The organism is Nonomuraea sp. NPDC049309, assembly GCF_043196965.1.
Lineage (GTDB): Bacteria > Actinomycetota > Actinomycetes > Streptosporangiales > Streptosporangiaceae > Nonomuraea > Nonomuraea fastidiosa.
The window spans coordinates 450,076-565,418 of record NZ_JBICSH010000006.1; the positions used below are offsets into that span (position 1 = coordinate 450,076).

The following is a 115,343-nucleotide window of genomic DNA, read 5'->3' on the forward strand; positions in this document are numbered from 1 at the left end:
GGCCGACTCGTACAGCTCCCTGAGCCTGGTCTCGCCCAGCGCCTCGCCCGGCTCCATGTCGGCCAGGCCGCGCTCGCCCGCGGTGGCCACCACGAGCACCACGCGGTGTCCCTCGGCCGCGAGCTTCGCCATGGTGCCCGCCGTCAGCAGGGCCTCGTCGTCAGGGTGGGCATGGAAGAACACAGCGGTACGTGGAGGCACAGGCCCAGATTAGTCTGAGAGGGGTGCGGATCTTTCACGTGAGTGACTGTTACCTGCCGCGACTCGGGGGGATCGAGGTTCAGGTCGCCGATCTCGTGCGCGTGCAGCGGGAGGCCGGGCACGAGGTGTCGGTGGCCACGGCGACCAGGGGGGAGCCGCTGCCCGGTGTTCACCGGATCGTCGCTCCCATGCCGTTCGACCTGCCGGTCCATCCGTTCGGGGTGGGCCGGCTCACGCGCCGCATCACCTCGGCGCGTCCCGACGTGGTCCACGTGCACGCCGGGGCGGTCTCGCCGTTCGCGTGGATGGGCGTGCGCGCCGCGCACCGCGCGGGCGTGCCGTGCGTGGTGACCGTCCACAGCATGTGGGATCCGCTGACGCGGTCGCTCTACCGGCTGCTGCGGCTGGCGTACGGGTGGGAGCGGTGGCGGCTGGTGGCCACCACCGTCAGCAACGCCGCCGCCGCCCCGATCCGCGCCGTGGCGGGGCCGCTGGTGCCGGTCCGCGTCGTCTCCAACGGCCTCGACCTGTCCGGCTGGGCGCCGCCCCCGGGCGCGCCCGGCCCCCGGACAGGTGTGCACGTGGTCGCGGTCGGCCGCCTGGCCCCGCGCAAGCAGCCCGTACGCCTGCTGAAACTGCTGCTGGCCGCCCGCGCGCAGGTGCCGGCCCACATCCCCATGCGGGCCACGATCGTCGGCGACGGACCGGCCAGGGGCCAGATGGAGCGCTTCCTGGCCCGCCACGGCATGACCGGCTGGGTCTCGCTGCCCGGCCGCTACACCCGCGAGCAGATCGCCAAGGTGCTGGAGTCCGCCGACGTGTTCGTCGCGCCGGCGCCGCGCGAGTCGTTCGGCATCGCCGCGCTCGAGGCGCGCGCGGCCGGGCTGCCCGTGGTGGCGCGGACGCAGAGCGGGGTGGCCGACTTCGTCGAGGACGGCGTCGAGGGCCTGCTCGGCCGCTCGCTCGGCGAGCTGGCCGCGGCGGTCGCCCGGCTGTGCAGGGACGCGGAGCTGCGGGCCGCCATCGCCGCGCACAACCGCGCGACGCCCCCTGCGGCCGGCTCCTGGGATGCCGTGCTCGACGGCTTCGACCGCGCGTACGAGCAGGCCATCGCCGCCCGCCGCGCCCGCCCCGCGTAGCCCTGTACGCCCCCGCCTTCACGACCGCGCCCACAACGGTCCCGTCCGCAAAGACCCCGTCCTTGACGAGGCCGCCCTTCGGATGAGGCCGCCCGGCGCGCCCGCACCGCGTAGCCCTTCCGCGATGCCGCCCGCCGGGCAGGCCTCCTTCGCGATGCCGGTGCCCGGAGGACCGGCGTGGCGCTTGCCCCCTGCCGCGCGCCACACCGGCCCTCCCGGCCCGGATCGGCCACGGCCGCCCCCACCCGTCCCCCACAGGTGGTCACGGCGGCCGCGGGTCCCCCTTAGGAGCAGGCAGACGTGATCTTGGTCTGGAACCCGTTCACCTTGCTCATCAGGTCGGTGGCGCCGGCGAGGTCGCCGTTCTCGATCGAGGCGAAGCCGTCGGCCAGGTCGGTCAGAGCGGCGTTGACCTCGCCTTCGTACTTGCCGGCGAGTTCCCGGGTCTTCTCGGCCGCGGTCTTGGAGGCCGAGGCGACGGCGTCCTTGTCGGCGCCTGCGCCGATCGCGTTGCTCCACTCGGTGGTGATCTTCACGGCCTCGTTGGCCGCGGTGGTGCAGTCGACGGCCTGGCCGAACACGCCACACGCGGTGGTCATCGCGGCAAGAGTGAGCGTCGCGGCCGCAACGGCGATGCGACGAGGGGGAGTCATGTATGTGCCTTCCGTTGGTTCAACTTACGGAAAAGCACGATATGGGGGGTGACTTAATGGTCACTTGCACCCCACTAACACCACGCGTATCAGGCGAGCGTAAAGGCGCGGTGCCCGCCCCGCACGATCTCGTCCGCACGGGGTAGCGGCAGAACCGCACGGCCGCGTGCCGGCAGCGAGGGGTCGTGATGAAGGTGATCGTCATCGGAGCCGGCGTCGCCGGGCTCGCCACCGCGCGCGGCCTGCTGCGCGCGGGCCACGACGTCGAGGTGTACGAGGAGTCGCCCGAGCCCCGCACCGACGGCGGGTCCGTCACGCTCTGGCCCGGCAGCACGGCCATCCTGGAGGAGCTGAAGGCCGGCTGGGCGGGCGCCGGCCGCCGCCTGGAGACGCTGGAGTCGTGGGCCGCCGACGGCCGCCGCCTGCTCACCCTCGACCTGACCGTGCCCGAGCGCCGCTTCGGCCACCCGGTCGTCCACGTCGCCCGCGGCGAGCTGGTGGAGCTGCTGTCCGACGGCGTGCCGGTGACGTACGGCGCGCGCGCCGAGCACGTGGTGCCCGAGTGTGCCGAGGTCCGGCTCTCCTGCGGGCGCACGGTGCGCGGCGATGTGCTGGTGGGCGCCGACGGCCGCCGTTCCGTGGTGCGCGCGGCGCTGTGGGGAGCCGACCGGGCCACGTTGAGCCCGTGGGTCACCTGGCAGGGATTCATCACCGCGCCGACCCCGCTGACCGAGTCGCGCAGGGCGGTGATGGTCGCCGGGCGGCAGGGGCTGTGCGGGCTGATCCCGGCGGGCGGGGGCCGCCTGCTGTGGTGGTTCGATGTCAGGTCGGCGCCGGGGCGGCCGTTCTGGGCCGGGGACCCGGACGTGGTCGGGCGGCTGCGGGAGCGGTTCGGCGGCTGGGCGGAGCCGGTGCCGTCCGTGCTGGCGGCGATCGAGGACATCGGTTTCTTCCCGCACCACCGCCAGCCGATCCCCAGGGTGTGGGGGAGGGGGCCGGTCACGCTGGCCGGCGACGCGGCGCACACCATGCCGCCTACCATGGCGCAGGGGGCCAACCAGGCGCTCGAGGACGCCTGGCTGCTCACCCGGTCGATCGGGGATCTGCGGGCGTACGAGCGGGCCAGGTCGAAGGTGGTGCGCAGGCCCGCCAGGCTGGCCGCGACCGAGGCCACCGACATGCAGCGGCCGATCGCCGGGCTGCTGCCCGACGGCCTCATGACGCGCGTCTACACCGTGCTGCTGCGCCGCTACAGCAGCTACCTCTTGACAGCCCCCTGAGCCCGCCTGACTATGTCGCATATAGAGCAACTCGGTGCGTAATACGCAACAAGGGGTGCCGGTTGACCACCACGTCGAGTTTGATCCCCACGCTTCCAGGAAGCGCCTACACCGACCCCCAGGCGTTCGCCGAGGAGCAGGAGAAGATCTTCGAGAGCCTCTGGTTCTGCGCGGTCAGATCCGCCGACCTGGCCAAGCCGGGCGCGTTCAGGACCGTCCAGGTCGGCCGCGAGAGCGTCATCGTGGTGCGCGGCCGCGACGACCGCCTGCGCGCCTTCCTCAACGTCTGCCGGCACCGCGGCGCGCGCTTATGCGTGGAGGACGCCGGCGAGGTCAAAAGGACGATCAGGTGCGCCTACCACGCCTGGTCCTACGACCTGGACGGCCGCCTCGCCGCCGCGCCCAACCTGGTCAAGATGCCGGACATCGACCGGGTCGCGTACGGCATGATCCCCGTCCACCTGCGCGAATGGCTCGGCTACGCCTGGGTCTGCCTGGCCGCCGAGCCGCCCTCGTTCGAGGACACCGTCACCCACGCCGCCACCGAACGCCTCGGCGACCCCGCCGCCATCGAGCACTACCACGTCGAGGACCTCGCGCTCGGCCGCCGCATCGTCTACGACGTCAAGGCCAACTGGAAGCTCCTCGTCGAGAACTTCATGGAGTGCTACCACTGCGCCACCATCCACCCGGAGCTGACGGCCGTGCTCCCGGAGTTCGCCGGCGGCTACGCGGCGCAGTACTACGTCGGCCACGGTGCCGAGTTCGCCGAGCGGGTCGAGGGGTTCACCGTGGACGGCGGCCCCGGCTTCGGCAGGCTGCCCGACGTGACGCCCGAGCAGGACCGCCGCTACTACGCGATCACCGTCAAGCCGCAGGTGTTCATCAACCTGGTGCCCGACCACGTGATCCTGCACCGCATGTTCCCGCTCGCCGTGGACCGGACGGTGGTCGAGTGCGACTGGCTCTACCACCCCGACGTGATCGAGTCGGGCGCCGACGTGTCGTCGTCGGTCGAGCTGTTCCACCGGGTCAACGAGCAGGACTTCGAGGCGTGCGAGCGCACCCAGCCCGGCATGTCGTCACGGGCCTACCGCGACGGCGGGGTGCTCGTGCCGAGCGAGCACCACATCTCGCTCTTCCACCAGTGGGTGAACCAGCGCCTGCGCGGATGACGCACGCGCTGCCGCGGGCGGCTCAGAAGGGGAGCTTCCGGCCGGAAGGGGTGCGGAGATCGAGGGGCAAGGGACGGTTGGCCGGACGGGGACGCTGAACGATCCGAACTCTCTTCACACCCATGAGGTACCCAACGAAGTGCGGTGATGACACCAACCTTCGGTAGCCTGATGGCTTGATGCCGGCAGACCCGTTCCACCATCCCGCGCTTCTGTACCGAAGTGAGCGGGAATATGTGGCTGCCACCACGGCCTTCGTGACCGAGGGCCTGGCCGCCGGCGACCCCGTCGCGGTGGCCGTGCCCGGTGCGCGCCTCGCGCTGATCAGGGACGCGCTCGGCCCCGCCGCCCGTGACGTGCTCATGCTCGACATGGCCGAGGCGGGCCGCAACCCCGGCCGCATCATCCCCGCCGTGCTGCACGGCTTCGCCGACGACCATCCCGGCCGCCACGTGCGGATCGTCGGCGAGCCGGTCTGGCCGGGGCGCACTCCGGCCGAGTATCCGGCCTGCGCGCAGCACGAGGCGCTGATCAACATGGCGTTCGCGGGGCGGACGGCGACGATCATGTGCCCGTACGACGTGGCGGCGCTCGGCGGCGAGGTCATCGGCGAGGTCGCGCGCACCCACCCCGTGCTGCGCGACGCCTCCGGCGCGCGGCCGAGCGCCGACTACGCGCCCGAACAGGTCGTCGAGGGCCACAACCGGCCGCTCGCCGAGCCCGAGAGCTGCGTCTCGCTCCGCTTCGACCGCAGCAACCTGTCCGACGCGCGGGCCCTGGCCGCCGGCGAGGCCGCGGCACGGGGCATCGCGGGCGACCGGCTCGACGACATCCGGCTCACCGTGGCCGAGCTCGGCGCCAACAGCCTCGACCACGGCGGCGGGTCCGGGCTGCTGCGCGTCTGGCAGGCCGACGGCCGGCTGGTGTGCGAGGTCAGCGACCGCGGCCACATCACCGACCCGCTGGCGGGCCGCCGCCCGGTCGATCCGCGCCAGGCGGGCTCGCGCGGCCTGCTGATCGTCAACCTGCTGAGCGACCTCGTCCGCATCCACACCCGCCCGGGCGCCACCACCGTCCGCGCCTACTTCGACCTCACCACCTGAGCCCCTGACCCGGGTCGGGGAGACCACCGGCACCCTGAGGGGGAAATCCCTACCCAGGGTTGGGAAACCGCAGGTCAGGGCCCGTTCCCGGGGCCGAGTCAGCCGAAGGTATTAGGGGATCCTTCAGGGCGGGTTCGGGCCGATCTCCGATGTTCGCCGAGCCCGCGTTGCACGAGCTTGGAGGCATGAAGGGATTGCTTGTCAGCGGTTTAACGGCCATCGGAGCCGGCAGCGGCGCGATGCTCACCCTGCACGCCGGCTCCGACCTCGACCCGATGCACGCCGTGATCAGCGAGTACGTGTGGCAGTCCGTCGGCTGGCTGCTGCCCGCGTCGCTGACCCTGTTCACCGTGGGCGCCTCGCTGATCGCCGAGGCGCTGCGCCGGTCGGGGGCGAGCCGCTGGGTCGTCGGCCTGCTGCTGGGGTGGGCGGCGAGCATGTTCCTGGTGGGCGCGTTCCCCACCGACCGGCCCGGCGTGCCGCTGTCGCTGTCGGGCGGCATCCACAGGTACGCCGCTTTCGCCGCGTTCGTCATGATGCCGCTCGCCGGGCTGCTGCTGGCCAGGGCGAAGGTCCGCTACGCCAGGGCCATGCGGGTGCTCAGCATGATCGCCGTGGGCGCGCTGCTGCTGGTCGTCGTCCCGTACGTGGTGCGCATGTTCGGCATCCCGCTGTCCAACGACGACATCCCCGCCGGGCTGACCCAGCGGGTCGTGGTCGTCACGGAGCTCGGGGTGCTGGCCCTGGCCGGGCTGGCGATGCTCGACCCGGCCGCCCGCCGGGTGCCCGCCCTGGCCGGGAAGCTCGCGTAAGAAAGATCTACTTTTCGGGCGTGAACGCCGCGCTCCCGGAAAGAGGGAGGCCCTGACCTACCTCCCGAGGAGCTGACGAGATGACGATTCTGATCGCGTACGACGGGTCCGATGACGCCAAGGCCGCCATCGAGTTCGCGGGGCGGATGTTCCCCGGCGAGCACGCCGTGGTGCTGACCGTGTGGGAGCGGCTGGCGATGACCTCGGCCAGGGCGTCGGCCGGTCTCATGGTGACGATCGACCAGGCGGGCGCCGAGGACGAGGCGATCGGGGCGGCGATGAGCGACCTGGCCAGGCAGGGCGCCGAGCTGGCCCGCGAGGCCGGGCTCGAGGCCACCCCCAGATGCGACGTGGACTCCGTGGCGGTCTGGTCGACCATCGTGGACGTGGCGGACGAACTGGACGCCTCCCTCATCGTGACCGGCACCAGAGGGCTGGGCGGGGTGCGCTCGCTGCTGCTCGGCAGCACCTCCGACCGGGTGCTGCACCACGCGCACCGGCCCGTGCTGGTCGTCCCGGGTCCCCGGAAAGACGCGTGAAAGCGGACGCGCCCATGGCGTAAGCTATCCACATGATCACGACGTGCCGCCGCATGATGGCTCCTTAGGGGGCTTCCATAGGCACGTCCACATTGAGGCCCTGCTATCCGGGGCCTCTCGTCGTGTCCGGGGCCCCGCTTTCCGGAGGCATCCGATGTACGTCACGACCACCATCCCCTACGTCAACGCCCGCCCGCACCTCGGGCACGCGCTGGAGCTCGTCCAGGCCGACGTGCTGGCCAGGCACCACAGGCGGCGCGGCGAGCCCGTGCGGTTCCAGACCGGCACCGACGACAACTCGCTGAAGAACGTGCTGGCCGCCGAGGCGGAAGGCGTGCCGGTGCGCGAGCTGGTCGATCGCAACGCCGCCGCGTTCGAGGCGCTGCGCGGGCCGCTCGACGTGTCGTTCGACTCCTTCATCAGGACCAGCGCGCACCCCGCGCACCGTGCGGGCGTCGAGGAGATCTGGCGGGCCACCGAGCACGACCTCTACCGGAGGCACTACGAGGGGCTCTACTGCGTGGGCTGCGAGCAGTTCTACCAGGAGGGCCCCTGCCCGGACGGGCACGCAGAGCCGCTGCAGCAGGTGTCGGAGCAGAACTGGTTCTTCCGGCTTTCCCGCTACCAGGACGCGCTGCTCGACCTCATCACCAGCGGCCGGCTGCGCATCGAGCCCGCAGCCCGGCGCAACGAGGTGCTCGCGTTCGTCTCGGCGGGGCTGGCCGACATCAGCGTCTCCCGCTCGGCCGCCCGCGCCCGCGGCTGGGGCATCCCCGTGCCCGGCGACCCCGGCCAGGTCATCTACGTCTGGTGGGACGCCCTCGCCAACTACGTGACGGCGCTGGACGAGCCCGGCGCGTACGAGCGGTGGTGGGTGCACGAGAAGGACAAGGTGCACATCGTGGGCAAAGGCGTGATCCGCTTCCACGCGGTCTACTGGCCGGCCATGCTGCTGTCGGCGGGGCGGCCGCTGCCCACCGCCATCTTCGTGCACGACTACATCACGGCCGGCGGCCGGAAGATCAGCAAATCGGCGGGCAACGGGGCCGATCCGGTGGCGCTGGTGGAGACGTACGGGACCGACGCCGTGCGCTGGTGGCTGCTGCGCGAGGTGCCGCGCGTCGGCGACGCGGACTTCACCGAGGAACGGCTGCGCGCCAGAGCGGACGAGGACCTCGCCAACGGCCTCGGCAACCTGGTCAGCAGGGTCGCGACCATGGTGCACCGCTTCCTCGACGGCCACGTGCCGCCGCAGGACGAGCCGCTGGTCGAGGTCTCGGTCGACGAGGCGCTCGCCGACTTCGACTTCCGCAGGGCGGCCCTTGAGGTGTGGCGCATCGTCGAGGAGGCCAACCGGTACGTCGAGAGCGCCCGCCCCTGGGCGCAGCCGCGCGCCGCGCAGGAGGTGTCGCTGGGCCGGCTGGTCGGCGCGTGCCGGGAGCTGGCCGTGCAGCTCGAGCCGTTCCTGCCGACGGCGGCGCGGCGGGTGGCGGCGGCGGTCGGCGGCGACCGGCTGGCCAAGCCGCGCCCGCTGTTCCCGCGCAGCGGTCGTTGACGATCTTCGGGGCCGGGCTTACGTTGGCGGCCTACCGACCACCCGGTATGGAGGTGCTGCGTGCCCACCGTCGAGACGCTTCGCGGTCCCGTCGACGTCGATGCACTCGGACAGACCCTGATGCACGAGCACGTGTTCGTGCTCGCCGCAGAACACGTGGACAACTACGGCAAGGGAGCGTGGTGGGACGAGGAGGCCCGGGTGGCGGACGCGGTCGCCAAGCTGCGCGCTCTGGCCGCCAAGGGCGTGCGCACGATCGCCGACCCGACCGTGTGGGGCCTCGGCAGGAACATCCCGCGCGTCAAGCGCGTCGCCGACCAGGTGCCGGAGCTCAACATCATCGCCGCCACCGGCCTCTACTCCTACGACGAGGTGCCGCACCAGTACGAGCACCGCGGCCCCGGCCTGCTCGTCGACCGCCCCGACCCGATGATCGACGACTTCGTCCGCGACCTCACCGAGGGCATCGCGGACACCGGGGTGAAGGCGGCCTTCCTCAAGTGCGTGGTCGAGGCCAAGGGGCTCACGCCCGGCGTCGAGCGCATCTGCCGGGCCGTGGCGCAGGCGCACCTGCGTACGGGGGCGCCGATCACCGTCCACACCAGCGCGCGCGCCCGCAGCGGGCTGCTCGCGCTCGACCTGTTCGCCAAGGAGGGCGTCGACCTGAGCAAGGTGGTCGTCGGGCACGCCGGCGACAGCAACGATCTCGACTACCTCATGCGCCTGGCCGACACCGGAGCCACCCTCGGGATGGACCGCTTCGGCCTCGACATGTACAACCCGACCGCGCAACGCGTGGCCACGATCGCCGCGCTCGCCGCCCGCGGCTACGCCGACCGCATGGTCCTCAGCCACGACACGGCCTGCTTCATGGACTATTTCGGCGGCTCATGGGAGGAGACCCGCGACGCGGTGGCGCCGAACTGGCGCTACGATCACATTCACGACGACGTCTTGGCCGCACTGCGGGACTCGGGTGTGACCGACGGCCAGATTGAGCAGATGCTGGTGTTCAACCCGAAGCGCTACTTCTCATAGAGTGGGTGGATCGGGAGAGCGACGCGGGTAGGTGGAACTGGGTGACTTCGGAGCAGGCCTTGTCGATAAGCCTCGGACTCCAAGGACCCTGCGTCATCGCGCGGTTGACAGGGGACTTCGACTTCGGCTCCGCCGCCGAGGTCCGCGACCGCGTGACCAAGGCCCTCGATCTCACCCAGCCGCCGCTGCTCGTCATCGACATGCAGGCCGTGAGCGTCTGCGACTCCTCCGGCCTGTCGGTGCTGGTCTACCTGCACAAGGCCGTCACCGCCTCCGGCGGGCGGCTGCTGCTGTCGGGGCTCAACGGCCGGTGCAAGCACCTGTTCGCCATCACGGCGCTGGACAAGTTCTTCGACATCCGCAGCACGGCCGAGCTGGCCATCGCCGAGCTCAGCGAGGCGGCGGAGTCGCCGCCGTTCACGGACTGACGCCTGCCCGGCTGGAAGAGCTCCCTGAGGGCTCTCCGCATGCGCAGCCTGGACAGGCGTCTTGGAGGGAGTCTTGGAGGGACTCGCCCGTTGGTCAGGTGGTGACGAGGAGCGCCACGCCGATCAGCACCACGACCGGCACAAGCCACATCACGACCTCGACGGCGAATTCCTTCATCATCGAGCAGGTCTCCATTCAGGTGAGGGCACGCGAAACGTCACTGCGCAGCATATCCGTCCCCGGCCGCTGCCCGGTCCAGGGGCGTCCGCGTGCCCGTTCAGCGGCGGCTCCCGGCTCAGACGGTGACCGCGCCGTCGGAGGCCGAGCGGACCGTGGCGACGTACTTCGCGAGCACGCCGCGCTCGACCTCGCGCTCGGGCCGCTTCCATTCGGCGCGGCGGCGGGCCAGCTCGTCCTCCGGCACCAGCAGGTCGAGCGTGCCGGCCGCGCTGTCGATCACCACCGTGTCGCCGTCGCGCACCAGCGCGATGGGCCCGCCGTGGTACGCCTCCGGCGCCACGTGCCCGATCACCAGGCCGTGCGAGACGCCGCTGAAGCGGCCGTCGGTCACCAGCGCCACCGAATTGCCGAGCCCCCGGCCGACCAGCGGCCCGGTGATCGACAGCATCTCGCGCATGCCGGGGCCGCCCGCCGGGCCCTCGTACCTGACCACGATGACGTCGCCCGGCACGATGCGGCCCTCCTGGATGGCGACGTAGCAGTCGTTCTCCGAGTCGAACACCTTGGCCGGGCCCTCGTGGCGGAAGTCCTCCTTGCCGCCCAGCTTCAGCACGGCCCCGTCCGGGGCGAGCGAGCCGCGCAGGATGGCCAGCGCGCCGCGCTTCTTGAAGGGCTTGTCCGCGCTCGCCACCACCTGCTGGCCCGGCGTCTCCTTCGCGGAGGCCGCCACGTCGGCCAGCGTGCGGCCGTCCACCAGCGTGACGTTCTCGCGCAGCAGCCCGGCCTCCAGCAGCCGGCGCACCACCAGCGACGTGCCGCCCGCCCGCCACAGGTCGAGCGCCGTGTAGTCGCCGCCGCTCGGCTTGAGGCCGGTGATGATCGGCACCTCGCGGCAGACCTCGCCGATGCGGTCGATCTCCAGTGGCAGCCCCGCCTCGCGGGCGATGGCCAGCAGGTGCAGCACGGCGTTCGTGGAGCCGCCCATGGCCGCCACCGAGACGATCGCGTTGTGCAGCGCGTCGGCGGTGAGCACCTTCGACGGGCGGGCGTCGCGGGCGAGGGCGTCCATGGCGATCTCGCCGATCCGGCGGGCCGCCGCGTTCTTCTCCTCCGCCACCGCCGGGATGTCGCCGATCCCGAACGGCGCGAGGCCGAGGAAGTCGGCGACCGCGCCCATGGTGTTGGCGGTGTACTGGGCGGCGCAGGTGCCCGCGCCAGGGCAGGCGTGCTTGGCCAGGTCGTCCAGCTCGGACTGGTCGAGGCGGCCCACCTCGCGCTCGCCGAGCGCCTCCCACATGTCCTGGATCGTCACGTCCTTGCCCCGCCAGCGGCCCGGCATCATGCTGCCGCTGTAGAGGACCACCGACGGCACGTCCAGCCGGGCCAGCGCCATGATCGCGGCCGGGACGGTCTTGTCGCAGCCCACGATGGCCACCAGCGCGTCGAACTGGTGAGCGCGGCCCATCAGCTCGATCGAGTCGGCGATCACTTCGCGGCTGATCAGCGACGTGCGCATGCCGGGGGTGTGCATGGTGAGGTTGTCGGAGACGGCGATCGTGTTGAACTCCATGGGCAGCCCGCCCGCCGCCCGCACGCCCTCGGCCACGTGGGCGGCGAGGTCGCGGTGGTTCAGGTTGCAGGGCATGGTGCCGGTCCAGGTGGAGGCGATGCCGACCACGGGGCGGCGCATCTCCTCCTCCGACAGTCCCATGGCGTACAGGTGAGAGCGGGCAGGTGCGCGATCGGGGTCGTCGGCGATGCTCAAGAGGTCTTCCTCCCATGTACGGGTCGGGGCACCTTTATGATCCAACGTCCCGTTCGGGTGCGCTCGTCCGGCCCCCTCACTGCTCGCGCATGCCCCACGGTGAGCCGTACGCGACGAGCATGTCCAGGAACGGCCGCGCGTCGAACGCCTCGGGCCCCAGCACGCCCGTGCCCGTCCAGACGCCCTCGGCCAGCAGCTCCAGGGCGATCACCGGGTTGACCGCGGTCTGCCAGACGACCGCCTGCGAGCCGTACTCGCGCATCGACCACTGGTTGTCCACCACGTGGTACAGGTACACCTCGCGGGGCCTGCCGTCCTTGACGCCCTTCACCCACGTGCCCGCGCAGGTCTTGCCGTGCATGCGCTCGCCCAGCTCGGCCGGGTCGGGCAGCACGGCGGCGACCACGTCGCGGGGCGAGACCTCGACCGTGCCCCGGCCGGTCCGCACCGCCACCGGCTCCGTGCGGTCCACGCCGATCGCGTGCAGCGTCTTGAGCGCGCCGATGAACTCCTCGCCCAGGCCGTACTTGAACGTCACCCGCCGCGCCGGGATCCACCGCGGCACCAGCACGACCTCCTCGTGCTCGACGTTCACGCACTCCACGGGGCCGATCCCGTCGGGGAAGTCGAAGATCTCGGGCTCGCTGAACGGTTCGGTGGTGTACCAGCCGCGCTCCTTCTCGTAGATCAGCGGCGGGTTCAGGCACTCCTCGATCGTGGTCCAGATCGAGAACGAGGGCGCGAACTCGTAGCCCTCGACGGTCAGGTTGCCGCCGTCCCTGACGCCGATCTCCTCGATCTCGTCGAACAGCTCGTCGGCGGCGTACCGGGCGAACACGTCGGCCAAACCGGGCTCGACCCCCATGCCCACCAGCGCCAGCCGGCCGCGCCCGGCCCACTCCGCCGCCCTGGCGAACTGCTCGTCGCCCAGCTTGACGCCCACCTCCTCGTACGGGCGCTCCGGGTGCGGCTTGGACATCGACATGGCCATGTCGAGGTAATCGGCGCCGGCGGTGAGCGCGGCGTCGAACAGCGGCAGCACGTACCGCGGGTCGGTGGCGTTGAGCAGCACGTCGCAGCGGTGCTCGGTGAGCAGGTCCGCGACGGCGCGGGTGTCGGCGGCGTCCACCCTGACCGGGGTGAACCTCCCGGCGCGGTCGCCGAGCGCGGCGACGGCGGCCTTGGCGCGGGGGAGGTCGTAGTCGGCGACCACCATGTGGTCGAAGAACGGGCGGCGGGCGGCGATCCGGGTGATGGCGGTGCCCACACCGCCGGCGCCCACGAGAAGGATACGCATGGCGATAAGTCCCCTTTTAGCAGTGTTTTGGGGGTTGTGTCGCTATCCAATGCCCGTACGCTGAACAACGTCAATGGTGTTGGCATAAGGAGGACCGCTGATGGCCAAGCGGGTGGTGTCCGAGGCCGCGCGACGGCGGCGGCGCCCCACCAAGCACGGGCAGGTGCTCACGCACGGGCTCATCGTCGAGACCGCGCTGCGCATGCTGCGCGAGCACGGCGCCGCCGGCCTCACCGCGCGCCGCCTCGGGCTGGCGCTCGGCGCCGACGCGAGCACCATCTACCGGTACTTCCGCGGCATGGACGACCTGGTGCTCGCCATCGCCGACGAGCTGTTCGGGCACGCCATGAGCGGCTTCACGCCCACCGGCGACTGGCGGGCCGACCTGCGCGAGCTGGGCCTGCGCATCCACCACTCCTACCTGGCGCACCCCCAGGCGGCGCTGCTGACCGCGAGCCGGGTGACCGGGCGGCCCAACGAGGTGGCGGGCGACGAGATGATCCTCGGCATCCTGCGGAACGGCGGCTTCCCGGACGAGGACGCCGTACGCATCTATCACGCCTTCATCGACCAGAGCCTCGCGTTCTCCATCCTCGACGCCGCCACCCTCGCCCTGCCCCCGGCCGCCCGCGAGGCCGACGAGGAGGTCTGGCAGGAGACGTACGCCCGGCTGCCCGCCGAGACCCACCCCCACATCGCCGCCACCGCGCCGCTGCTGGTGGCGAGGATGAACGACAGCGCGTACCCGATCGCGCTCGACATGCTGCTCGCCAGCGCCGAGGCCCAGCTCGCCCGCGCATCGAGCGCTGAGCCTTAGCCCGCTTCCGGCCGCTCGCCTGCCTCTGGCCGCTTCCCCGCCTCTGGTTGCGTGCTCGCTTCCGGCGGCGTACTCGCTTCCGGCGGCGTACTCGCTTCCGGCGGCGTGCTCGCTTCCGGCGGCGTGCTCGTGCGGCGCGGCGGGGCGGCATCGGGGTAGGGGCTCTGCATGCCGGAAGGACACCTGATCCACCGCCACGCGCGGGAGCAGCACGCCGACCTGGGCGGGCGCGTCGTGCGCGCGGCCGGGCCGCAAGGGCGCTTCGACGCCACGCCGTACGACGGCCGCGCCCTGCACTCGGTCGAGGCGCTGGGCAAGCACCTGCTCTACCACTTCGACGGCGCGCCCGCCGTCCACGTGCACCTCGGCATGCGCGGCATCTTCCTGCGCTACGCCGACCCCGCCACCCCGCCCAAGGCGGGCACCCGGCTGCGGCTGGCCACGGACGACGTCGCGTACGACCTCATCGCACCCTCCCTGTGCGAGCAGCTCGACCCCGGCGGTGTGGACGCGCTGCGCGCCATGCTCGGCCCCGACCCCCTGCGCGAGGACGCCTCGACGGAGGAGGCGGTGCGGCGGCTGACCGCGTTCCGGGGGCCGGTGGGGGCGGCCGTGCTCGACCAGAAGGTGTGGGCGGGCGTCGGCAACGCCTGGCGGGCCGAGCTGCTGTTCCTCACCGGCCTGCACCCGGGCGCCCGCGAGGTGGACGCCGCCACGGCCGGGCGGCTGTGGGAGGCGGCGCGGACGTACATGGCCTTGGGACGGGACGCCGGGCAGGTGGTGAGCGATCCCGGCGCGCCCGACGAGCGCTGGGTCTACAAGCGCGAGCACTGCCGCCGCTGCGGCACCCCCGTCGCGACCTGCCAGATCGCCTCCAGAACCGCCTACGTCTGCCCCGCCGACCAGCCCGCCTAGCACCGCGACCGCCCGCCGTGCCTTGTCGGCCGCGACCGCCCGCCGCGCCCGTGTGGCCGCCGCCCGCTCTCACATCCCTGCCGTGACCTGGCAGAACACCTGAGAGCCACGTGCCCGTCCATCGGGAACCGGCCGGTAGCCTGGACGTGATATGGCAATCACGATCAGTAACTCTCTGCTGGACATCCGGCGCATTTACCTCGAACCGGCCGCAGCCGAGCTGCCGCGCGGGCAAGAGATCCTCGCCCGCTTCCCGGGAGCCGAACTGATCGAGGTCGAAAGCCACCACCGCATCCCCGAGCTGTACGGCGACGAGACCAACGTCAGCCGCTGGGTCCGCATCAAGACCGAATCGCTCGTCCTCGGCATCAAGAAGTCGCTCACCGCCCGGCCCAACGGCCGCTCGTCCGACTTCATCGCGCCGTCCACCGCCAACGGCTGCGCGATGGCCTGCGCCTACTGCTACGTGCCGCGCCGCAAGGGCTACAGCAACCCCATCACCGTCTTCGCCAACATCGACAAGATCCTCGGCTACCTCGAACGCCACGCCGGCCGGCAGGGCGTCAAACCCGAGCCCGACCAGGTCGATCCGCGCGACTGGGTCTACGACATCGGCGAGAACTCCGACTGCTCGGTCGACGCCACGATCTCCGAGAACGTACGCGACCTGGTGGACCTGTTCGGCCGCCTGCCCAACGCCAAGGCCAGCTTCGCCACCAAGTACGTCAACCGCGACCTGCTCGGCTGGGACCCGCGCGGCGGCACCAGGATCCGCTTCAGCCTCATGCCGGTCGCCGACTCCAAGCTGCTCGACATCCGCACCTCGCCGGTCGCCGCCAGGATCGATGCCATCAACGACTTCGTCGCCGCCGGCTACGAGGTGCACGTCAACTTCAGCCCCGTCGTCGTACGCGACGGCTGGCTCGACGACTGGGCCGAACTGCTGACCCAGCTCGACGACGCACTCAGCCCCGAGGCCCGCGCGCAGCTCGCCGCCGAGGTGATCTTCCTGACCCACAACGACCGGCTGCACGAGGTCAACCTCGGCTGGCACCCCAAGGCGGAAGAGGTGCTGTGGCGGCCGGAGCTGCAGCAGGCCAAGCGGTCGCAGACCGGCGGCTGGAACGTCCGCTACCGCACCGGACACAAGGGCCGCTACGTCGCCGCCCTCACCGACCTCATCGGCACCCGCCTCCCGTACTGCCGCATCCGCTACGCCTTCTAACCCGCCTGAGCCGCGGCTTCTAACCCGCCTGAGCCGCGGCCAGGGCGTGCCGGCCCGTGGCGCGTACGGCGGACGATGCGGATCGGACGAGCGCGAGCCGGTCCGTCGACCGGTGAGGGCCCGGCCGTCCGCTCAACCCCTCTTGGCCGCCATCGCGAGGCGCTTGTTCAGCGAGGCCAGGGACTCGTCGGCCATGAGGCCGGGCAGGCGCGGCGCATCGCGGTCGATCTGCCGCAACACGTCCGGATGGCCGCCCTGACGCATCGTCCAGGCCCGCACCACCTCGGGCATCGCCTCGATCGCCGCCTCCGACAGGATGGCCTCCCGGGGCAGCCACCGCGTCAGGAACTGCGACACCCGCGCCGGGCTCCACCACAGCGTCCGCTCGCCCACGAACTCCATCAGCACCTCGAACGCCTCCAGCACCCCGGGCGCCGACACGTCCAGCCCCTCAAGCCCGGCCTCGGCAGAGGGCTCCTGCTGCGACTCCGCATCGTGAGAGGCCTGCGCCAGTACGGCACGAGCCCGGGTGATCGCGAACGGCCGGACCTCCGGCAGCGTGTCGGCGACCCGCGCCCCCATGACGCGGTCGGTCAGCTCGAACGCCTCCAGCACCCGCCTCGCCACGCCCCCGGGAGGCGTCGGCCGCAGGTCCAGCTCGTCGAGGAACTTCGCCTCCTCCACCAGCGCGTCCACCGCCAGGCCGCCGCTCGGCTGGTCGATGCCGACGACGAGGATGTGGGGCTCCTTGCCGTTCTCGTACCGGAAGGACAGCACCGCGAGGGCCTGCTCGCCGTAGGGGTCGGCCTTGCCGTACCAGCCGCCGTCGCAGCGCACCCGCCCCATCCGCCGCACCCACCCGGCCAGGCTGTTCACCACGCCGTCCCCGGCCGCCGCGTACACGTTGCCCGCCGCCCCGGTGCCCCCGGCTCCTCCGTCCACCTCCGCCGACCGCCCGGCCGCACTCCCCGTCGTGGTTTCGTCGCGCCCGGCGCCTACCGCGCCCGGAGCGGTCCGACCTCCGGTCGCGCCCGGAGCGGTCGGACCTCCAGTCGCGCCCTCGGACGCGCCGCCCGCCGGCGACCTGCCTCCGCCCTCGTCACCCACGACAGAGCCAGGGACCCGGGTCTCACCCGGGGAAGAGGCCCGGGCCTCGCCCGGGGAAGGGGTGAGAGTTTCACCGGAGCCACGGGCGTGGGTTTCTCCTGGGGCCGGGGTGGTGGTTGTGTCGGGGGAGGGGGTTCGGGTTTGGGCTGGGGGAGGGGTGGGAGTTTCGGCGGGGGCAGGGGCGTGGGTTTCTCCTGGGGCCGGGGTGGCGGTTGTGTCGGGGGAGGGGGTTCGGGTTTGGGCTGGGGGAGTGGTGGGAGTTTCGGCGGGGGCAGAGGCGTAGGCGTCACCCGGCACGGGGGGCTCGCCGGGGACAGTGGCGGGCTTGTCGCCGGGCGCAGTCGCGGGGCGGTTGACGGCGGCGAGCGCGGCCAGGGCGAGGCGCGCCTCCATCCCGCCGTCCTCGGTCGCCCGCCGCAGGAACTCCTCCACCTGACCCGACCCTTCGAGCTTGGCCGTGAGCCTGGCCGCCCAGAGCTCGGTCCGCAGCGGTGACCGCCACCTGAGCAGGTCACGAGCCTGGGTGATCGCCGTATCGAACGCGGAGGTGCTCACCCTTGCACCGTATCGCTCCGGCCCAGGCCCCCTGCCCCACCGGTTCCCGAACGTGAGGGACGGTGTCGCAGCCTCGCGCGGCTCCGGCCGGGCCGCGGTGTCATGCGGGCGGGTATGGCGGGTCCGGTGTCAGCGGCAGTGGAAGGGGAGGGCGGCTCTGAGGCTGCAGGCGTGGGCAGCGCAGGACACCGGTGGCGGTGGTGCGGGCCGGTAGTGCGACTCCGGCTTGGGTGGTCTTTGTGCGGGTGTCGGTGGTGTGGTTTCGGGTCGGTGGTGGTGGGCTGGTGTTGTGCCGATGGGGTTTCGGTCGGGACGGTTTTGCGCGGGTGTCGGTGGTGCCTGTTTTCCGGCCGGTCGTGGTGGAGGTGTCGAGTTGGTGGGGCTCCGGCTGGGGGTTTTCGCGGTTCCGGCCCGTTGTGATGCGGGCCGGGACCGCGGACCGGTTGTCGGCGGTCGCTGTCGAGGTGGGCGATGGACCCCGGCTGTCAGCCGGGGTCGCCGCCACGGTCGTGGACCGGTCGTCAGCGGAGGTCGCCGCCGAGGCCGGCCTTTCTGAGGGCCTCGGCCATGGCGCCGGTCGGGGCGGGGCGGTCCTGGCGGCGGCCGCCGCGGCCACCGTCGCGGCCCCGCTGGCCGCCTGCGCCACCGTCGCGGCCGCGCTGGCCGCCTCCGCCGCGCCCGTCTCGGCCGCCGTCACCGCGGCCGCCGCGCCCGCCGTCGCGGGCACCGTCACGGGCGCCGTCGCGGCCCGCGCCGCGGCGGGAGCCTTCGGCGCCGGGCTCCGCCGTGATGTCGTCGTCCAGGCGCAGCGTCAGCGAGATGCGCTTGCGCGGGATGTCGACGCCGAGCACCTTGACGCGGACGATGTCGCCGGGCTTGACCACGTCACGCGGGTCGGAGACGAACGTGCGGGACATGGCCGACACGTGGACCAGGCCGTCCTGGTGGACGCCGATGTCGACGAACGCCCCGAACGCCGCCACGTTGGTGACCACGCCCTCCAGGATCATGCCGGGCGTCAGGTCGGACAGCTTCTCGACGCCCTCCTTGAAGGTGGCCGTCTTGAACGCGGGCCGCGGGTCACGGCCGGGCTTTTCCAGCTCGCGCAGGATGTCGGTGACGGTCGGCAGGCCGAAGGTGTCGTCGGTGAAGTCGCGCGGGTCGAGGGAGCGCAGCACCGCCGTGTTGCCGATGAGCGACTTGAGGTCGGTCTTGGCGTGGGTCAGGATGCGGCGCACGACCGGGTAGGACTCGGGGTGCACGGCGGAGACGTCGAGCGGGTCGTCGCCGCCGCGGATGCGCAGGAAGCCCGCGCACTGCTCGAACGCCTTGGGGCCCAGCCTGGGCACGTTCTTGAGCGCGGCGCGCGTGCGGAACGGGCCGTTGGCGTCGCGGTGGCGGACGATGCTCTCGGCCAGCGTGGCGCCGATGCCGGACACGCGGGTGAGCAGCGGGGCCGAGGCGGTGTTGACGTCGACGCCGACCGCGTTGACGCAGTCTTCGACGACGGCGTCGAGCGTGCGCGACAGCTTGGACTCGGCGAGGTCGTGCTGGTATTGGCCGACGCCGATGGACTTGGGGTCGATCTTGACCAGCTCGGCCAGGGGGTCCTGCAGCCGCCGGGCGATGGAGACGGCGCCGCGCAGCGACACGTCGAGGTCGGGCAGCTCCTGTGAGGCGTAGGGGGAGGCGGAGTAGACGGACGCTCCGGCCTCGGAGACGACGACCTTGGTGAGCGACGGCATGTGCTTGACCAGCTCGCCGGCGAGCTTGTCGGTCTCGCGGGAGGCGGTGCCGTTACCGATGGCGATCAGCTCGACCTTGTGGCGCTGGGCCAGCGCGCCGAGCACGGCGAGCGACTCGTCCCACTGCCGCTTGGGCTCGTGGGGGTAGATGGTGGCGGTGTCGACGACCTTGCCGGTGCCGTCGACGACGGCGACCTTGACGCCCGTACGCAGGCCCGGGTCGAGACCCATGGTCGGCCGTGCGCCCGCCGGTGCGGCGAGCAGCAGGTCGCGCAGGTTGGCGGCGAAGACCCGCACCGCCTCGTCCTCGGCCGCCTGCCACAGCCGCATGCGCAGGTCGATGCCGAGGTGGACGAGGATGCGGGTGCGCCAGGCCCAGCGCACGGTCTCGGTCAGCCACTTGTCGGCCGGCCTGCCCTGGTCGGAGATGCCGAACCGGGCGGCGATGCGCATCTCGTAGTCGGGGCTGTCGTCGGGCTCGAGCGTGACGGAGAGGATCTCCTCCTTCTCGCCCCTGAACATGGCGAGGATGCGGTGGGAGGGCAGCTTGGTGAACGGCTCGGCGAAGTCGAAGTAGTCGGCGAACTTGGCCCCGGCCTCCTCCTTGCCCTCGCGCACCTTCGACACCAGCCGGCCGCGCTGCCACAGCTGCTCGCGCAGGCCGCCGATGAGGTCGGCGTCTTCGGCGAAGCGCTCGATGAGGATGGCCCGCGCTCCTTCGAGCGCCGCCGAGGCGTCGGCGACGCCCTCGGTGACGAACTTCCCGGCGGTGGCGAGCGGGTCGAGCATGGGGTCGGCGAGCAGCTGGTCGGCCAGCGGCTCCAGGCCCAGCTCGCGGGCGATCTGCGCCTTGGTGCGCCGCTTGGGCTTGTAGGGCAGGTAGATGTCCTCGAGCCTGGCCTTGGTCTCCGCGGCCATGATCTGGGCGCGCAGCTCGTCGTCGAGCTTGCCCTGGGACTCGATGGACTCCAGGATCGCCGTCCTGCGTTCCTCCAGCTCCCGCAGGTAGCGCAGCCGCTCTTCCAGGGTGCGCAGCTGAGCGTCGTCGAGAGCGCCGGTGGCCTCTTTGCGGTATCGCGCGATGAACGGCACGGTCGCGCCGCCGTCGAGCAGCTCGACGGCCGCCTGCACCTGGCCTTCGCGCACGCCGAGCTCGGCGGCGATCCGCTGGTGAATAGAGAGCACTTGCCTGCCTTTCGATGGTCCCGCCGGTCAATTGTGCAGGACGACGCCGTCCTTCATGACCAGAGTGCGCGCAGGGTGAACGGCGACCGCCTCCCCGGGCCGCCGCACGGCACGACGACGAGGTCGGCGCGGTCGGGTGGCCGCACCACCGGCGGGCCGGCCGGGGTGCCACGCAAGCTCGCCGCGCGGCGGGACGAGGGTCATGCCCAGCACCCTAAAGCCCGCCACCGACGTTTTCCGGCCCTCCGCCCATCCGCCCTGCCGTGTGCTCGCCGTCAGCCCGCCTTCCGCGCTCCGCCCATCGGCGGCCTTGCCTCCGAAGGCCGCCGTATCCGGCTTCTCGCAGCGGCGTCTCCGGCGGCAGGGTGCGATGGCAGCGGTGCGGGGTTCGGCGGTGGGGGCTCGGTGGTGGGGGCTCGGTGGTGGGCGGGTGGTGGCCGGGGTGTCGGGGTGGGGTGGCCGCGCCGGGCCGCAGGTCGCGGAGTGCGCGGCCGGCGCGGCCACGCGGCCGGGTGGGTCAGATCTCGTTCACGTGGTCGATGTTGGCGCGGTCGGCGGGGTCGTCGCTCGGCCGGCCGTCGAACCAGGCGTCCAGGATCTCGTCGAGCACCACGTCGGAGGTCAGCCGCAGGCTCAGCGCGAGCACGTTGGCGTCGTTCCACTTGCGCGCCCCGCCGGCGGTGTAGGCGTCCACGCACAGCGCCGCGCGCACCCCGGGCACCTTGTTGGCCGCGATCGACGCGCCCGTGCCGGTCCAGCAGCACACCACGCCCTGGTCGGCGCGGCCCTCCGCGACGTCGCGGGCGGTGCGCTCGCAGGCCCACGCCCAGTCGTCGCGCTCGCCGTCGTTGAGCGCGCCGTGGGTGACGACGTCGTGGCCGCGCTTGCGCAGCTCCGTCACGACCCGTTCGGCCACGCCGTCCTTACTGTCGGCGGCCACCGAGATCCGCATGCGACCTCCTTTCCTCGCCTCACCACACTCCCCAATGGATACCAATGGCCACCAATGGCCACCAGTGGATGCCGTCCGGGTGAACGTTTTCACCCGCGCGAAACGCGCTGGACTGGCGAAATATGCGCCCATGTGGTTGGTTGAGTCGCCAATGAGGATTGATGCGAATGACATCCAGGCGCTCGCCCGTGGCTGCGCCGTGCTGGGCACCGGCGGCGGGGGAGATGTCCGCACGGGTTCGCTGGCGGCGGTGCGGGCCGTCCGCGAGTACGGCCCGGTGCCGCTGGTGAGGCTGGACGACCTGCCGGGCGACGCCCTCGTGGTGCCACTGTCCGGCATCGGCGCCCCGACCGTCAGCCACGAGATGATCCACGGCGAGGACGAGCCGAAACGCATCGCCGAGGAGGTGGAGCGGATCTTCGGCCGGCCGCCGAGCGCGATCATGTCGTCGGAGATCGGCGGCGCGAACGGCGTCGCGCCGGTCGCCTGGGCCGCCCAGCTCGGCCTGCCGCTGCTCGACGTCGACGGCATGGGGCGGGCCTTCCCCGAGGTCCAGATGGTCTCGATGTACGTGGCCGGGATCCCCGCCGACCTGGTGATCATGTCGGACGTCGCGGGCAACGTCGTCACCATCCGCCCGCTCGACGGCCTGTGGTCGGAGCGCATCGCGCGCGCGGTCTGCGTGGCCGTGGGCTCGCACGCGCTGATGGCCGACTACGTGCTGACGGCGGACACGGCGCGGGGCGCGGTCATCGAGGGCTCGGTGACCAGGGCCCTGGAGGTCGGCAGGGCCACGCAGGGCGCCGCCGACCCGCTGGAGGCGCTGCGCGAGAGCCTGGGCGCGGTCCGGCTGATCACCGGCAAGCTGACCGACGTGGAGCGGCGCACGACGGGCGGGTTCGTACGGGGCACCGCCACGATCGAGGGCACCGGCGACGACCGGGGCCGCCGCCTGAGCGTGGAGCTGCAGAACGAGAACCTGGTCGCGATCGAGGACGGCCGGGTGCGCGCGATGGTGCCGGACCTCATCACGGTCGTGGACACCGAGACCGCCGTCGCGATCCAGACCGAGTCCCTGCGGTACGGCCAGCGCGTGACCGTGCTGGCCTGGCCCTGCGACCCCCTCTGGCGTACGGGCAAGGGCCTGGAGACGGCGGGACCGCGCGCCTTCGGATACGACCTGGACTACGTCCCCGTGGAGGAGCTGGTGGCGCGTGGCTGACCTGCGCATCGGGATCGACGTCGGCGGCACCAACACCGACGCCGTGGTGCTGGACGCGGGCGGCCGGGTGATCGCCAAGGCCAAGCGGCCGACCACACCGGAGGTGACCGGCGGCCTGCGGGCCGCGCTGGACGCGGTGCTCGCCCAGGTCGAGGACCGCTCCCAGGTGACCCGCGTCATGCTGGGCACCACGCACGCCACGAACGCGATCCTGGAGCGGCGCGGCCTGGGCCGGGTGGCGGTGCTGCGCCTGGGCGCGCCGGCCACCACGGCGGTGCCGCCGCTGTCCGACTGGCCTGACGACCTGCGCAAGGCCGTCTCGGCGGGCGAGGCGATCGTGCCCGGCGGCCATTACGTGGACGGCCGCGAGATCGGCCCGCTCGACCTGGACGCGGTGCGCAGCTTCCTCGACCGGGTGCAGGCCGATGCGGTGGCGGTCACGGGCGTCTTCAGCCCCGCCGACGACGCGCACGAGCGGCGGGTGGCGGAGCTGGTCGCCGCCGAGTACGGCCTGCCGGTGTCGGTCAGCCACGAGATCGGCTCGCTCGGCCTGCTGGAACGCGAGAACGCGACCGTGCTGAACGCCGCCCTGTACGGCGTGGCCGCCCACGTCACCGACGCCCTGACCACGGCCCTGGCCGAGCGCGGGCTGAGCGCGCGGCCGTACCTGGCGCAGAACGACGGCACGCTGATGACCCTGGAGCACGCCGCCCGCCTGCCGGTCTCCACGATCGGCTCGGGCCCGGCGAACTCGCTGCGCGGCGCGGCGTACCTGTCGGGGGTGCAGGACGCGATCGTGGTGGACGTCGGCGGCACCTCGACCGACCTGGGCGTGCTGGCGGGCGGGTTCCCGAGGGAGTCGGCGGCGGCCACGGAGATCGGCGGCGTGCTCACCAACTTCCGCATGCCGGACATCCTGGCCATCGCGCTCGGCGGCGGCACCGTGGTGCGCCCCGGCGGCGTCGGCCCCGACTCGGTGGGCTACCGGATCGCCACGGAGGCGCTGGTGTTCGGCGGGACGACCGCGACGATGACGGACGCCGCCGTCGCGGCCGGCCGGGTGCCTGCGGGCGGTGAGGACTGGCCGCGGCGCCTGCCAGGCGGTCGCGAGGGCACGCTGCTGCGCGACGCGGTCGCCAGGGCGGACGAGATGCTCGCCGACGCCGTGGACAGGATGACGCTCGGCCGTACCGACCGCCCCCTGGTCGCGGTGGGCGGCGGTGCGTTCCTGCTGCCCGAGGAGATCCCCGGGGCGAGCCGGGTGATCCGGCCCGAGCACGCCGAGGTGGCCAACGCGGTGGGGGCGGCGATCGCGCTCGCGAGCGGCAGAGTCGATACGATCTTGCCTGCGGGAGAAAGCCGGGCACAGGCCATCGAAAGCGCTGAAGAGGAAGCGCGGGCGCGGGCCGTGGCGGCAGGGGCCGACCCCTCCACGGTGGAGATCGTGGACCTCCTGGAGGTGCCGCTGAGCTATCTCTCCGAGCCCGCCGTGCGGGTGCACGTCAAAGCAGCCGGACCCCTCGCCCGGTGACATAGCGAAAGGATCCCCCCATGCGCTGGCACAAGCGACTGTTCGTCGCCGGGGTGGCCGGTGTCCTGGCCCTGACCGCGTCGGCGTGCGCGGGTGGCCAGGTGCGCGGCGCCGGCGGCACGCCCCAGCCCCGCGCGAGCACCGGAGCTCCGGCCAGCGGGCAGGTCAACGACAAGACGTTCGTGTACGCCCCCACCCACGACGTCGTCACCGACTGGGACCCGGCGACCTCGTACTCCAACGAGATCATCGCGCTGTCCAACATCTACGAGGGCCTGACCAGGTACGACTCGCAGACCAAGCAGGCCAGGCCGCTGCTCGCGACCTCGTGGGAGTCGTCGGACGGCGGCAAGAAGTGGACGTTCACGCTGCGGCAGGGCGTCAAGTTCCACTCGGGCGCCACGATGGACTCCGCGTCCGTCAAGAAGGCGATCGAGCGCACGATCGACAAGAAGGGCGGCGCCGCCTACATCTGGGATCCGGTCAAGAAGATCGAGACGCCCGACCCGGGCACCGTCGTCTTCGACCTCGAGTACCCCGCACCGCTCGACCTCGTCGCCGCCTCCGGCTACGCCGCCTGGATCTACGACGTGGACGCGGTGGACGCCGACGGCGAGAAGACCGCCGGCACCGGCCCGTACACGGTCGACTCCTGGCAGAAGGGCAAGGAGAACGAGCTCACGCTCAAGGCGTTCGATGACTACTGGGGCGGCTGGAGGCCCGAGCAGTACAAGAAGGTGACCTTCCGCGTCACGCCCGAGGTCACCACCGCCTGGCAGCTGCTGCAGCGCGGCGAGGTGAACTTCGTCGACCGGCTCAACCCGCAGCTGTTCGACCAGGCGCGCGACACGCAGGGCGTGCAGGTGTCGGAGACCGAGTCGTTCCAGAACCTGCTGGTGCTGTTCAACACCGCGGAGGGCCCGCTGAAGGACGTCAGGATCCGCCAGGCACTGCAGCTCGCCATCGACTACGACGGCCTCGTGGCGGCGCTTGAGGGCTCCGGGCACCGGGCGAGCGGCCTGGTGCCCCCCGGCCTGCTCGGCCACGCCGAGAACATGCAGCCCAAGCAGGACCTCGCCAGGGCGCAGCAGCTGCTGGCGGAGGCCGGCTACGGCCCCGACAACCCCGAGCTGAAGCTCAGCCTGACCTACGGCAACGGCGACGACGACCAGAAGCTGCTGGTCACGCTGCTCAGCTCGGCGCTGAAGAACCTCAACGTGACGCTCCAGGCCAAGCCGATGAACTGGAGCGCGCAGTGGGACCTCGGCAAGAAGCGCGGCCAGGACATCTTCGTCATGTACTGGTATCCGGACTATCCGGACGCCTACTCGTGGTTCCTCAACGTGTTCAGGAGCAACGACAAGCCGCAGTTCAACCTGTCGTACCTGAAGAACGAGGAGGTCGACGGGCTGATCGACAAGCTGCCCGAGCTGACGGCCACCGACAAGGAGGCCGCGATGGACGCCTACGAGGAGCTGCAGCGGAAGATCCTCCAGGAGGAGGCGGCGGTGGCCGTGCCGTACGTGCAGACGTATCAGCGGGCGCTCACCTCCGACGTGCAGGGATACGTCGACAATCCCGCCTACCCGAACGTGGTCTTCTTCTACGACCTCAAGCGCTAGGCCATGCTCCGCTACCTGACCCGCCGGCTCGGCCAGGCGCTCCTGGTCGTGGTCGGCGTGGTCGTGCTCACGTTCGCCGTCATGCGGATGGTGCCCGGCGATCCCGCGGTCGCCTTCGCCGGGCCGAAGGCGACGCCCGAGCAGCTCGCGCAGGCCCGCGAGCGGTTCGGGCTCGACGATCCGCTGCCCGTGCAGCTGCTGAACTACGCGCGGGACCTGCTGAGCGGCGACTGGGGGACCAGCCTGCGCACCAGGCAGCCGGTGCTGGACGACCTCTACCTCGCCTTCCCCGCCTCGCTGGAGCTGGTGGGGGCGGCGCTGCTGCTGGCCGTCGCCGCCGGCATCCCGCTCGGGGTGCTCGCCGCCCGCTACAAGCGCAGGCTGCCGGACGCCTCGGTGCGCCTGGGCAGCATGCTGGCGGTCTCCGTCCCGGTCTTCTGGCTGGCGCTGGCCCTGCAGACGGTCTTCGGCAGCCACCTCGGCTGGTTCCCCGTCGCCGGCGAGTACGACACCTCGCTCGACACCACGAGCCCGCTCACGCTGTGGACGAACATCACGGCCGTGGACGCCCTCATCACCGGCAACTGGCCGATGCTCACCAGCACGCTCCACCACCTCGTGCTGCCCGCGCTGGTCGTGGCCGCCTACCCGGCGGGCGTCATCGCGCAGATGACCAGGGCGGCGCTCATCGAGGAGTCGGGGCAGGACCACGCCAGGCTGGAGCGGGCGCTCGGGTTCGGTGAGACGTCCATCCTGACCAAGTTCGCCCTGCGGCCCGCGCTCAACCCGGTGCTGTCGCTGATCGCGCTCGTCTTCGCGTACGCGATCGTCAACGGCTTCCTCGTCGAGGCCGTCTTCAACTGGCCGGGCCTCGGCCGCTACGCCGCCGAGTCGATCAGGTCGCTCGACACCCCGGCCATCGCGGGCGTCACCCTCCTCGTCGCCCTGGTCTACGTCCTGGCCAACCTGGTCGTGGACATCCTGCAGGGCTTCGTCGATCCCAGAACGAGGACCCGATGAGCACCACGGAACCGCAGCCCGTCCAGGACGCGCAGCCGCTGCGGCGCACGCTGCCGCGCGTCCCCGACCGCTTCGCCGCGTTCGGCGCGGTGCTCATCGTGCTCATCGTGCTGGCCGCGGTGCTCGCGCCCTGGCTGGCGCCGTACCCGGCGGACGAGCCGCGCCCGATGGAGAGCCTGCTGGAGCCGGGCGCCGCGCACTGGTTCGGCACCGACCAGGTCGGCCGCGACGTGCTCACCAGGATCCTGTACGGCGGCCGCACCTCGCTGTTCATCGCCGTGGCGGTGCTGGCGGTCTCGGCCGCGGTCGGTGTCACGCTGGGCGTGGTCGCCGGCTACGCGGGCGGCTGGGTCAGGGACGTGATCATGCGGATCACGGACGTGTTCCTCGCCTTTCCCGCGCTGCTGCTCTCGCTGGCGCTGGCGGTGGTGCTCCAGCCCAGCGTGAGCACCGTCATCCTGGCCATCGCGGCGACCTGGTGGCCCTGGTACACGCGCCTGTCGGCGTCCGTGGCCGCCTCCATCGCGACCAGGCCGTACGTGGACGCCGCCCGCTGCCTCGGCGTGCCCGCCCCGCTGATCGTGCTGCGCCACGTGCTGCCCAACTCGCTCACCCCGGTTCTGGTGCAGATCTCACTGGACGCGGGCGGGGTGATCCTGACCTCGGCGGCGCTGTCGTACCTGGGGCTCGGTGCGCAGGAGCCGACCGCGGAGTGGGGGCTGATGGTGCAGCAGGGCCAGGCGCTGTTCACCACGAACTGGTGGGTGGTCACCTTCCCCGGCCTGGCGATCCTGGTGACGGCGTTCGCGTTCAACGTGCTGGGCGAGGGGCTGCGCAACGCGCTCGACCCGCGGAGGGCGGTCAGGTGATCGAGGTACGCGATCTGCGGGTGAGCTACGGCGGGCGGCCGGTGGCCGAGGTGCCGGAGCTGGACGTCGCCGCCGGCGAGTGCGTGGCGATCGTGGGGGAGAGCGGGTCGGGCAAGACGACGACGCTGCTCACGCTGCTCGGGCTCACCGAGCACGCCGAGGTCTCGGGCACGGTCAGAGTGTGCGGTGTGGACGTCCTGACGGCCGCTCCGCGCGAGCTGCGGGCGCTGCGGGGCGCCAGGGCGGCGCTGGTCATGCAGTCGCCCCAGGCCGCGCTCAGCCCCGCCACCAGGCTCGGCACGCTGATGCGCCGCGCGCTGCGGCTGCACGGCCGCGACGACTCCGAGCAGGCCATGCGGCAGGCCGTCGAGGAGGTGCTGCTCGATCCGGCGATCCTGCGCCGCTACCCGCACGAGGTCTCCGGCGGCCAGGCGCAGCGCTTCGCCATCGCGCTGGCCATCGCCCTGGGGGCCGAGGTGATCCTGGCCGACGAGCCCACCAGCGCGCTCGACGTGACCGTGCAGGCCGAGGTGGTCGGCGTGCTGCGCAGGCTGCGCGAGGAGCGCGATCTCGCGCTGCTGCTGGTCTCCCACGACCTCGCGCTGGTCTCGACGATCGCCGACCGGGTGCTCGTCATGAAGGACGGCGCGGTGGTCGAGTCGGGGCCGGCCGCCAGGGTGCTGGCCGAGCCGTCCCATCCCTACACCCGCGAGCTGCTGGAGGCCCTCCCATGACAGGACCCGTGCTCAGGGCGGAGCGGGTGACGCTGGGGTACGCCCGCCGCCCGGTCGTCCACGACGTCACCCTGGAGATCGCCGAGGGCGGCGTGGGGCTGATCGGGGAGAGCGGGTCGGGCAAGACGACGCTGGCGCGCGCGTTCCTCGGCCTCCTCACCCCCATGTCCGGAAATATCTGGTACGGCGACCAAACGCTGAAAAAAGTGGATATGAGGAAGTTTCGGAGGGATGTCCAGCCGGTCTTCCAGGGCGAGGCGCTCGACCCCCGCATGCGCATCGGCCGCTCGATCGCCGAGGCGCTGCCGCGCGCCGAGCGTCACCGCGTACCCGAGCTGCTCGACCAGGTCGGCCTCGCCCCCGAGCTGGCCGACCGGCGGCCCCACCAGCTCTCCGGAGGCCAGCGCCAGCGCGTCGTGATCGCCCGCGCCCTGGCCGTCGGCCCCCGCCTGCTCATCCTCGACGAGCCCACCAGCGCGCTCGACGTCACCGTCCAGGCCAAGGTCCTCGACCTGCTGGCGTCCCTGGACACCGAGCGCCTGCTCATCACCCACAACCTGGCCGTGGTGGAGCGGCTCTGCAAGACCTCGCACGTGATGTTCGCCGGCCGCGTCGTCGAGTCGGGGCCCACCGCGGAGCTGCTGGCGAGCCCGGCGCACCCCTACACCAGGGCGCTGCGCGACGCGGTGCCGAAGCTGGGCGGGCGGCCCCCGCAGGCGAGGGGGCGTACGGAGGCGGTGCCGGCGGCGACGGGCTGCCCGTTCAGGCTGCGCTGCCCGATGGCGGTCAAGGAGTGCGAGCGGGCGCCCGAGCTGAGGGATCTGGAAGGCCGCCGGGTGGCCTGTCACAGGGCCGAGGACGTCCTGGCCGCCTGAATGCCCCGGAAAGGGGTTCAGGCGGCCGTCACAGCGCTTTCAGGCCGCTGATCACCTCGAGCAGGACCTTGGCGTCCGGCGCGGGAGGCGGCAGCTCGACCTGCACGAGCTTCTGGGCGTGCAGGTCGCCGACGAGCACCCGGACGACGCCGATGGGCAGGTTCAGCTCCGCGGCGACGTCGACGAGCCGGGTGGGGGTCGTGCACTTCTGCAGAATGATCAGGTGTTCGGGGTCGAGGCCGCGCGGCGGCGTCAGGCCGCCGGCGGTGATGATGATGCCCATGAGGTCGATGGCCTCGCTCGCGGGCACCGTACGGCCCCTGGTCAGGAGGTAGGCGGGGACGATCGGTCCCGCCTCCTCGTCAAGCCAGCGCTCTTCAGTCACTTCGCACCACCCGCATCGGGCGGGCCTGCTCCTGCTGGGGAGCCTCGGCCTCTGGTTCGGCCACGTGCTCTTCCGGGATCAACACGATCGCGGTGGTCCCTCCATATGGTGAACCGCGCAACGTCACGCGGATGTCGTGCCTGGCGGCCAGGCGGGAGACGACGAAGAGGCCGAGCCGGTCGCTGTCGGCCAGGTCGAACTCCGGCGGGCTGGCCAGCCGCTCGTTGTACTCGGCCAGCTCCTCTGGCTCCATCCCGAACCCGCGGTCCTCCACCTCGAAGGCGAAGCCCCTCGCCGTCGCCTCGCCGCGCACCACGACCGAGGTGTGCGCGGGGGAGTAGACGGTGGCGTTCTCGATCAGTTCGGCGATGAGATGGATCATGTCCCCGACGACCGGCCCGGCCAGCCGGTGGCCGGACATCGGCTCGACGACCACGCGCTGGTAGTCCTCCACCTCGGCCGCCGCGCCGCGCGCCACGTCCAGCAGCGGCACGGGACGGCTCCAGCCGCGGCCCGGCGTGGCGCCCGACAGGATGATCAGGCCCTCGGCGTGCCGCCGCATGCGGGTGGTCAGGTGGTCCAGCTTGAACAGGTCGTCGAGCTGATCGGGGTCGGTGGCGCGGTGCTGCATGTCCGCGAGCTGGATGCGCTGGCGGTGCAGCAGCGTCTGGCTGCGCCGCGCGAGGTTGCGGAAGACGTGGCCGACGCCCTCGCTGAGCTGCGCCTGCCCGACCGCGGCCTCGACCGCCGTCTGCTGCACGGTGGAGAACGCCTGCCCCACGTCGTCGATCTCGACCGTGGTGCTGGCCACCGACAGCTCCGGCATCTCGACCTTCTCGCCCCTGCGCAGCTTCTCCACCACGTGCGGCAGCCGCTCCTGGGCCACCTCGAGCGCGGCCAGGCGCAGCGCGGCGAGCTCCCTCGACAGCCGGTTGCCCATCCGCAGCGAGAACACGATCGACACGATCACCAGCACCAGCGCGGTGCCCGCCAGCGCGAGCGCCCGCCACAGCACCTGGTCGGCGATGGGGTCGGCGCGCTTGTTGAGCGTCGTGCCGGCCCGTATCTGCGCGTCCTGGAACGCCCTGGCCAGCGTCTCCGTGGTGCCGAGCCAGTTGCGCGCGGTGCCGCCCGCGATGATCTGGTCCTCCATCATCCGCATCCGCTGGTAGGCGGGCGAGGTGATGAGGGCGACATGGGGGTCGCGCAGCTCCGGGTCCAGCTCGGCCAGGCTCTGGTCCAGCAGGAAGCGCCGGTTGCCGACGATCTGCGTGAACAGCCGCCGCTCGGCCGGCTCGATCGTGCCGAGCCCGATGGCCTGCTCCCTGGTCAGCAGCTCCTCGGCGTAGCCCGTGTCGATGAGCACGCGCGACTGCTCGTAGATCGGGATGTCGTCGATCAGGGCGACCCGCCGGTGCAGACCGAACAGGGTGTCGATCATCGCGTTGTACGACTCCACGGTGTGCAGACGGTCGGACAGGCCCGTGTCGATCTCTCCCCGGATCGCGTCGAGCCTGTCGATAGCCGTGTTCACCGCGTCCACCTGTCTGCGGATCTCTTCCGATCTGTCCTTGGAGTTGCTGGAGAGCTGCTTGAACGACTCCCGGGCGGCGTCCGTACGGGTCCGCTGCGTGGCCAGGGCGGTCTTGCTCGCGGCGTTCTTCAGGAGCTGGGCCGAGACGAGACGTTCACGCTGAATCTCGTTGATCAGTTTGTACGCGGGAAGGCGCAGGTTCGTCCAGACTGTCTTGTACTGACGCAGCTCCAAGCTCTCGGTAGCGGTGACGGCGGTGATGACCCCCCACAACACCACCATGGACGCCAGCGGCACCAACAGGAGGCCGATGATCTTCATGCGGATCGTTCTGCTACGACCCATCGCACCTCACTCCGGTCGGTCCCTTGCTGGCAACCCCGGACGGGACAAGCCCCGAGGATAGCAATACGATCACCGGAATGCCCAATTTTTCGGCAGTTTCCGACACCGTGGCGCCTTCCATAATGATCTTGGAGTAGGTTCCTACGGTACGCCAGGCCACCAGAGGGAGATGCGTTGCGCCGTCGACTCGCAGCGGCCGTCGCACTGATGATGCTCGCGGCGTGTTCGCCGCCTCCTGAGCCGCAGCGGGCCCCGTCGGGGGAGTCCCCGTTCGTCTACGTCGAGAACACCGACATCGTCACCGAGTGGGATCCCAGCCGCTCCTACAGCAACGAGATCATCGCCTTCCAGAACGTCTACGAGACGCTGACCTACTGGAACCCCGTCACCAAGAAGTCGGCGCCCCGCCTGGCGACCTCGTGGCGCTCGTCGGCCGACGGCCGCACCTGGACGTTCCAGCTCCGCTCCGGCGTCACCTTCCACACCGGCAGGACCATGGACGCCCAGGCGGTCAAGGCGTCGATCGAGCGCACGATCAAGGCCAAGACCGGCGCGAGCTACATCTGGGACGCCGTCTCCTCCATCCGCGTCGACGGGCCGCTGACCGTCACGTTCGCGCTGAAGTATCCGGTGCCGCTCGACCTGGTCGCCTCCGCCGGCTATGCCGCCTACATCTACGACACCAAGGCGGCCCCCGACCTCACCAAGTGGTTCCAGCAGGGCAGGGACGCCGGGTCGGGGCCGTACAAGGTGAGCCGGTGGAACAAGGGCAAGGAGGACGAGCTCACGCTCACCGCCTACGACGCCTACTGGGGCGGATGGGAGCGGCCCCACTACAACACGATCAAGTTCCGCGTCGTGCCCGACCCCGAGCGGGCGTACCGGATGCTGCAGCGCGGCGAGGCGAGCTTCGTCGACAGGCTCGACGCCGAGCTGTTCCAGCGGGCCCAGGCTGCGCCCGGCCTGCGCACCTCCGACCGGCCCTCGTTCACCACGGCGCTCCTGCTCTTCAACACCGCCCAGGGCCCGCTGAAGGACATCAGGGTGCGCAAGGCCGTGCAGCGGGCCATCCCCTACGAGGCCCTGGTCAAGGCGCTCGGCACCTCGGTCGCGCCGGCCAGCGGCGTCATCCCGGAAGGGCTGCTCGGCCACGTGCAGAACCGGACGCCGAAGCAGGACCTGGAGACCGCCACCCGGCTGCTGCGGCAGGCCGGCTACGGACCCGGCGGGCGGCCGCTGCGGCTCACCATGACCTACGCCGAGGGCGAGGCCGACTGGCAGGTGCTGGCCAGGCGGCTGCGCAGCGCGCTGCGCCCGCTCAACGTCACGCTCAGGTCGCGCGTCATGCGCTGGAACGAGCAGTGGGACCTGGGCAAGAAGCGCGGCCAGGACATCTTCGCCATGTACTGGTGGCCCGACTACGCCGACGGCTACTCCTACTTCGGGCAGGTCTTCCACAGCGCCGACCCGCCCGTGTTCAACCTGTCGTACCTGAACGACCAGCAGCTCGACGCGATGCTCGACACCGTGCCCGAGCTGACCGTGACCGACCGGCTCGCGGCGCAGCGCGTCTACGAGCGCGCCACGGACAGGGTGCTCGAGCAGCGGGCCGCCGCCGCGGTGCCGTGGGTGGTCAAGTCGCGCCGCGCCCTGGTCGGCGGCGTGCAGGGGTACGACGACAACCCCGCCTACCCCAACGTGGTCTTCGTCTACGACCTCAAGCCGTCCGGCTGAGCCCGCTACGCCTGCTGTGTCCTGTGGGCCTGCTCCACGCGTTCGTGCAGCCGCGCCCTGATCTCCTCCGGCGTGTACGCGCGGCGCCGCCGCTCGGCCCGCGCGATCACCGCCCCGGTGGCCGCGACGCCCATGATCCCGGCCAGACCCAGCCACTTCCACCAGCGCATGCTGCCTAGGCTAGCCCTGTGCTGACACTCGACGAGGCCGTGGGCGTGACGCGGACCGGCGACCTGTGGATCTTCCGCGGGCGCTCCGTCCCCGACCGCGCCATCCAGACCGTGACCAACAGCCCGGTCAACCACGTGGGCATGGCCATCGTCATCGACGACCTGCCGCCCATGATGTGGCACGCCGAGCTGGGCAAGTCACTGCTCGACCTGTGGTCGGGCAGCCACCACCGCGGAGTGCAGCTGCACGACCTGCGCGACGCCGTCACCGTCTGGACCGACCGCTACGGCCAGCGCGTCTGGCTGCGCCAGCTCGACCCCGAGGCCACCCCCGAGATGGAGGACGCCGCCCTGCGCACGGTCGCCAGGCTCGACGGCACCCCGTTCCCCTCCACCGCCAGGCTGGCCGCCCGCTGGGCCAGGGGCCGCCTGCCCGGCCGCGCCCGGCGCCGCCGCCGGCAGCAGGCCCTGGAGAGCGCCTACTGCGCCGAGGTGGTGGCCGTCACCTACGAGGAGATGGGGCTGCTGCCGGCCGGACGGCGGCCCAACTGGTACGACCCCGGCAAGTTCTGGAGCGGCGACGACCTGGAGCTGTCGCTGGGCCGCCGCCTGGGCAACGAGATCACCGTGGGGGTCGAGCGCACGCGTCAGCGGTGATCCGCCCGGCCGTTATGCTCGGTCGGGATGGACATCCGCGTGCTCGGCCCCGTGGAGGTGCGCGACGGCGGGGCTCCGGTGCCGGTCGAGGGGGCGCAGCAGCAGTGCGTGCTCGGCGTGCTGGCCGCGCGGCACGGCGCGCACGTACCGGTCGGACAGCTCATCGAGGCCCTGTGGGAGGGCGAGCCGCCCAAGACCGCCAAGACCATCGTCCAGCTCAAGGTGTCGCGGCTGCGCAAGGCGCTGGGCGAGCGCATCGTCACCACCAACGCCGGCTACGCGCTGGTCGCCCGCGACGACGAGGTGGACCTCGTCCGCTTCCGCAGGCTGGCCGCGCAGGGCCGCACGGCGGGCCGGCCCGACCTCGCCGTCGTCGCCTGGGAGCGCGCGCTCGAGCTGTGGCGCGGGCAGCCGATGCAGGGCGTCGGCACCGACTGGGTCGAGCAGCGGGTGCGCGCGCCGCTCGTACGCGAGCGCTGGGACCTCATCGAAGAGCACGCCGCCGCGCTGATCGAGCTGGGCCGCCACCGCGAGGTGCCCGCCCTGCTGCAGGAGCTGCGCGACGAGGAGCCGCTGCGGGAGACGCCGCACGCGCTGGCCATGACCGCGCTCTGGCACGACGGCAGGCCCGCCGAGGCCCTTGAGCTGTTCCACGAGGTGCAGCGGCTGCTCGCGGGCGAGCTCGGCGTCGATCCTGGGCCCCGCTTGCGCGATCTGTACCAGCGCATCGTCGAGGGCCACCGTCCCGTCGTCCCGCGCCAGCTCCCGCGCGGCGTGGCCGGGTTCGTCGGCCGGCGTGAGGAGGCCGAGCGGCTGCGCGGGCTGCTGCGCGACGGCCGGGTCGCGGTGGTGACCGGGCCCGCGGGCATCGGCAAGTCGGCGCTCGCCGTGCACGTCGGGCACCAGGTCGCCCCCGACTACCCCGACGGCCAGCTCCACGTGGACCTCGGCGGTCACGGCCAGGGCGAGCCGCTGCCGCCCGAGCGGGTGCTGCCCCGCCTGCTCGGCGCGCTCGGCGTGCCCGCGCCCGCCGGCGCGGCAGAGCAGCTCGGCCTCTACCGCTCCACGCTCGCCACCCGTCGCGTGCTGCTCCTGCTCGACAACGCGGCCGGTGCCGAGCAGGTGCGCCCCCTGCTGCCCGGCGGCTCCTCCTGCGGCGTCATCGTCACCAGCCGCGACGCGCTGCGCGGCCTCGCCCTCCAGGGCGCCCAGAGCGTACGGCTCGGCACCTTCAGCCCCGAGGAGTCGCGCGACCTGCTCGCCGACCTCGTGGGCGCCGGCCCGATCGCCGCCGACCCCGAGGCCGCCGCCGAGCTGGCCGACCTGTGCGGCCACCTGCCGCTCGCCCTGGCCATCGCCGGGGCCAACCTGCTCGGCAGGGCCGGGCTGCGCTCCTACATCGAGGAGCTGCACGCCGACCGGCTGAACACCCTCGCCGTCGAAGGCGACCCGCAGGCCACGGTCGCCGCCGCGTTCGCCGGCTCGTACGCGGCGCTGCCGCCCGGCGCCCAGGTGCTGTTCCGGCGCTTCGGGCTGGTGCCCGGCTGCGACTTCACCGCGCGCTCGGCCGCCGCGCTCGCCGGCACCGACCCGGCCGCCGCCGCCCGGCTGCTCGCCGGGCTCGCCACCGCCCACCTCGTCGAGGAGCACGCGCCGGGCCGCTACCGGCTGCACGACCTCGTCGCGCTCTACGCCCGCGAGCACTGCACCGACGGCGCCGACGACCCCGCCGGGCTGCACGCCTATTACCTGCACACCGCACGCGCCGCCGCGCGCCTGGTCGCGCCCACGATGGAGCTGTTCCCGCTGACCGCGGAGGATCTGCCGCCGTGCGCCGCCGCCGAGGAGTTCGCCGACGTCGCCGCCGCCCGCGCCTGGTTCCGCGCCGAGCAGGACAACCTGCTCGCGGTGATCGAGCAGGCGCGCGGGCGCACACTGTGGCGGCTGGTCGAGGTCCTGCGCGCCTTCATGTACGGCGGCCACCCCACCGGCGTGATCATCAAGCTGGCCGCCCGCGCCCTCGCCGCCGCCGAGCGCGCGGGCGACATCGCCGGACGGGCCGGCATGCACCACACCCTGGCCAACGCCCACTACCTGCAGAACGAGCCCCGCCAGGCCGTCCACCACTACGAGGCCGCCGCCCGCCTCTACGACGAGGCCGGCTGGCAGACCGGCAGGCTCGCGGCGCTGACCAACATCGTCGCCGCCGGCGCCAGGCTCGGCGACCTGCACACGAGCATGGAGGCCCACGAGCGCGTCATCCGGATGTGGGAGCGCCTTGAGCCGTCGCTGAAGCTGGCCGCCACCCTGGAGAACTACGCGATCAAGCTGCTGTGGGCCGGCCGGCCGCGCGAGGCGCTGGAGCGCCAGCTCCGCTCGATCGCGCTGCGCCGGTCGCTGGCGGAGCCGCCCGGCTGGCAGGCGCGGGCGTACTCCGTGCTCGGCGACGTCCACCTCGCGCTCGGCGACCTCGACGCCGCCGTGCGCTTCTTCGAGCAGGCCCTGGAGCACGCACCCGGCGCGCAGGTCTCCGGCACGCTGGCCAGCGCCGCCATGGCGCACCACCTCAAAGGCGAGGCCGCGCGCGCCGCCGACCTCGCCCGCCGGGCCGTGACCGCCGCCCGCGAGCGCGGCCTGAACGGCGAGCTGGCCGAGGCCCGCGCCACGCTCGCCCGCGTGGACGGCACGCTCGGCCTGGACGAGCGCGTCGCGCTGCTCACCGAGGTGCTGGCCGAGTACCGCGAGCGCACCCACCCTTACCAGGAGACCCGCGCCCGCCTGTGGCTGGCCGAGGTGCTGCTCGAAGGCGGGCGGGCGGAGGAGGCCGCCGGGCACGCCCGCGACGCGCTCGACGCGGCCGCCCGCCACGGGATGCGGCGGCTCGAGGGCCAGGCGCTGACCGCGCTGGCGCGCCTCGCAACCGAGGACTGAGCCTCAGGGCTGAGGGCTGAGGAGGGCGGCGAACGTGCCGCGCAGCTCGGGGCCCGGGTCCACGCCCAGCTCGTCGGCCAGCGAGCGGCGGGTACGGTCGTACAGCTCCAGCGCCTCGGCCTGCCGCCCCGCCCGGGAGAAGGCCGTCATGAGCAGCGACACCAGCCGCTCCCTGTGCGGCTCCGCGGCCACGGCCGCGCGCAGCGGCGCGATCGCCCGTTCCGGACGGCCCAGCCGCAGCAGCCGGCGGGCCAGCTCCTCGACGGCGGCGAGCCGCGCCTCCTCCAGCTCGATCGCGGCGAGCTCCAGCGCCTGGCCGCCCCCGGGGCCGCCGAACGCCGGGCCCCGCCACAGCCCGAGCGCCTTCTCCAGCAGCTCGGCGCCCTCGGCGTCGTCCGCCCCTTGCGCGGCGGCGACCAGGCGGCGAAAGCGCAGTGCGTCCACCTCGTCCTGGTCGGCCAGCAGGACGTAGCCGGACGGCGTGGTCTCCAGCCGCGCGCCGAAGAGCGCGCGGCGCAGCCGATAGACATGTCCCTGCACGGTGACCCGCGCACTGGCCGGGGGAGTGCCCTCCCACACGGCGTCGATCAGCCGCTCGACCGGCACCGGACGATTGAGGTCCAGCAGCAGCGCGGCCAGGACGAAACGACGCTTACGCGGCCCGAGATCCAGGCGGCGTCCCCCGACACCTGCGTCAATGGACCCGAGCAGGCGAAACTCCATGCGATCCATCCAGGACAGCATGCGCCATGCCGCTAAAACGCCGCTAAACACGGCCAAACGCTGCTCAAGTGGGGTTCGTACGGGTCTGTGACCGGGCGCTCACCTGGGCGGACGGCGCGCACCAACGGAACGCCAACGCCTTCTGTCAGCTTCTTGGCTTCACCTTTCCGTCTGAATGCATCTCCGTCCGAAGAGGGAGAGAGGAACGTTGATCACCAAGAAGGCCGCGACGGCCGTCATGGCGGGCGCCCTGCTCGCGGCGCCGGTCGCCGTCACCGTCATGGCGCAGCCGGGCGCCGCCGCCACCACCGGCACCGTTCAGGCGGCCGCCGCCAAGGACCGGCTGCTGCCCGGCCAGTGGCTGCTGCCCGGCCAGTCGCTGACCTCCGGCCGGTTCCGGCTCGTGCAGCAGGTACAGGGCAACCTCGTCTTCTACGAGGGCACCAAGGCGCTGTGGACCTCGCCCACCGCGGGCAACCCCGGCGCCCGCACCACCATGCAGAAGGAGGGCAACCTCGTCATCTACGGGGCCGGCAACAAGCCGCTGTGGTCCACGCCGACCGCCGGCAACCCCGGCGCGTACCTGCTGCTGCCCAAGGAGAGCGGCAACCTCGTGATCTACTCCAAGGACAACAAGCCGCTGTGGTCGTCGAAGGCGTACATCGGCAAGCTGCCCTCCGGGCACGTGCTGCGCCCCGGCGAGACCGTGCAGTCGTCCAACGGCCGCTACAAGCTCGTCCAGCAGAACGAGGGCAACGCCGTGCTGTACGACGGGCAGCGCCCGCTGTTCACCACGCCCACGGCCGGGCACCCGGGCGCGCGCACGATCATGCAGCGCGAGGGCAACTGGGTCGTCGTCGACGACAACGACAAGGCGCTGTGGACCACCAAGACCGCCGGCAACCCCGGCGCGTGGCTCGCGGTGTCGAACGACGGGCGCATCATCATCTACTCCAAGGACAACAAGCCCCTCTGGACCAGCCGCTGATCGCGTCCGGGTGACGGCGCCGGGCGGTACGCGCCGCCGCCCGGCTCTTTCCGTACCCCCGCGCCGCGGGATCCTTCGACCTGAAGATCACGATCTCCCCCGAGGGGACCCGGATGACCGACCGATCACGCGCGTGCCGTTCGACCTGGAGAGCTACCAGCGCCGCTGCCGCACGGGGCCCTCGCCGCGAAGATCAGCAGGGCGCTCCCGTCCTGAGGCCGCATCGCGTGGCAGGCTGGGAGAATGCGCCTGGCTACCTGGAACGTGAACTCGGTCAAGGCACGGCTGCCCCGCCTGCTCGACTGGCTGGCCGCCGTCGAGCCCGACGTCGTCTGCCTCCAGGAGACCAAGTGCCCGGCCGAGGCGTTCCCCGTGGCGGAGGTCGGCGCGCTCGGCTACGCCGCCGCCGCGCACGGCGACGGCCGCTGGAACGGCGTCGCCCTGCTGTCCAGGATCGGCCTGGACGACGTGACGCCGGGCTTTCCCGGCGAGCCGGGCTTCGCCGAGCCCGGCGGGACCGGTGCCGCCCGCCCCGAGGCCCGCGCGATCGGCGCCACCTGCGGCGGGCTGCGGGTCTGGTCCCTGTACGCGCCCAACGGCCGCGCCGTCGACTCGCCGCACTACGCGTACAAGCTGGCCTGGTTCGCCGCGCTCAGGGACGCGCTCGCCGCCGAGCTGCCCGCGGGGCCGCTGGCCGCCTGCGGCGACTACAACGTCGCCCCGACCGACGCCGACGTCTGGGACCCCGCGGTCTTCGCCGGCTCGACCCACGTGACGCCGCAGGAGCGCCAGGCCCTGGCCGAGCTGCGGGAGCTGGGGCTGCACGACGTGGTGCCGACGCCCATGAAGGGGCCGCACCCGTACACCTACTGGGACTACCGGGCCGGAATGTTCCCCAAGAACATGGGCATGCGGATCGACCTCGTCTACGCCAGCGCCGACGTGGCGGGGCGGGTGCGGTCGGCGTACGTGGACCGGGAGGCGCGCAAAGGGAAAGGGCCGTCCGATCACGCGCCCATCGTGGTGGATCTTGAGGATTGAGCGGCGCCGGGGCGTGGCGAGGTCAGGGGCGGGCCAGGCGGCGCAGCGTCCAGGCCGTGACCACGGCCACCCCCGCGGCCGCCAGGCCCACCGCCCGGGTGAGCTTGACCGCCCGCCGGATGTCCGCGACCTGGGGCTTCGGCCCGTCGCCCAGCGTCGGCCGCTCCTCGGTCCTGCCCTCGTAGACGTTCGTGCCGCCCAGCGTGACCCCCAGCCCGCCGGCGAACGCGGCCTCGCAGCGGCCCGCGTTCGGGCTCGGGTGGCGGTGGCCGTCCCGGCTCAGCACGGCCCGCGCGCCGCCGGGGTCGGGCGCGGTCAGCACGGTGAGCACGCCGGTGAGCCGCGCCGGCACGTAGTTGGCCAGGTCGTCGAGCCGGGCCGCCGCCCAGCCGAACCGCTCGTACCGGGGCGAACGATGCCCGATCATGGCGTCCAGGGTGTTGATCGCCCGGTACGCCAGCAGCCCCGGCACCCCCGCCACCGCGCCCCAGAACAGCGGCGCCACCACGGCGTCGGAGGTGTTCTCCGCCAGCGACTCCACCGTGGCCCGCGCCAGCTCATCGGCCTCCAGGTGCCGCGGGTCGCGCCCGCACAGGTGGGGGAGGCGGGCGCGGGCGCGCTCGATGTCGCCGCTCTCCAGCGCCTCGGCCATGTACTCGCCCTCCCTGGCGAGCGTGGTGCCGCCCAGCACCGCCCAGGTGGCCAGCGCGGTCAACGCCGTACGTACGGCACGATGCGGTGCGATCCGTACGGCCAGCACGCCGAGCGCCGCCGCCCCGCCGGCGCACACCGCGACGTGGACGGCCCCGCGCGCCCGGTCGTCGGCGTAGAGCACGCTCTCCAGCCGCCCGGCGGCCCGCCCGAAGGCGGCGACGGGATGTGCGGGGCTGTGCGGATCGGCCAGCAGCCGGTCGAGCGCCACGCCGAGGGCGAGGCCGAGAGGATCACACCAAACGCGCATGAAGCTCATCTTCGTGCACATCCAGCCATGCCGTGGCACGCCGGATGCGCTCGCCCGCGCCGCTCGCCCACATCTTCGCCCAGTTGCCCCCGGCGGCGGCGCGGGTGCGCATCACGCTGTAGGAGCGGTGGAAGCGCAGCCTGGCCAGCGCGAGCAGCCGCCGCCGGTCGCGGGGGCGCAGTCCGTACGCGTCGCAGAACAGCCTGAGCCTGGCGCCGACGTCGACGGTGCGCAGGAGCGGCGCGCGATCGACGGGGTCGGAGATGGGCGCCCAGTGGCGCAGCGTGGTGACGATGTCGAAAAGGCGGGTGGTGGGGCGGGCGAGGTCGAAGTCGATGAGGGCGTAGGGGGTGGAGGGGGCGTCATGGCGAAATATGACGTTTTCTGGTGTCAGATCGCAGTGGCCGATGATTTCTGGGGCTTTGTCGTCATTTGAGCCCTCGGCCCAGCCGTCCATCGTCAGCGGGAAACCGGCCGTCGCGTCATGAAACCGCCGCAGCAACCGGGCGAGCCCGGCCAGCGCCTCGTCGCTCGCGCTCTCCACCCGCAGCCCGGTCGTACCCGGGAGGAAGGTGAGGATCTCGCGGCCGAACCTGTCGAACCCCAGCACCCGCGGAGCCCCGTCGAACCCGGCCGCCTCAAGGTGCCTGAGCAGGGCGTGCACGGCGGGCGTCGACGTACCGGCCGGTCTGCGCACGGTGTCTCCGACGCGCACCACCCCGTCTGTCACGTCCCCGCCCTGCAGGGGAATCTCGTGCAGGAGCGTCGCGACCATGCCACGACAGCTTAGACCCGGACCGAGGCCACCCGCCCGGACTTTTCCCCAACATCGCCCGCCCGCCGGCGACCTGCCGTGGACACGGGCCGCCCACGAGGCCGGCTTCACCACCTGGCGGCGGAGACGAGCGTGCGCCCATCGGCCTGTCGCCGCACGTTCCGCCCCTCGACCGGCAGACCGAAGAACCGGGAGCTCGACCGCTGTGAAGGCCGTTCGCACCCCTGTTGAGCCCGGTTCGCCCCACGCACGCCCATGCCGTGCCGAACCGCGCCTCACCCGCCCCGGCCCGTTACCCTGCGTCCTCATGCCCATCCTCCTGTCGCTGGCGGCCGTCGTCATGACGCTGCTGGGCGGGATCGTCGCCCACCACGTCGGCAGGCAACGCCACCTCGTGCTCGGCTTCGCCGCCGGCGTCATGCTCGGCGTGGTGGCCTTCGACCTGCTCCCCGAGGCGCTGTCGCTGGACTCGCACGACGTGCACGGGGTGCCCGTGCCGATGCTCACCCTGGCACTCGCGTTCCTCGCCATCCACGTCATCGAACGCTCGGTCGGCATGCACGCCACCCACGAGTCCGACTACGCCACCCACCAGCACGCCCACGCCCCGCCCGTGCCGCACGACGGCGGAACCCGCTCCCGCCCCGGCGTCGGGCTCACCGCGGGCGCCACCCTCGTCGTCCACAGCCTCCTGGACGGGGCCGCCATCGGCGCCGCGTACCAGACCGACGCCTCCCTGGCGGTGGCGGTGGCGATAGGTGTCATCGCTCACGACTTCACGGACGGTTTCAACACGTACACGATCACGTCCCTGTACGGGAACTCCCGCCGCCGCGCCCTCACCCTCCTCGGCCTCGACGCCCTCGCCCCCGTCGCCGGCGCCACCCTCACCGTCCTCCTCGCCATCCCCGACGGCATCCTCAGCGCCTACCTCGGCCTTTTCGCCGGCTTCCTCCTCTACCTCGCCACCTCCGACATCCTCCCGGAGGCGCACACGCCCCGCCGCGCCACCGGCTGGACGCTCACGGCCACCGTGGTCGGGACGGCGTTCATGTGGGGTGTGATAGGCCTGACAGACTGACACGAGGAAAACCTGTGCATGACATGTCGCCGGATCATGCACAATAAGGCGGGAGCGCCCTTAGCTCAGCTGGATAGAGCACCGGACTTCTAATCCGACGGTCGCAGGTTCGAATCCTGCAGGGCGCGCTTTGATCATGTTCCGACTTGCGGTTTCGCGGGATCGGATGCGTTCCAGCACGTCCGTTCCAGTGACGCCGGCGCCCTGATCGCCGCTGCGCAGGGCACCGACGCTGTCGCCCGCCCATCTCATGCGGCCAAGCCGCCGGTCGTGCTGCCCGCGTCCTGGCCGCCCCGGTGCGGGTGGCCGCTCAACGCGGACTCAACAGGGGCTCAACACCGGGCGGCCTACGTTCTCCTCATCCGGAAGCGGACAAGGAAGAGGGGAGAAGGGGATATGAACATCACCGCCAAGTTCGGCGCCGCTGTCGTCGCCGGTGTGATGGGATTGGGGGTCCTGGGCGCCGCGCCCGCGCAGGCCACCACGGCCCAGGCCGGCCCCAGATGCGTCAGCGTCACGCACTGGACGACCAAGATGACCCACAGGGTGCAAGTCCTCAACAACTGCGGCTACTCCGTCACCTTCCAGGTCAAGCGGCGCGGGCCGGACTCCGACTGCCTGACCCTGGCCCCGTACCGGTCCCGCATCGAGTGGTGGCAGCGCTGGGGCCGCCAGTACCAGGGCATCCGCTGGTGGTGCGCCTGACGCTGACGAAAGGGGGCGCCTGCGGTCCGGCGCCCCCGACGACCATCGGGACGTCAGGGCGGGCGTGGCGCACGGACGGCGCGAGCCCGGCTGAAGAGAGCCCGGCTGAAGAGAGCCCGGCCGGAGAGCGTCCCCGCCCTGCCGTGGCGCCCGACCGCGTTGGGGAGGAACCCCGCCCTGCCGTGGCGGCCGACCGGGTTCGGAAGGAATGCGCAGCTCACGATGCGGACGCTGGCGAGTGAGAAGTTGCGCGAAAACGGCTAAAAGCGAGAACATCTCGCATGCTCGACCCCTTGCCCGAGGACGATGGGACGTCGCCGACGGTCTCCGCGCCGCAGTTCGTAGGCCGCGATCGTGAGCTGGCGGCGCTACGCGCCGCCTTGGCCAGGCCGCCGGCGATCGTGCTGGTGGAGGGCGAGGCGGGGATCGGGAAGAGCCGGCTGCTGCGGGAGTGGCTGGCCGGGCTTGGCCCGCGCTCCGCCCTGGTCTCGGTGTGCCCGCCGCTTCGCGAGTCGCTGACGCTGGGGCCGATCGTCGATGCGTTCCGCGGGATCGACCGCCCGGTGTCGCGGTTGCGGCTCACCGAGCTCGCGGGCGCGTTGCGGCCCCTGTTCCCTGAGTGGTCTTCGGACCTGCCGCCCGCCTTGCCGCCCGTGGGCGATGCGAAGGCGGCGCGGCACCGCCTGTTCCGCGCCCTGGACGAGCTGCTGCGGGCGCTGCAGGTCGATGTTCTCGTGCTGGAGGACGCTCACTGGGCCGACGAGGTGACGCTGGAGTTCCTGCTGTTCGTCGCCTCCCGGCAGCAATCGGACGGGCCGAGCCTGGTGATCTCCTATCGGCCGGAGGAGGTGGAGGCCGGATCGCTGCTGCTGCGGCTGACGTCCCGGCTGCCCGCCGGCGTGACCCAGCTGAGGATCGCCCTGGCGCCGCTGCCACCGGGCGACACGGCGGCGCTGGTGTCCTCGATGCTGGACGGCAACCCGATATCGCAGGAGTTCACGACGTTCATGCATGAGCGGACCGGCGGGGTTCCGCTGATGCTGGAGGAGTCGGTCCGCCTCATGTACGACCGCGCCGACCTCGTCTTCCGCGACGGGCAGTGGGTCCGGTTGAAGCTGCGCAAGCTCCAGGTGCCGCCGACGGTGCGCGACTCGACCCGGGAGCGGGTGGGCCGCCTGTCGCCGGCGGCGCAGCAGGTGCTGCGGGCGGCGGCCACGCTGGCCGAGCGGTCATCGGTGGCCACGATCGCGCTGACCGCCGGCCTGTCGCCGGCCGCGTGCCGGGGCGCCATCGCGGAGGCGGCGGAGGTCGGTCTCCTGGACGGAGACGACCACGACCAGTGGCGGTTCCGGCACGTGCTGGCCGCCATGGCCGTCTACGAGGCGATTCCGCTGATCGACCGCCAGAGCTTCCACCTGCGGGCCGGCCGGGCTCTGGAAGGCGTCCATCCGCTGCCTGTCGCCCGCCTCGCCCACCACTTCCGCGAGGCGGGCGAGACGCGGTCCTGGGCGCGGTACGCCGAGCAGGGCGCCGAGCTGGCCATGGCCTCGGGCGACCACACCAAGGCGGTCGACTTGCTGGTCGATCTGCTGTCGTGGCCCGAGCTGCCTCCGGCGGACAAGGCGCGGGTCGCGCGCATCGCCGGAGTGGCCGCGCTGGGCCGCCGCGAACCGCTCGACGAGGTCTACCACCGGGTGATCCGTACGCTGCGCTCGGTGCTGGAGACGCCCGGTCTCTCCGCACGCCAGCAGGCCGAGATCCGCAATCCCCTGGGCCGGCTGCTGATCATCGGGGGTGAGGCGCAGGCCGCGCTCAGCGAGCTCGAGCAGGCGGTGGCCAACCTCGATCACGACCCGGTCGAGGCGGCCAGGGCGATGACCTATCTGGGATGGGCGTACGCGGGACCGTGGCCGGCGTCGACCCATCGGCGCTGGCTGGATCGCGCCGCCGAGCTGGCCGCCGAAGTCGACTCCCCGGCGGAGCGGCTGAACCTGGCCGGCAACCGGGCCGCCGCGCTGCTCATGCTCGGCGAGGAGGAGGCCTGGGACGTCGTCGCCGCCCTGCCCGTCGACGGCGCGAGCACGGCGGAGCGTCTCGACGTGGCCCGCATCCACACGAACGTCGGGACCGGCGCGCTGATCTGGGGCCGGTACGCCGACGCGGAGAGGCACCTCGCCGTGGCCATGCGCCTGGCCGAGGCCGAGCATGCGTTCCGGCTGCAGCACAACGTCCGGCTCGAGCAGGCCAACCTGGCGTGGTTCACCGGCCGGTGGGAGGGCCTGGCGGAGGAGAGCGCGGCGCTGGCCGACGCCGACAGGGACCGGCCGGCGCTCTACCTCGGAAGCATCCGCCTGGCGGCCAGGCTGGCGGCCGCGGAGGGCCGGCGGCGCGCAGCGGGGGAGCAGTTCCGGCTGGTCCTCGAGGAGTCCGCCCGGCTCGGCGCGGCCGACGACACGATGGAGGCCGCCGCCGCGCTGGCCAGGCTGTGGCTGACGGAGGGGAACGGCGGCCGGGCGCTGCAGATCACGGACGAGCCGATGGAGACGGTCCGGAGGAAGGGCATCTGGGTCTGGGCGACGGACCTCGTCCCCGCCCGGGTCGAGGCGCATCTCGCCGCGGGGGACCCGCAGGCCGCGGCGCGCCTGTGCGACCGGTTCGCCAGGGGGCTGCGCGGCCGTACGGCGCCCGCGCCGCGCGCCGCCCTGGCCGTGTGCCGTGCTCTGCTGGCCGCCGCGGACGGAGACCACGCACGCGCGGCGAGGGCGTACGAGCGGGCGGCGCGCGCCTGGGACGCGTTGCCCCGCCCCTACGACGCCATGCTCGCCCGCGAGCGCCAGGCCGAGGCGCTCATCGCGCAGGGCCGGATGGACCAGGGCCTCGAGCTGCTTGCCGCACAGTACGAGAACCTGTTCAGGCTGGGCGCCCGCGGCGATGCGGACCGTGTCGCGCAGCGGCTGCGCGAGCGCGGCGCCGAGGTGCCGCGACTGTGGCGCGGCGGACGGCGAGGGTACGGCGACCGGCTCTCGCCTCGCGAGCTCGACGTGGTCCGCCTGGTCGTCGCCGGCAAGACGAACCGGGAGATCAGCCGCATCCTCAGCAAGTCACCGGCCACGGTGGATCAGCAGCTGCGTGCGGCGATGCGCAAGCTGAAGGTGAACTCCCGGACGGCGCTCGCCGTTAAGGCCGTAGAGTCCGGAGTGTTCGCAGAAGAGGATTCCTCCGGCGGTTCGTCATGAAAAATAACGTATCCGCCGTATAGCGAAGATCGCTCCGTTCGCCCGAGCATGGCTCCCATGATCCATGGCCCTGGGGCAGCGCATGCCTGAGCGACCCACCGCGCGTGACGACTCCCTCATCGAGCGTCAGCGACCGCTGGAGACGTCGCGCGGGGATGCGGGTGCCCCTGACACCCCTGACACCCTCGACGCCCCTCACGCCCTCGACGTCCCGGACGGCCGGGATGCCCCGAATGGCCGGTATGGCCGGGATGGCGGCGATGACGGCGATGACGAGAGTCACGACCCCTACCAACCCCTGTAGGCCGGAGGACCCCGTACGTGAAGATGAAAGCCCTCGTCGCTCCGCTGACCTTAGCGGTCGGCCTGAGCGTCCTTTCGCCATTACCGGCGTCGGCCGCTGAGCTCGACCCCGGCGCACCCGCCAACAAGATCGCGTCGGACCTGAAGAACCGCTTCAGCTCGGAGCCGGTCACCGACTTCTGGATCACGTTCGACGCCAAGGCCGACCTCGAGCCGGCGAAGAAGATCACCGATTGGACCGCGCGCGGCCAGTACGTCTACGACGCGCTGACGGCCGCGGCCAAGGCCTCCACGGCGTCCGTCGCCGGCGAGCTCGACGCGGCGGGCGTGAAGTACACCTCCTACCCGCTCGTCAACGCCGTCCTGGTCAAGGGCGGCACGCAGGAGCTCGCGCTCGACGTCGCCTCGATCAAGCAGGTCGCCGAGATCCACGCCTCGCCGCAGGTCGCGCTGATCGACCCCGTGGACGAGAAGGCGCCGGACGACAAGGCCGCCCGCACCGCACTCGACGAGGAGACCATCACGTGGGGCCTGGAGGCCATCCAGGCCCCCAAGGCATGGGAGATGGGGGCCACCGGTGCCGGCATCACCGTGGCCAACCTCGACTCGGGCGTGCAGTTCGACCACCCCGCCCTGGTGAAGCAGTACCGCGGCGCCAAGCCCGACGGCACCTTCGACCACAACTACAACTGGATGGCCACCCGGGGCTCGTGCACCGGAACGCCGTGCGACGACGACGGGCACGGCACGCACACCATGGGCACCATGGTCGGCCAGGACGGCGGCAACCACGTCGGCGTCGCGCCGGAAGCGCAGTGGATCGCGACGAACGGCTGCTGCGAGAGCGACGGCGTCGAGTCGCTGCTCAAGTCCGGCTGGTGGCTGCTCGCCCCCACCGACGTCAACGGCAACAACCCCGACCCGTCCAAGCGCCCCCACGTCATCAACAACTCGTGGGGCCAGAAGCTCGAGCACAACTTCGAGGACTTCTTCCAGGCCATCGACGAGGCCTGGACCGCCGCGGGCATCTTCAGCGTCTGGTCGGCGGGCAACACCTCGCCGTTCGCGGCCTGTGACACCGTCTCCACGCCCGGCGCCGCCAAGACCGCCTACTCGGTCGGCGCGTACAGCGAGGACGGCACGCTCGCGGCGTTCTCCCGCAAGGGCGAGGGTGAGGACGACCAGATCAAGCCCGAGATCTCCGCTCCGGGCGTCGACGTCACCTCGACCTACCCGAACAACGGGTACGCCTCGCTGTCCGGCACGTCGATGGCGGCTCCCCACGTGGCCGGCGCCGTCGCCGCCCTGTGGAGCTACGACCCGACCCTCATCGGGCAGATCGAGGAGACCCGGCGCCTGCTGGCCGAGTCGGCCGTCGACGTCGACGACACCGAGTGCGGCGGCACCGCCGGCTTCAACAACAAGTACGGCGAAGGCCGGCTCGACCTGGTCCGCCTGCTCAAGCTCGCGCCCCGTCAGGGCGGCACGCTCACCGGCGTGGTCACCGCCGACGGCAAGCCGGTCTCCGGCGCCGACGTGACGATCACCGGCCCGTTCACCCGGTCCGTCGGGACCGACGAGGACGGCCGTTTCAAGGTGAGCCTCCCGGTCGGCGAGTACCAGATCAGCACCAAGGTCTTCGGGTACGTGACCGCGACCGCGAGCGCCACGATCGCCCTCGGCGAGGAGTCCTCGGTCGAGTTCGCCCTCACCGCCGCCGCCCGCCACGACATCAGCGGCAAGGTCGTCGACGACAAGAAGCAGCCCGTCAAGAACGCGGAGGTGTCCGTCAGGAACACGCCGCTGGAGGCCGTGCGCACGGACGCCGACGGCACGTTCACGATCGCCGGCGTGCCGGAGGGCGAGTACGCGCTCGCCGTCACGCCCAACGCCTGCTTCTCCCCGGCGTCCGTCCCGCTGACCGTCGGCGCCGAGAACCAGCCGCTGGAGATCCCGGTCGGGCTCATCGTCGACGAGGGCGGCTACAGCTGCTCCGTCTCCGAAGGTGAGTACCTGCGCGGCACCGACAAGGTCACCTTCACCAGCGGCGTGTGGGCGACGGTGGACCTGCCGTTCCCGATCGCGCTCTACAACGGCAGCCACGACAGCATCTCGATCGGCCTGCGCGGCGTGATCTCCCCGACCACCACCACCGGACCCGGCAGCGGCGGCGCGGGCGTCTTCCCGTTCTGGGTGCAGACCCCCGTCGAGTTCACCTCCGACGGAGGAGTCTTCACGGCGGCCACCAAGGTCGACGGCGAGGACGCGTTCGTCATCGAGTACCGCAACGCCAAGATCTGGGCCTACCCGTTCCGGTCCGAGTACACCGAGCCGGTCAACTTCTCGGCCACGCTCACCCGCTCGGGCAAGGTGATCCTCGGGTACGGCGACGGCATCGGCACCGACGACCCGGTGACCGGCGGCGCCAAGACCACCACCGGCATCCAGGGCTGGGCCGGCGTGGACGGCATCCGGTTCTCCGAGAACGTCCCGGTGCTCCACGACGGGCTGATCGTCACCTACGATCTCCCTGACTGGGGCTACGTCGACGCGACCGTCATCGACAAGAACGACGAGCTGCCGGTGGCCGGGGCGAAGATCTCGATCACCGACAAGAACGGCCTCGTCGAAAGCGTCACGACCGACGGGACCGGTATCGTCCGCCGCCAGCTCCCGCTCGGCGACTACACGATGACCGTCGAGGCGCCGAACTACGTGACGGCGTCGTACGACTTCACCCTCGACAAGCTCTACGCACGAGCGACCATCGACACGCGCCTCAGCACCGGCGCCGCGAACCTGAAGGCGAGCGGTCTCGACGTCGTGATGGGGACCGGCCAGAACGGTACGGGCACGCTGACGCTGACCAACACCGGCTCCGCCCCGCTCACGTACACGCTGGGCGAGGCCGCGCGGCACCCCGAGCTCGACGCCGAGGGCGCCACCACGCGCACCGGCAAGGGCGCGGACAGCAAGATCGACCTCGCCGCGTGGAAGGCCGGCGCGAAGGGCATGAAGCCGTCGAACGTCGACGGCAAGGCGAAGACGTCGAGCACCTCGGAGGCGAAGGCGGCCGCGAAGGTCGGCAAGACCTCCGGCGGCGACGTCATCACCCGCATCGAGATCCCGGGCAAGATCGAGGAGAAGGAGCCCTCCGGCATCGGGTACGACGGCGACGTCTGGGTCCACGACTACGACGCGCGGACCAACACCGTCTACACGGTGACCGGCAAGCCGACCGGCAAGGTCTTCGACGCCAAGTGGAACCCCGACTACCGGGCGTTCGACATGGCGCTCGACACCAAGACCGGCGACATGTGCCAGATCGAGGACAGCCCGGCCAGCTTCATCCACTGCTTCGACCGGCAGACCGGCAAGGAGACCCGGCAGATCAAGGGCGACTGGTCCACCCTCCAGCTCACCGGGCTCGCCTACAACCCCGCCGAGGACGTGTTCTACGTCGGCGGCCGGGCGAACGGCCTGATCGGCACCGTCGCCGGGACGTCGCACGAGAACGCGGGTGAGCTGCTGTCGTTCTGCGCCCCGCCGCTGCGCGAGGTGATGGGTCTGGCCTACAACCAGGCCTCCAACACCATCTGGTACACCGACCGCACCACGGACAGGCCCACCCGCCTGCTGCAGATCCGCCCCGACGACTGCTCGCTGGTCAACGCGTGGTGGTTCCCCGGCCAGAAGGCCGGCCAGGGCGGCGGCCTCGAGACCGACGCGACCGGTGCGCTGTGGGCGACCGACCAGCTCGCCGACGAGGTCCTGCTGGTCGACGTCGAGGACGACCTGATCACCGACCTGCCGTGGCTGTCGCTCTCCACGACCGGCGGCACCCTCGCCCCGGGCGAGACGGCGACGGTCAAGGTCTCGATCACCTCGAAGGACGCCGACCCGGGCACGCTCGGCGCGAACATCATCGTGCGCTCCGACGCGGGACGGCAGTCCAAGACCTACGTCCCGGTGACGCTCACGACCACGAAGTACCAGGTCGGCGTCAACGCCGGCGGCCCCTCGTTCACCGACGCCTCCGGCTTCACCTGGTCCGCCGACCAGGAGTCGCGCGGCAAGAAGTGGGGCTACACCGGGAAGAGCAAGACGGTCACCACGCGGGACCCGATCGCGGGCACCGAGGACGGCGCCCTGTTCCAGTCCCAGCGCACCACGCAGGACACGCGCCTGTTCTACACGTTCCCCGACGCGCCGAAGGGCACCTACACCGTCGAGCTCGGGTTCGCCGAGATCGAGAAGGTGAAGCCGGGCAAGCGGGTGTTCGACGTCCTCATCGACGACGAGCTGTCGCAGTACGCCTACGACCCCGTCAAGGGCGTCGGCCCGAACGCCGCCGACTGGCACAGCGCCGTCGTGCAGCATGACGGCGGCCCGCTGACCGTGGAGCTGCGGGGCAGCAAGGGCCTGCGGGCTCCCAGCATCGCGGCGCTGCGGGTGACGCTCGACCCGCGCGGTGACAAGGACGAGGAGCCGCAGCCGCAGCCCGAGGAGCCGGATCCGGGCCCCGTGCCCGTGTCCCCCGCCGGCCGCTCGTACTCGGTGAAGGTGACCGAAGGGCTCTACCGCCAGGGCGCACGGGACTCCGGGTGGCACGGCGACGACATGTGCGGCGTGCTGTGGTTCGACTCCAGCTTCCTGTTCCCGTTCTACGACACGGCCTGGGACGGCGTGTGCGTGAACTCGAACGGCGCGCTGGTCTTCGACCGGGCCAGCTCCGTCTGGAACAACATGGCGCTGCCGACGCCGTACGCCTACGACGGGATCTTCCCGTTCTGGGATGACCTGGTCATCGACGACGAGGCGGGCATCTACTTCGGCATGACCGAGGTGGACGGCCTGGCCGCCGAGGTCATCGAGTGGCGCAACGTCACCTTCGGCGACGACAAGACCGCCCGGGTGAGCTTCTCGGTCACCCTGATCGCCGACGGCCGCATCCAGATCGGGTACGGCCCCGGCGTCGGCGGCGAGAACCCGCTCACCCGCGGGTCGTCGGCGACGGTCGGCGTGGAGAGCCTGACGCACAACCCCGCTCACCAGTACTCCTTCAACGAGCCCAAGCTGACGGCCGGCCTGGGGCTGGAGTACACGCTCCCGGCCTCGGGCACGATCGAGGGCACGGTCACCGACGCGAACGACGGCAAGCCGATCGCGGGCGCGATCGTCACCCTCACCGGGCCGAGCGGCGAGCGGGTCATCACCGCCGACGCGAAGGGCCGGTGGAAGGCCCAGGCGCTGATCGGTGAGAACACCGTGCAGATCTGGGCGCCGAACTACGTCACGGCGAGCCGTACCGTGACCATCGCGAAGAAGGACCAGGCCGAGGTGTTCGACGCGGCGCTGACCACGGGCATCGCGGACGTCAAGGCGGGCGAGCTCGACTGGCTCCTCGGCCCGAAGCAGAAGGCCGGCGCCGACGTGGTCGTGACCAACACCGGCTCCGCCCCGCTCGAGGTGCGGATCAGCGAGCAGAAGCGCACGGACGACGGCGGGCACGAGGCCGCCGACCTTCCGTGGCTGACCCTCGCCGGCGCGGCCGCGTCCGGCGCGGTCACGCTCGCGGCCGGCGAGTCCACCACGGTCACCGTGACGGTCGACAACGCCGCCGCCGAGCCCGGCGTCCTGGCCGGAGACCTGCTCGTGGCGTCGAACGCCGGCAAGGGCGAGACCCACTACCTGCCGGTCCGCATGGCGACCTCGGCCTACTGGCAGGGCGTCGACGCGGGCGGGCCGGGGCACACCGGTGCCGACGGCTTCGTCTGGGCACCCGACCAGAAGCTCTCCGGCGCACAGCCGTGGGGCTACGTCGGCGGCAAGACGCGCTCCACCAAGGCCGACATCGCCGGCACGGAGGATGACGACCTGTTCCGCACCCAGCGGACCGGCGAGACGTTCTCCTACGTGTTCAAGAACGCGCCCGCCGGCAAGTACCGGATCGGCCTCGACTTCGCGGAGATCGAGAAGGTCAAGGTCGGTGACCGTGCCTTCGACGTCCTGGTCGGCGGCAAGCCCGTGCTCTACGACCACGACGTGCAGAAGAAGGCCGGCGCGCTGACCGCCGACGTGAACACGGTCACCGTCGAGCACGGCGGCGGCGATCTGAAGATCGAGTTCCTCCGTGAGAAGGGGGAACGCGACGCGATCATCAGCGCCCTGAAGATCCAGGAGGACCCGCGCCTCTGAGATGACAGCGGTCAGAGCCTCCACGGTGCGTCGCCCGTGGAGGCTCTGCCACGTCGGGGACCGTGGCCGGTGACGATGGAGCGGCCGCTTCGCAGGGGTGCGTCGCGGCAGGCGTCCCGGTCCATGAACGCGTGCCGCGGCCGATCGCCGCCGCGCACCTCCGGCCGGCGTACGCGCTGAAGAAACCGCTCAGCTCAGCGCGGCGATGGCGGCGCGGCTCCAGAAGCCGCCGTCGGCCGAGAGCGTGCCGGCCGCCCACGTCATCCCGCTGCGGGCCGTCCCCGCGACCTCGAAGAACTGCGTTCTCTTCAACCCCGGAACCTTGGGCAGGCTCGGCAGCTTGACCGGCGACGCGCCCGCAGACGCGAACCGCCAGCTCTCCCGCAGGCGCGGGCTGCCGTTCACGATGAGAGCGCTGCCGGACGGGCCCGCGGCCAGGCGCGGGCAGCAGTAGTCGCGGTCGCCGGAGGCGTCCAGCCGGGTCCAGCTCCGGCCGTCCCAGTGCAGCAGGATCGGCGGCGGGTCGGCGGGTTCGTCGTCCACCTCGCCGTGGTTGAACGTGTGCTGGCCGCTCGCCCACACGTCGTCACGCCCCAGGACGAGCACGCTTTCCAGCGACGCGGTGCCCTCGGGCGGCTTGGGCGGCGGGAACGCGTACGTCGGGGTGGGCACCAGCCGCCAGGACCCGCCGTCCCAGCGCATGGCCGCGGGCTGGGCCTCCTCGGTCTCGGTGACGCCCTCGCCCGAGGTGCGGAAGCCGACGGCCCACAGCCCGGTCTCGCGCGTACCGCCCAGGGCCGAGGCGCTCGCGGGCATCGGCACCTTCTTCCATGAACGTCCGTCCCAGTGCACCGCCTCCTGCTCGCCGGCCCCGAGGACCGCCCAGGCGTCGGAGGGGCCGAGCACCGCGAAGGAGGCGACGCCCGGCGATTCGATACGCCCGGGCACCTGGTGCCATGCGGAGCCGTCCCAGCGGACCGCCGTCAGTGCCCGATGGTGCTTCTCGCCGGGCACCACCTCGGGGAGCAGCAGCCAGACGTCATCAGGGGCGGAGGCGGCGATCCACACCTCCCCGGCAGACGGGACGGCGGACGCGCCCGGCGGCGGCTCGGCCTCGCGCCAGGCGGTGCCGTCGTGGCGCAGGAGCAGCAGCCGGTCCTCCACGGTCCCCGCCGCCCACGCCTCCTGCGGCCCGGCGGCGGTGATGCCGGTGATGCGGGATCCGGGTTGCTCGCTGATGTAGGCGTACCGCCAGCCGCCCGGGACGGCGGCCGGGGTGACGACGGGCCCCGGGGCCGGCGACCGCCGCTGCTCAGGTGTACCGGTCTCGGCCGCTGACGCCTTCGCGGTCGATGGGGTGCTCGTTTGCTGTCCCGCCGCGCAGCCCGCCACCAGCAGGACCGACGCCATCAGCGCCGACGCTCCGATCCTCACGCCGTACACGCTACTGATCCGGACGTCTCGTGGGACGAAGACGAGACGAATCGATGCGAGGTTCGGGTTCGTCGTTCCCGTACGGCCCGGCGTAGTCGGAGGAGGAGTAAGTGCTCCAGGCACCGTGGCTCCGGCATGCGGTCGAAGACCGAGAGGTGAGGCCCGTCGCAGCGCATGAAGCGGAAGAGACGATCAGAATAATCATCGGTAAATGCTGATCGATCATTATCGGCGTCGCGTTTTCGAAGAGTCACGGAACGTCGCTTTCAACTTTCACAACGATGCGAATGGCCAGCAACGGCGTCACGGTGATCGTCTCGGTCGTGATGATGGCGCTCATCGATCCGGTGCTGCTTGGCCTGACGGTCATCGCGGTCGCCGCCGTCCTCATCTCGATCGCTCTGATCGGGCGGCGCACGCGTCCCGCCGGGCTTCGTCTGCAGAACGCCGTGGGTGACCTCGCCGGCTCCGTGTCCCGTGTCCTGGGTTCGATGAAGACGATTCGAGCCGCGCGTTCGGTCCAACGAGAGGCCGATGCCTCGGTGGCGCACGCCGCCAGAGCTCTGGACGCAGGTATGTCCGCGGCCCGGCTCAGGGCCGTGATCCAGACCTTCACCGGAATCTCCGTGCAGGTCCTCCTCATCGCGGTCGTCGGTGCGGGCGCATTACGGGTGGCCTCGGGAGCGTTGTCGACCGGCGAACTGAGCGCCTTCATCATGTATCTGATTTTGATGGCGGCTCCGATGACGATGCTCGGCGGCATCGTCTCGATGCTCGGCGAAGCGTTCGGAGCGCTGTCTCGCATCCTCGAAGTCGAAGCGCTGCCGATCGAGCGCGATGTGGAAAAGCCGGAGCTCACCGCGTACGCGGAAACAGGCGACAGCGCGATCTTCCGGCTTGAGGATGTGTCCTTTCGCTATCCTCCCTCATCAGGGAATGAGCCGGTAGAAGCGGCCCTGCACCACGTATCGATCGCAATCGAAGAGGGCAGGTCGACGGCTATCGTGGGGCCGTCCGGGGCTGGAAAGTCCACGTTGTTCGCACTTCTCGAACGCTTCTATGAGCCTTCGGAAGGTCGGATTCTCTTTCGCGGGCGGGATGTTCAGGGACTTTCCAGAGACGAATTGCGCGCGCAAGTCGCCTACGTTGATCAGGAAGCGGTCGTGCTCTCCGGCTCGGTGCGGGAGAACCTGCTCCTCGCCGCGCCTGAGGCCAGTGACGAGGAGTGCGCGGACGTGCTGGTCAAGGTCGGCCTCGCGGCCGATGCCCGGTCGGCCAGGCGCTATCTCGACCAGGAGGTCGGAGAGCTGGGCTCGCGTCTGAGCGGCGGGGAACGGCAGCGTCTGGCGATCGCCAGGGCGGTCCTCGCGAGATGTCCGATCTTACTCCTCGACGAGATCACATCGAATTTGGACAGCCGTAATGAGGCGATCGTCCAAGACTTGCTTCTGTCTTCGGCCGATGCACGCACCGTCTTGGTCATCGCGCATCGCTTCTCGACGGTGACGGCCGCCGATAAGGTAATCGTGCTGGATGAGGGCGAAGTGGTCGCGGAAGGGACTCACGCTGAGCTTCTCGCGCAATCTGCTCTCTATCGCGAACTCGCCGAGCGTCAGTTCGTCACACATGACGCGGTCACGGCAGGTTGAGCTGAGTATGGGGATTCCGGTGTATTACCAGTGACCATTGCCACAGTGGCTCAGGGGTTCACGCAGATCTTATCCGGAGTGCCCATAATTGGGACGGTCGTGAATGAACGTACGGTGGCGAGTGCCGCTACCTATCAGCAACGCGAGGAGCTACGTCACGCATGATCGAGATTACCGGGTTGACGAAACGCTACGGATCGAAGACGGCCGTCGACGACGTGACGTTCACCGCGAAACCTGGCCGCGTGACCGGTTTCCTCGGCCCGAACGGCGCCGGCAAATCCAGCACCCTGCGCATCCTGTTGGGTCTCGATCACGCCACCGCGGGATCGGCGCGTATCAACGGCAAGCCGTACCAGCGGCTTGCGCAACCGCTCAGGACGGTAGGGGCGATGCTCGACGGCGCGGCGCCGCTGCCGGAACGCCGCGGTGTCGACCACCTGCGGTGGATCGCCCAGTCGAACCGCATTTCCGCGCGGCGGGTGGGCGAGGTGCTGGAACAGGTCGGGCTGGCCGACGCCGGCAAGACCCGGGTACGTAAGTACTCGCTCGGTATGAAGCAGCGCCTCGGGCTGGCGGCGGCGCTGCTCGGCGAGCCGGACATTCTGGTGCTGGACGAGCCGGTCAACGGACTCGACCCTGCCGGGATCAGGACCGTGCGCACGTTCCTGCGCCGCTACGCCCAGGAGGGGCATACGGTGCTGTTGTCGAGCCACTTGATGGGCGAGACCGCCGACACCGTCGACGACGTGGTCATCATCAACCGCGGCCGGATCGTCACCCGGGGCACGTTGGACGAGGTCACCGCCGGTTACCCCTCGCTTGAGGAGGCGTTCTTCGGCCTCACCGGCAGCCGTCCTGGGGAAAGCTGGTGATGGCGATGGTCGCTGTCGTTCGTTCGGAGTTGACGAAGATCGTCACCCAGCCCACGGTGTGGATCGTCACCGGCATTCTCCTGGCCTTGCATGTTCTGGTGCAGGTTCAGGGGACGGGGCTGTTCAGGAGGGCGATGGCCTCGCTCACGCCGGACGGGATGATCGAGATTTTCGTCGGCAGGACAGAGCCGGCCGTTCCCGCGCTGGTCGAGTTGCTGGTGGCGGGGTCGCTGCAGATCTGCCTGTTCGTGTGGGTGCTGGGCGCGGTGATCGCGGGATCGGAGGTTCGTGCGGGGCAGCTAGGGGTGAGCGTGCTCGCCGTGCCGTCTCGTACCCGCCTCGTCGTCGGGAAGGCCATCGCGACCGGCCTGTACGCGCTCGGGGTGGGTGTGGCGTTCGCCGCGATCGCGACCGGGTTCATGTACACGGTCGTCAAGGACTGGAATCCGTCGATCCTGTGGAGTCAGGAAGCGATTCTCGGCCAGGGCCGCATTCTGCTGCTCACCGTCACGATCACCCTCGCCGCGCTCGGGATCACGCTCATCGTCCGCCGTACGCTGATCGGGATCATCACGGTCGCCGTGCTCCTCGGGTTGACGATGACCCAGCTCGTCGCGCTCGTCTCCCCGACGATCGACGCGTTCCTGCCCTACAGCGCGGCGCGGAACCTGCTGCTGCGTGAAGGCGCCGCCCCGCCGCTGACCGCCGGTCCCGTGCACGCGACGATCGTGCTGATCGGGTGGGCGTTCCTCAGCGTGGCCTTGGCCGGATTCGTCGTACGCCGCAGGGACGCCCGATGAGCCGGCAGACCATGAGCCAGACGGTGGGCCACGCCTCGCCGGTCATCCGCCGCCGCGATCTGGTGGCGGCGGAGGTGACGAAGATCCTCACGCACCCGGCCACGCTGATCGCGGCCGGGATCACTCTGCTGCTGAACACGGCATTGGGCGTCGTCCACGCCGCCGACCTGGTGCGCCTCGGCATCGGCGGCCGCCTGGTACCCCTGTCGGAGCTCGGCACCGTGGTGTTCGCACCGATCTACGTCTTCCTCGTGCTTCCCGTCTACGCGGCCGGAAGCGAGTACCAGTCGGGGCAGATCCGCCTGACGCTCGCCGCCGTTCCCGACCGGGTCGCCCTCGCCCTCGCCAAGCTCGCCGCGCTGCTGACCGTGACCGTTCCCGCCGCACTGATCGTGCTCGCCCCGGCGCGCCTGAGCATCACCATCGCGGACGGGACGGACGCCGCCGGCATCGTGCTCGACCTGGGCCGCTGGCTCGTTGCGTACACGCTGATGGCGATCGTGGCGTACGGGCTGGCGGGCCTGCTGCGCAGCACGATCACACCGCTGGCCATTCTCGTGCTCATCCCGGTCCTCATCGCCACCGGCGTGTTCCAGGTGCCGGAGATCATCCGCCTGCTGCCCGACCAGCTCAGCCTCAGCCTGCTCGGTACCCCCGCCTACGCGGTCACCGAACTTCCCCCAGCCGAGGCCGGAGCGGCCCTCACCGTCTGGGCACTTCTGCTCGCGGTCGCGTACAGCCTCGCCCTGGCCCGACGCGACAGCTAGGGCGAACCACGCCACGCTCCGGCGGCTGAGGCGCGAGCCGCGCCGGCGTCGCCGCCGGGACCACCGCGGCCTCCGGCGTCTCCGAGGCGGAGCCGAGCGTGCTCGTCTCCCTGTACGAGTCCGGCGGAACCGCGCGGCGAAACGCCCTGGCCGCCGCCCTCGGCCGGGACAGGACGCGGCTGTCGCACCTGCTGACGCGGTACAGCCCTGCCCATCGGCATTCCGGGCCCGGGCCGACGCCGGCGGCGATCTCCGTGATTCCGGGCGTCCGGCCGCGGTGAAACAGGCCGGCGGAAATACGGTAGGGGGGTATGGTGTTGTGGTGAGCGGCTGACGAGGAGGGGTGAGCATGCCCGGATACACCGGTACGAAGCAGGACTACGCGATGCGCCTGCGCCGCATCGAGGGGCAGGTGCGCGGGCTGCAGCGCATGGTCGAAGACGACAAGTACTGCATCGACATCCTGACGCAGGTGTCGGCGGCCACCAGCGCGCTCAAGTCGTTCTCCCTGGCGCTGCTCGAAGAGCACCTCGCCCACTGCGTCGCCGAGGCCACGCAGAAGGGTGGCCCCGAGGCGGACGCCAAGGTCAAGGAGGCCTCCGACGCCATCGCCCGGCTCGTGCGCTCCTGATCGGGGACGCCGCCGGAGCGACACTATACCCACGGGGGGTATAGTGTCCCTCGTTACGGCGTGAGCGGGCCGTCCGTACCGGATGGGGGAGAGGGAACCGATGCATGGCGACAGGCATGAGATGCACGAGCACGGCTCTCACGCGTCCGCTTCCGGCCCGCATGGCGGTCACGGCCGGCACCGTCGGCCCGAGGAGCACGGTCATCACGGGCCGACGAAGGCGACGTGGGCAGTGGCCGCCTCGGCGACCCTGCACTGTCTCACGGGCTGTGCGATCGGCGAGGTGCTCGGCATGGTCATCGCCACCGCCCTCGACTGGCACGACCTGCTCAGCATCCTGCTGGCCGTCGCGCTGGCGTTCGTCTTCGGGTACGCGCTCACGCTGCGCGGCCTGTTCCGCGCGGGCCTGAAGTGGCGCCGGGCGCTGCAACTCGCCCTGGCCGCCGACACCTTGTCGATCCTCGTCATGGAGATCGTCGACAACGGCGTCATGCTGATCATCCCGGGTGCGATGAACGCGACCCTGGCCTCGGGGCTGTTCTGGGGCGCGATGGCGGTCTCGCTGCTGGTCGCCTTCCTCGTCACCACGCCCATCAACAAGTGGATCATCGGACGGGGCAAGGGGCACGCGGTGATCCACGCCTACCATCACTGACGGCGCGATCGGCGCGCCTCCGCGGCGGCGGGCGCCTCGACCCGCACCGGGAGACGCCGGGCCTCGCGATGGTCTTCGGCGTCGCCGGCACAGCGGCAGGCGGCCCTCGGCGCCGCGAACACGCATCGGGAGCCGCACTGCGGCCGCTACGACCCCGAACGCCCCCGGGCGTCGCGACGCGAGCCGCCGTCCAATGGTGATGGCCGTGTGTGGGGGGCGACGCCATGGCCGGGTTCGGGCGTGTGAACGGTTCCTGGAGACGCTGACCGGCCGCCACGAGGTCCGGATCGCGCTCGGCTGATGCGCTCGATGGCGCGGTCGCGAATTGACGAGTGGGCGGCCGCCCACTAAGAATGGGCGCGCGGTCATTCGGGGGCCGGGAAAGGAGCGCGTGCCCATGAAGACCTCGGACATGACGGACATGGAGACGTCGGACATGGAGGCGTCGGGCGTGCCGGACGTGGAGACTTCGGGCGTGCCGGACGCGGAGGCTTCGGACGCCACGGACGTCCTCATCGTGGGAGCGGGACCAGTGGGCCTGACCCTGGCGTGCGACCTCGCCCGGCGGGGCGTCGCCGTACGGATCATCGATCGTGCCGCCGCGCACCCCGTGGGGACGCGCGCCCGCGGCGTCCGCGCCCGCACGCAGGAGGTGTTCGAGGACCTGGGGGTGCTCGAACACCTGGTGGAACGCGCGGAGCCGGCTCTTCCCACCCGCTTCTACGACGCGCGGGGCCAGGTGGTGCGCGAGGCGGTGATGTACGACGCGCCGCCCGTGCCCGGCGCGCCCTACCCGGGCAGCCTCATGGTGGGACAGCAGTTCACCGAGGAGGTCCTGCGCGAGCGGCTGGCCTCGCTCGGCGTCCGGGTGGAGCAGGGGTGCGAGCTGGTCGATTTCACCCAGGACGGCGACCAGGTCACGGCATGCCTCAGGGCGGACGGCCGGCACCGCGACGTCCGGGCGCGTTACCTCGTCGGATGCGACGGCGGCGGCAGCACCGTGCGCAAGCGGGCCGGGATCGGCTTCCTCGGCGAGACGTGGGAGCGGCAGCGCATGCTGTACGGCAACCTCAGCGTGGACGGGCTGGACGCCTCGGTCGCGCACATGTGGGCCATCGGCCCCGGCGCGATGCTGACGCTGGCCCCCATGCCGAAGAGCGGCACCTGGTTCTTCACCGCGCCGCTGCCCCGGGACGGGGAGCCGGAGCCGTCCTCGATCTCGGTCGAGACCTTCGCCGAGATCTTCCGGCAGCGGGTCGGGCTGCCCGGGGTGCGCTTTCGCGACCCGATCTACCTGTCGGTGTACCGGGTCAACATCCGCATGGTGGACCGCTACCGCGACGGCCGCGTCCTCCTGGCCGGAGACGCCGCGCACGTGCACACCCCGGCCGGCGGCCAGGGTATGAACACGGGCGTCCAGGACGCCTACAACCTCGGCTGGAAGCTCGCCTACGTCCTGCGCGGAGCCCCCGAGGCGCTGCTCGACACGTACGAGGAGGAGCGCCTGCCGGTCGCCCGGCACGTGCTGGCCTCGACCACCGCGCGGGGCAAGCACTGGACGAGCGGCGACGCGGCGCGCGTGTCCGAGCGCATCGTCGGCGCGTTCCAGGGCAAGGACCCGTTCGCCGACGTCAGCCAGCTCGGCATCACCTACCGGGGCGGCGGCCTGGCCCGCGACCTGGACGAGGCGCTCGGCATCCGCGCCGGCGACCGCGCTCCCGACGCGCGCTGCACCGCCCCGGCGAGCGGGGCGCGGGTGCGGCTTTTCGACCTGTTCCGCGGCCCGCACTTCACGCTGCTCGTCTTCGGGGACAGGCCCGCGCCCCGGGCCGGCGAGGACGTGCACGTCCACCGCATCGTCAAGCCGGGATCTCCGCACGAGGGCGGCGAGAGCGTGCTCGTCGACGCGGAGGGGGACGCGCACGCTCTCTACGGGGTGGACGGCGACGGGCTCGTGCTGGTCCGCCCCGACGGGTACGTGGCGCTCACGGGGGCCCGCTGGGACGACCACACCGTGTCCGGCTACCTCGAGGACACGCTCGGCGTGCGGGCGCACGAGCGGCTGCCGTCCTGACGGAGGGCGGGGTCAGCGGTGGTGGCGGGCGAGGATGGGGGTGAGGACCTTCTCGTACGCGTTCGCGTACGTCATCATGCCCAGATCGCTCGGGTGCGAGCCGTCGACCAGCTCCTCCGCCTCCGGCAGCTCGTCGGCCGACAGGTACGACAGCCCCGTGACGCCGGCGTCGCGCAGGTTCCGGTAGGCGGTCTCGAGAGCGGCGGCGTTCTGGGCGTTGCGGTCGCGGCGGGCCGGACGAACCGGCCGTCGCCGCCGCCTGGGCGACGCCACCGGCACCATCGAGATGACCGTGCTGGGCGAGCCCGCCCGGCTGGAGACCGGCCCGCGCCGGCTCAACCTCCCGCAGCAGGGCGCGAAGGGGACGTGCGAGGTCAACGGCGTGGACGCGGCCGGATACAAGGCGCCCATCGACCCCGCCGACGTCACCCTCTCCTACGACACCGGCGCCCTGACCGTCACCCCGGACGCGACCGGCTCGTTCACCGTCACCGCCCGCGCCGGCTCGGGCGAGCAGGTCATCACGATCACCGCGGGCGGCCTCAAGACCGCCCTGGTGGTCGGCATCGGCACCACCCAGGAGGTCGTGGACTCCTTCGGCGACACCGCGAACCGGCGGGTGTGGACCATGCGCGCCACCGGGTCCGTCTCCTCCACCCCGGGCGGCCGCGCCGCCGACGGCCTGCGGCTGGACTACGACTTCACGCAGAGCACCGAGACGCGCGGCATCGGCATCTGGCCGGTCGTTGACCGCTTCCCGGTGGCGGGCAAGCCGACGGCGTTCAAGCTGTGGGTCAAGTCCGAAGGCTACAACCAGCGGACGCGCCTGGAGGTCTTCGACAAGAACGGCACCCTGCACACGATCGAGCCCGCGTTCATCACCGAGCCGGGCTGGCAGCAGATCACGTACAAGGTGCCGTCCGGCATCGCGTGCCCGATCACCCTGCGCCGGGTCTACTTCAACGAGATCAGGCCGCACATGCAGTACACCGGCACCCTGATCCTGGACGAGCTGACCGCCGTGGTCGCGAACTGACCCCGTCCCGCGGCCGCCCTTCCCCGTCCGGCCGGAGTTCTCGTCATCCGGCGGCCCCGGCCGGGACCGGCTGCAGAGCCTCGCCGGAAGCGGTGCGGGTGCGGGCTGCGCGGGGGAACAGCACGGCCGTGGCCAGGATGACGCCGGCGGTGATCCACCAGACGGCGGCCAGGCCGAGGTGCAGCGCTGCCCAGCCCAGCCCGGCCGCCGCCACCGCGCCTCCGGCCTGCAGCAGCAGCGAGTCGACCGACAGCAGCGTGGTGCGCTCGGCCGATGAGGCCCGCCGGTGCAGCATCTCGCCGCGCAGCAGCTCGCTGACGCCGCAGCCGACGTACAGGGTGACGTAACCGAGGCCGGCGAGCACGATGGCGAGGGTGCCGCCGAGCGAGGTGGAGGCGGCGAGGACGGCGAGCGACAGCGCGGTCACGCAGGTGCCGGTGATCGCACCCGCGCGCGAGCCGCGCGCCAGGCGGGCGGTCAGCGGGGCGAGTGCGCTGCCGAGCGCGCTGCCCGCGTACCCGATCGCGCCGACCACCGCGTAGACCATGCCCGCGCTCTCCGGCTGCCCGGTGAGCTCCTGCAGCCGCCCCGGCGTGAAGATCTCGATGGCGGTGAGCACGACGCCCACACCGGCCGCGACGAGCAGCAGCCTGGTGATGGCGCGCTCGCGCAGCCCGCTGCGCAGGCCGGCGGTGACGGCGATGGGGACGCCGCGCAGCACGTTCCCGAACGAGGCGGCCCGCTCGCGCGGCGGCTCGGGCAGGGCCGCGAGCGTGACGGCGAGCTGCACGGCCGCAGCGGCCGCGGCGAGCAGCATGGGCACCGACAGCGGGACGAGCGGACCCAGCGACCAGGACGCGGGCAGCGCCAGCGGGACGATGCCGCCGATCAGCGTGCCGCCGCACAGGGCGACGGATCCCATGGAGGCGCCCCTGGCCAGGCCCGGCTTGAGGTCCGCGCCGGGGCCGGCGGCGGCGTGCATGGTGTCGACGTACCAGGCCTGGGCGGGGCCGCTGGCCAGCGCCCGGGAGACCGCCTTGAGCACGAACGCGACGGCGAACAGCCCGAACCCGGTGGCCAGGCCCATCAGCACCAGGCTCGCCAGCGCGAACAGCGCGGAGGCCGCGATCGTCGCGCGGCGGCCGATGACGTCGGCGAGCCCGCCGGTGGGCAGCTCCAGGGCGACGATCGCGATGGAGTGGATCGCCATGACGAGCCCGACGGTGGCGACGTCCATGCCGCGCTGGAGCATCAGCAGGACCATGGGCGCTCCCATCAGCCCGGCGGGCAGCCAGGCGAGGAGGCTGACGAGCGCGTAACGGCGGGCTGCGGCCTGGGCGGTGAGGGGCGCTGTGGCTGCTGTCATGGCACCACCGTAAATCCGCAAAACCATTTTGCAAAGACTTTTTTGCGATCTTGGTTGGGGCTCTCACGGAAGGCGCCTCTCCAGGGAGCGGATCGAGATGGGGACGATGCGGGCAGCAGGAGGGTCGTGAGCTCGGGCGGCCGGCCCCACCAGCGGTCGATGCGGCGATACGGATGCGGGCTCGCGTCCGGCCGGCCACGTCCCCGTCCGGGTACGGCGCTCCCGCAGGTTCCCCGCGGCGTCTTGCCGCCGGGCCACCCCGACTGCCCGGCCCCGCCGTTCACGGCGCACAGTGCGCCGTGGACCCCCGCCTGCTGCACCAGCGCGAACCGCGCGACGCCCGCCGCCGTGGCCGTCCCGAACGCCTCCAGGTAACGCCGTACCAGCACCCGCAGCGTCATCCGCATCGTCGTCCCGAGTGCCACCCGGTAGCCGCGGACGCGGCGTCCAGGCTCGCGACCCGGTTCCACGGCGCGATATGCGGCGAGGCCGCCCGCTGGGCCTGCACCGCCATCACCCGCCGCACCACCTCACCCACCTGCAGCGACCGCCGGCGCAGCGTGGCCCCGTTCGGCGCCCGCGCGCTGAGCGCCGTGTTCGCGACCGTACGGGCCCCGCGAATTCGGCGTCCATCCCCATATCTGCGCGAGAAGGCGGAACTCGCGATCAGGCCTGCCGACGAGTGGTCCGGGGCCTACTCCTTGTCGAGAAGGATCGGCCTGAGCCGACGGATGAACTCCGTCTCTGGAGGCCCTGGATCCGTTGAGAGGGGTCGTCGATGCGGATCCTTGATCAGCCGGGTTGTGCTCATCACGGCCTCTGTCATGACCAGGTGCCGCACGTCCGCGTCGTCACACCCGCGCGGCCCTTCACGCGCAGCAGCGCGGTCGTGGCGTCGATGACGCGCCGGCGATCCTCTTCCCGATCAGCCATGTGGCAACGATGAACAAAGAAGCGCCATCGACCGTCGGGGTCATCGGCCGAGGGGGAGCAGCAGGGCCGCGAGCTCGCCCGGCATGGACAGGAACGGCGAGTGCGAGGCGTCCAGCGACACCACGGAGGTCGGATTGCCGGGGAACGCCGCGTCGGCCTCGGCGATGAACCTCCGCTGCACGGCGGGCTGGAGGGCCATGTCCCGGGTGCAGACGACGTACGTGCGCGGCACCGAACCCCAGCCCCCAGGCGTCAGCTCCGTCGTCCCCATCATGATCCCGAACGGGCTGTCGGGCGTCAGCAGCGCGGTGGCGGCCTCGGCGACGGCCGGGTCCACATCGCCGTAGAACGCCTCGCGCAGCCCCTGCCGGTAGGCCGGATCGTCCGTGGCGAAGTCGAGCCGCAGCGCGCCCACCCGGGTCGGATCGCCCTTCACCAGCGGCGCCACCCGGTCGCCCGCGGCCTCGGGGATCCGCGTGTACGCCGCCGCGGGCACACCCGACGCCGGCATGTACGCGGTGAGGTAGACCGCGTGCGCCACCAGGCCGGGGCTCTGCTCGGCGACCCGCGCCAGCACGGGACCCGCCGCGCTGTGCGCGACCACCGTGACGGGCTCGCCGCCGCCGATCAGCTCGACCTGGGAGAGCAGCAGGCCGGCCGCGTCGTCGAGCGTCACGTCCGCCACCGGTGAGACCTCGGTGACGACCGCCTCTGCGTCGTACGGCCGCCGGGTGAACCACCGCGGATGCCGCGCGTACAGCCCGTGCCCCGCCATGTCCACCGCGACGACCCGCCGCCCGCCGGCCACCAGGTGGGGGACGACCTCGCTCCAGCACCACGAACCGTGCCAGAAACCATGCACTAACACCAGCGTCGACATGAGTGCTCCCCGGGTGGCGGCCCGTGCCAGGGCTCGAACGGACAGAACGGCCTTCAACTCCGCGGCGGCACCCCGCGGAACGGCCGCGACCCATCCTCCACACCCCGCACTCACATCGCGAAACGCCGATCGGTGAGCCGGTCGGGTCGCCCGGGCGCAGGAGCGGTGAGCCGGTCGGGTCGCCCGGGCGCAGGAGCGGTGAGCCGGTCGGGTCGCCCGCGCGCAGGAGCGGTGAGCCGGTCAGTCGCCCGCGCGCAGGAGCATCGCCTCGATCTCGGCGCCCGCGTCGGCCGTGCACACGTACGTGGGCTTCCCCGTCGGCGGATCGACGAAGTACAAGGCGGCGCGCTTGCCGCACTTGGCGCACCGGGCGTCGGGCCCGCCGCCGAGCTCGGCCAGGCCGACCTTGAGCTCTGGGATCACAAAAGCCATGCGGGAAGCGTAGGTCGGCATGATCAGCGCTTCCGCGGTGGCGGCGTGTCTTGCGGAATCCATGCCCGCAGATGGTGCGGACACGGAGATGAACGGGTCCTGGAGGGCTCTCGTGGAGCCATGGCGCCCGGTTCCCGTCCTTTCGCACGCGCGATGGTGATCGTATAGTGGGCGCGTTCGGCGACGGGTAGGGACGGGTCTCCGTGACGGATCAGGTGTTCGACCCCCTGCGAGACAACGACCCGCGCACGGCGGGCGGCTACCGCCTGCGGGCCCGCGTGGGCGCCGGCGGGATGGGACGGGTGTTCCTGTCCTTCAGCCCCGGCGGGCGGCCGGTCGCGGTCAAGATCGTACGCTCCGAGTACGCCGACGACCCGGCGTTCCGTGCCCGCTTCGCGCAGGAGATCAGCGCAGCGCAGCAGGTCAACGGCATCCACATCGCCCAGCTCCTGGACGCCGACGCGAACGGCGACCCGCCCTGGATGGCCTCGGCCTACATTCCGGGCCCGTCGCTGGCCGAGGCCGTGCGCCTGGCCGGTCCGCTGCCGGTGCCGGTGGTGGCCGGCGTGGCAGTCGCCATCGCCAGAGCCCTGCAGGCGGTGCACGCGGCCGGCATCATCCACCGCGACCTCAAGCCGAACAACGTCATCCTCGGCCCCGACGGCCCCCGCGTCATCGACTTCGGCGTGGCCAAGGCGACCGACGGCACCAACCTCACGCTCAGCGGCAGGTTCGTCGGCACCCCGCAGTACATGAGCCCCGAGCGGGTGCGCGGCCTGTCCTCGACGCCGGCGTCCGACGTCTACGCGCTCGGCGCGGTCATGTACCACGCGGCCACCGGCCTGCCCCCGCACGGCGAGGGCAACGACTACGACGTCGCGTTACGCGTCGGCCAGGGCCCACCGCCCGAGCTGCCCGGCTGCCCGCCGGAGCTGCGCGATGTCATCAGCGCGTGCATGGCGCGCGAGCCGATGGACCGGCCCGCGCTGGAGGAGGTCATCGCGCGGTGCACGATGCCGGGCCTGCCGCTGCCGCCGGCGATCGACCAGGCCGTCCAGACGCGGCAGGCGGCCGTCGCCGCCCTGGCCGCCGAGCCTGAGCCCACGGGCGGCAATGCCGCGGAGTCCGGCGCCATCGGCGGTGGAGCCGTGGCGTCCGGGCTCACCGGCGGCGGGATCGGGCAGTCCGGCGCCATCGGCGGCGGAGCCGTGGGATCCGGCCCCGCCGGCGGCGGAGCCACCGGGCCCGATCCCGACGGCAGAGGTCACACGCAGGACGCCGTCGCGTCGGACGCGCGGACCGTGCCAGGGACCTCGCCGGGCCGCAGGCGCGCCCTGATCGCGGCGGGCGCCGCCGCGCTCGTGCTGGCGGGCGCGGGTCTGGGCGCCTGGGGGACGCTGGCGTTGAGCGAGGAGAGCAGAGCCCCTGCTCAGCCGGCCGGCTCCCGGCCCGCCGCCCTGCCGTCCGCACCGCCCTCCACCGTGCCCCCGACCGTGCCTTCGACCGTGCCTTCGACCGCACCGGCCACCGGCACGGCGCCCTCGTCTCCATCGTCTGAGCCGACCACTCCGGCCACCGAGGGCACGCCTGAGGCGGCGAAGGTGCAGTGGAGCGGCACCGTACGCTTCAACGGCGACGGGATCGACCTCGATCCGGTGCCCCCGCGGGTGAACCCGGGCAGGTCCATCGATGAGGACGTGGACGAGGGGCTTGCCGCGCCGTCCGCGGTGATCGGCTCGGCGAGTGGCATGATGGCGGTCTGGGAAGAGACCGGGGAACCGTCACGGGACCAGTGCAAGGAGCTGGTCTTGACGCAGGGGAACGACAGGGCGGGCAAGCTCAAGAAGGGCGATCGGGTCTGCGTGATCACCGGGGAGGAGCGGGTGGCGCTGCTGGAGATCCGCAGGTTCCCCGAGGACTTCTCCGGGGTGGTGGCCACCGTGAAGGTATGGGAGCTCACCGAGCCCGAGTGAGCAGGCCGGGTCCGAGTGAGTTCACCGAGCCCGGGTGAGCTCACCGGCCCGGGTTGAGTGCGCCGGGTCCGGACGAGATCACCGGGTCCGGTCGGGGTCGCCGAACTCCCTGATGCGCCGGGTCACCGTGTGGTCGGGACCGAGGGTGGCCGAGGCGCGCTCGGTCAGCCGTACCAGGCGCATGCCGGCCTCCGCGTGGCGCCCCGCGTCGTAGGCGGTGCGGACCTTGTCGAGTTCGGCGAGCAGCTCGCGCTCCACGCCGTCTCCGCCCGTCCCGGCGCCGCCCGCCATGCCCGACAGCGCGGCGTGCACCGCCGCCGCGTCGGGCCGGTCGGACTCCCGTTTGGCGATCATCAGGTGGACCAGCTCGGCCAGCTCCGGGGGCGTGTCGGCGCGGCGGTCCTCCAGGGGCGTCGGCATCGCGGTGAGCACCTGCTGGATGTAGGCCTCCTCCCGGTGGCCGGCCACGTGGTACGGCAGCCCGCCGGTGAGAAGCTCGTAGAGCACCACGCCGAGCGAGTAGACGTCGGAGGCCGGCCCGACCTCGTGAGCGCGGCACTGCTCGGGCGACATGTAGAGCGGGGTGCCGATCCACCCGCCGGTGCTGGTGTACCGGGTGACGTCCATGGTCGGCAGCGAGGCGATGCCGAAGTCGCAGACCTTGAGTATCCCGCCCTGGTCCAGCACCAGGTTCGACGGCTTGATGTCGCGGTGCACGACGGGAACGTCCGCGCCGTGCAGGGCGGCGAGCGCGGCCGAGATCTGCCGGCCGTACTCCACGACGGAGGCGACGGGCAGCGGCCGCCTGTCCCGTTCCCGCAGGAGCCTGCCCAGGTCGCTGCCGAGCAGGCGTTCCATGACGAGGAAGACGACGCCCCGGTCCTCGCCCACGTCGTGGATCACCACGATGTAGGGGTGCTTGACCATCGCCATCACGCGGGCCTCGCGCTTGAACCTGGCCACCGCCTCGCGGCTGACGTAGTCGGGCTCCACGAGTTTGACGGCGACCTCGCGGCCCAGCTCCTCGTCGCGGCCGAGCCAGACCGTCCCCATGCCGCCCTTGCCGAGCTCGCGGATCAGGCGGTAGCGGCCGCGCAGCGCGTCATCCCGCTGCGGCATCGCGGTCTCCTCCGGGCAGGCGGGTGACGGACGCGGCATCGGCGGTGCCCGGCTCCGCGGGCTGCGACGGGCTCTCCCTGAAGACGAACTCGCGCCCGCTGAGCAGGAGCTCCACGCCGTCGGCCAGGATGATCTCGTCGCGCTTGCGCACTGTGAACGCGCGCTCCCCGGGCAGCGTAAGAACCTGCCCGTCCTTGCGCCGGACGCGCGTGCCGAAGCGGCTGTGGTCGGTGACGAGCAGCTGGGAGCCGGTCCAGCGGAGGCTCGCGTGGTCGCGGCTCACCCCGGACTCGGGCGTCACGCCCATGTCGGCGGTGAGCGCGTATCCGTCCCGGCCCGGCGACCGGCCCACGTGGATCGTCTGGCCGGGGTCGAGGACGAAGCGGGCCTGGACGTCGCCGCCGACCCGCACCTTGATCTGGACGCGGCGCGGGCGCGGGCCGATGTCGGTCAGCGGGCCTCCGTGCGCGGGGCAGCGGGCCGCGCCGGACCGGTAGCGCGGCAGCGGCTGGTGGTCACGCCGGTCCTCGCCGAACAGCGGGCAGCCGGGGACGTCGCACGCCCACAGCCGCTCCAGGAGCTCGCGGCGCGGCCGGCCGTCCTTGTGCAGCCCTTCCTTCTTGAGCAGGCGCTCCTCTTCCTTGCCCGACAGCTGCCACTCGGGCCGGATGGGGATCTCCCGCGGCCGGACGCCGATGCCGCCGGGCCCGAGGAACGGCTCGAGGAAGCGGTCCTCGTTGCCGGGCAACCAGGGGTGGTCGCGGTGCAGGTCGAGGTAGTTGTCGAAGCACACCACGCGCAGGCCGCCGCTCTCGGCCAGCTCGATGAGGCGGCCGTCCGCCCACTCGATGACCTCGATCAGCCCGGCCCGCCGCCAGCCGTGCAGCCTGCCGCGCTCGTCGGGGGAGAGCAGGTCCCGCCTGCGCAGCAGCGACCAGTCGAGCACGCCGTAGACCTTGGTGGACCTGTCGCGGGTGTAGGCCACGAGGCCCTTGATCAGCCCGAGTAAGCGGCGCAGGTCGGCGGGACGATCACCGCCGAGCTGCGCCGAGCGGACGATGTTCGAAACGTCGATGGCGAAGTCGGCGCGCATGGCGTTGGTGGTGAGGTGATCCTCCCAGCGCATGCCACGAACGTATCAGGCGCGATCTCCGATCCACCGGGATGCGCGGAGGATGAGGCGGGTGGGCAGGGCCGTCACGTGAGGACGGCGTCCGGGCCCGTCCTGGCACGGACCTTCCGGTCGTAGAATTCCGGGTCTCGGCTGGCGACGGGAGCGTTCGTACGGTGGGGCTGGAGATCAAACTGCTCGGGCCGGCGGCGGTCGAGGCCGGCGGGACACCGGTCGCGATCACCGGGCGGCGGCGGGTCGGTGTGCTGGCCCGCCTCGCGCTCGACGCGGGGCGAGCCGTGGCCGCCGAGTCGCTGCTCACCGACGTGTGGGCGGGCAGCTCGGCCGCCACCGCGGGAAAGCAGCTGCACATCGTGGTCTCGAAGCTGCGCGAGACGCTGGCCGCTCACGGCGCGGCGGAGGCCATCGAGACCGTTCCCGGCGGCTACCGTCTCGCGATCGACCGCGATCAGGTGGACGTCCACGCCTTCGCCCACCTCGCCGCGCAGGCCCGCGCCGCCTGGGCGGACGGCGCGGCGGCGACCGCGGACGTGCTGTTCCGCCGCGCGCTGGAGCTGTGGCGCGGCCCGGCACTGGCGGAGCTGGACGCGCACTGGGCGGTGATCGAGGCGGAACGGCTGGAGGTCGAGCGGCTCGCCGTCCTGGAGGACCACGCGGAGCTGCGCCTGGCCACCGGCGATCATCGTGCGCTGGCCGCCGATCTCATCGCGCACGTCAGGGAGCATCCGCTGCGCGAGCGCCCGGCCGCCCAGCTCATGCTCGCCCTCTACCGCGACGGGCGGGTGCCCGAGGCGCTGGAGGTCTACCGGCGCCTGCGCCAGGCCATGGTCGATGAGCTGGGCTGGAGCCCGGCGAGGACGTACGCCGGCTGCACCGGGCCGTGCTCGCCGGCGATCCCGCGCTGGACCCGCCGGGCGAGCGGCGGTCCTGGCATGTCAGGCCGGCCGAGCTGCCCGCCGACGTCCAGGCGTTCACGGCGCGGGCCGCCGAGGTGGCGCGGCTGCGCGCCGATCTGCTGGGCGATGGCCCGGTGACGGTGATCGACGGGCCGGGCGGCATCGGCAAGTCGGCGCTCGCCGTCCACGTCGCCCACCTCGTCGCCGACCGGTTCGCCGACGGGGTCATCTACCTCGACCTGCACGGCTCCACCGACCGGCTCGCCCCGCTCGACCCGGCGGAGGCGCTGCGCCGCCTGCTGCGCTCCCTGGGTCTCGACGGCCCGGCGATCCCCTCCGACGCCGAGGAGGCGGCGGCCCGCTACCGCTCGCTGACCGTCGCGAGCGACCTGCTGGTCATCCTCGACAACGCCCGCCACGTGCGGCAGGTCCGCCCGCTCATCCCGGCCGGGCCGCGCTGCCGTGTGCTCGTCACGAGCCGTCATCCGCTCGCCACCCTCGACGGCGCCCGGCACCTGCACCTCGGCGGGCTCGGCGACGCCGACGCGGCCGCCCTGCTCGCCGGGATCGTCGGCGCGGACCGCGTGGAGGCCGAGCCCGAGGCGGCGGGGGAGATCGTCCGGCTCTGCGGCGGGTTCCCGCTGGCGCTGCGCATCGTGGCCGCGCGCCTGGCCGCCCGCCCCGACCGCCCGCTCTCTCACCTCGCGGTCCGGCTCGCCGACGCCGCCAGGCGGCTCGACCTGCTGGAGTACGACGACCTCGCGGTGCGCGCGAGCCTCGCGGTCAGCCACCAGCAGCTCCACGAGGAGAGCGGGGGCCGGGACGCCGCTCATCTGCTCTGCCTGCTCGGGCACGCGGATCTGCCGGCGTACACGCCGCCCGCCACGGCCGCGCTGGCCGGTTGGCCCGAGCACCGCGCGGAGGACGCGCTCGAAGACCTGGTGGACGCCCGCCTGCTCGAACGCGCGGGATCCGACCAATACCGCCTGCACGACCTCGTCGGCCTGTACGCGCGCGAGCAGGACATCCCCGGCGAGGAGCGCAAGAGCGCGGTCGGCCGCATGATCGAGCACTACCTGGCCACCGCGCAGCGGGCCAACCACCTGCTGAACGACCACGGGGACATCGGCGACGTCACCCCCGAGCGGGCGGGTGAGGCGCTGGCCACGCTGAAGGACGCCAACGCCTGGCTGGACAGGGAGCGCGACAACCTCCTCGCCGCGGTGCGCCAGGCGACGCGGCTGTCCGGCCGCTCGGCGGCCGAGCTCGCCAAGCATCTGCTGTGGCTGTTCGACCGCAGGGGATGGTTCGCCGAGGCCCTGGAGGCGGGGGAGGAGGTGCTGCGGCAGGCCAGGACCGGGGCCACGAAGGGGGCCGGTAAGAGGGCCGGCGGGGAAGAGCACTGGACGGTCCGGCGGAACCTGCTGCAGGAGCTCGCCGCCATCCACCAGCAGCTCGGGCATCTCCAGCAAGCGGTCCGCTGCCTGGAGGAGGCGCTGGTCTGCGGCGAGCGGGCGGGGCTGCCCGACACGGCGGCCGGCATCCTCAACGATCTCGGCATCACCTACACGCAGATGGGGCGCTACGACGACGCGCTCGCCGCGCTGGGGAGCGCCATCGAGATCACCCGGCGAACGGGGCGTACCGTGCACGAGGCGTACGTCCGTAACAACCGGGCGCTGGTCTACTCCCGGCAGGGCAGGACCGCGGAGGCCGTGGACGAGGCGCGGCGCGGCCTTGCGATGCTGGGGGACGAGGGCGGCGCCGGCGGCCTCGGCGCCGCCCACGACGCGCTCGCCGACTGCCTGCGGGCGCACGGCCTGCTGGAGGAGGCGGCCGGGGAGTACCGGGAGGGCATCAGGCTGCAGCGCGAGGCGGGCTACACCATGGGGCTCGCCCTGTCCCACTGGTGGTACGGCCACACCCTGCACGACCTGGGCCGCCATGAGGAGGCCGGGGAGTCCTGGCGGGAGTCGCTGAAGATCCTGCGCGAGGCCCGGCTGCTCACCCCCGGCGAGGAGGCCCGCCATCTAGCGCAGCCGGTGCCGGACACGCCCGAGGTGATCAAAAACCAGCTTTGAGGTGGATGGCGGGCCGCTCCGGCCGGTGCGACCGTGGTGGCGAGGCGACTACTGGAGGAGCGAACGTGGGAAAGCCCGAGCTGACCACCAAGACGGTTCTCGCCGCCATCCGCGACCACGGAGACGCGGCCTACGACTTCCTCGTCGACGACTACCCGCCCGACAAGGTGATCGCCGAGTTCACGAAGGCGGCGAGGTCGGGTTTCACCACGTTCGGGCTCGCGGTGCACATGGCGACGCTCACGGAGAAGGGACGCAAGGAGCTCGGCTGACCGGTCAGGCGGACGTGCCCGCGGGGGTCCACAGGCGGGCGCCGGTGCGCCGGTGGAGGCGGCGCAGGAACGACAGGACGCCGGCCGCTCCCGTGCCCCACGTGTGCCCCGCCTTGTCCAGGTCGTTGCCGGGGAAGACGGGCGCGTCGAACGGTCCGCCCGCGCGCAGCAGCATGAGCTCGGCGATCTCTTCCGCGCCGCGCCAGTAGGCGGGGTCGCCGGTCGCCATCGCCACGTCCACCAGCGACTCGCCGATCCCGGCCAGGCCGCAGCACTGCGACACCACCCAGGCCGCGGGGGCGATGGCCAGGCAGGCCCGCGCGCCGCGCTCGGCGAGGTCGAGGTAGCGCGCGTCGCCGTAGACCCGGGCGGCGTGGGCGAGGGTGGTGACGATGCCGGACATGCCCTGGCACCAGGACGCGCCCATGGGGCGGGCGTCGGGGCCGGCCAGCTCGCCGAGCAGCGCCTCCGCCGTCTCCGCCAGCGCGGCGAGTTCGCGGGCCGCGGCTTCGCCGGCCGGGCCGTCGCTGGTGACCTCGTGGTAGGAGAGCAGGAAGTCGGCGCAGCCGGCCGCGCCGTGCTCGTACGCGGCCTCCACCGCCACGCCGGTGCCCGCCTGGGCGGGGGCGACCGCGTCCTCGGAGGCGGTGACCTCGCCGGCGAGCAGCCGCCTGGCGCACTCGGCGGCCACCGCCAGGTGCCCGCCGCCGGGGTCGAGCCTGGCGAGCGCGAGGTGCCCGGTGCCGATGCCGGCGACGCCGTGCGCCTGGTCGGCCCGCTGGTCGCCGGACAGGTCGAGCGGTGGCGGCGCGGGCAGGTCCGTCACGCCGGCGAGCCGGGCGGCGGCGAGGAACACCTCCGTGCCGGTGCGCCCGAAGTAGAGCCCGGGCGGCAGCGCGCCCACCGGCATGACGCGGGCCGTCCAGCGGGCCAGGTCGGCGGCGACGGACGTGCTCGCGGCGTGGTGCAGCAGCTCCATTCCGAGACCGGCCGAGCCGGCGTAGACGTTGGTGACGGGCGGGGTGCCGCGCCGGGCGTCGTCGGGGCCGTCCATCAGGCTCTCGGCGAAGCGGGAGCACGCGCGTACGGTGTGCTCCAGGACCCGCGACAGCAGCTCGCCGGTGTAGCGCACCGGCGGCGCGGCAGACCGGGAGGACGGCGGGGCGGCCGGTTGGGGAGATGACGGTGCGGCCGGGCGGGGCGAGCCGGTGAGCCTGCCCGCGCGCAGGTCGGCGGCCGCGGCGGTGCGCGTGTCCGCGTCGAGGCTCATCAGCCGGGGCAGCAGGCCCACGACCCCCGTCGTCACGCCGGGGAAGATGCGCTCCAGGCACATGAGCGTGCGCTCGGCGTTGACGGCCGGGTCGGGGTCGATCATGAGGGGGTTCATGCCGGTGGAGGCGAAGAAGAGCGTGGCGCCCAGCGAGAAGTAGTCGTCGGCGGGCACCGCGTCGCGGCCGGTGTGCTGGTCGGGCACGCTGTAGCCGCGGGTCCAGCCGGGCAGTTGCAGGCCGTCGTACCTGCTGGTGCCGAAGTCGATGAGCGTGCAGGAGCCGTCGTCGCCGAGCACGACGTTCTTGGGCGACAGGTCGCGCACCACCACGCCGCGCTCGTGCACGGCGTCGAGCACGGCCAGCAGCCGCCTGGCGAGCGCGCCGAGGTCCCGCGCGCCGCCGCCGTCGGTGAACAGGCCGTTCTCGCCGACGTAGCGGTTGAGGTCGAGGCGGCCCGCGTCGGTCATGGCCAGGAACTCGTCCTCGCCGTGGTGGCGGTGATACTGGTGGCCGCCGCGCTCGGCAAGGTCAGGGACGTGCGCGGCTTCGCCCGCGACATCGCCGGCTACCGCCTGCTGCCCGCCCGGCTCGCCACGGCCGCCGCGCTCGCCGTCATCGCCGCGGAGCCGGTCGCGGCGGTGCTGCTCGCGGTGCCGGGGACCCGCCGCATCGGCGGGACGCTGGCGGCGCTGCTCTTCGCGGCGTTCCTGATCGCGATCGGCTCGGCGCTGGCCCGCCGCCTCGACGTCGCATGCGGCTGCTTCGGCGGTTCGGGGGACCGGGTGAGCGTGCGCACGTTCGTACGCACCGGGCTGCTGCTGGTCCTCGCGCTGATGGCGACGTACGCGCAGGACGTGCCGTACGAGCTCGTCCAGGTGCCGGCGGCGGTCCTGCTCGCGGCCGTCGCGCTGCTCGCGGCGGCGTCGCCGCCCGCGCGGCGCTCCGCACCGCCGGGGCCGCGGCCCGGCGAGCCGTTCATCCTGTCGGGACGGCCCGCCGAGCCTCCCGCGGACCCCGCCATGTACGCGCTGATCTCACCCGCCTGCGGGCTGTGCACCGGAATCCTCCCCGCCCTGTCCGAAGCCGGGCGGCGGATGCCCGTCGTGCTGGTGACCGCCGCCGGACCGGACGAGACCCGCCGCTACCTGGACGGGCACGGAGTGGAGCTGCCGCTGGTGTCCGATCCGGACGTCTTCGACGCGAACGGCATCCCGTGGCCGCCGTACGCGGTGATCACCGGCCCGGACGGCCGCGTGCTCGCGGCGGGCGGTGTCCCGGCTCCCGAAGCCGTCGCCGCCCTGATCGCCGAGGCCGCGCCGGACCGGCGCTGACGGCCGCCGGGGACCGGCCGCGTCTTCAGACCTCGATGCTCCTGACGATGGCGGGCAGCTCGCTCACCAGCGGCTCGCTCGCCATCACGGTGACGACGACGCCCCTGCGCGCCACCCAGCCGACGTACCGGCCGTGACCGAGCGCCCCGTCGCCGGCCTTGGCGAGGACCTTCCTGCCGCCCACGCGCGCGGTCTTTCCCGCGCTCGTGAACGTGCCGACGCCCACGGGCAGCCGCCGCAGCTGGGCCAGGTGGCGCGCCTGCGGCCAGCAGACGACGCGGACCCAGAGGTGGCGGTGCGCGCGGTCGGTGTCGTCGCGGTCGTCGGACCAGTGGTAGCCGTACTCGGTGACGCCGCCGTGCCGCGCCGCCTCCGGCTCCCCATAGGTGAAGCCTGCGGGCAGGTGGCCGACGCGCACCGCCTTGATGGCCGTGGAGCCCTTCGCCGGCCTGTCGATCCGCTCCTTCAGCGTCGCCTTCAGCGCCGCCTTCGGCGGTGCGGGGCAGGCGGGGCCGGAGGCGGCGCGGGCGGGAAGCGCGCTCAGGGTCGCGGTGGCGGAGGCCGCGGTCAGGGCGGCGAGCACTCGGATCATTGTCACACTGGCTTGGACGCCGCCCGCACGCCGCGAGTTCTGGCGGCCTGCGATGGCGCGGACATACCGGCCGGATCACCTCCCCGTAGCCGGTCCTCAACGTGTCCGGTGGCTCATTCCGCCCTGGTGGCCTCCAGGACGGGCACGCCGGCGGCCCGCCGGGCCGGCAGCGCGGAGGTGACCAGCGCCGCCACCGCCGCCCCCGCCGCGAGCACCGGGAACAGCCACCACGGCGGCGCCGGCCGCAGGAACGAGCTGCCGCTGACCGCGTGCAGGAGCCCCACGGCCCCGATCCCGATGACCAGGCCGAGCAGCGTGCCGAGCAGCGCCACGGTGGCCGCCTCCCAGCGGACGATGCCGCGGATCTGCCGCATCGTGGCGCCCACGGCACGCAGCAGCCCGAACTCGCGGGTGCGCTCGAAGACGCTCAACGAGACCGTGGTCGCCATCCCGAACAGGGCCAGCAGCAGCGCCATGCCGGCGAAGCTGTACGTCGCGCGCAGCGGCCTGGTGTGCGCCTGCGAGGCCGCGGTGACGTAGGCGTCCCTGCCGAGCACCTCCACCCCGGGCGTCCCGGCCAGGGCGCTTCGCAGCGCCTGCGCCGAGCCGCCGCGGACGAGCACCGCGTGGGCGGCCGCGGTGGAGTCGATCCGGTCCATCGTCGCAGGGGCCACGAGCGCCTCGTCGGCGAACACGTGGGACGGGTCGTGATAGGTGCCTGCGATCTTGAGCCGGATGCGGCCCTGCCTGCCGCGTACCACGATCTCCTGACCGCGCCGCAGCCCCCGCTCCCTCATCACGGTGGACGAGAGCGCGATCTCGCCGTCGCGCAGCACGGGCGGCCGGCCGCCCAGCCGCAGGACCTCCCGCAGGCCGGCCTGCTCCGCGCCGCTGACCATGAACTGGTACGGCTCGCCGCCACGCCCCGGGGACACCAGCGTGACCTCGCTCCGGGTCAGCAGCGTGCTCGCCGTCACGCCCGGGGCGTTCGCGACCTTGGCCGCGGCGTCGCGGGACAGCGGAGCGGGTGTGCCCTCGGCGGTCCGCGCGGTCGAGGTGATCGCGTGCTCGGCCACCATCACCTCCTGCCCGGCCTCGGCGAACCGGTCGTTCACCGACAGCGTCACCAGCACCAGCGACGTGACCAGCGCGACGCCGAGCATCAGGGACGAGGTCGCCGAGGCGATGCGGCGCGGGCTGCGGGTGATCGTGGCCCGCGCGAGCCGCCCGGTCTCCCCGCTGACCGGTTTCCCGATCCGCACCACCAGGCCCCCGAGCGGCCCGACGAAGAGCGGGGAGAGCACGGCCAGCCCGGTCACGGCCAGCATCGACGCGACGAGGATCATCATCGTGGTGGGCATCATCCGGTCGGTGCCCGGTGTGTCGCCGCCGATCAGGACCGCGAGCCCGCAGGGCAGGAGGGCGAGCGCGAAGAGCCCGCCGGCGAGCAGCAGCCGGGGCAGGCGGCGTTCGACCGGTTCGGCGACGGTGCTGCGCAGCGCCTCGATGGGCGAGACCGCCTGAGCACGGCGGGCCGCCCGCCAGGCGGCGGCCTGGGTGATCAGGATTCCGGCGAGCGCGGGCAGGCCCAGCGCGGCGACGCCGAGCCGGGGGTCGGAGGCGGAGACGTCGAAGCCTTCCCGCGCGAACAGCCAGATGATCAGCTCGGCCGTCGGGAAGCCCGCGGCCACGCCGCCCACCGCGGCGACCGCGCCCAGCACCAGCGCCTCCAGCCGGATCAGCCGGCCGATCTGCCGGGGCGTGGCGCCGATCGCGCCGAGCAGCGCGAGCCTGCGGGTGCGCTGCCTGACGAGGGTGCCGAAGGTGTTGGCCACCACGAACAGGCCGACGAAGATCGCCACGGAGGCGAGCATGGCGACGATGGCGGCGACCGAGGCGCCCTCGCCGGCCGTCGCCTCGCTCTGCGCGGCCCGTACGGACGCGGCGGTGCGCACCGTGGCCGTGTCGCCCAGCTCGCGGGCCAGCTCGTCGCGCAGCCGTTCGGCGGTGACGCCGGGGGCGGCCTTCAGCCAGACGCTCTGCCAGCCGCCCGGCGGGAGCATCGCGGCCCGCCGTACGGTCTCGGGCGGGGCCAGCACCAGGTCACCGGCCGCCACCGCGCCGCGGTCCTGGACGTTGACGATCCCGGTGACGCGCACCTGGCGGGTCTCGCGGGGCAGCGTCAGCGTCATGGTGTCGCCGACGTTCAGCTCGCCGGCGCGCGCCAGGTGCCGGATGAGCGCCACTTCGCCGTCGGCCTCCGGGGCCCTGCCCGCCTCCAGCCGGTACGCGCTCAGCCGCGGCTCGGCCACCCAGGGGCGCAGCAGCGTACGGCCCTCGGCCGCCGCCATGATCGCCTGCCCGTCGGAGCGGGCGGCCGTCACCTCGATCGTGGCGTCGCCGGCGGCTGCGGCCACGCCCGGCTTGGCCGCGAGCGCGTCGAGCCGAACCCGGCCGTCCGGCGGCGCGAACGGGTCGGCGGGATCGACCGTCCCGCCCTGCACCAGCACGTCGGCGCCGGCGTACTCGCTGGCGTCGCTGCCGGCCACCGCCTCCTGCGAGCGCAGCGCGAACTGCATCGAGGCCGAGACGAGCGCGATCGCGCCCACCGCCGCCAGCAGCGTGGCGGTGAGCCGCACCCAGCCCTCGGCGAACGTGCGGCGCGCGATGAGCCACAACGGGTTGCCCATGTCGCTCAGCCCTCGATCTTGCGCATGCGGGTGTGCACGGCGTCGATGGTCGGTCCGGTCAGCTCGTCCACGATCATCCCGTCGGCCAGGAACAGCACCCGGTCGGCGTACGCGGCGGCGGCGGGGTCGTGCGTGACCATGACCACCGTCTGCCGGTAGTCGTCCACGGCGGTGCGCAGGAAGCCCAGCACCTCGGCGCCCGCGTTCGAGTCGAGGTTCCCGGTCGGCTCGTCCGCGAACAGCACCTCCGGCCTGGTCAGCAGCGCCCGCGCGACGGCCACGCGCTGCTGCTGGCCGCCGGACATCTGGGCGGGGCGGTGGCTGAGCCGGCCGCGCAGGCCGAGCGCGTCCACGATCGTGTCGAACCAGCCGGGTTCCACGTCACGGCCGGCCAGCCGGGCGGTGAGCAGGATGTTCTCCCCGGCCGTCAGCATCGGCAGCAGGTTGAACGACTGGAAGACGAAGCCGAGGCGGTCGCGCCGCAGCTCGGTGAGCCGGGCGCGGGACAGGCGGGTGATGTCGACGTCGCCGATCGTGATGCTGCCTGAGGTCACCACGTCCAGGCCGGCCATGCAGTGCATGAACGTCGACTTCCCGGACCCGGACGGGCCCATGATCGCGGTGAACTCGCCGCTGCCGAAGGCCGCTGAGACCCCGCGCAACGCGTTGACCGCGCCGTCACCCGATCCGTAGGTCTTGGTCACGTCCGAGGCGACCATCACCGGGCCGGAGCCGGGCCCGGTCACCGCCGCTCTCCTGCGTGGCGGGGGAGCGGGCGCGGCCCGTCCTGCCGGGTGGCGGCCCGGCGTGTGCGGCTGCGGGTGGGCTCAGGCATGCGGGTCTCCTCTTCGGTGACTATATAGATCTCTGCGAGATAATCTCACTATGAGACTATATCGACTGCGACTAAAGTGGGCCTATGCTTCAGGACTTGCTCGAGCGCCTTCTGGCCGGAGACGGCGGTTTCGCCGCTGACCGTGTGGGGCTCGGGATGCTGCTGGCCGAGGCGCACAACCGGAGCCGGCAGCGGCTCAACGAGGCACTGCGCCCGCTGGGCATCAACGTGCGCGGGCTGGCCGTGCTGCTCGCGCTGCCCCTGTACGGCCCGGTCAGCCAGCGAGACCTCATCGACCGCCTGCGCATCGACAAGTCCGCGATGGTCCGGATCATCGACGAGCTCGAGGAGAGCGGGCTGGTCGCCCGCGAGCGGGCGCCGCAGGACCGGCGGGCCTACTCCATCGTGCTGACGAGCCAGGGCGAACAGACCCTCGCGGCGGCGCGGCAGGCCGCCGGCGAGGTCGGCGGCCACCTCTTCGGCCCGCTCTCGGCCTCCGAGCGCGAACAACTCGTCGAACTGCTGCGCGGCGTGGCCGAACGCGCCACCGCACCCCTGCCGGACACCGCCGCCCCCGCCGACCCCCGCTGAGCCGGCCCAGGTCGCCGCCGGGATCGTCGGTCGCCGGTGCCTGCGCCTGGATCACCTTCCCGTATCAGCTCGCCGGCCGCTCTTGCACCAGGTCCCGGCCACCCCCGATGGTCGAGGGGGAACGGGGAAGGAGAGTCCGGACATGCGGGCGCCGCTGGTCGTGAAGCGGGCCCTGGACGAGCCGCTGCTCGTGCTCGGCGCGTTCGGGGCGATCCTCCTGGCGACGACCACGCTCGTGGCGATGACCATGTACGCCTCCGCCATCGCCGGGCCCGGCGTGCGCCGCGCCGTACAGCAGGCCCCCTACCGCCAGACGAGCGTCACCGTCACCGCCCAGGTGGACGCCACCACCTTCCCCCGGTACGACCGGCTCGTCCGCGACGAGCTGGCCGCCGCGTTCGGCGCGCCCCCGGCCGTCACCACCAGCCTGCGCTCCGACTCGTACGTCATGCCCGGCCAGGAGGACGCGGAGCTGCCGGGCCTGCTCCGCTTCGGCAGCCACGACGGGCTCGACCGGCACGCCCGCCTGGTCACCGGCAGGTGGCCGCGCCCCGGCGGGGAGAGCGTGGAGGCGGTCATCTCCGAGCCGGCCGCCACCGCGACCGGGTTCGCGAGCGGCGCGGAGTTCGTCACGAAGGCGAGGAGCGGCGGCGAACCGGTCGAGGTCCGCATCGTCGGCGTGTTCCGGCTCGACGACCCGGTGAGCGAGCGGTGGGCGGGCGAGGAGCTGCTGAGCCGGGGCGTGGAGCGCGGCGAGTACACCACGTACGGGCCGCTGATGGTGGCGCGCGAGACGTTCGTTGCGGGCTTCGCCACCGGCGTCAGGGCGGTCTGGGCCGCCGAGCCGGACTTCGGCGCGCTCACCGCCGAGCGGCTGCGCCCCCTGGCCGCGGCCGCCGAGGGGATCGGCGCCAGGCTCATGGCGGGCGGCTGCGTGAGCTGCCTGGCCGCCACGGAACTGCCCGCGCTGTTCACCCAGCTCGACAGCGCGTCCCTGGTGACCCGCTCCGTGCTGCTGATCTCCATGCTGCAGCTGCTGCTGCTCGCCGGGTACGCGCTGGTGCTCACCGCGCGACTGCTGGCCGACCACCGCCGCATGGAGGCGGCGCTGCTGCGCTCGCGCGGCGCCGGCACGGGCAGGCTCGTGGCGCTGGCGGGCGGCGAGGCCCTGCTGATCGCGCTGCCGTGCGCCGCGGTCGCGCCGCTGCTCGCGCCGCCGCTGATCGCGCTCATCGGCCTGCTGCCGGGGATGACCGCACCGCCGGTGGCGCCGGACGCGGGCGCCTACCTCGTCTCGTCCGGGATGGCGCTGGCCGCCGCCGTGCTGCTCGCGCTGCCGTCGGTGTCCGGCGGGCGGCGCACGTACGTGCAGGAGCAGTCGGCGCGCGGGCGTGGCCTGCGGCGCGCGCTCATCCACGGCGCGGGCGGCGACATCGCGCTGCTCGCGGCGGCCGCGCTGGCGATCTGGCAGCTCCAGCGGTACGGCGGGCCGGTCACCGCGACGGCGGCGGGCGGCCTCGGCATCGACCCGCTCATCATCTCCGGCCCCGCGCTCGCCCTCCTCGCGGGCGGCCTGCTCGGGCTGCGGCTGGTGCCGCGCGTGTCGCGGCTGGCCGAGCGGCTCACCGCGCGCCGCGCCACCCTCCCCGCCGCGCTCGGCTCCTGGCAGGTCAGCAGGCGTCCGCTCAGGTACGCGGGCCCGGCGCTGCTGCTGACGCTGGCCATCGCGGTCGGCGTCGTCTCCATGGCCACCACCGCCACCTGGCGGGACTCGCACCGCGACCAGGCCGACCATCAGGCGGGTGCCGACCTGCGCGTGCCCGGCCCGTACGAGGGGCCCGAGCTGGGCGTGCTCGGCAGGGGCACGGCGTTCGCCGGGCTGCCCGGCGTCACCGCCGCGTCGCCCGCCTTCCGTGCCCAGACGGACGTGGGCGGCGAGAGCGCGCTGCTGCTCGCCCTGGACGCCGACCGGCTGCCCCAGGTGTTCCACCTGCGCCCCGACCTGTCGCCGCGCACGGTCCCGCAGCTCGCCGCCGCGATCAAGGGCGAGCGGGCCGGCCGCCTCGAGCTGCCCGGCAGGCCGCGCGCCCTCACCGTGCGGGTGGAGTCGCCGGCCGCCGCGACCGGCAGGCTCGTGCTGTCGGACGCGCTCGGCACGTGGCACGACCTGCCGCTCGGCGAGCTGCGGGCGGGCGGCAACACGGTGCGGCTCGACCTCGCGGCGCCGGCCGGCCGCTCCGGCGAGATCACCTATCCGCTGTCCGTACGCGGCCTGGCCGGCGACGAGCAGGCGGAACTGCGGCTCACCGGGCTCAGCGCGGACGGCACGGACGTCCCGTTGCCCCCGGCGGTCACGAACTCCCAGGGCGTGACCGCCTTCGGAGCCGCCCGCCTGGAGCCGGGACCGCTGCCCGTGGTGCTCACCCCCGGCCTCGCCGCCACGCTCAAGCTCCGCGAGGGGCAGGACGGGTCCGTGCGCTTCGCGGGGAACGTCATGCGGATCCGGGTCGCGGGCATCGTGGCGAGCATGCCCACCGGCGAGCCCGGGCGGCAGGCGGTGCTCGCCGACTGGGAGTCGCTGCACGCCTACGAGCTGGCCGCGGCGCTGCCGTCCCGCCCCGCCACCGAATGGTGGCTCGCCGCCGCCGACACCGCACCCGCCAGAGAGGTGCTGCGCCGCAACCCCCAATGGGACGCAGGCGTCGTCGACCGGCACGAGCTGGCCGCACGGCTGCGCGGCGATCCGCTGGTCGGGGCGCTGCACGGCGGCCTGACGCTGGGGTTCGCCGCGGCGCTCGGCTTCGCGGTGCTCGGCTTCCTGGTGAACGCCGTGGCCGCCGCGCGCGAACGCCGGGCCGAGTTCGCCGTGCTGCGTGCGCTCGGCACCGGGCCGGGCCAGATGCTCGGCATGCTCGCCACCGAGCAGGCGTTCGTCGCCGGCCTGTCGCTCGTGTCCGGCACCGCGCTCGCCGTGGCCGTCGGGAACCTCGTCGTCCCGCGGATCGTCCTGTCCGGGCAGGCGGCGGCGGTCGAGCCCGCCGTGCTGTTCCGGCTCCCGTGGCCGCCGGTGGCCGTGATGCTCGCCCTGGTGACGGCGGCGCTGGCGGTGATCGTCGCCGGGCTGGCGCGGCGCATGTGGCGGGGACAGAGCTTGGAGGAGCGGTGAGGATCCCCCTGGGCGTACGCGCGCACGCGGGCACCGTGGCGCTGCTCGCCGTGCTGGCGGCGGTCGCCTGCCTGCTCGTGTCCGGCCTGCCGAGGACCATGCAGGCGTCGTACGACGAGGCGCTGCGCCGGTCGCTGGCCACGGCCGGGGTGGCGCGTACGGACCTGGTCGTCACCGGCTCCCCGGCGCTGCCCGCCGGGGAGATGCACTCGCGCGCCGAGTTCGAGGCCGCGGGACGGCGCTGGCGCGGGCTCGTGCCGGCCGCGCTGCGCCCGCTCGTCGCGCCGGGCGGCCACATCAGCGCCAAGACCTTCCGCATGCCCGCCGACGGCACCAGCGACATCCGCGAGTTCGTCAACCTCGGCTGGCTGTCCGACGCCGACCGGCGCGTGACGTGGGTGCGGGGCCGCCCGCCAGGCGCGCCCTCGTCCATGCGGTACATGGGCTCGACCGTCCCCGTCATCGAGGTGGGCATCTCCGAGGACGCCGAGGCCAGGATGGGGCTGCGGATCGGGCAGACCAGGCTGCTCGGCTCGAGCGTCTCCACGGCCGTCCGCATCGTCGGCGTCTACCGGGCCGCGAACCCGGCCGACCCCGCCTGGAGCCACGACGCGGACGTGCTCCACGTGACCAGGGTCGTGCCTTTGGACGCGCCGGAGGAGCTGCACACCACCACGCTGATGGCCGACGCCGGGCTGGCCGTGCTGAGCGACAGGACGCGCAGCCTCACCTACCGCTGGATCCTGCCGCTCGACCCCTCGAACGCGGACGCCCTCGGCGCGCCCGGCATCCCGGCCGCGGTCGCCGACTTCCACCGGCAGGTGGACGTCCAGGGCGACGGCGGCATCAGCTACCGCGTCGTCAGCGGGCTGCCGCAGCTCATCGAGAGCTTCATGACCGCCTTGTCGGCCGCGCAGACCATCCTGTACCTGGTGCTCGGCGGCCTGTTCGCGGTGGCGCTCGGCGTGATCGCGCTGGCCGTGCGGCTGCTGACCGACCGTCTTGAGCGCACGCTCGCCCTGGCCAGGGCACGCGGGGCCGCGCTGTGGCAGGTGGTGGCCGCGGGGGCCGGGCTGACCGCGCTCACCGTGGTGCCCGCCGCCTTCGCCGGGTACGGCCTGTCGTTCCTGCTGCCGGGGCCCGCGCTGCCGATCGTGCACATCGGCCCCGCGATCGTGGCCGTCGCCACGATCGCCTTCGCCGGGACCCGCGTGGCGCTGGCCCACCGAGCCCCGCTGCGGGAGCGGCGCACCGACCTCGCCGCCGTCCGGCCGTCGGCGCGGCGCGTCACGGCGGAGGCGCTGGTCGTCGTGCTCGCGCTGGCGGGTGCGTACGCGCTGCGCGCCCGCGGGCCGTCCGGCACCGCGCAGCAGGACCCGTACCTGCTGCTGATCCCGGTGGCGCTGACGCTCGCCGCCGCGCTCATCACGTTGCGGTGCCACCCGTACCCGCTGCGGCTCGTCGTCCGCCTGGCCGCCAGAGGGCGCTCGGCGGTGCCGTTCCTTGGGCTGGCCAGGGCGGCGCGGCAGCGGTTCACCGGCGCGCTGCCGGTGCTGATCCTGCTGCCCGCGCTGAGCCTGTCGGTGTTCGCCGCCGTGACCCGTGAGGGGATCACCACCACGCAGCTTCTCGCGTCCTGGCAGAAGGTGGGCGCCCCCATCAAGGTGACCTCGATCGAGGACATCCCGGCCGATGTCATCGAGCGGATACGCCGGGCGCCAGGCGTCGACGAGGTGGCGCTCGCTCTGACCGGCCGCGCGCAGATTCCGGAGACCGGCGAGCAGCCGTACACGGTCGCCGTGCAACTCGACGCCTGGCGCAGGGTGACCGAGGGAGCGCCCATCACCCCGCCCGCGCTGCCCGGCGACACGTCCGCGCTGCTCTCGCCCGCGCTGGGGCAGCGCGGGACCTTCGACCTCACGTGGCTGTCGCAGGTGCCGGTGAGCAGCCGGGGTGTGATCGGCTCCGTGCCCGGCTTCTACTCCAGCGGGCAGTTCATCCTCCTGCCGTGGGAGATGCTGCCCTGGCCGGCCGCCAACACGCTGCTGATCAAGGGCGACATCACGCCCGCCGAGCTGACGCGGCTCCTCCCGTCGGCCACCGTGGAGACGCAGGCGCAGGCGCTGCGCGACATCCAGGCCGACCCGCTCACCGCGACCGTGCGCACGACGATGGTGGTGGTGACGGCGGCGCTGGGAGCGTACGCGCTGGTCGCCATCGTCATGTCGCTCGTCGCAGGCGCCGAGGGGCGGACGCGGACGATCTCGCTGCTGCGCACGCTCGGGCTGTCCGACCGCCAGGCCCGGTGGCTGGTCCTGCTGGAGCTGCTGCCCGTCGTCCTCATCACCGCGCCCGTCGGCGTGGCGCTGGGCATGATCCTGCCGGCCGCGCTCGGGCCCGGCGTGGACGTGTCGGTCTTCGCCGGCGGCCTGCCCGTCACCGATCACGCGCCCGGCCTGCTGACGCCCCTGGCGCTGGCGGCCGGGCTGGCGCTGTGCGTGCTCGCGGCGTCGTACGCGCACGCCACCCTGGCCCGCCGCCGCGACCTCGACGCCGCCCTGCGCGCGGGCGGCGACTGACCCGCCCGCCACCGCCTCGGGATGGGTGTGGGTGACCCGCGCCGACAGCTCGGCCTGGCGGGCGGCCCGCGCCGCATCACCGGCGAACCACGCGCCGAGCGGCGCCACCCGCATCGCCGCGCCGTTGCCCCACGAGCCCTGTCCGTCGAACAGCGCCGCCGCCGGCTCCCGCCAGTCGCCGCCCTCGCCGATCGCGCCGCCTACGCGGCGGGGGCCGCCCCGCCTTCGCGCTGAGGGCCGCCCCGCCGCTCATGCCGCTTCGGCGGTGAGCGTGGCGGCCACCGGTCTGCGGGCCGCCAGCCGCGCGGGCAGGGCGACCAGGGCCGCCGTCACGACGACGGTCGCCAGCGCGACGCCGAGCACCCCCGGCGTGGGCGGCGCCTCGGCGTTCCGGGCGGAGAACAGCGACAGCAGCACGGAGCCCAGCGGGACGCCGGCGAGCGCGCCGGACAGCGCCGGCAGCAGCTGGGCGACGGACAGCCCGGCGGCGACCTGCCCAGGGGTGGCGCCGACGGCCCGGGCGATGGCCAGGTTCAGCCGGGCGTCCATGGCGGTGGTCCAGGTGAGGATCAGCGTGTTCACCACGGCGAGGGCCACGATCAGCACGGTGACGGCGAGCAACAGCGCGCGGTCGTGCTCGCCGCGCAGGTTCGGCAGGGCCTGCGAGCCGCCCAGGCCGTAGCCGCGGTCGTGCTGGGCGTGCAGGGCCAGCAGGGCGACCAGCGTGATCACGGTGACCGCGGTGGCGCACGCCTGCAGCGCGGCGCGGCCCGGCCTGCGGACGGTCAGCCGCAGCCCGAGGAGGAACGGCGTGGGCAGCAGCGCGGACAGCGCGGTCGACCAGGGCCGGTGCGCCGGCCGGCGGACGCCGGCGCCCAGTGCCGTGACCGTCGCCGTACGCATGGCGTGCAGCGTGGGACGCAGGGTGGACAGCACCGCCACCGCGACGGCCAGCAGCGTCGCCGCGACCACGGCGGGGCCGGTCAGTGAGACGTCACCGATGCGGCTGGCGGTGGGGCTGGCGATGGCGGGCATGGCCAGCCGGGCGGCCACCAGCCCGAGCACGTCGCCGGCCAGCGCCAGGACCAGGTATTCGGCGAGCAGTACGATCGCGATCAGACCGGGTGTGGCGCCGACGGCCTTGAGCAGCCCGGCCCTGCGGGTCTGCTCGGCGGCGCGCCCGGCGGCCAGCGCGGCCACGCCGGTGACGGCCAGCAGATCGAGCAGCCAGCCGCCGAGCACCAGGATCGGCTGGGCGTTCCTGAGGATGACCTTGTCCTGCCGGGCCTTGAACTGCCAGGAGTGGAAGTTCACCCGGATCCCGTCGAGCTCGTGGTGGGCGTCGCGGAAGGTGTCGGCGGTGGCGGGGTCGCGCAGCTTGAGGTCGATGGCGGTGGTCACCGGCAGCTCGCCGGCCCGGGCCAGAGCCCGCGCGTCGGACGTGGTCAGCCAGGCCAGGCCGCTGTAGTCGCTGGGGCCGCCGCCGGGGCCGATCTGCGCCGCCCACGGGTAGATGGAGGTGGCCGCCGTGACGGCGATCCCGACGACAGGGTACGTCCGGCCGGCGATCGTGACCTGGTCGCCGGGGCCGGCGCCGAGCGCGGTGGCGAAGCCGCGTTCGAGCACCACGCCGCCGGGGCGTACCCACCGGCCCGAGGTCACCACCGGCCGCTCGACCGGTGCGGGTCGCTCGCCGATGGCGTGCACCACGACCGGGGACGCGATGCCGCCGCGCGCGACGAGATCGGCGTAGACGACGCGGTACGGGCCCCGATGGGCGACGACACGCGGATCCTCCGCCAGGGAGGCGAGAGCCGAGGAGACGGCGGGGCCCGTGTCGCCGGACAGCACCACCACGTCGGGGCCTGCGGTGGCGGCGCGCGTCTGCGCGTACAGGGAGTCGCTGACGGCGGGCAGGGACACCCCGACGGCCAGCGTCGCCGCGGCCACGGCCACCGCGACCAGCAGCAGCACGCCCTGAACGCGCTGCCGGCGCAGATCGGCGCGCACCAGCCGGAAAAGCAGGGCGAGGAAGCCCATGGTGCTCAGCCCTCCAGCCCGATGAACCCGCCCAGCCCGGACAGCCACCCGCCGCCCGTGCCCGGCATCATCGTGTCGCCGACGAACATGCCGTCGCGCATCGTGATCAGCCGGTCGGCGGTGGCCGCCACCCGCTCATCGTGGGTGACGATCACCAGGGTCTGGCCTGAGCGCCGCAGGTCCTCGAAGAGGCGCAGGATGTCGTTGGTCGCCGCGCTGTCGAGGTTCCCGGTCGGCTCGTCGGCGAGGACGACACGCGGCTCGTTGACCAGCGCACGGGCGATGGCGACCCGCTGCCGCTGCCCGCCCGACAGCTCCGACGGCAGATGCCTGGCGCGCCCGGCGAGCCCCACATGCTCCAGCAGCTCGGACGCCCGCCGCCTGGCCTGCCGGGGCGAACGGCCGGCCAGCAGCGCGGGCAGCTCCACGTTCTCCGCCGCCGACAGCTCCTCCACCAGGTGGAACGCCTGGAAGACGAAGCCGACGGAGCGCCGCCGCAGGCGGGCCAGGGCCCGTTCGCTCAGCGTGTCGATGCGCTGCCCCGCCAGCCACACCTCGCCGCCGGTCGGCCGTTCGAGGCCGCCGAGCACGTGCAGCAGTGTGGACTTCCCGCAGCCGCTCGGCCCCATCACGGCCAGCGACTGCCCCTCCGGCACCTCCAGATCGACCTCGTCCACCGCGCGGACCCGGCTCTGCCCCTGGCCGTGCGTCTTCACCAGGGCGCGGGCCTGCAGGGCGATCATGTGTCCTCCTGGTGGGTCCACGCGCGTTCGCAGGCGTCGAGCCAGCGCAGGTCCGCCTGCAGCCGCAGCACGATCCCTTCGAGCAGCAGTCCGGCGCCCGACTCGGGCGGCTCGGCGAGCACCGCCTGCTGTGTCTCGCGCAGGCGGCGCAGCAGCTCGCGGCGCTGCGCCGCGACCAGCTCCACCGGGTCGGCCAGCCGCGCCGCGGCGGCCGCCGTCAGCTTGAGATGGAACTCCGCGAGGTCCGGCTTCGGCCAGCCCACCTCGGCCAGCCAGGCGGCCACCCGCTGCTGCCCCGCCGGGGTGAGCGCGTAGACCTTGCGCTCGGGCCGGTCGGGCAGGCCGTCGGCGCGCTCGCAGACGACCAGCCCCGCCCTCTCCAGCCTGCTCAGCGTGACGTAGATCTGGCCCCGGTTCATCGCCTCACCGAGCGGGCCAAGGCTGCGGCGCAGCCGGGCGTGCAACTGGTAGCCGTGCGACGGCTCCTTGGCGAGCATCGCCAGCACCGCGTCCTGCATGCGCACCCCCTAACGGTTAGCCAAATGGATAGCGGTTATCTATGGAGGTGTCAAAGCGTCCGCGTGGCGATCCGGCGCCGGACCTCCGCCGGAAGCGGCCGGGTCCGGCGCGACGCCCACCCGGCCGCCGCGCCGGTGCACGGCAGGTCGATGGCGCCACGAGGTGGCCGCCCGGCCGGTGTTCGAGCACCCGGTCGCCCACCACGAGCCGCTCGGCCCCTGGGCGGGCACCGCGCGCACGGTGCAGGACATCGAGGGGGACGGCGGGTCCGGCTGCCCGATTCCGGCGATGTGCGTGCCCTCGACGGCGGTGGTCTCGTCGGGCCGTACGTGCCGCTCCGGCAGGGTGCGCAGCGTGTCGGATTCCATCTCCTCGCGATGGGCCGCCTGGGGGAGTGCTGCCGAGATCGTGTGAAAGCGTTTTCCCGTGAAGGGTTGACCCCACGGAAACGCGGCTGTTACAACGTTGCAGAGAGCCCGTTGACAACCCCTCTTTCACCCCGGGCGGCCCGCCGGTCGATTGCGCGGCCACAGCCCCCGGACGAGTTCGGCGACCCCGTCTTCACACGGCGGCCACTTCGGTCGGGCCGCTGGTCTGCAAGGAAAAGGATCACGCATGTCCCTGGCACTCACCCACGTCCACGGCGATCGCATCACGGTGGCCCACGAGGCGAGCGGCACGGAGCTGTTCGCGTACGTCTACCGGCCGGAGGCGGCATGGGAGGCGCCCAAGCCGTACCTGCACCCGATCAGAACGCTGTCCGGCGCGGTGGTGACCGACTACCGCCCCAACGACCACCGCTGGCACAAGGGACTGCAGCTCACCGCCTCGCACCTGTCGGGCCAGAACCTGTGGGGCGGCCACACGTACGTGCACGGCGAGGGCTATCGCCGGCTTCCCGAGCGGGTCGGATCCATGGCTCATCAAGGATTCGACGAGGTGCGTACGAGTGTTGACAGCGCTGTCATCACGGAGCGCCTCACCTGGCATCCGCACAGTGGCGATCTGTGGGCCGACGAGGAGCGCCGCATCGAGGTGCGCGACGTGGATCCCGCGTCGGGAAGCTGGTCGCTGATCTGGACCTCGTCGGTGACCAACCGGCGGGACGAGCCGCTGCGCTTCGGCAGCCCCACCACCCACGGCAGGCCCGCCGCCGGGTACACCGGGCTGTTCTGGCGCGGCCCGCGCGCCTTCCGCGGCGGGCGGGTCTTCACCGCCGAGGCGGACGGCGGCGACCTCATGGGCACCCAGGCGCCCTGGCTGGCGTACGTCGGCGAGCACGACGGCCGCGACGGCCACGCCACGCTCGTCTTCGAGCACGCACCCTCCAACGACCACGCGGGCGAGAAGGGCACGCACCCCGCGCACTGGTTCGTCCGCAGCGACCCGTTCGCCGCCGTCGCCCCCTCGTGGGCGTTCTACGAGGAACTGGTCCTCGACCCCGGCGAGACGCTCAGCCGCTCCTACCGCGTCGTCATCGCCGACGGTGCGTGGGACCGCGACCGGGTCGCCGCCCACCTCACGGAGCATGCCTGGTGAGCGGGCACCTCGTCAGCCGGCGCACCGTCCTGGCCGCAGGTTTCGCCGCCGCGCTCGCCGGCTGTTCGGGTACCCGTACGCAGGCCTCGCCGCGCGGCGGCGTCACCCTCACCTACACCTGGTGGGGCAACGACGACCGCGCCGCACGCACGCAGCGGGCCGTGCGGCTGTTCGAGCGGGCGAACCCCGGCATCGCCGTCCGCACGTCCAACTCCGAGTTCGGCGCGTACATGCAGAAGCTCGCCACCCAGGCGGCCGGCGGCGGCATCCCCGACGTGGCGCAGCTCGACTACCGGCAGATCACCCAGTACTCGGCCGGCGGCGCCCTCCTCCCGCTGGACGAGTTCATCAAGGACGGCACGATCAGGACCTCCGAGATGGACCCCGGCCTGCTGCGCACCGGCACCTACGAGGGCAGGCAGTACGCGCTGCCGCAGGGCCGCGGCATCACCGGCTACGCCTACGACGCGGCCCTGTACGCCAAGGCCGGCGTCCCCATGCCGAAGCCCGGCTGGACCTGGGAGGACTTCGAGGAGGCCAACAAGGCCATCGCCGCACTCGGCCTCAGGGCTCCCGACGGCCGCCGGGTCACGGGCGCCAACGACGGCGGCGGCAACGAGGACATCTTCGAGGTCTGGCTGCGCAGCAGGGGCGGGCAGCTCTACGCCGAGCAGAAGCGCATCGCGTTCACCGAGGACGACCTCGCCGAGTTCTGGACGTTCTGCGACCGGATGCGCAGGGAGGGCGCGATCGCCTCGGCCGAGGACACCGCGCAGTCCGGCAGCGTGGAGACCAGCCCCATGGGCCGGCGGCTGAGCGCCGCCGACTTCACCTGGGACGCGCCGTTCCCCGGCTACACGACGCTGCTCGGCGACTCCATCCACTTCGCGCCGGTGCCCACGACCGCGGGGCGCTCGGGCTCGTACTTCAAGCCCAGCATGCTCCTCGGCATCGGAGCGCACACCGAGCACCCCGAGGAGGCGGCCCGGCTGATCGACTTCCTGCTCAACGACCGCGAGGCGGGCTCCGTCCTGGAGTTCACCCGCTCCACCCCGCCCAACCGGGTGATCGCCGCCGACGTCGCCAAGAACCTGAAGGGGCCCGAGCTGGAGATCTACCGGTACGCCCAGACGATGGAGAAGTACGGCATGGACCCGCCGCCGCCCGCGCCGCCGCGCGGCGACGTCGCGCTCCAGACCGCCTTCAACCGCAACTACCAGCGCGTCATGTTCGAGATGGCCACCCCCAGGCAGGCGGCGCGCGAGTTCATCGACGAGGCGAACCGGGAGCTGAGGTCATGACCGCACTGACGACCGGCGCGCCCGCGCGCTCCGCCCGCACCGCCCCGCCGGGCGAGCCCCGCCGGGTGCGTGAGAAGCAGTGGCCCGCCTACGTGTTCATGTCACCGTGGATGATCGGCGCGGGCCTGCTGACGCTGCTGCCGATGGCGGTGTCGCTGTATCTGTCGTTCACCGACTACGACCTGTTCGACCCGCCGCAGTGGGTGGGCCTGCGCAACTACGCCGAGATGCTCTTCGAGGACCCGCGCTACTGGCGCTCGGTCGGCACGACCATGCTGTACGTCGTCGTCGCCGTGCCGCTGAAGCTGGGACTCGCGCTCGGCGCGGCCGTCCTGCTGAAGAACCTCAACCGGGGCAGGGGCTTTTACCGCTCGGCCTTCTACGCGCCGTCGCTGCTCGGCGCGAGCATGTCGATCGCCCTGGTGTGGCGGGCGCTGTTCAACGACGGCGGCTCGGTCACCGACGTGCTGGAGACGTTCGGCATCCACACCGGCGGCTGGGTGGGCAACCCCCATCTCGCGGTGTTCGCGGTGGTGCTGCTCGCGGTCTGGCAGTTCGGGGCGCCCATGGTGATCTTCCTGGCCGGGCTGCAGCAGATCCCGCCCGACCTGTACGAGGCCGCCGCGCTCGACGGCGCCGGCGCCTGGCGGCGGTTCGTCTCCGTCACCGTGCCGATGCTCTCGCCGGTCGTCTTCTTCAACCTCGTGCTGGAGATCATCCAGTCGTTCCAGGTCTTCACCCCCGCCTTCGCGATCAGCGGCGGCTCCGGCGGGCCCGCCGACTCGACCATGTTCTACACGCTCTACCTGTACGAGCGCGGCTTCACCGCCTCGCACATGGGCTACGCGGCGGCGATGGCCTGGCTGCTGCTGCTCGCCATCGGGGCGATCACCCTGGTCCTGTTCAGGACGTCGCGGTCCTGGGTCTTCTACGCCGACGAGGAGGGACGATGACCACCGCGTCCACCACCGCCGGCGCCTCGTGGGGCGCGACCGTCCGGCGATGGCTGCCGCACGCGATCGCCGCCGTCAGTCTGCTCATCCTGCTCTATCCGCTGGCCTGGCTGCTCGCCACCTCCGTGAAACCCGCCGACGAGGTCGTCACCAGCCTCGACCTGCTGCCCAGCCGCCTGGAGTGGTCGAACTACCTGACCGCGCTCGAAGGCGTGTCCGGCGTGCCGGTCAGCCGGTTGTTCCTCAACACGGTGGTGATCGCGGGCGGCTGCGTCATCGGCAACCTGCTGTCGTGCTCGCTGGCCGCCTACGCCTTCGCCCGGCTGCGCTTCCGGATGCGCAAGGTGATGTTCGGCTTCATGGTGGCGACGCTGATGCTGCCGCACCACGTCGTGCTGATCCCGCAGTACATCATCTTCAACCGGCTCGGGCTGGTGGACACGTACTGGCCGCTGATCCTGCCCAAGTTCCTCGCCACCGAGGCGTTCTTCGTCTTCCTCATCGTGCAGTTCATGCGCAACCTCCCGCGCGAGCTGGAGGAGTCGGCGCGGATCGACGGGTGCGGGGCGTTCCGTACGTACTGGGCGATCACGCTGCCGCTGAGCCGGCCGGCGCTGATCACCACGGCCATCTTCACGTTCATCTGGTCCTGGAACGACTTCCTCACCCAGATGATCTACCTGTTCGCGCCGGAGAAGTTCACGCTCACCATCGCCCTGCGCGCCTTCGTCGACCAGTCGAGCACGTCCGCCTACGGGCCCATGTTCGCGATGTCGGTGATCTCGGTGCTGCCGATCGTGCTGTTCTTCTTCGTGTTCCAGCGCTACCTGGTCCAGGGCATGGCCACCTCCGGGCTGAAGGGGTGAGACGCGATGGCCCGCCTCACCCCCGCAGGACCGGCCGCGCCGCACCGCTCCCCGCGCGAACCGGGCGGCTCGGCCGCGCCTCACCCGTCCCCGGACGCGCCGGGCGGCCCGGACGCGCCGCGCCGGCCGCCGCTCGCGCCGGGTGGCCCGGACGCGCCGCGCCGGCCCCCGCACGCGCCGGAGGGCTCGGCCGCGGCGCACCTCCGGCGTGCACCCGGGGAGCCGTTCGGGCCCGGGTTCGCGCTCTTCGCGGACATGCTGCTGGCCGGGCTGCTGACCACCGTCGCGGCCCTGCCGGTGGTGACGATCCCGGCGGCGCTCGCCGCCGCGTCCGCCTCGCTCAGGCAGGCCGCGACCGGTGGCGCGCACGTCACCTTCACGGGGTACGCGCGGCGGCTGCGCGCCCGGCTGGCTCCCCGCACGCTGGCCGCCGGGCTCGCCCTGCCGCTGCTCGCCGGGGTGCTGCTCGTCGACGTCGCGCTGATCCGTGCCGGGCTGCCCGGCGCCGGCGTCGCGGGGCCCGCCCTGGCCCTGCTCGCGCTGGCGGCGGCGACGGCCGGGCTGCGGGCCACCGCGCTGCCGGAGCCGTACGGGATGTCGGCCCGCGAGGCCCTGCGCCGCCTCGCCGGCGACCCGCGCGGCACGCTTCTGCTGGCCTGCGCGGTGCTGCTCGCCGTGCTGCTCGGCTGGTCGATCCCGCTGCTGGTGCCGCTGCTGCCGGGACCGCTGGCCTTCGCCGCGACCGTCGTGGACCTGCGCCGCCCCGGCGTCAGCGGGTGAGGTGGCGGCCGCCGCCGATGGAGATGATCTCGCCGTTGACGTGGCCGTTGGCGGCCGAGGCGAGGTAGGCGACGGCGCTCGCCACGTCCTGGGGGGTGCAGATGCGGCGGGTGGGGGTCTTCGCCGCCTCGGCGTCCACCACCTCCTGTCCGAAGCCCGGCGTGGTCAGCACCCGGTCGGTCAGCGTGAAGCCCGGCCTGACGACGTTGGTGAGCACCCCGTACGGGGCCTCCCTGACCGCCAGCACCTCGGCGGCGGTCTCCAGCGCGGCCTTGGCGGCGGGGTAGGCCGCGCTGCCCGGTATCGGCTGGGCGACGACGTCCGACGACATCACCACGATCCGCCCCCAGCCGGCCGCCCGCATGCCGGGCAGCGCGGCCTCGATCACCGACAGCGTCCCCGTGACGTTGGCGGTGAGGGCGCCGGTCAGGCTCTCCCATGTCTCGGGTCCCCTGGCCGGCCAGGACACCGCGTTGGCGACCAGCACCGCGATCTCGCCGAGGTCGCTCCGCACCTGCTCGACCGCCGCCCGGATCGACCCTTCGTCGCGCTGGTCGAGGCGGACCGCCATGGCCTTGCCTCCCTCGCGGATGATCGAGTCCACCAGCTCGCGGGCCCGCTGCTCGTTCCGCTGCCAGGTCGCGGCGACGAGGGCGCCCTCCTGCGCCAGTAACGCGGCGATCGCGCGGCCGATGTCGCCTGACGCGCCCGTGACCAGCGCTACCCGTCCCGTCAGTCCGAGGTCCATCGCGATCCCTCATTCTATAGTCGGCTATCTGATAGCCGACTATATATCAGTAGGGTGAGGTCTTGTGGAAGTACGTGAGGCGATGCGCGTCAACCGGGCGCTGAACAAGATGAGCCAGCTCTACCGGGCGTCCAAGGCGCGCAAGCTCGCCGCGCTCGGCCTGCATCCCGGCCAGGACGTGCTGCTGTGGGTGCTGGCGCAGGAGCCGGACGGCATGACGGTCTCCCAGCTCGCCGCCCGGCTCGGCGTCGAACAGCCCACCGCCACCCGCAGCCTCGCCCGCCTGGAGACCGGCGGCTGGTTCCGCCGCGAACCCGTCCCGGCCGACCGCCGCCAGGTCCGCATCGTCGTCACCGAGTCGGGACACCGCCTGGTGCCCGCCATCGAACGCGTCTGGACCGAGCTGGCCGAGGAGACGCTGGGCGAGGTGGACGAGGAGCGGCGGGCGATCGTGCTGGAGGCGATCGAACAGGCCAACGACCGGCTCCGCGCGAAGGTCGGCGAAGAGGCGCTCGCCGAAGGCTGACCGCCGCCCGCCCCACGCTCGGCCTCAGGGAAGGGCGGCGAGTTTGGCGCGTACCGCATCCGCCTGCGGCCGGTCCGGCTCGGCGAGCAGGCCGAGCGCGCGCCGCCACACCGCGCGGGCCGCATCGGGCGCCCCCGCCGCCACGTGGACCTCTCCCAGGTTCACCAGTGCACGGGCGAGGAACGGCCGGCAGTCCAGCTTCTCGAACAGGGCGATCGCCCGCAGGAAGTACTCCGCCGCGTCCGCGAGCCGCCCGGCCCGGTGATGGGCATGGGCGATGCTGTCCCAGGTCTGCGCCTGGTTGCTGGGGTCGTCGAGCCGCTCGTACAGGGCGGCGGCCCGGCCGCAGTGGCGCAGCGCCTGCTCGTAGTCGCCCAACTCGGCGCAGACGAAGCCGGTCGTGTTGTACGCCATCGCCTGGCCTGACAGGTCGCCCGCGGCCACGTACAGGTCGAGCGCCCGCCCGCCGTGGTGCAGCGCCTCGCGGTGGCGGCCCTGGCGGTAGAGCAGCGCGCACAGGTTGAGGTGGGTGTGCGCCTGGCCGACGGTGTCGCCGAGCCGGTCGTACAGGTCGAGCGCCCGCCGGATGTGCGGCCGGGCCTCGTCGTGCCGGCCCAGGTTGGAGCAGGCCATGGCGATGCCGCGATGGGCGATGGCCTGGGCGCGTACGTCGCCGAGCCGCTCGGCGGCGGCCAGCCCCGCGCGCTGGGTGGCGCGCCACTCGTCCCAGTGGCCCTGCCGGTAAAGGAAGTCGGTCACGACCCAGACGAGCTGCGTGGCGTGCGCGTCGAACCCCTCGGCGGCGGCCCGGGAGATCAGGCCGAGCAGCACGCGGTGTTCCGCGGCGTACCAGGCGAACGCCTCCTCGTAACCGGCGAGCGGGGTGACCGTCACCCCCGCCTGGCAGGGGGCGAGCGTGATGGGCTCGCGGTGCGGGTTGATCAGCCGGGCGGCGGCGTGGCCGGTGTGCAGGTGGTGGTCGAGCAGACGGCGCAGCGCGGCCCGCCGCTCGCCCGCGTGCGGCCTGACCAGCTCGGCCGCGTAGCCGCGCAGCAGGTCGTGCATGGTGTAGCGGCCCGGCAGGTGCTCGGTGAGCAGGTGCGCGTCGCGCAGCTCGCCGGCGAGCGGACGTGACCGCTCGGGCGTGAGGCCCGCCAGGCTCGCCATCGCGGGGATCGTGAAGTCGGGGCCGGGATGCAGCGCGAGCAGCCGGAACAGCCGGGCGGTCTCGGCGCCCAGCGCGCGGTACGACCAGGAGAAGACCGCGCGGGCGTCGGCCGCGGGGTCGCCCGCGTCGAGCGTGTCCAGCCGCCTGCGCCGGTCGGCGAGCCGGGCGGCGACCGAGGCCAGGGTGGCCGCGTGGGCGGCGGCGTGCGCGGCCGCGATGCCCAGTGCGAGCGGCAGCCCGGCGCAGCGCGCGACGATGGCGTCGGCCGCCGCGCGCTCGGCGGCGACGCGGGCCGCGCCGAGCCGGGCCGCCAGCAGCTCCCTCGCCTCGTCCGGACCCAGCAGACCGAGGGGCAGCGCGGCGGCCGCCTCCGTCGCGACGAGGCCGGTCAGCGCGTTCCTGCTGGTCACCAGCACCGCGCAGGACGGCGCGGCGGGCAGCAGCGGCTTGACCTGATCGGCCTCCCTGGCGTTGTCCAGCACGATGAGGACCCGCTTGTCCGCGAGGATCGTCCGGTACAGCGCGGCGCGGGCGGGCAGGTCGCCGGGGATCCGGCGCGGCGGCACGCCCAGCGCTTCCAGGAACTCGGCCAGGGCGTCCCGGGGGTCCACCGCGCCGCCCGCCGGGCCGAAGCCTCTGAGGTTCACATAGAGCTGGCCGTCGGGGAACCACGCGCGCGCCCGGTGCCCCCAGTGCAGGGCCAGGCACGTCTTGCCGACGCCCGCCATGCCGGAGACGACGCAGACGCGGGAGCCGCCGTCGCCCGCCCGCGGGCCCAGCAGCGTGTCCAGCTCCGCCAGCTCCTCCGCCCTGGCCACGAACCCCGGCACGGCCCGGGGAAGCTGCCGCGGCGCCGGCCATGTGGACGCGCTATCGCCTTCACCGGAGCCGGCGACCGTCCCGGCCGACAGGTCCGGTCCCTTGCCCGTCCCGGCCGCCGCATCCGGGCCGCTGACCGTTCCGGCCGCCGCGTCCTTGCGGGTCCTCCTCCCGCTTCCTGCGGCTTTCGCGGCGGCGGCGAAGAGGGCCTGTTCGAGCGGGCCGAGCCGGAGGGCCTCCGCGAGCAGCCTGAGCGACCTGCTGCGGGGCCGGTAGCCGGGCTCGCCCTCAAGCCTGCGGATGGTCCGTACGCTGACGCCCGTCTTCCCGGCCAGCTCCTCCTGGGTCAGCAGCGCCCGATCGCGCCAGGTCCGGATCAGCGCGCCCAGGCTCAGGCCATCCGGCGCGGAGACGTCGCCCGCGCCGTCACGCATGTCAGCAGGCATGGGGACCCCTCGATCAACCGCCCTTGCCGCATCGCCCGCGTTTCAGGGGCGCCGACGGGGTGGAGTCTACGGAGGGCCCCAGGCCCGGCAAGAGTGCCGTGCCCGTTCGAGTCCGTTTGAGCCCGCTGTCTGTCCGGAATCGCAGGGCCACCCCTCCGGCCCGCGATTCCGGCCGGAGGAAAGCGCCGGCGAAAGCACCCGGTGCCGCAGCGGTCCTGACGGCCGGACCTGCTCGCGGGGCGGGCTGAAAGGCTAGGAGCATGAAGTTCACCGACGGGCTCTGGCAGCTCCGCCCCGGCGTCACCGCGCTGTACGCGGCCGAGGCCTACGACATCGACACGCACGACGACGCGATCACCGTGACCGCGCCCACCACCGTCATCACCCGGCGCGGCGACACGCTCAACCGGCCGGTGCTGACCCTGCGGCTGTCGTCACCGCTGGAGAACGTCATCCGCGTCCGCATCGACCACCACGTCGGCGGCGGCGAGCAGCGCGGCTTCGACCTGCCCGGCGACGGCGACGGCCCGGCCAAGACCGACGGCACGACGCTCACCAGCGGCGCGCTCAGCGCCACCGTCACGCCCGGCGCCCCCTGGAACCTCGCGTTCCACGCGGGCGAGCGGCGGCTCACCGAGAGCGGGCACAAGTCGATCGGCTACTTCCGGCTCGACGCCGACGCCCAGACCGACCCCGGGCCGGTCGGCAAGCGCAGGAGCGGGCCGTCGGCCCACCTCGCCCAGCAGCTCTCGCTCGGCGTCGGCGAGGTGGTCTACGGGCTCGGCGAGCGCTTCGGCCCGCTGGTCAAGAACGGCCAGACGGTCGACATCTGGAACGCCGACGGCGGCACCTCATCGGAGCAGGCGTACAAGAACGTGCCGTTCCACCTCACCAACCGGGGCTACGGCGTGTTCGTCAACCACCCGGGGCACGTCTCGTACGAGGTGGGCTCCGAGGTGGTGCAGCGCGTGCAGTTCTCCGTCGAGGGGGAGAGCCTCGAGTACTTCGTCATCTACGGGCCCACGCCCAAGGAGATCCTCGAACGCTACACCGCGCTGACCGGCCGCCCCGCCCGGCTGCCCGCCTGGTCGTACGGGCTGTGGCTGTCCACCTCGTTCACCACCGCTTACGACGAGCAGACCGTCACCTCGTTCATCGACGGCATGGCGGAGCGCGACCTGCCGCTGTCGGTGTTCCACTTCGACTGCTTCTGGATGCGCGAGTTCAACTGGTGCGACTTCACCTGGGACCCGCGCGTCTTCCCCGACCCGGAAGGCATGCTGGCCCGGCTGCACGACAAGGGCCTGCGGGTCTGCGTGTGGATCAACCCGTACATCGGGCAGCGCTCGCCGCTGTTCGCCGAGGCGGCCGAGCGCGGTTACCTGCTGCGGCGGCCGGACGGCGGCGTCTGGCAGTGGGACATGTGGCAGGCCGGCATGGGCCTGGTGGACTTCACCGACCCCGCCGCGACGCGCTGGTTCCAGTCGAAGCTGCGCGGCCTGCTCGACCAGGGTGTGGACGCGTTCAAGACCGACTTCGGCGAGCGCATCCCGCTCGACGTCGTCTACCACGACGGATCCTCGCCCGAGCGCATGCACAACCTGTACGCCCAGCTTTACAACCAGGCCGTCTTCGAGGTGCTGGAGGAGCGGCGCGGGCGCGGCGAGGCGGTGCTGTTCGCCCGGTCGGCGACCGCTGGCGGCCAGCGGCTGCCCGTCCACTGGGGCGGCGACTCGGGCTCCTCGTACGAGTCGATGGCCGAGAGCCTGCGCGGCGGCCTGTCGCTGGCGTTCTCCGGGTTCGCGTTCTGGAGCCACGACATCGGGGGATTCGAGGGCACCCCCGATCCCGGCGTGTTCAAGCGGTGGGTCGCCTTCGGGCTGATGTCCTCGCACTCGCGGCTGCACGGCTCGTCGTCGTACCGGGTGCCGTGGGCGTTCGACGAAGAGGCGGTCGAGGTCACCCGGATGTTCACCAGGCTCAAGCTGCGCCTGATGCCGTACCTGTACCAGGCGGGCATCGAGGCGCACGAGCGGGGCACGCCCGTGATGCGGCCGATGGCGATGGAGTTCCCCGGCGATCGCAACGTCGCCCACCTCGACACCCAGTACATGCTCGGCACCGACCTGCTCGTCGCCCCCGTCTTCAGCGCCGACGGCACGGTGGAGCTCTACCTGCCCGAGGGCACGTGGACGAACTACCTGACCGGCGAGCGCGTCGAGGGCGGGCGCTGGCGCACCGAGCGGCACGGCTTCACGTCGATGCCGATCTACGTGCGCGAGGGCGCGGTGCTGCCGCTGGGCGCGCGCGACGACCGGCCGGACTACGACTACCTCGACGGCCTGACGCTGCGCGTCTACCCCGGGCCCGACGGCGAGACCGCGCTCACCGTCACCGATCCGGCGACCGGCACCCCGGCCGGGTTCACGGTCGTGCGCGCGGGCGGCGAGGTCACGGTCACCTCCACGCTCGCCTCGGGCTGGCGGCACGAGGTCGCCTGAACGCGCCGAACGCCGTCACCGGGGGTTGAGGTGGGCCGACAGGAACGCCACGACCCTGGTGACGAAGGCCGCCCGGTTGGCCGTCCGCCGGATCTCGTGACCCTCGTCGCCGAAGATCAGGTGCTCGCACGGCAGGCCGAGCGCCGCGGCCGCGGCGATCACCTGCTCGGCCTCGTACAGCGGCACGTTGGTGTCCTGCGCCCCGTGCACCACCAGCAGGGGAGCGGCCAGCCTGCCGAGCGAGCGCAGCGGCGACAGCGCGCGCAGCAGCCGCCGGTCCGCCTCCGGATGGCCGTATTCGGGGACGGCCGCGGCGGCGATCCACGGCTCGGTGCGGGCGTAGAAGGTCTCGAAGTCGGCGATGCCGCTCACGGTCACGCCCGCACGGAACAGGCGCGGGTGCGTGACGAGCGCGGCGAGGGTCAGGTAGCCGCCGTACGACCAGCCCATGCAGGCCAGCCTGGACGGGTCGCCCGCGCCGATGCGGGCCAGCCCGGCCGCGCAGTCGGCCACGTCGTCGATCGCGTGGAAGCGCAGCTCGCGGTCGTCGGCCTGGCGGAAGGCCCGCCCGTAGCCGCCCGAGCCGCGCACGTTCGGAGCGAGCACCCCGATCCCGGCGGCCAGCAGCCCCTGGTAGAGCGGGTTGAACGCGGGCCGCTCCTGGTCCTCGGGCCCGCCGTGCAGGAAGATCGCGAACGGCGCGGGGCCCTGCGCGTGCGGCGGCCGGTAGAGCCAGGCCGCGATCTCCATCCCGTCGCGGGCGGTGAAGCGCACCGGCTCGGCCCCGATCGCCGCGGGCAGCCGGCCCGCGCCCGCGACGTGCCGGTAGCCGCCGTGATCGAGGTCGCACAGCAGCACGTGGGACGGCTCCTGCGGGCTCTCGGCGGCCAGCGCGGCCAGGTCGCCCTCCCAGCCGATCCTCGCCGAGGTGACGACGTCGGCGGGCGGCGGCGGCAGGTGCTCGAGCCGGCCGTGTTCCAGGTCCAGGACGTCCAGCTCGGAGCGTCCGTGCGCGTTCCACACGAGCAGCGCGCGGCGGCCGTCCGCGCTGAGCGCGAAGGCGTCCAGCTCGGCGTCCGGCCGCTCGGCCAGCACCTCGGCCTCGGCCCCCTGGTGGACGGCGAGCAGTGCGGCGCGGTCGCGTCCCGCGTCCGACACCAGGTAGGCGGTCCCGCCGTCGGGGGAGAGCGCGCCGTCGTCGGTGCTGCCCGGCAGGCCGGGCAGCAGCGGACGCTCGTTGCTCGGCTCGTGCGCGCCGAGCGCCTCCGACACCAGGTCCACCACGTACATGCGGCGGTGGCCGCGCGGCCCGCGCCGCAGCAGCATCCTCGCGTGGTCGCGGCTGACGGCGACCGGCCGCAGCAGCGGTCCCGCGGCGATCACCTGGCGGGCGCCGGCGACGGCGTCCACGAGCACGGCCCTGGACACGCCGTCCGCAGCCGTCTCGGTGACGAGCAGCGTCTCGCCGCGCCCGGTCCAGCGCACCGGCACGGCCGAGCCGCCGGAGGGCGCGGCCAGCATGCGCAGGTCGCCGCCGTGCGGCTGGACGGCCCACACCTGGGTGTGCTCGCCGCCGCCCGGCGCGACCTGCACGGCGAGGTGCGTCCCCGCCGGTGACCAGCGCACGTCCACCACCGGCTGCGGCCCGGTGGGGACCGCCCACGGCTCGCCGGCGCCGCGCAGGGGCCTGATCCACACGCGGGGCGCGCCGTCCTGGTCGCTGACGTACGCCACCGCGCCGTCGCCGGGGGCGAGCGCGGGCGCGTGGCAGGTCCACGCGGTCAGCGCGTCGTCACCCGGCCGCGCCATCACAGCCCGTGGGTCTGCAGCCACAGCTCCAGCAGGCCGAGCTGCCACAACGTGTTCACGCCCGTCGGCGTCCTGTCCCGCTCGGGATCGGCGAGCAGCCGGTCCACCCGGTCGCGGCGGAACAGGCCGCGCTCGCGGGCGGCCCTGCAGGTCAGCGCGTCGCGGAGGAGATCGAGCAGCGCGCCGTGCACGTGCCGGATCGCGGGCACGGGGAAGTACCCCTTCGGCCGGTCGACGACCGCTTCAGGCAGCAGCCGCCGCGCGGCGTCCTTGAGCACGCCCTTGCCGCCGTGCGCCAGCTTCAGCTCGGCGGGGCAGGCCGCGGCCAGCTCGACCAGCTCGTGGTCCAGGAACGGGGTGCGCGCCTCCAGCCCGTGGGCCATCGTCATGTTGTCCACCCGCTTGACCGGGTCGTCCACCAGCATGGCGGTGGTCTCCAGGCGGAGCACGGCGTCGAGCGCGGTGTCCGCGCCCGGCCTGGCCAGGTGGTCGCGGACGAATGCGCCGCTCGCGTCGTGATCGAGCAGGCGGTCCGGCTCCAGCAGCGCGGCCAGCCCCTCGTGCGGGCGGTCGAAGAACGCGCGCTCGTACACGGCGGCGGCCTCGGCCCTGGGCACGCCGGCCAGCGGCGGGAACCAGCGGTAACCCGCGAACACCTCGTCGGCGCCCTGACCCGACTGCACGACCTTGACGTGCTCGGCGACCTCCTGCGCGAGCAGGTAGAACGCCACGCAGTCGTGGCTGACCATCGGCTCGCTCATCGCGCGCACCGCGCCCGCCAGACCGTCGAGCAGGCGCGTGCCAGGGATGCGGATGCGGTGGTGATCGGTACGGAAGCGGCCCGCGACCAGGTCGGAGTAGGCGAACTCGTCGCCCTGCTCGCCGCCCGCCGCCTCGAACCCGATGCTGAACGTGACCGGCGGCTCCGGCTCCTCCTCGGCCAGCAGCGCCACGATGAGGCTGGAGTCCAGCCCGCCCGACAGCAGCACGCCCACCGGCATGTCCGCGACCATCCTCCTGCGCACGGCCGCGCGCAGCGCGTCCAGGATCGCCTCCCGCCACTCGGCCGCGGTCGGCCCGGCCGCCTCGGGGAGCGCGGCGCGGGTGTGCGGCGGGTCCCAGTAGCGGTGATCGGCGCTCGCGCCGTCCGGCTCGATCACCCGTACGGTGGCCGCCGGCAGTTTGCGCACGCCCGCCAGGATCGTGCGCTCGCCGGGCACCAGCGAGTGGAACGTCATGTAGTGGTGCAGCGCCACCGGGTCGATGCCGGTGTCCACGCCCCCGGCGGCCAGCAGGGCGGGCAGCGACGAGGCGAAGCGCAGCCGCCCGCCGCCCCCGGCGACGTACATCGGCTTGATGCCGAGCCGGTCGCGGCCCAGCACGAGACGGCCGGTCGCGCGTTCGTGCACGGCGAAGGCGAACATGCCCTTGAAGCGCTCCACGCAGCGCGGGCCCCACCGGTGGAACGCCTTCACCAGCACCTCCGTGTCCGAGGCGGAGGTGAACCGGTAGCCCGCGCCGCGCAGCTCCCGCCGCAGCTCGGCGTGGTTGTACAGGCAGCCGTTGAACACCACCGCAAGGCCCAGCTCGGCGTCCACCATCGGCTGCGCCGCCTTGTCCGACAGGTCGATGATCTTCAGCCGGCGGTGTCCGAGCGCGACCGGGCCGCGTGACCACAGGCCCGAGCCGTCGGGGCCGCGCGCGTGCATCGCCTCCGCCATCCTCCCGACCGCCCCGATGTCGGCCTGCCCGCCGTCGAAGCGGATCTCGCCGCTCAGCCCGCACATGGGAGGCCGTTCACGATGCCGACCGGTAGGCGGGCGGATCGCCCTGCCGGTCCCACCCGCACGCCCGGGTCTCCGCCAGCAGCAGGTCCACCACGTCGGCGAGCCGCCCCCGCCGGGCGAACGCGCGCCGCTGCCGCTCCGCCGAGCTGCCCCTGGCCAGCGCCCGCTCGACCAGGGACGACACCAGGCCCGCGTCGCCCGCCCGTTCGAGCTGCGGGCGCAGGCCCTCCACCAGCCGCCTGATCACCACCGGCGCGGGGCGCGGCACGCCGTTCACCGGGTCGATCAGCTCGCCCTCCAGGCCCGAGCGCGCCGCCTGCCAGGAGGCCGCGCGCACCGCCGTGAGCTGCACCGTACGCTCCACGCCCTGCCGGATCTCCTCGAGCTCCCTCGCCACCATCGCGCGGAACAACCCGGCGATCAGCACGATGTCCTCCACACGCGGGCAGGAGTCGCAGATGCGCAGCTCCACCGTGGGCACGTGCTGCGACGGCCGGATGTCGGAGTAGATCATCCCCGGGTCGGTGATCACGCCGGTCTTGATCAGCTCGTTGACCATGTCGTCGTACTCGGCGGCCGAGTCGTACTTGTCGATCGGGCCGGCCGTGGGCCAGCGCTGCCAGACCCGGCTGCGGTAGCTCGCGTACCCGGTGTCCTCGCCGTCCCAATAGGGCGAGCTGGCCGACAGCGCGAGCAGCGGCGGGACCCACGGCGTCAGCCGGTGCGCTACCGCGACCGCGAGATCGGGGTCGCGCACCTCGGCGTGCACGTGTGTGCCGCAGATGAGCTGGTCCCGGGTGAGCTGCTGGTAGTCGCTCAGCATCTGCTCGTAACGCGGCTCCTGCGACACCTTCTGCTCGCGCCGTTCGACCAGCGGGGCGCTGCCCGCCGCGACGATGCCCAGCTCCACCGCGTCCGCCTCCCCGACCAGCCGCCTGCGCAGCCCGCCCAGGTCGCGCGCCAGGTCGTCCAGGCTCATGAACGGCGCGCTGTTGGACTCCACGGTCGAACGCTGCAGCTCCTGCGTGAAGCTCTCCGGCGGCAGCGACTCCAGGAGCAGCTCGGCCCGCGCGGTCAGGCGGCGGGTGCGGAGATCGACGACGTGGAACTCCTCCTCCACTCCCACCCGGATCGCGCCCTCGTCACTGTCCACGTCCATCACCTCTTGCTCAGAAACCTGCGGACCTCTCCACTCCCCGCAGAACGGGCAAATGCACATGAATGTGTGAGGTGAGGAGATAATGCGCAGTCGGGCGGTGGATCTCCTGCCCGCGATCATGGATCACCTGGTGTACGGGGGAGGATTCCGCATGGCGAAAGCTGTGCTCGTGGCGTCACTTCTCGCGATGGTGCTGTCGGGGTGCGGCGCGCCGCTCGGCATGGTGAGCCTTGATGACAAGCCGGCGGTCACCGGTTCTCCGGCGACGAGCGCCGCCGCGCCTCCTGGAACCCCGCAGCCGCCCGGCACGCCCGCGGCGTCGGGCACGCCCGCGGCGTCGGGCACGCCCGCGGCGGAGCCGACGAGCTGCCCCCATGGGGAGCTGATCCCGGCGGTGGAGATCCCCGCCGTGCGCACCGACCCCGTGGTCATCCCCGAGGTCGTGATCGACGGCGTCACGGTGCCCTCCGTCACCATCCCCGGCGTCGACATCCCCGCGCAGCGCGTCCCCGCCCAGTGCACCGAGATCGCGCCCGCTCCCGGCGGGTGCCTCGGCAAGGCGTCGATCCCGCCGGTGGAGATCCCCGCCGTGGAGATCCCGCCGGTCGATATCCCCGGGGTGAAGGTGGGCGACATCGAGCTCGACCCGGTGCACGTGGACGGTGATCGGGAGGAGGCCAGGCGCCAGGAAGGCCGGTCGGCGCCTGAGGAGTGCCAGGTCGTGCCCAAGGACGGCGGCTTCGTGCCCAGCGTCTTCCGGTCGTCGGTGTACCGGCCCTCCCTCTACCGGCCGTCGCTCTACCGGCGCTCCGTCTGGCGCCGGGAGGCCTGCAACGACAAGAACGAGTGCATCCCGGAGATCGACATCCCCGCCGTCGAGGTGCCCGCGGTCGACGTGCCGGCCGTGGAGATCCCCTCGGCCGAGCTCAAGGCGTACGAGGCGGGCGCGAGCGACGCGCTCGAAGGGGAGGACTCGATCGCGTTCAGCATCAAGGCGGACGTGCTGTTCGACTTCGACAGCGCCACGATCAAGCCCGCCGCGAAGGCCGAGCTGAAGCGCGTGGCCCGCGAGATCGCGAAGAAGGCGGCCGATGACGCCGTGATCAACGTGGACGGCCACACCGACGCCAAGGGCTCGGACGACCACAACCAGGCGCTGTCGGAGCGGAGGGCGCGGGCGGTGGTGGACTGGCTGGCCACCGAGGGTGGCCTGGACAGGTCGCGGCTGAAGGCGCGGGGCTACGGCGAGAGCAAGCCGGTCGCGCCGAACACCAAGCGCGACGGCTCGGACGATCCCGAGGGCCGCGCGAAGAACCGCCGCGTCGTGGTCTCGACCGCGACCTGAACCCGGCGGGACACTCCCGACGGCGGCCGGCCGGGACGGGACGCGGAGGCCTGGCGGCGGGCGTCAGGCGCGGTGCGGGTCCGGCGGCGGGGCGGGGGCGCGTCAGCGAGGGGCCGAGCGGAGGGCGCCGAGCTCCTCGTTCATCGTGTCGAGGAACGCGGCGACGGTGCGCAGCTCGGCGGGGCTGAAGCGGCTCAGCGCCCGCTCGGTGCCCTCCGCCAGGGGACGGAAGAACGCGGCGGCCAGCTCCTGGGCCGCCTCGCGGTAGTGGAGGTGGACGACGCGCCGGTCGTGCGCGTCGCGCACCCGGCGGATGTGGCCGGCCCGCTCCAGCCGGTCGAGGCAGGCGGTGACCGCGCCGGAGGTGAGGTTGAGCTCCTCGCGCAGCCGGCCCGGCGTGATGGGACCCGGCGCGTCGAAGATCATGATGAGCGCCTGCACGTCGGTCGTGTGCAGGCCCTGCGCCTGCGCGAACTCGTGGGCGATGCGGTTGAACTCGGCGGTCATCCGGCGCAGCCGGGTCGCGAAGGACTGCAGGTCGAGGTCTCCCTCGCCGTCCCCCTCGCCGCCGCTCATGGCGTCCATGCTACATTAGCTCAATCATTGAGACTCTTACTGATTGAGCTACGAGGCGTGACGAAAGGGTGACCGCCATGGCGCGGCGATCGATCCGCTGGCTCGTCCCGGCACTTCTCGTGCTGGCCTGGCTGGCCGTGGGGGGCGGGCTCGGACCGTTCGCTGGCAAGCTCACCGAGGTGGCCACGAACGACCAGGCCGCCTTCCTGCCCCAGAGCGCCGAGTCCACACGCGTTCTGGACGTCCAGGAGAAGTTCCGGCAGGGAGCCGCGCAACCGGTCATCGTCATCTGGACCTCCGGCGGCGGCGAGATCACCCCCGAGCAGACGGCGGCGGCCACCGGCGCGCTCGCCGGGCTGCGCGGCGCCCCCGGCGTCGTCGGCAGCCCCACCCCAGCCTTCCCCTCCGACGACAAGCGGGCGCTGCGCGGCATCGTGCAGCTCAGCCCCGACATCGGCAGCGGCGAGCTCGGCGACGTACTGGAGCGCATCCGCGCGGCCGTCCCCGTCGAAGGCCTGACCACGCACCTCGGCGGGCCCGCCGCCACCAGGGCCGACCTCGGCGACGCCTTCGCCGGCATCGACGGCCTGCTGCTCGCCGTCGCGCTGGTCACCGTCCTGGTCATCCTGCTCGCCGTCTACCGCAGCGTGCTGCTGCCGCTGGTCATCATCTCCGGCGCGGTCTTCGCGCTCGGGCTGGCCTGCGCCGTGGTCTACTTCCTCGCCGACCGCGACATCGTCCGCGTGGACGGCCAGGTGCAGGGCATCCTGTCCATCCTCGTCATCGGCGCGGCCACCGACTACGCGCTGCTGCTCACCGCCCGCTTCCGCGAGGAGCTGGCCGCGGGACGCGACCGCTACGCCGCCGGCCGCGTCGCGCTGCGCCGCTCGATCGAGCCCATCCTGGCCAGCGCCGCCACCGTGGCGCTCGGGCTGCTCGCCCTCCTGCTCAGCAACCTGACCAACAACCGCGCGCTCGGCCCCGTCGGCGCGATCGGCATCGCCTGCGCGGCGCTCAGCGCGCTCACCTTCCTGCCCGCGACGCTCGTGCTGCTGGGCCGCGCCGCCCTGTGGCCGGCCAAGCCGCGCCAGGGCGAGGCCGGCGCGCGCGGCATCTGGGACCGCGTGGCCGGGCTCATCGACCGCAGGCCCCGCCTGGTCTGGGTCGCGTCCGTCCTGCCGCTCGCCGCGCTCGCGCTCTTCGCGCCCCAGCTCAACGCCAGGGGCGTGCCGCTCGCCGAGACGTTCGTCAACGACGCGCCCTCCGTGGCCGCGCAGGCGGCGCTGAGCGAGCACTTCCCCGGCGGCTCCGGCCAGCCCGCCGTCATCGTCGCGCCCGCCGAGCGCGCCGCCGCCGTGACGGACAAGGCCAAGGCCGTCGAGGGCGTCTTCGACGCCGCGCCGGTCAGCGCCACCGGCCGGCCGGGCGGCGAGGCGAAGGTGGTGGACGGCACGGTGCTCATCGAGGCCACGCTGCGCGACGAGCCCGACAGCGAGCCGGCGAAGGAGACCGTCAAGCGGCTGCGCGACGCGCTGCACGCCGAGGACGGCGTGCTGGTCGGCGGCTACAGCGCCCAGCAGGTGGACACCACCGACACCGCACGGAAGGACACGCTGCTCATCGTCCCGGTCGTGCTGGTGATCATCCTGCTGATCCTCATCGTGCTGCTGCGCTCCCTGGCCATGCCGCTGCTGCTGGTCGCCACCGTGGCGCTGAACTTCCTGGCCACGCTCGGCGTCTCGATGCTCGTCTTCGAGCACCTGCTGGGCTTCACCGGCAGCGACGCGTCCGTGCCGCTGTACGGGTTCGTCTTCCTGGTCGCCCTGGGCGTGGACTACAACATCTTCCTCATGTCCAGGGTCCGCGAGGAGACCCAGGCGCACGGGCCCCGCCAGGGCGTGCTGCGCGGCCTGGTCAGCACCGGCGGGGTGATCACCTCGGCCGGGGTCGTCCTCGCCGCCACCTTCGCCGCGCTGGTCGTGATCCCGCTGACGTTCCTCGTGCAAACCGCGTTCATCGTCGCCTTCGGCGTGCTGCTCGACACGCTCGTGGTGCGGTCGCTGCTGGTGCCCGCGCTCGTCCGCGACCTCGGCGGGCGCGCCTGGTGGCCGAGCGGGCTGGGCCGGGCGCGCGAGCCGCTGCCGGACGCCGAGCCGTCACCGGCCCGGGGCCACTGACCGGCTGCGGCGGTACTGCCGCCGGCACACGGTGATCAGCGACGCGGTGAGCCATGAGGTCATGGCGCTTCCCTTGACCTTGCCGGCCCGGGCCGCGGACCAAGGTTCTCCTACGTCTCATCACGCCCTCCTCTACGCCCGAGCCGTCTGCGGGGCTGCCTCGCGCGGAGAAGTCAAGGGAGCGCGGGTGCCGCCGGCGGCGTATCGGTCCAGCCGGCCTCGACCAGCGTCGTGGTCGTCCTGTCGGCCGGCCGCGCGCCGTCCTTCCTGATGTTCTCGTGCGACAGCAGCACCATCCGCGCGGTGTCGACGATGAACCGTTCCGTGCCCGAGCTCCCGCCCTCGGCCCAGGTCCAGACGACGGCGGCGCCGGTGCGGCCGAGCGCGTCCTCGGCCTGGCCCGCGGCGCGCATGCCGGGCAGCGTGCGCAGCAGCCGGTACGCCCCGGCGCGGACCTCCTTGGGGACGGGCAGGTCGAACATGAGGCGGCGCACGTCGTTCCGGACCCAGGAGTCGAGGTCCTTCTCAGGGATCTTCCGGACCCGCGCGGCCTGGTTGAGCCAGGCCTTCAGGCGCCGGGGGTCGGCGGGCAGGCGCTGCACCTCGTCGTACGTCAGCAGCTGCCCCGCCAGAACGAACCGCTTCTTGTTCCGCTCCGGGACGACGTGCCCGGGGGCGGGCCCGGCGGACAGCTTGACGGTCCTGCCGTCGATCGACCTGTTCCATGTGGTGGGGGAGCCGTCCCGCCGCCACGCCTTCTCGTCGGCGGGGCCGGCCGGCCGCGCCCCCAGGTTCCGGCTGCCGGACCAGAACCGGCCGTCACGCGTGGCCCACCGCTCGGCGGCCAGCCGTTCGGAGAGCCGGTACGGGTGCGCCTTCGTACCGAACCTGAGCGAATGCGTCCACTCCATGATGATGCGGGTGCGCCAGTAGGTCCCCTCGGGCGGCGCGGCGGCGGCAGGCGCGGCCAGGAGGGCGAGCCCCGCACCGGCGGCGGTCACCACGCGGGCGATCGTTCTCATACGTCTCATCACGCCCTCCTATACGCCCGGGCCCGCCCGGGAGTTGCCTGCGAGAGGATCGGGGGCCACCGGGCAACGCGGCTCGCGGCCCAGGCGTACTAGAGGGCGTGACAGTGGAAAGACGATCGTGAGCGGCGCGGAGCACGACTTCGGCGCGTTCGTGGCCGCACGCGCCACGAGCCTGCTGCGCGTCGCGTACCTCGCCTGCGGCGATGCGACGGAGGCCGAGGACGTGCTGCAGACCGCGCTGGAGCGTACGTACCGGAACTGGGACCGGGTCCGCCACGACAGCCCCGAGCCCTACGTGCGCCGCGCCATCATCAACCTCTCCATCAGCCGCGCCCGCCGCCGGGCGATCCTCAGCATCGTGCCCGTGCACAGCCCGCCGGAGCGGGCGGCCCGCGCCACGGACGCCGACCTGCGGCACGTGCTCATGGAGGCGCTGCGCGCGCTGCCGCCCAGGCAGCGCGCGGTGATCGTGCTGCGCTACTGGGAGGACCTGAGCGAGCAGCAGACGGCCGAGGTGCTGGGCTGCTCTGTCGGGACGGTGAAGAGCCAGGCGTCGAAGGCGATGGCGAAGCTGCGTGCGGCGTTCGGCGACGAGGAACTGGAAGGAGTGATCAGAAATGCCCACGCTTGAGGACGCGCTCCGCCAGGCCATGGCCGAGGAGACCGCCGGCCTGCACGCCGCGCCCGATCTGCTGGAGCGGGTGGTCGCCGGCGCCGGGAAGCGGCGGAGACGGCTCAGGCTCGCAGCGGCGGCCCTGGCGGTGGCGGCCGCGGCCGTGCCCGCCGGGTACGTGGCCGCGGGGTCCGTGGCCACGTACCCCGACCGGGTCACGGTCACTCCCGCGCCGGAGCCGCCGCCCATCGACGACGTCCCGCGAGAGCCGTCCAAAGTGCCGGACCTCGGGGACCTGGGCGACGGGCGGGAGTTCGGACACGTCAAGGTGGGCTACCTGCCCGAGGGCCTGCGGTGGAAGAACTGGTCGGTCGACCTCGGCGACAGCTACTCCACCTCCTACGACTACGCAGGCGACGAGCACGGCGGTTACTGCGTCCAGCTCTACGTGTACGAGGACGACGCCGTCGTGCAGATCACCGACGAGATCCAGACGATGCGCGCCGAGAAGGAGGGCGAGGACGTCACCGTCGGCGGCCGCACCGGCTACTACGTCGTCCAGGAGGTCGGCGTGGACGGCACCGACGGCACGCCGACGCTGATCGTGCAGCTCGCCGAGCGGCAGTGGGCGGAGATCTTCATCAGCCCCGGGTACGTGGCGGACCTCGGGAGCATGGCGAAGGTCAAGGCCGAGATGTGGAAGATCGCCGAAGGGCTCAGCTCGACGCTCTGACCGCCCGGTCCGCGGACCTGGTACGGAGGCGGCGGCCGAAGGCGTGGGCGGGCCGCTCGACGTACCGGTAGGTCAGGGCGGCCGATCCCACCACCGTGCAGCCCACCACCAGCCCGTAGCCGATGCGGGCGGGCAGCGGCACCGGCCCGGGGTCGGGGACCAGCCGCCGCAGCACCTGAACCCAGAGGGGGTGCACCAGGTAGACGGAGTAGCTGATGAGGCCGAGCCGGACGAAGGGGCGCGGCATCGCGTACGAGCGGAGCAGACGGCAGGCCAGGAACGTCAGCCAGGCCGCCGCCACGGCCGCCGACCAGCTCCACCGGAACGCCATCGCCTCGTCGTCCGGCATGCCCCAGCCGGGGCCGTACCAGACGGCGGCGGCGATGGACGCGGCGGGCACCAGCCCGATCACCCAGCGTGCCACGCCGCGCCTGAGCTGGCCGTGGTCGAGCCGGTAGAGCGCGGTCCCGGCGAACATGGTGGCCAGGATGGCGATGCTCTGCCAGGCCCCGATGCGGCTGTTGACGCACAGCAGCACGACCGCCAGCACGGTCATGGCGCCGGCCCCGGCGAGGCGCAGGCGGGGACCGCCGGCGAGGACGGCGGCAAGCGCCAGCACGCCCACGGCGGTGACGGCGAACACGGTCGCCTCGAGACCCAGCGCGGCCGACAGCGCGCCCGCGGGCAGCAGCCCGCCGGCCAGCACGCCCGCCACGGCCACGGCGAGCACGCGAAGGGTGCGCGGGCGGCCCCGCCCGAGCAGGAAGAGCGCGGTCACCAGCAGGTAGAACACCATCTCGTACGACAGCGTCCAGAACACGTTGACGACGCTGGGCACCTGGAGGAAGTCCTGCAGCATGGTCAGGTGGGCGAGTGCTCCCGCGACGGGGTGCCCGGCCACCTGCTCGGGCAGCTCCCAGTAGACGGGCACCAGCGCGAAGAGGGTCCCCGCGCACGCCACCAGGATCCACAGCGGGTAGAGGCGGAACAACCGCCCCGCCCAGAAGCCGGTGACACTGCCCCGCCGTTCCAGCGAGGCGGGCACCACGTACCCGCTGATGAGGAAGAACACCATCACGCCGTACTGCCCGAAGTCGAACCACGGGCTGACGGTCGTACGGACCTCGGGGAACAGCGCGTCCAGCAGGTGCTCGAAGAGCACGGCGAGCACGGCCAGGCCGCGGAGCGCGTCGAGCCAGGTCTGCCGGGCTTCGGGCGCTTGCGTATGCCTCTGCAGGCCGCTGCCTTTCTCGGCGGCCAGGTTGGTAACCATCCCATAACGCTAAAGGGTCAACCTGAGTAAGCGCTGAAAGTCAACGGAATGCGGGTGCGGCCTCGCGCCGCGCACCCCCGCTGACCAGGTGTCATGCCAGGGCGGTTGGGCATGAGGGTGGCGAAGCGTCCCGGGGGAGGTGGAGGTGAGCGAGCAGGAGCGCGAGAACGTGGCGTACGGCGACGATCTGGGCACGCTCGGCCCCGAGAGCGTCCAGCCGACGGGGGCGGGGCCGCGGCGGATCCAGGAGCCGCACGGCCGGATGGAGCGGCTGCTCGACGCCATTCTGGCGATCAGCTCGGAGCTGGAGCTGACCCAGGCGCTGCACACCATCGTGGAGGTCTCGGCCGGCCTGGTGGACGCCCGCTACGGCGCGCTCGGCGTGCTCGACGAGAACGGCGAGTTCACCGACCTCGTCACGTACGGGGTGGACGACGGCGTCGCCGACGCCATCGGCCGCATGCCCACCGCGCACGGTCTGCTGGCCGAGCTGGTCTCCCGCCGCCACCCCATGCGGGTGGACG

At 72.9% G+C, this 115,343-nt stretch carries 92 protein-coding genes, 1 tRNA gene and 1 pseudogene (2 of these 94 only partly in view); 58 read left to right on the forward strand and 36 right to left on the reverse strand.

Going from position 1 to position 115,343, the window contains the following annotated elements; genetic code table 11:
- Positions 1-201, reverse strand: the 5' end (the start) of a protein-coding gene (locus ACGFIM_RS33725; protein ID WP_393208895.1) for a PIG-L deacetylase family protein. The gene continues 618 nt to the left of window position 1, outside the view; 201 of the gene's 819 nt are visible here — the first part of the coding sequence; it begins with the start codon at positions 199-201; its stop codon lies off the left edge, out of view.
- Between the two features lie 38 nt (positions 202-239).
- On the opposite strand from ACGFIM_RS33725, the gene ACGFIM_RS33730 reads away from it, so the two are divergent.
- Positions 240-1,340: a glycosyltransferase gene (locus tag ACGFIM_RS33730; RefSeq protein WP_393208897.1), complete on the forward strand. Its 1,101-nt coding sequence runs from the start codon at positions 240-242 to the stop codon at positions 1,338-1,340.
- 284 nt (positions 1,341-1,624) lie between these two features.
- Here the strand turns inward: ACGFIM_RS33730 and ACGFIM_RS33735 are convergent, their stop codons facing one another.
- Complete coding sequence (locus tag ACGFIM_RS33735) at positions 1,625-1,939, reverse strand: hypothetical protein (RefSeq protein WP_393208900.1); 315 nt, start codon at positions 1,937-1,939, stop codon at positions 1,625-1,627.
- Between the two features lie 242 nt (positions 1,940-2,181).
- Between ACGFIM_RS33735 and ACGFIM_RS33740 the strand changes: the two genes are divergently transcribed.
- From ACGFIM_RS33740 to ACGFIM_RS33775, 8 genes are all read left to right on the forward strand, one after another.
- The gene (locus ACGFIM_RS33740) at positions 2,182-3,273 is read left to right on the forward strand and encodes an FAD-dependent oxidoreductase (RefSeq protein WP_393208903.1); all 1,092 of its coding nucleotides are present in this window, start codon (positions 2,182-2,184) and stop codon (positions 3,271-3,273) included.
- Between the two features lie 62 nt (positions 3,274-3,335).
- Positions 3,336-4,448, forward strand: coding sequence for an SRPBCC family protein (locus tag ACGFIM_RS33745; protein ID WP_393208906.1), 1,113 nt, complete (start codon positions 3,336-3,338; stop codon positions 4,446-4,448).
- 179 nt (positions 4,449-4,627) lie between these two features.
- The gene (locus ACGFIM_RS33750) at positions 4,628-5,551 is read left to right on the forward strand and encodes an anti-sigma factor RsbA family regulatory protein (RefSeq protein WP_393209262.1); all 924 of its coding nucleotides are present in this window, start codon (positions 4,628-4,630) and stop codon (positions 5,549-5,551) included.
- Positions 5,552-5,736: 185 nt separating this feature from the next.
- A complete protein-coding gene (locus ACGFIM_RS33755; protein WP_393208909.1) occupies positions 5,737-6,363 on the forward strand; it encodes a DUF998 domain-containing protein in 627 nt (208 codons plus the stop codon).
- 80 nt (positions 6,364-6,443) lie between these two features.
- Positions 6,444-6,902 carry a universal stress protein gene (locus ACGFIM_RS33760; protein ID WP_393208912.1) on the forward strand — a complete coding sequence of 153 codons (459 nt, stop codon included), beginning with the start codon at positions 6,444-6,446 and terminating at the stop codon, positions 6,900-6,902.
- Between the two features lie 154 nt (positions 6,903-7,056).
- Complete coding sequence (metG, locus tag ACGFIM_RS33765; RefSeq protein ID WP_393208915.1) at positions 7,057-8,457, forward strand: methionine--tRNA ligase; 1,401 nt, start codon at positions 7,057-7,059, stop codon at positions 8,455-8,457.
- Positions 8,458-8,517: 60 nt separating this feature from the next.
- Positions 8,518-9,495, forward strand: coding sequence for a phosphotriesterase (locus ACGFIM_RS33770; RefSeq protein WP_393208917.1), 978 nt, complete (start codon positions 8,518-8,520; stop codon positions 9,493-9,495).
- A gap of 41 nt (positions 9,496-9,536) precedes the next feature.
- The gene (locus ACGFIM_RS33775; protein WP_393208920.1) at positions 9,537-9,923 is read left to right on the forward strand and encodes an STAS domain-containing protein; all 387 of its coding nucleotides are present in this window, start codon (positions 9,537-9,539) and stop codon (positions 9,921-9,923) included.
- Positions 9,924-10,219: 296 nt separating this feature from the next.
- On the opposite strand, the gene ilvD is transcribed toward ACGFIM_RS33775, so the two are convergent.
- Positions 10,220-11,869, reverse strand: coding sequence for a dihydroxy-acid dehydratase (ilvD, locus tag ACGFIM_RS33780; RefSeq protein ID WP_393208923.1), 1,650 nt, complete (start codon positions 11,867-11,869; stop codon positions 10,220-10,222).
- Between the two features lie 76 nt (positions 11,870-11,945).
- Positions 11,946-13,166 (reverse strand): saccharopine dehydrogenase family protein, encoded by a 1,221-nt coding sequence (locus ACGFIM_RS33785; protein ID WP_393208926.1) that lies wholly within the window; start codon positions 13,164-13,166, stop codon positions 11,946-11,948.
- Between the two features lie 100 nt (positions 13,167-13,266).
- On the opposite strand from ACGFIM_RS33785, the gene ACGFIM_RS33790 reads away from it, so the two are divergent.
- The 3 genes from ACGFIM_RS33790 to ACGFIM_RS33800 all read left to right on the forward strand — a co-directional run bounded on the left by ACGFIM_RS33790 (position 13,267) and on the right by ACGFIM_RS33800 (position 16,123).
- On the forward strand, positions 13,267-13,983 hold the full coding sequence (locus tag ACGFIM_RS33790; RefSeq protein ID WP_393208929.1) for a TetR/AcrR family transcriptional regulator: 717 nt from the start codon (positions 13,267-13,269) through the stop codon (positions 13,981-13,983).
- Between the two features lie 168 nt (positions 13,984-14,151).
- Complete coding sequence (locus tag ACGFIM_RS33795; RefSeq protein ID WP_393208932.1) at positions 14,152-14,898, forward strand: DNA-formamidopyrimidine glycosylase family protein; 747 nt, start codon at positions 14,152-14,154, stop codon at positions 14,896-14,898.
- Positions 14,899-15,049: 151 nt separating this feature from the next.
- Positions 15,050-16,123 carry a spore photoproduct lyase family protein gene (locus tag ACGFIM_RS33800; RefSeq protein ID WP_393208935.1) on the forward strand — a complete coding sequence of 358 codons (1,074 nt, stop codon included), beginning with the start codon at positions 15,050-15,052 and terminating at the stop codon, positions 16,121-16,123.
- 132 nt (positions 16,124-16,255) lie between these two features.
- Here ACGFIM_RS33800 and ACGFIM_RS33805 read toward each other — a convergent pair whose 3' ends face one another.
- From ACGFIM_RS33805 to ACGFIM_RS33815, 3 genes are all read right to left on the reverse strand, one after another.
- Positions 16,256-17,065 carry a hypothetical protein gene (locus ACGFIM_RS33805; RefSeq protein WP_393208938.1) on the reverse strand — a complete coding sequence of 270 codons (810 nt, stop codon included), beginning with the start codon at positions 17,063-17,065 and terminating at the stop codon, positions 16,256-16,258.
- 1,241 nt (positions 17,066-18,306) lie between these two features.
- Complete coding sequence (locus tag ACGFIM_RS33810) at positions 18,307-20,715, reverse strand: Tex family protein (protein WP_393208941.1); 2,409 nt, start codon at positions 20,713-20,715, stop codon at positions 18,307-18,309.
- Positions 20,716-21,232: 517 nt separating this feature from the next.
- Complete coding sequence (locus ACGFIM_RS33815) at positions 21,233-21,667, reverse strand: RpiB/LacA/LacB family sugar-phosphate isomerase (protein WP_393208944.1); 435 nt, start codon at positions 21,665-21,667, stop codon at positions 21,233-21,235.
- Between the two features lie 151 nt (positions 21,668-21,818).
- Here ACGFIM_RS33815 and ACGFIM_RS33820 point away from each other — a divergent pair, with 151 nt between their 5' ends.
- The 7 genes from ACGFIM_RS33820 to ACGFIM_RS33850 are packed head-to-tail and all read left to right on the forward strand — an operon-like array spanning position 21,819 to position 29,540.
- Positions 21,819-22,889, forward strand: a complete 1,071-nt coding sequence (locus tag ACGFIM_RS33820; protein ID WP_393208947.1) for a DUF917 domain-containing protein — start codon at positions 21,819-21,821, stop codon at positions 22,887-22,889.
- Complete coding sequence (locus tag ACGFIM_RS33825; RefSeq protein WP_393208950.1) at positions 22,882-24,420, forward strand: hydantoinase/oxoprolinase N-terminal domain-containing protein; 1,539 nt, start codon at positions 22,882-22,884, stop codon at positions 24,418-24,420. The genes ACGFIM_RS33820 and ACGFIM_RS33825 overlap by 8 nt, the downstream gene beginning before the upstream one ends.
- Before the next feature lie 20 nt (positions 24,421-24,440).
- A complete protein-coding gene (locus ACGFIM_RS33830) occupies positions 24,441-26,042 on the forward strand; it encodes an ABC transporter substrate-binding protein (protein WP_393208953.1) in 1,602 nt (533 codons plus the stop codon).
- 3 nt (positions 26,043-26,045) lie between these two features.
- Positions 26,046-27,062 (forward strand): ABC transporter permease, encoded by a 1,017-nt coding sequence (locus ACGFIM_RS33835; RefSeq protein WP_393208956.1) that lies wholly within the window; start codon positions 26,046-26,048, stop codon positions 27,060-27,062.
- Positions 27,059-27,931 (forward strand): ABC transporter permease, encoded by an 873-nt coding sequence (locus ACGFIM_RS33840; protein WP_393208959.1) that lies wholly within the window; start codon positions 27,059-27,061, stop codon positions 27,929-27,931. Before ACGFIM_RS33835 ends, ACGFIM_RS33840 begins: the two co-directional genes overlap by 4 nt.
- The gene (locus tag ACGFIM_RS33845; RefSeq protein WP_393208962.1) at positions 27,928-28,665 is read left to right on the forward strand and encodes an ATP-binding cassette domain-containing protein; all 738 of its coding nucleotides are present in this window, start codon (positions 27,928-27,930) and stop codon (positions 28,663-28,665) included. The genes ACGFIM_RS33840 and ACGFIM_RS33845 overlap by 4 nt, the downstream gene beginning before the upstream one ends.
- A complete protein-coding gene (locus ACGFIM_RS33850; protein WP_393208965.1) occupies positions 28,662-29,540 on the forward strand; it encodes an ABC transporter ATP-binding protein in 879 nt (292 codons plus the stop codon). The genes ACGFIM_RS33845 and ACGFIM_RS33850 overlap by 4 nt, the downstream gene beginning before the upstream one ends.
- 28 nt (positions 29,541-29,568) lie before the next feature.
- On the opposite strand, the gene ACGFIM_RS33855 is transcribed toward ACGFIM_RS33850, so the two are convergent.
- The gene (locus ACGFIM_RS33855) at positions 29,569-29,925 is read right to left on the reverse strand and encodes a DUF742 domain-containing protein (protein ID WP_364058282.1); all 357 of its coding nucleotides are present in this window, start codon (positions 29,923-29,925) and stop codon (positions 29,569-29,571) included.
- Positions 29,918-31,804, reverse strand: a complete 1,887-nt coding sequence (locus ACGFIM_RS33860; protein ID WP_393208969.1) for a nitrate- and nitrite sensing domain-containing protein — start codon at positions 31,802-31,804, stop codon at positions 29,918-29,920. Before ACGFIM_RS33860 ends, ACGFIM_RS33855 begins: the two co-directional genes overlap by 8 nt.
- 174 nt (positions 31,805-31,978) lie before the next feature.
- On the opposite strand from ACGFIM_RS33860, the gene ACGFIM_RS33865 reads away from it, so the two are divergent.
- Positions 31,979-33,538, forward strand: a complete 1,560-nt coding sequence (locus tag ACGFIM_RS33865) for an ABC transporter substrate-binding protein (protein ID WP_393208972.1) — start codon at positions 31,979-31,981, stop codon at positions 33,536-33,538.
- Between the two features lie 5 nt (positions 33,539-33,543).
- Here ACGFIM_RS33865 and ACGFIM_RS33870 read toward each other — a convergent pair whose 3' ends face one another.
- On the reverse strand, positions 33,544-33,708 hold the full coding sequence (locus ACGFIM_RS33870; RefSeq protein ID WP_393208975.1) for a hypothetical protein: 165 nt from the start codon (positions 33,706-33,708) through the stop codon (positions 33,544-33,546).
- A gap of 21 nt (positions 33,709-33,729) precedes the next feature.
- Here ACGFIM_RS33870 and ACGFIM_RS33875 point away from each other — a divergent pair, with 21 nt between their 5' ends.
- Together ACGFIM_RS33875 and ACGFIM_RS33880 are read left to right on the forward strand one after the other, a co-directional pair.
- Entirely contained in the window at positions 33,730-34,365 is a 636-nt protein-coding gene (locus ACGFIM_RS33875; protein ID WP_393209265.1) for a hypothetical protein, read from the forward strand.
- Between the two features lie 27 nt (positions 34,366-34,392).
- Positions 34,393-37,296, forward strand: a complete 2,904-nt coding sequence (locus tag ACGFIM_RS33880) for a BTAD domain-containing putative transcriptional regulator (RefSeq protein ID WP_393208978.1) — start codon at positions 34,393-34,395, stop codon at positions 37,294-37,296.
- 3 nt (positions 37,297-37,299) lie between these two features.
- On the opposite strand, the gene ACGFIM_RS33885 is transcribed toward ACGFIM_RS33880, so the two are convergent.
- On the reverse strand, positions 37,300-38,028 hold the full coding sequence (locus ACGFIM_RS33885; RefSeq protein ID WP_393208981.1) for a BTAD domain-containing putative transcriptional regulator: 729 nt from the start codon (positions 38,026-38,028) through the stop codon (positions 37,300-37,302).
- A gap of 199 nt (positions 38,029-38,227) precedes the next feature.
- Here ACGFIM_RS33885 and ACGFIM_RS33890 point away from each other — a divergent pair, with 199 nt between their 5' ends.
- Both ACGFIM_RS33890 and ACGFIM_RS33895 read left to right on the forward strand, forming a co-directional pair.
- A complete protein-coding gene (locus ACGFIM_RS33890; protein ID WP_393208984.1) occupies positions 38,228-39,007 on the forward strand; it encodes a hypothetical protein in 780 nt (259 codons plus the stop codon).
- Positions 39,008-39,250: 243 nt separating this feature from the next.
- Positions 39,251-40,048 (forward strand): exodeoxyribonuclease III, encoded by a 798-nt coding sequence (locus ACGFIM_RS33895; RefSeq protein ID WP_393208987.1) that lies wholly within the window; start codon positions 39,251-39,253, stop codon positions 40,046-40,048.
- Positions 40,049-40,070: 22 nt separating this feature from the next.
- Here ACGFIM_RS33895 and ACGFIM_RS33900 read toward each other — a convergent pair whose 3' ends face one another.
- Positions 40,071-41,009 (reverse strand): cobalamin biosynthesis protein, encoded by a 939-nt coding sequence (locus tag ACGFIM_RS33900; protein WP_393208990.1) that lies wholly within the window; start codon positions 41,007-41,009, stop codon positions 40,071-40,073.
- On the reverse strand, positions 40,993-41,784 hold the full coding sequence (locus ACGFIM_RS33905) for a phosphotransferase (RefSeq protein ID WP_393208993.1): 792 nt from the start codon (positions 41,782-41,784) through the stop codon (positions 40,993-40,995). The genes ACGFIM_RS33900 and ACGFIM_RS33905 overlap by 17 nt, the downstream gene beginning before the upstream one ends.
- A 307-nt stretch (positions 41,785-42,091) precedes the next feature.
- Here ACGFIM_RS33905 and ACGFIM_RS33910 point away from each other — a divergent pair, with 307 nt between their 5' ends.
- The 5 genes from ACGFIM_RS33910 to ACGFIM_RS33930 all read left to right on the forward strand — a co-directional run bounded on the left by ACGFIM_RS33910 (position 42,092) and on the right by ACGFIM_RS33930 (position 53,307).
- Positions 42,092-42,865 (forward strand): ZIP family metal transporter, encoded by a 774-nt coding sequence (locus ACGFIM_RS33910; protein WP_393208996.1) that lies wholly within the window; start codon positions 42,092-42,094, stop codon positions 42,863-42,865.
- Between the two features lie 54 nt (positions 42,866-42,919).
- Positions 42,920-42,993: transfer RNA gene (locus tag ACGFIM_RS33915), tRNA-Arg, on the forward strand.
- Positions 42,994-43,261: 268 nt separating this feature from the next.
- Positions 43,262-43,570, forward strand: coding sequence for a hypothetical protein (locus ACGFIM_RS33920; protein WP_393208999.1), 309 nt, complete (start codon positions 43,262-43,264; stop codon positions 43,568-43,570).
- Between the two features lie 281 nt (positions 43,571-43,851).
- The gene (locus ACGFIM_RS33925; RefSeq protein ID WP_393209002.1) at positions 43,852-46,806 is read left to right on the forward strand and encodes an AAA family ATPase; all 2,955 of its coding nucleotides are present in this window, start codon (positions 43,852-43,854) and stop codon (positions 46,804-46,806) included.
- A 327-nt stretch (positions 46,807-47,133) separates the two neighbouring features.
- Entirely contained in the window at positions 47,134-53,307 is a 6,174-nt protein-coding gene (locus tag ACGFIM_RS33930) for a S8 family serine peptidase (protein WP_393209268.1), read from the forward strand.
- Between the two features lie 189 nt (positions 53,308-53,496).
- Here ACGFIM_RS33930 and ACGFIM_RS33935 read toward each other — a convergent pair whose 3' ends face one another.
- Positions 53,497-54,741 carry a hypothetical protein gene (locus ACGFIM_RS33935; protein WP_393209004.1) on the reverse strand — a complete coding sequence of 415 codons (1,245 nt, stop codon included), beginning with the start codon at positions 54,739-54,741 and terminating at the stop codon, positions 53,497-53,499.
- Between the two features lie 227 nt (positions 54,742-54,968).
- On the opposite strand from ACGFIM_RS33935, the gene ACGFIM_RS33940 reads away from it, so the two are divergent.
- The 7 genes from ACGFIM_RS33940 to ACGFIM_RS33970 all read left to right on the forward strand — a co-directional run bounded on the left by ACGFIM_RS33940 (position 54,969) and on the right by ACGFIM_RS33970 (position 62,192).
- Positions 54,969-56,390, forward strand: a complete 1,422-nt coding sequence (locus ACGFIM_RS33940) for an ABC transporter ATP-binding protein (RefSeq protein WP_393209271.1) — start codon at positions 54,969-54,971, stop codon at positions 56,388-56,390.
- 161 nt (positions 56,391-56,551) lie between these two features.
- On the forward strand, positions 56,552-57,265 hold the full coding sequence (locus ACGFIM_RS33945; protein ID WP_393209007.1) for an ABC transporter ATP-binding protein: 714 nt from the start codon (positions 56,552-56,554) through the stop codon (positions 57,263-57,265).
- A gap of 5 nt (positions 57,266-57,270) precedes the next feature.
- Positions 57,271-58,065, forward strand: coding sequence for an ABC transporter permease (locus ACGFIM_RS33950; RefSeq protein ID WP_393209010.1), 795 nt, complete (start codon positions 57,271-57,273; stop codon positions 58,063-58,065).
- Positions 58,062-58,832, forward strand: coding sequence for an ABC transporter (locus ACGFIM_RS33955; RefSeq protein ID WP_393209012.1), 771 nt, complete (start codon positions 58,062-58,064; stop codon positions 58,830-58,832). Before ACGFIM_RS33950 ends, ACGFIM_RS33955 begins: the two co-directional genes overlap by 4 nt.
- Before the next feature lie 349 nt (positions 58,833-59,181).
- Positions 59,182-59,463: a metal-sensitive transcriptional regulator gene (locus ACGFIM_RS33960; RefSeq protein WP_364058227.1), complete on the forward strand. Its 282-nt coding sequence runs from the start codon at positions 59,182-59,184 to the stop codon at positions 59,461-59,463.
- A 121-nt stretch (positions 59,464-59,584) separates the two neighbouring features.
- Positions 59,585-60,118, forward strand: a complete 534-nt coding sequence (locus ACGFIM_RS33965; protein WP_393209274.1) for a DUF4396 domain-containing protein — start codon at positions 59,585-59,587, stop codon at positions 60,116-60,118.
- A 397-nt stretch (positions 60,119-60,515) separates the two neighbouring features.
- Positions 60,516-62,192: an FAD-dependent monooxygenase gene (locus tag ACGFIM_RS33970; protein ID WP_393209016.1), complete on the forward strand. Its 1,677-nt coding sequence runs from the start codon at positions 60,516-60,518 to the stop codon at positions 62,190-62,192.
- 12 nt (positions 62,193-62,204) lie between these two features.
- On the opposite strand, the gene ACGFIM_RS33975 is transcribed toward ACGFIM_RS33970, so the two are convergent.
- The gene (locus tag ACGFIM_RS33975; RefSeq protein ID WP_393209018.1) at positions 62,205-62,474 is read right to left on the reverse strand and encodes an SGNH/GDSL hydrolase family protein; all 270 of its coding nucleotides are present in this window, start codon (positions 62,472-62,474) and stop codon (positions 62,205-62,207) included.
- Between the two features lie 4 nt (positions 62,475-62,478).
- Between ACGFIM_RS33975 and ACGFIM_RS33980 the strand changes: the two genes are divergently transcribed.
- Entirely contained in the window at positions 62,479-63,228 is a 750-nt protein-coding gene (locus tag ACGFIM_RS33980) for a hypothetical protein (protein ID WP_393209021.1), read from the forward strand.
- A gap of 43 nt (positions 63,229-63,271) precedes the next feature.
- Here the strand turns inward: ACGFIM_RS33980 and ACGFIM_RS33985 are convergent, their stop codons facing one another.
- The 3 genes from ACGFIM_RS33985 to ACGFIM_RS33995 all read right to left on the reverse strand — a co-directional run bounded on the left by ACGFIM_RS33985 (position 63,272) and on the right by ACGFIM_RS33995 (position 66,839).
- Positions 63,272-64,594 (reverse strand): MFS transporter, encoded by a 1,323-nt coding sequence (locus tag ACGFIM_RS33985; RefSeq protein WP_393209024.1) that lies wholly within the window; start codon positions 64,592-64,594, stop codon positions 63,272-63,274.
- A gap of 973 nt (positions 64,595-65,567) precedes the next feature.
- The gene (locus tag ACGFIM_RS33990; protein ID WP_393209027.1) at positions 65,568-66,407 is read right to left on the reverse strand and encodes an alpha/beta fold hydrolase; all 840 of its coding nucleotides are present in this window, start codon (positions 66,405-66,407) and stop codon (positions 65,568-65,570) included.
- Between the two features lie 240 nt (positions 66,408-66,647).
- Positions 66,648-66,839, reverse strand: a complete 192-nt coding sequence (locus ACGFIM_RS33995; protein ID WP_393209030.1) for a hypothetical protein — start codon at positions 66,837-66,839, stop codon at positions 66,648-66,650.
- 203 nt (positions 66,840-67,042) lie between these two features.
- Between ACGFIM_RS33995 and ACGFIM_RS34000 the strand changes: the two genes are divergently transcribed.
- Positions 67,043-68,812, forward strand: coding sequence for a serine/threonine-protein kinase (locus ACGFIM_RS34000; protein ID WP_393209033.1), 1,770 nt, complete (start codon positions 67,043-67,045; stop codon positions 68,810-68,812).
- Positions 68,813-68,890: 78 nt separating this feature from the next.
- Here ACGFIM_RS34000 and ACGFIM_RS34005 read toward each other — a convergent pair whose 3' ends face one another.
- Together ACGFIM_RS34005 and ACGFIM_RS34010 are read right to left on the reverse strand one after the other, a co-directional pair.
- Positions 68,891-69,931 carry a serine/threonine-protein kinase gene (locus tag ACGFIM_RS34005; protein WP_393209036.1) on the reverse strand — a complete coding sequence of 347 codons (1,041 nt, stop codon included), beginning with the start codon at positions 69,929-69,931 and terminating at the stop codon, positions 68,891-68,893.
- Complete coding sequence (locus tag ACGFIM_RS34010; RefSeq protein ID WP_393209039.1) at positions 69,915-71,057, reverse strand: FHA domain-containing protein; 1,143 nt, start codon at positions 71,055-71,057, stop codon at positions 69,915-69,917. Before ACGFIM_RS34010 ends, ACGFIM_RS34005 begins: the two co-directional genes overlap by 17 nt.
- 161 nt (positions 71,058-71,218) lie before the next feature.
- Here ACGFIM_RS34010 and ACGFIM_RS34015 point away from each other — a divergent pair, with 161 nt between their 5' ends.
- The 3 genes from ACGFIM_RS34015 to ACGFIM_RS34025 all read left to right on the forward strand — a co-directional run bounded on the left by ACGFIM_RS34015 (position 71,219) and on the right by ACGFIM_RS34025 (position 74,312).
- Entirely contained in the window at positions 71,219-72,097 is an 879-nt protein-coding gene (locus ACGFIM_RS34015; protein WP_393209042.1) for a BTAD domain-containing putative transcriptional regulator, read from the forward strand.
- Positions 72,098-72,099: 2 nt separating this feature from the next.
- Complete coding sequence (locus ACGFIM_RS34020; RefSeq protein ID WP_393209277.1) at positions 72,100-74,040, forward strand: tetratricopeptide repeat protein; 1,941 nt, start codon at positions 72,100-72,102, stop codon at positions 74,038-74,040.
- Between the two features lie 65 nt (positions 74,041-74,105).
- Positions 74,106-74,312 carry a hypothetical protein gene (locus ACGFIM_RS34025; protein ID WP_393209045.1) on the forward strand — a complete coding sequence of 69 codons (207 nt, stop codon included), beginning with the start codon at positions 74,106-74,108 and terminating at the stop codon, positions 74,310-74,312.
- Positions 74,313-74,316: 4 nt separating this feature from the next.
- Here the strand turns inward: ACGFIM_RS34025 and ACGFIM_RS34030 are convergent, their stop codons facing one another.
- Positions 74,317-76,050, reverse strand: coding sequence for a lanthionine synthetase LanC family protein (locus ACGFIM_RS34030; protein WP_393209048.1), 1,734 nt, complete (start codon positions 76,048-76,050; stop codon positions 74,317-74,319).
- Between the two features lie 24 nt (positions 76,051-76,074).
- Here ACGFIM_RS34030 and ACGFIM_RS34035 point away from each other — a divergent pair, with 24 nt between their 5' ends.
- On the forward strand, positions 76,075-76,914 hold the full coding sequence (locus ACGFIM_RS34035; protein ID WP_393209051.1) for a peroxiredoxin family protein: 840 nt from the start codon (positions 76,075-76,077) through the stop codon (positions 76,912-76,914).
- A gap of 25 nt (positions 76,915-76,939) precedes the next feature.
- Here ACGFIM_RS34035 and ACGFIM_RS34040 read toward each other — a convergent pair whose 3' ends face one another.
- From ACGFIM_RS34040 to ACGFIM_RS34050, 3 genes are all read right to left on the reverse strand, one after another.
- Positions 76,940-77,506 carry a hypothetical protein gene (locus tag ACGFIM_RS34040; protein WP_393209054.1) on the reverse strand — a complete coding sequence of 189 codons (567 nt, stop codon included), beginning with the start codon at positions 77,504-77,506 and terminating at the stop codon, positions 76,940-76,942.
- A gap of 113 nt (positions 77,507-77,619) precedes the next feature.
- A complete protein-coding gene (locus ACGFIM_RS34045; RefSeq protein WP_393209057.1) occupies positions 77,620-80,196 on the reverse strand; it encodes an FtsX-like permease family protein in 2,577 nt (858 codons plus the stop codon).
- 5 nt (positions 80,197-80,201) lie between these two features.
- Positions 80,202-80,915: an ABC transporter ATP-binding protein gene (locus tag ACGFIM_RS34050; protein ID WP_393209280.1), complete on the reverse strand. Its 714-nt coding sequence runs from the start codon at positions 80,913-80,915 to the stop codon at positions 80,202-80,204.
- 212 nt (positions 80,916-81,127) lie between these two features.
- Between ACGFIM_RS34050 and ACGFIM_RS34055 the strand changes: the two genes are divergently transcribed.
- The 3 genes from ACGFIM_RS34055 (at position 81,128) to ACGFIM_RS34065 (ending at position 87,367) form a co-directional block, all read left to right on the forward strand.
- On the forward strand, positions 81,128-81,622 hold the full coding sequence (locus ACGFIM_RS34055; protein WP_393209060.1) for a MarR family winged helix-turn-helix transcriptional regulator: 495 nt from the start codon (positions 81,128-81,130) through the stop codon (positions 81,620-81,622).
- Positions 81,623-81,764: 142 nt separating this feature from the next.
- On the forward strand, positions 81,765-84,788 hold the full coding sequence (locus tag ACGFIM_RS34060) for an FtsX-like permease family protein (RefSeq protein WP_393209063.1): 3,024 nt from the start codon (positions 81,765-81,767) through the stop codon (positions 84,786-84,788).
- Positions 84,785-87,367, forward strand: coding sequence for an FtsX-like permease family protein (locus ACGFIM_RS34065; RefSeq protein WP_393209066.1), 2,583 nt, complete (start codon positions 84,785-84,787; stop codon positions 87,365-87,367). The genes ACGFIM_RS34060 and ACGFIM_RS34065 overlap by 4 nt, the downstream gene beginning before the upstream one ends.
- A 42-nt stretch (positions 87,368-87,409) precedes the next feature.
- Here ACGFIM_RS34065 and ACGFIM_RS34070 read toward each other — a convergent pair.
- The 4 genes and pseudogenes from ACGFIM_RS34070 to ACGFIM_RS34085 all read right to left on the reverse strand — a co-directional run.
- A pseudogene (locus ACGFIM_RS34070) lies at positions 87,410-87,559 on the reverse strand (ADP-ribosylglycohydrolase family protein); the annotation flags it as partial.
- 57 nt (positions 87,560-87,616) lie between these two features.
- Positions 87,617-89,407: an FtsX-like permease family protein gene (locus ACGFIM_RS34075; protein WP_393209069.1), complete on the reverse strand. Its 1,791-nt coding sequence runs from the start codon at positions 89,405-89,407 to the stop codon at positions 87,617-87,619.
- Positions 89,408-89,412: 5 nt separating this feature from the next.
- On the reverse strand, positions 89,413-90,150 hold the full coding sequence (locus ACGFIM_RS34080) for an ABC transporter ATP-binding protein (RefSeq protein WP_393209072.1): 738 nt from the start codon (positions 90,148-90,150) through the stop codon (positions 89,413-89,415).
- Positions 90,147-90,668 (reverse strand): PadR family transcriptional regulator, encoded by a 522-nt coding sequence (locus ACGFIM_RS34085; protein ID WP_393209075.1) that lies wholly within the window; start codon positions 90,666-90,668, stop codon positions 90,147-90,149. The genes ACGFIM_RS34080 and ACGFIM_RS34085 overlap by 4 nt, the downstream gene beginning before the upstream one ends.
- A 178-nt stretch (positions 90,669-90,846) precedes the next feature.
- On the opposite strand from ACGFIM_RS34085, the gene ACGFIM_RS34090 reads away from it, so the two are divergent.
- From ACGFIM_RS34090 to ACGFIM_RS34115, 6 genes are all read left to right on the forward strand, one after another.
- On the forward strand, positions 90,847-91,083 hold the full coding sequence (locus ACGFIM_RS34090; RefSeq protein ID WP_393209078.1) for a hypothetical protein: 237 nt from the start codon (positions 90,847-90,849) through the stop codon (positions 91,081-91,083).
- 201 nt (positions 91,084-91,284) lie between these two features.
- Complete coding sequence (locus tag ACGFIM_RS34095) at positions 91,285-92,208, forward strand: PmoA family protein (RefSeq protein ID WP_393209081.1); 924 nt, start codon at positions 91,285-91,287, stop codon at positions 92,206-92,208.
- Entirely contained in the window at positions 92,205-93,509 is a 1,305-nt protein-coding gene (locus ACGFIM_RS34100; RefSeq protein ID WP_393209084.1) for an ABC transporter substrate-binding protein, read from the forward strand. Before ACGFIM_RS34095 ends, ACGFIM_RS34100 begins: the two co-directional genes overlap by 4 nt.
- The gene (locus tag ACGFIM_RS34105; RefSeq protein ID WP_393209087.1) at positions 93,506-94,462 is read left to right on the forward strand and encodes a carbohydrate ABC transporter permease; all 957 of its coding nucleotides are present in this window, start codon (positions 93,506-93,508) and stop codon (positions 94,460-94,462) included. The genes ACGFIM_RS34100 and ACGFIM_RS34105 overlap by 4 nt, the downstream gene beginning before the upstream one ends.
- Positions 94,459-95,328 (forward strand): carbohydrate ABC transporter permease, encoded by an 870-nt coding sequence (locus ACGFIM_RS34110; RefSeq protein WP_393209090.1) that lies wholly within the window; start codon positions 94,459-94,461, stop codon positions 95,326-95,328. The genes ACGFIM_RS34105 and ACGFIM_RS34110 overlap by 4 nt, the downstream gene beginning before the upstream one ends.
- 6 nt (positions 95,329-95,334) lie before the next feature.
- Positions 95,335-96,108 (forward strand): hypothetical protein, encoded by a 774-nt coding sequence (locus ACGFIM_RS34115; RefSeq protein WP_393209093.1) that lies wholly within the window; start codon positions 95,335-95,337, stop codon positions 96,106-96,108.
- On the opposite strand, the gene ACGFIM_RS34120 is transcribed toward ACGFIM_RS34115, so the two are convergent.
- The gene (locus ACGFIM_RS34120; protein ID WP_393209096.1) at positions 96,098-96,856 is read right to left on the reverse strand and encodes an SDR family NAD(P)-dependent oxidoreductase; all 759 of its coding nucleotides are present in this window, start codon (positions 96,854-96,856) and stop codon (positions 96,098-96,100) included. The genes ACGFIM_RS34115 and ACGFIM_RS34120 overlap by 11 nt on opposite strands.
- Before the next feature lie 64 nt (positions 96,857-96,920).
- Here ACGFIM_RS34120 and ACGFIM_RS34125 point away from each other — a divergent pair, with 64 nt between their 5' ends.
- On the forward strand, positions 96,921-97,382 hold the full coding sequence (locus tag ACGFIM_RS34125; protein ID WP_393209099.1) for a MarR family winged helix-turn-helix transcriptional regulator: 462 nt from the start codon (positions 96,921-96,923) through the stop codon (positions 97,380-97,382).
- A gap of 24 nt (positions 97,383-97,406) precedes the next feature.
- Here ACGFIM_RS34125 and ACGFIM_RS34130 read toward each other — a convergent pair whose 3' ends face one another.
- Entirely contained in the window at positions 97,407-99,815 is a 2,409-nt protein-coding gene (locus ACGFIM_RS34130) for an ATP-binding protein (protein ID WP_393209101.1), read from the reverse strand.
- A gap of 260 nt (positions 99,816-100,075) precedes the next feature.
- Between ACGFIM_RS34130 and yicI the strand changes: the two genes are divergently transcribed.
- Complete coding sequence (gene yicI / locus ACGFIM_RS34135) at positions 100,076-102,316, forward strand: alpha-xylosidase (protein WP_393209104.1); 2,241 nt, start codon at positions 100,076-100,078, stop codon at positions 102,314-102,316.
- 15 nt (positions 102,317-102,331) lie between these two features.
- On the opposite strand, the gene ACGFIM_RS34140 is transcribed toward yicI, so the two are convergent.
- From ACGFIM_RS34140 to ACGFIM_RS34150, 3 genes are read right to left on the reverse strand one after another with little or no spacing between them, the layout of a single operon-like run.
- Complete coding sequence (locus ACGFIM_RS34140) at positions 102,332-104,149, reverse strand: S9 family peptidase (protein WP_393209107.1); 1,818 nt, start codon at positions 104,147-104,149, stop codon at positions 102,332-102,334.
- Positions 104,125-105,912 carry an N-acetylglutaminylglutamine amidotransferase gene (locus ACGFIM_RS34145; protein ID WP_393209110.1) on the reverse strand — a complete coding sequence of 596 codons (1,788 nt, stop codon included), beginning with the start codon at positions 105,910-105,912 and terminating at the stop codon, positions 104,125-104,127. Before ACGFIM_RS34145 ends, ACGFIM_RS34140 begins: the two co-directional genes overlap by 25 nt.
- A gap of 10 nt (positions 105,913-105,922) precedes the next feature.
- Positions 105,923-107,065, reverse strand: a complete 1,143-nt coding sequence (locus ACGFIM_RS34150; protein WP_393209113.1) for a glutamate--cysteine ligase — start codon at positions 107,063-107,065, stop codon at positions 105,923-105,925.
- Positions 107,066-107,222: 157 nt separating this feature from the next.
- Here ACGFIM_RS34150 and ACGFIM_RS34155 point away from each other — a divergent pair, with 157 nt between their 5' ends.
- A complete protein-coding gene (locus tag ACGFIM_RS34155) occupies positions 107,223-108,416 on the forward strand; it encodes an OmpA family protein (protein WP_393209116.1) in 1,194 nt (397 codons plus the stop codon).
- A 102-nt stretch (positions 108,417-108,518) separates the two neighbouring features.
- On the opposite strand, the gene ACGFIM_RS34160 is transcribed toward ACGFIM_RS34155, so the two are convergent.
- Positions 108,519-108,992, reverse strand: a complete 474-nt coding sequence (locus ACGFIM_RS34160; protein ID WP_393209119.1) for a MarR family winged helix-turn-helix transcriptional regulator — start codon at positions 108,990-108,992, stop codon at positions 108,519-108,521.
- Positions 108,993-109,069: 77 nt separating this feature from the next.
- Here ACGFIM_RS34160 and ACGFIM_RS34165 point away from each other — a divergent pair, with 77 nt between their 5' ends.
- A complete protein-coding gene (locus ACGFIM_RS34165; protein ID WP_393209122.1) occupies positions 109,070-111,169 on the forward strand; it encodes an MMPL family transporter in 2,100 nt (699 codons plus the stop codon).
- 173 nt (positions 111,170-111,342) lie between these two features.
- On the opposite strand, the gene ACGFIM_RS34170 is transcribed toward ACGFIM_RS34165, so the two are convergent.
- A complete protein-coding gene (locus ACGFIM_RS34170) occupies positions 111,343-112,200 on the reverse strand; it encodes a hypothetical protein (protein WP_393209125.1) in 858 nt (285 codons plus the stop codon).
- A 118-nt stretch (positions 112,201-112,318) separates the two neighbouring features.
- On the opposite strand from ACGFIM_RS34170, the gene ACGFIM_RS34175 reads away from it, so the two are divergent.
- Positions 112,319-112,831: a SigE family RNA polymerase sigma factor gene (locus tag ACGFIM_RS34175; protein ID WP_393209128.1), complete on the forward strand. Its 513-nt coding sequence runs from the start codon at positions 112,319-112,321 to the stop codon at positions 112,829-112,831.
- Positions 112,818-113,546, forward strand: coding sequence for a hypothetical protein (locus ACGFIM_RS34180; RefSeq protein WP_393209131.1), 729 nt, complete (start codon positions 112,818-112,820; stop codon positions 113,544-113,546). Before ACGFIM_RS34175 ends, ACGFIM_RS34180 begins: the two co-directional genes overlap by 14 nt.
- On the opposite strand, the gene ACGFIM_RS34185 is transcribed toward ACGFIM_RS34180, so the two are convergent.
- Complete coding sequence (locus tag ACGFIM_RS34185; protein ID WP_393209134.1) at positions 113,530-114,819, reverse strand: acyltransferase family protein; 1,290 nt, start codon at positions 114,817-114,819, stop codon at positions 113,530-113,532. The genes ACGFIM_RS34180 and ACGFIM_RS34185 overlap by 17 nt on opposite strands.
- A 145-nt stretch (positions 114,820-114,964) precedes the next feature.
- Between ACGFIM_RS34185 and ACGFIM_RS34190 the strand changes: the two genes are divergently transcribed.
- Positions 114,965-115,343, forward strand: partial view of a PP2C family protein-serine/threonine phosphatase gene (locus ACGFIM_RS34190; RefSeq protein WP_393209137.1) — the start only. The gene runs 956 nt beyond the window's last position; 379 of the gene's 1,335 nt are visible here — the first part of the coding sequence; the start codon lies at positions 114,965-114,967; its stop codon lies beyond the right edge, outside the window.

Bases quoted from the DNA above. Each gene is read 5' to 3' on its own strand.
- ACGFIM_RS33850 (WP_393208965.1), top strand. From the start codon at position 28,662: ATGACAGGACCCGTGCTCAGGGCGGAGCGGGTGACGCTGGGGTACGCC.
- ACGFIM_RS33830 (WP_393208953.1), top strand. From the start codon at position 24,441: ATGCGCTGGCACAAGCGACTGTTCGTCGCCGGGGTGGCCGGTGTCCTG.
- ACGFIM_RS34145 (WP_393209110.1), bottom strand. From the start codon at position 105,912: ATGTGCGGGCTGAGCGGCGAGATCCGCTTCGACGGCGGGCAGGCCGAC.
- ACGFIM_RS33900 (WP_393208990.1), bottom strand. From the start codon at position 41,009: ATGCGCGTTTGGTGTGATCCTCTCGGCCTCGCCCTCGGCGTGGCGCTC.
- ACGFIM_RS33835 (WP_393208956.1), top strand. From the start codon at position 26,046: ATGCTCCGCTACCTGACCCGCCGGCTCGGCCAGGCGCTCCTGGTCGTG.
- ACGFIM_RS33980 (WP_393209021.1), top strand. From the start codon at position 62,479: ATGACCGTGCTGGGCGAGCCCGCCCGGCTGGAGACCGGCCCGCGCCGG.
- ACGFIM_RS34085 (WP_393209075.1), bottom strand. From the start codon at position 90,668: ATGCAGGACGCGGTGCTGGCGATGCTCGCCAAGGAGCCGTCGCACGGC.
- ACGFIM_RS33790 (WP_393208929.1), top strand. From the start codon at position 13,267: ATGGCCAAGCGGGTGGTGTCCGAGGCCGCGCGACGGCGGCGGCGCCCC.
- ACGFIM_RS33955 (WP_393209012.1), top strand. From the start codon at position 58,062: ATGAGCCGGCAGACCATGAGCCAGACGGTGGGCCACGCCTCGCCGGTC.
- ACGFIM_RS33815 (WP_393208944.1), bottom strand. From the start codon at position 21,667: ATGCGGATCTCGGTGGCCGCCGACAGTAAGGACGGCGTGGCCGAACGG.
- ACGFIM_RS33755 (WP_393208909.1), top strand. From the start codon at position 5,737: ATGAAGGGATTGCTTGTCAGCGGTTTAACGGCCATCGGAGCCGGCAGC.
- ACGFIM_RS34060 (WP_393209063.1), top strand. From the start codon at position 81,765: ATGCGGGCGCCGCTGGTCGTGAAGCGGGCCCTGGACGAGCCGCTGCTC.
- ACGFIM_RS33800 (WP_393208935.1), top strand. From the start codon at position 15,050: ATGGCAATCACGATCAGTAACTCTCTGCTGGACATCCGGCGCATTTAC.
- ACGFIM_RS33735 (WP_393208900.1), bottom strand. From the start codon at position 1,939: ATGACCACCGCGTGTGGCGTGTTCGGCCAGGCCGTCGACTGCACCACC.
- ACGFIM_RS33895 (WP_393208987.1), top strand. From the start codon at position 39,251: ATGCGCCTGGCTACCTGGAACGTGAACTCGGTCAAGGCACGGCTGCCC.
- ACGFIM_RS33975 (WP_393209018.1), bottom strand. From the start codon at position 62,474: ATGGTGCCGGTGGCGTCGCCCAGGCGGCGGCGACGGCCGGTTCGTCCG.
- ACGFIM_RS34155 (WP_393209116.1), top strand. From the start codon at position 107,223: ATGGCGAAAGCTGTGCTCGTGGCGTCACTTCTCGCGATGGTGCTGTCG.
- ACGFIM_RS33960 (WP_364058227.1), top strand. From the start codon at position 59,182: ATGCCCGGATACACCGGTACGAAGCAGGACTACGCGATGCGCCTGCGC.
- metG (WP_393208915.1), top strand. From the start codon at position 7,057: ATGTACGTCACGACCACCATCCCCTACGTCAACGCCCGCCCGCACCTC.
- ACGFIM_RS33950 (WP_393209010.1), top strand. From the start codon at position 57,271: ATGGTCGCTGTCGTTCGTTCGGAGTTGACGAAGATCGTCACCCAGCCC.
- yicI (WP_393209104.1), top strand. From the start codon at position 100,076: ATGAAGTTCACCGACGGGCTCTGGCAGCTCCGCCCCGGCGTCACCGCG.
- ACGFIM_RS33885 (WP_393208981.1), bottom strand. From the start codon at position 38,028: ATGGATCGCATGGAGTTTCGCCTGCTCGGGTCCATTGACGCAGGTGTC.
- ACGFIM_RS34120 (WP_393209096.1), bottom strand. From the start codon at position 96,856: ATGGACCTCGGACTGACGGGACGGGTAGCGCTGGTCACGGGCGCGTCA.
- ACGFIM_RS33785 (WP_393208926.1), bottom strand. From the start codon at position 13,166: ATGCGTATCCTTCTCGTGGGCGCCGGCGGTGTGGGCACCGCCATCACC.
- ACGFIM_RS33985 (WP_393209024.1), bottom strand. From the start codon at position 64,594: ATGACAGCAGCCACAGCGCCCCTCACCGCCCAGGCCGCAGCCCGCCGT.
- ACGFIM_RS34160 (WP_393209119.1), bottom strand. From the start codon at position 108,992: ATGAGCGGCGGCGAGGGGGACGGCGAGGGAGACCTCGACCTGCAGTCC.
- ACGFIM_RS33945 (WP_393209007.1), top strand. From the start codon at position 56,552: ATGATCGAGATTACCGGGTTGACGAAACGCTACGGATCGAAGACGGCC.
- ACGFIM_RS33820 (WP_393208947.1), top strand. From the start codon at position 21,819: ATGAGGATTGATGCGAATGACATCCAGGCGCTCGCCCGTGGCTGCGCC.
- ACGFIM_RS34185 (WP_393209134.1), bottom strand. From the start codon at position 114,819: ATGGTTACCAACCTGGCCGCCGAGAAAGGCAGCGGCCTGCAGAGGCAT.
- ACGFIM_RS33990 (WP_393209027.1), bottom strand. From the start codon at position 66,407: ATGTCGACGCTGGTGTTAGTGCATGGTTTCTGGCACGGTTCGTGGTGC.
- ACGFIM_RS34050 (WP_393209280.1), bottom strand. From the start codon at position 80,915: ATGGTCGCCTCGGACGTGACCAAGACCTACGGATCGGGTGACGGCGCG.
- ACGFIM_RS34115 (WP_393209093.1), top strand. From the start codon at position 95,335: ATGGCCCGCCTCACCCCCGCAGGACCGGCCGCGCCGCACCGCTCCCCG.
- ACGFIM_RS33840 (WP_393208959.1), top strand. From the start codon at position 27,059: ATGAGCACCACGGAACCGCAGCCCGTCCAGGACGCGCAGCCGCTGCGG.
- ACGFIM_RS34165 (WP_393209122.1), top strand. From the start codon at position 109,070: ATGGCGCGGCGATCGATCCGCTGGCTCGTCCCGGCACTTCTCGTGCTG.
- ACGFIM_RS34170 (WP_393209125.1), bottom strand. From the start codon at position 112,200: ATGAGACGTATGAGAACGATCGCCCGCGTGGTGACCGCCGCCGGTGCG.
- ACGFIM_RS34130 (WP_393209101.1), bottom strand. From the start codon at position 99,815: ATGCCTGCTGACATGCGTGACGGCGCGGGCGACGTCTCCGCGCCGGAT.
- ACGFIM_RS33750 (WP_393209262.1), top strand. From the start codon at position 4,628: ATGCCGGCAGACCCGTTCCACCATCCCGCGCTTCTGTACCGAAGTGAG.
- ACGFIM_RS33995 (WP_393209030.1), bottom strand. From the start codon at position 66,839: ATGGCTTTTGTGATCCCAGAGCTCAAGGTCGGCCTGGCCGAGCTCGGC.
- ACGFIM_RS34075 (WP_393209069.1), bottom strand. From the start codon at position 89,407: ATGGGCTTCCTCGCCCTGCTTTTCCGGCTGGTGCGCGCCGATCTGCGC.
- ACGFIM_RS33760 (WP_393208912.1), top strand. From the start codon at position 6,444: ATGACGATTCTGATCGCGTACGACGGGTCCGATGACGCCAAGGCCGCC.
- ACGFIM_RS34095 (WP_393209081.1), top strand. From the start codon at position 91,285: ATGTCCCTGGCACTCACCCACGTCCACGGCGATCGCATCACGGTGGCC.
- ACGFIM_RS33925 (WP_393209002.1), top strand. From the start codon at position 43,852: ATGCTCGACCCCTTGCCCGAGGACGATGGGACGTCGCCGACGGTCTCC.
- ACGFIM_RS34010 (WP_393209039.1), bottom strand. From the start codon at position 71,057: ATGCGCTGGGAGGATCACCTCACCACCAACGCCATGCGCGCCGACTTC.
- ACGFIM_RS33970 (WP_393209016.1), top strand. From the start codon at position 60,516: ATGAAGACCTCGGACATGACGGACATGGAGACGTCGGACATGGAGGCG.
- ACGFIM_RS33880 (WP_393208978.1), top strand. From the start codon at position 34,393: ATGGACATCCGCGTGCTCGGCCCCGTGGAGGTGCGCGACGGCGGGGCT.
- ACGFIM_RS34080 (WP_393209072.1), bottom strand. From the start codon at position 90,150: ATGATCGCCCTGCAGGCCCGCGCCCTGGTGAAGACGCACGGCCAGGGG.
- ACGFIM_RS33740 (WP_393208903.1), top strand. From the start codon at position 2,182: ATGAAGGTGATCGTCATCGGAGCCGGCGTCGCCGGGCTCGCCACCGCG.
- ACGFIM_RS33795 (WP_393208932.1), top strand. From the start codon at position 14,152: ATGCCGGAAGGACACCTGATCCACCGCCACGCGCGGGAGCAGCACGCC.
- ACGFIM_RS33870 (WP_393208975.1), bottom strand. From the start codon at position 33,708: ATGCGCTGGTGGAAGTGGCTGGGTCTGGCCGGGATCATGGGCGTCGCG.
- ACGFIM_RS33860 (WP_393208969.1), bottom strand. From the start codon at position 31,804: ATGGGTCGTAGCAGAACGATCCGCATGAAGATCATCGGCCTCCTGTTG.
- ACGFIM_RS33965 (WP_393209274.1), top strand. From the start codon at position 59,585: ATGCACGAGCACGGCTCTCACGCGTCCGCTTCCGGCCCGCATGGCGGT.
- ACGFIM_RS34045 (WP_393209057.1), bottom strand. From the start codon at position 80,196: ATGGGCAACCCGTTGTGGCTCATCGCGCGCCGCACGTTCGCCGAGGGC.
- ACGFIM_RS34005 (WP_393209036.1), bottom strand. From the start codon at position 69,931: ATGCCGCAGCGGGATGACGCGCTGCGCGGCCGCTACCGCCTGATCCGC.
- ACGFIM_RS33905 (WP_393208993.1), bottom strand. From the start codon at position 41,784: ATGGTCGCGACGCTCCTGCACGAGATTCCCCTGCAGGGCGGGGACGTG.
- ACGFIM_RS33920 (WP_393208999.1), top strand. From the start codon at position 43,262: ATGAACATCACCGCCAAGTTCGGCGCCGCTGTCGTCGCCGGTGTGATG.
- ACGFIM_RS34105 (WP_393209087.1), top strand. From the start codon at position 93,506: ATGACCGCACTGACGACCGGCGCGCCCGCGCGCTCCGCCCGCACCGCC.
- ACGFIM_RS34030 (WP_393209048.1), bottom strand. From the start codon at position 76,050: ATGACCGACGCGGGCCGCCTCGACCTCAACCGCTACGTCGGCGAGAAC.
- ACGFIM_RS34180 (WP_393209131.1), top strand. From the start codon at position 112,818: ATGCCCACGCTTGAGGACGCGCTCCGCCAGGCCATGGCCGAGGAGACC.
- ACGFIM_RS33930 (WP_393209268.1), top strand. From the start codon at position 47,134: ATGAAAGCCCTCGTCGCTCCGCTGACCTTAGCGGTCGGCCTGAGCGTC.
- ACGFIM_RS34110 (WP_393209090.1), top strand. From the start codon at position 94,459: ATGACCACCGCGTCCACCACCGCCGGCGCCTCGTGGGGCGCGACCGTC.
- ACGFIM_RS34040 (WP_393209054.1), bottom strand. From the start codon at position 77,506: ATGATCCGAGTGCTCGCCGCCCTGACCGCGGCCTCCGCCACCGCGACC.
- ACGFIM_RS33910 (WP_393208996.1), top strand. From the start codon at position 42,092: ATGCCCATCCTCCTGTCGCTGGCGGCCGTCGTCATGACGCTGCTGGGC.